Genomic DNA, 113,514 nt, shown 5'->3' with positions numbered 1-113,514 from the left:
ATCGCCCTGTTCACACAGGACAACACGACGCCGGTGGAGACGCCGACCACGTCGGCACCGGCATCGGTGACTCCGTCCCCGAGTAAAACGCCCACCCCCTCGGCGACCCCCGCGCCATCGCCGACCCCAACGAGCAACACCGTCGAAGTCAGTCTGGCCGACTACCAGGGACTGACCAGCACGGAGGCGCGCGACAAGCTGTCCGGGCTGGGATTCGTAGCGGATGTCCAAGCCGGCAACGCGGCCACCACCCCGGAGCAGATCGCCGACACCGTCTACGACGTGAACCCCACCGGCCCGGTGACGAAGGGTTCCACGATCACGGTCACGGTCTACGCCCCCGCCGTCACCCCCGACGACCCGACCGCGGCGCCCACCGTCGCCCCCGCCTCGGTCGCCGCCGGAGCAGAGGCCACGGTCACCTGGGCTGCACAGTCCTGCCCAAGCGGCCAGACCCTCTCCGGCTATGAGGTCGTGGCCGACGGCGACGCCGTCTCCCCCGGCCCGATCAGCCCGGACGCCACCTCTACGAAGATCACCGCGGGTCCCGACGCCGGCACCTTCACGGTCAAGTTCCGCTACATCTGCGGCCAGGTCGCATCGGCCTACTCGAAGTCCAGCACACCTGTCACCGTCACCCCGGCGGCGTAGCGGAGGCTCAGGAAGGTACGGCTAAAATACGGTGAACTGTGTGCGCGAGCTGGGAGTAATGCTTTGACTGATGAAGGCCGTCTGCTCGCCGGTCGTTACCGGGTGGGTGCGCTCCTCGGGCGAGGTGGAATGTCCGATGTGCACATCGGCACCGATTCCCGGCTCGGCCGCACGGTCGCGATCAAGCTGCTCAAGTCATCGCTTGCCGCCGACCCGGCATTCCGCACCCGCTTCCGCCAGGAGGCGCAGGCGGCCGCCCGTATGGCTCACCCCACCATCGTGCGCGTCTTCGACGCGGGCGAGGAGTCTGTCTCCGAGATCGGCGGCCACGAATCGCAGATCCCGTTCATCGTGATGGAATACGTCGACGGTCGACTGCTCAAGGACATCATCCGCGAGGGCGCGGTTCAGCCCGACGAGGCCGTTCGCATCATCGTCGGCGTTCTGACAGCCCTCGAATACTCTCATCGCGCGGGCGTCGTGCACCGCGATATCAAGCCCGGCAACATCATGATCACCAAGACAGGTCAGGTCAAGGTGATGGACTTCGGCATTGCCCGGGCCATCTCCGACTCCTCGACGACCGTGGCGCAGACCACGGCGATCCTGGGCACCGCCTCCTATTTCTCCCCCGAGCAGGCCAAGGGTGAATCGGTGGATGCCCGCACCGACCTCTACTCCACGGGCGTGGTCCTGTTCGAGATGCTCGCCGGTCGCCCTCCATTCCGCGGTGACTCCGCCGTGGCCGTCGCCTACCAGCACGTCAGCGAAGCCCCGGTCGAACCGAGCTCGATCAACTCCCGGGTGTCCCCCGCACTCGACGCCGTCGTGCTGCATTCCCTGGCGAAGGACCGTTTCACGCGCTACCAGAGTGCCGTGGAGTTCCGCACCGACGTCGAGCTGGCCGGGTCAGGGCAGATTCCGGAGTACCACACGTCCGATGACTCCAGCGGCGGGCTGTTCGCTGCTGCCCCGCTGGCGGCTTCCGGCTCCGAGCTCGCGCTCAAGCAGCTCACCGAAGACGAAACCATGGTGCGCACGCAGCGCCGCCCACCCGTGATCTGGATCTGGGCCGGTATCCTCAGCGTCATCGTCATCGTGCTCTCCGTCATGATCTGGGCCTTCAGCCTCACGCCAAGCGTTGATCTGCCCGACAACTCGCGCCGGGTGCCGTCGCTCACCGGATTCAGCTATGAGAACGCCCAGAATTCACTTCTGGACCGTGACCTGGCCGCGATCCGGGCCGAGGAGGCCAGCGCCACGGTGCCCAAGGACCAGGTGATCCGCACAGACCCTCCGGCAGGCACGATCGCCCAGCCGACCGACCTGATCGAGGTTTATGTCTCCACCGGCGCCCAGCCGGTCGACGTCCCGGATGTCACCAACCTGCCCCTCGCCAATGCCCAGACCGCGGTGACGGACCTCGGTCTCACCGCGGGGTCGGTCACTCGGGAGAACTCTCCGACCATCGCCGCCGGTCTGGTGCTCCGAACCGACCCAGTCGCCGCGACGACGGAAAAAACCGGTGTCACGGTCGATTTCATCGTCTCCAGCGGCCTCGTAGCCCTCCCCGACCTCGAGGGTCAGCTCCTGAGCGCGGCGATCGATATGCTCGCCGCAGCCGACGTGCAGTTGTTCCCCATCCCCACACCCGATGAGACATGTCCCCAGCAGGATGGCTCGCCGGTGACCCAGCAGTCCCTGGCTCCGGGCGACGTGCCCCAGAAGTCCGAGGTTACGCTGGTCTACTGCACCGGCCCGGCTGCCGACTGAGTCCCGGCCCGGCGGCTGACTGCCTCAGCTGAGCTTCAGCAGGGGAGTGAGCCCCTGGGCCGTCTTCCGGGCGCCGGGCAGTCCGGCCAGAACCAGCCAGTTGGCCACCATCAGGTAGCCGCCCTCGGTCAGCACCGACTCGGGGTGGAACTGCACACCCAAAATGGGGGCGCTCACGTGCCGGAGCCCCATGATCACGCCGCCCTGCGTGCGTGAGGTGACGATCAGGTCGCTCGGCACGGTGCCGTCGACGACGGCGAGCGAGTGATACCGCGTCGCCGAGAACGGCTGCGGCACGCCGGCGTAGAAGTCGCTGCCGTCGTGCGTGATCAGGCTGGTCTTGCCGTGCATGAGTTCTTCGGCGTTGGTGACCGTGGCCCCGAAGGCCTCGGCAATCGCCTGGTGCCCCAGGCAGACGCCGAACAGGGGCTGACCGGAACCGAGGGCGGCGCGCACGATCGGTACGGAGACGCCGGCGTCGGACGGCTTGCCGGGACCGGGTGAGATGAGCACGCCGTCAAATTCCGCGATGCGGGCCGCGGCCTCCTCCGGCTCGAAGGCATCGTTGCGCAGCACGACCGTTTCGGCTCCGAGCTCCATCAGGTAGCCGTTGAGCGTGTAGACGAAACTGTCGTAGTTATCGATGACGAGGATGCGGGTCATGGGCTTCCTACCGTGACTTCCTGATTGTTGACAATGGAATCCACCCATGGGAACGCCCAGGTGGCAAGCACGAACAACATGGCTGTGAGCAACACGAACACCAGCACGATCCGGAGCCAGACCGGTCCGGGTAGAACCCGCCAGAGAGCAGCGTACATCCGAGCCTCCTAGCCCTGGGCCTGGGCCTGGGCATTGATAACGGTCGCGACTTCGGCCGGCGGGCCGGCAGATGTCGGTTGCCACGCCTCGAGAACACCGTACGCGATGATGCGCTCGTCCGTGGAGAGCAGGGGATTGCAGCTCGTGAGCGTGATGAACCGGTCGACGGGCGCCACATCCGGATTGTGCGGCACCGGCGCGATCACATCGACCGCGGTCGGGGCGACGTACTCGAGGTCGCGGAACCGGTAGGTGTAATAGCCATCGGCGGTCTGAACGTAGATCGCGTCGCCCAGCTGGAGTTCGTTGATCAGGTGCATGCCACCGCCGTTAGCGCTGCGGTGCGCCGCCAGGGCGAAGTTGCCGACCTCACCGGGCATCTGGGTGTCGGGGTAGTGGCCGATCCCCGACCGGGAGCTGTTGAGCACATTGTTACCAATCCCCTCGGCGATGGACCGGTGATAGTCCGCCCCGAATCGCGGCACGTAGAGCACGGCGAAGGATTGGGCGCTGGGGGGAGCCTCACGGACGACCGGGTCACCGAAGTCGGCCGGGGCCGACTCCCCCGGGTCGGTTGTCTGCGGGGTATCCGCGGCCTTATCGCGACTGGACCGCTCGTCGTCAATCCAGGTCTGGCTGATCTCGGCCGCCGCCTTCGACTGCTGACCGGCCATAATCATGTCATTCCACCAGAGTTGCCAGCCCAGGAATGCGAGCACGAGAACGCCGGCCGTGATAAGCACCTCGCCGATGATCCCCACGGCACTGAGTCGCGGGCGACTCTTGTGGCGGGGGGCGTGGCAAGTCGCCTCTGCGGGAGGCTGATCTGCTCGCTCGGACATGGTCTCAATTCTAATCGGGGAGGTGGGTCCTCTCTGCCGGGCGCCTGCCGGTCGATCCAGCCAAAGACGCTAGAATCGCAGGCATGTCACGCTCGAATCCCCGCAGCAAGCCCGCCCGCACCGAGGTCGCCCGCTCCGGAGAGGCCGGTCCGAACGCCGTGTGGTTCAAGCCGGTGATGTTCGGTTTCATGCTCATCGGGCTGGCCTGGATCATCGTCTTCTACGTGAGCCAGGGAACGCTGCCCGTCGCTGGTTTCGGGTCGTGGAACATTCTGGTCGGTTTCGGGATCGCCTTCGTCGGCTTCCTGATGACCACCCGCTGGCGCTGATCCCGCCCTTATCCGGCCCGGTTATCACACCTGTCGAGACCCCGTCCCGCACCCCCGCGACGGGATAATGACAACGGTGTAATTATCCCCATGTGGACAAACCTGTGGATAACTTTTCCGGGAGGCGACCGCGGCCGAACCGCTCGCTGCACCCCGGCACTGTGTCTCACATTGTGCACCTGCTAAGGTGCTGTGTGAAACCAAGCGGGGGCACCGGCCGAGACGCGGTCGAGACGTGTTTCCGCTGTGTGAGAAGAGGCGTAACTCATGAAAGCATCAGCAGAACTCGGCTCCAACCTGCAGTCCGTTCTCGTCGACCTGATCGAGCTGCACGTGCAAGGCAAGCAGGCGCACTGGAGCGTCGTGGGCAAGAACTTCCGGGACCTGCACCTCCAGCTCGACGAGATCATCGACGATGCCCGACTATTCACCGACCAGCTGGCCGAGCGGATGCGCGCGCTCGACGCCCTGCCGGACGGCCGAAGCGAGACGGTCACGGCGACCACCCACCTGCCCAAGTTCCCCGCCGGAGAGGTGGACACCTCGGAGACCGTCGGCCTGGTCACCGAACGCCTCGACGCGGCGGTCGACAACATCCGTGCCGTTCACGACGCGGTCGACGAGGAAGACCCAACGAGCGCCGACATCCTGCACGGCTTTATCGAGAAGCTGGAACAGTACGCCTGGATGGTCAGCGCCGAGAACCGCACCCCGCGCAAGGCGCCGGCCAAGGCCCCGACCAGGCCAGCCGGCAGGGCCTGAGTCGGAAGCTGCGCCTCCTGTTTCACGCACCTGCACACGGAGCCTGGTGTGGTCGGTACCAAACCAGGAGGTCGGTTTGACGAGGATAGAAAGTCCGCGACCGACCTGGCTGACCGTGCCCGGGAAACGCACGGCGGAGTCCAGCCTGCGTGACGCCGCAACGGCTGCCTTCGCAGTGAACGGAGACGCGGGGCGGGCTCTGGGGCTCTCCCGCGCGCTCGGCGGCTCCGTTCCCCGACCAGGGTCAGGGCGGACGCTGCGCCTGCTTGAAACCCTGGCTTCCCTGGCCGCCGCGGACCTCACGGCCGCGCGGGTAGCCGAGGCGCACCTGGACGCCCTCGCCATCCTCGACCAGGCCGCCCTGCATCCGGCCGGGCTCGTCGCGGGGGGCAGCCCGGAACCGAGCTGGGGCGTCTTCGCCGCCGAGGCCGCAGGGTCTCGTCTCGAGGCGAGACTGGTCGGCGGCGAACGGTGGCGTCTCGACGGCACGAAACCCTGGTGCTCGCTCGCCGGCTCGCTCAGCCACGCCCTGGTCACGGCGAACACCGCGGCCACCACCCAGCGGCTGTTCGTGGTCGACCTGGCCGACCCCGGCATTACCGTCCGCACGGACGCCTGGGTGAGCCGAGGGCTCCCCGCCGTGCCGAGCGGACCGGTCGAGTTCCGAGGCACTATGGCCCGGCCGGTCGGCGACGACGGCTGGTACCTCCGCAGACCGGGCTTCGCCTGGGGTGGGATCGGCGTCGCGGCCTGCTGGTGGGGTGGCGCCGTGGGTCTGGCCAGGCGGGTCTGGGAGTCCGTACTCGAGCGAGAGCCCGATCAGATCGCGCTCGCGCACCTGGGCGCCCTCGACCTCGCACTGACCGCCGCCGGGACCTCCCTGGCTGCTGCCGCGGCGGCGATCGACGCCGGGGACGCCGTCGGCGACCAGGGCGCACTCCTGGCAGCGCGGGTGCGCGGCCAGGTCGCGCGCACGGTCGACGAGGTGATCACCCGCACGGGCCACGCGCTCGGCCCAGCGCCGCTCGCCTTCGACGCTCGGCACGCTGGGCGCATCGCCGATCTGCAGCTCTACGTTCGCCAGCACCACGCCGAACGGGACGACGCGGCGCTCGGCCGCCGACTACGGGACGCCGGGGTATCCCCGTGGTGAACTTCAGTCACACGGATGCTGGCACGGCCGAAACCGTGTGGACGGCGGTGCACGGTGATGCGGCCGGCGTGCAGGCACTGCGCATCGACGGATTGCGCCGACTCGTCGTGGTCGCGTCGCATCCCGACGACGAAACGCTCGGTGCCGGCGGGCTGATCGCCCGGGCCGGGGGAGCCGGAGTTCCGGTGACGGTTGTGGTGCTCACCAATGGTGAGGCCTCCCATCCCCGGTCCCGTACGCACGACCCCGGGCGGCTTGCGGAATTGCGCCGGGTTGAGGTGACGGCTGCCGTCACCGCCCTGGCGCCCACGGCCCTGGTGCGCCTGGTCGAGCTCCCCGACGGATCCCTCGCCGAGCGCCCGGAGGAGGCGTCCCGGGCGATTTCCGTCGAACTCGGGGCCGGCGGGCCGGGAACCTGGTTGGTCGCCCCCTGGAGCCTGGACGGCCATCCTGACCATGCGGCGGCGGCCGAGGCCGCCCGCCACGCGGCCCGCGGCCGAGGTGTCAGCCTCTTCGAATACCCGATTTGGGCCTGGCACTGGTCCACCCCGGGGGACCCGATCTGGTCGGACGGCGTGCTGCGAACCCTTGACCTGGCGCCCGAAGACCGTCGGCGTAAATCTAGGGCAATGGCTCTGCACATCAGTCAGGTGCAGCCGCTGTCCGAGCTGCCCGGCGACGAAGCGATCATCCAGGCGGCCTTCGGTGCGCACTTCGAACGCGAGTATGAGATTTTCATCGAGATCGAAACTGAGAAAGAGTCGGGGAATAGAGCGAGTCTGGCCGGGGATTTCTTCGAGGAGTTCTACGCCGGGAACCGTGACCCGTGGAGTTTCGAAACTCGCTGGTACGAGGAGCGCAAGCGGTCACTGACCCTGTCGGCGCTGCCTCGGAAACGCTACCGAGCGGCGCTGGAACTGGGCTGCTCGATCGGCATGCTGACGGCTGGTCTTGCCGACCGGTGCGACACTGTCGCCGCGGTCGACATCGCCGAGCAGCCGCTCCAGGTCGCCCGCGCCCGGCTGGTATCACGCCCCAGCGTCACTTTCGCACGGCTCACCCTGCCCACCGAGTGGCCGGAGGGCTCCTTCGATCTCATCGTGTTCTCCGAGGTCGGGTACTACTTCTCGGCGGAGGAATTGCGAGCGGTTCTCGGGCGATGCCGCGATAGCCTTGCTGCCGGTGGTGTGCTCGTGGCCTGCCACTGGCGGCATCCGGTGCCGGAATATCCACTGACCGGCGACCAGGTGCACGCAGAGCTCGGCAGGCTGGCTGGGTTCGAGCGCACGGTTGAGCATCGGGAACGCGACTTCCTGCTCGAGGTGTTCGAAGCCGCGCCTGCTCGCTCGGTCGCACAACATGAAGGCCTGGTTCCGTGAGCGGCCGCGGCGCGATCGACAGAATCATCGTCGTGGTACCGGCCCGCAATGAGGAGGAGCTCCTGCCGAGATGCCTGTCGGCATTGGCCGTGGCCGTCGGAGAGGTCGGCGGGGTGGCCGGTCAGGCGCCGCCGGTCATCGACGTCGTGGTCGTGCTCGACCGGTGCAGCGATGGTACAGCCGACGTCGCCTCGGAGTGGCCGATATTCGCGAGCATCCAGACGAACGGTGGCGCCGTCGGCGTTGCCCGCCGCGCCGGGGTGCGGCACCTTGTGCCGACCTCTGACCGGTTCACCTCGGCGACGTGGATCGCGACGACGGATGCCGACTCCGCTGTGCCGCCGAACTGGCTGACCGTTCAGCTCGCATTCGCCCGCAACTCCATCGATCTCGTCCTGGGAACCGTGGTTCCCGACGACGGGTTGTCCGACGGAGGCAGGGAACGGTGGGACGCCCAGCACCGCCTGGTCGAGGGCCACACCTATGTGCACGGTGCGAACCTCGGAGTGCGCGCCGACCGGTATTTGCACGCCGGAGAATTCGCGCGCGTCGACGGGCATGAGGACGTGCGGCTGGTCTCCGCCCTGCGTAGTCTCAGGGTGAGCGAGATTCGCACCGAACTGATCCCCGTTGTTACCTCCGGTCGCCTCGCCGGGCGCACTCCAGAAGGATTCGCCGGCTATCTGCGTGATCAGGCGGCCGAAGCCACTTCCTAGGGGAGTGAGTCCTCATCGTTTGGTTGTGTCGCTCCCGGAAGGTCGCGGGCTGACCGCACTGCGGGCACGCGTCCATCCCCGGCGGAGCGCCGTGCCCGGCGTCGAACCAATTCGACGGAGATTCTGGGTCAAACACCTGTTCCTCAGCTCAAACGGGCTGTTTAGCGAAGAATCTCCGTCGAATTCGTTCGGGCAGAGTAGCTGCAGGCCTCGGGCTCGACAGACACGGCGGTTGGGCCGCACGTACCGCCCGCCCCGCGGTCCCCTGCGCGCCTGCGTCGGTATCGGGAACAACCTTCTCCGCCACCCTCCGCGAACCCACATTGCCCCGGGCAATCGGGGCTCACTCGGCGAGCTAGGTCAGGAACATCGCACCGCTGACGACCACCAGAAACGCCCCGAAAGTTGTTATCAGCACGGTCTGCAGCCGCTGCTGCTTGATGCGGCGGGTCTGCACGAAGATCAGCCCGACCACCGCACCAGCGATCAGACCGCCCACGTGCGCCTGCCAGGCCACATTCAGCCCCGGTAGGAATCCGATCACCAGGTTGATGCCGACCAGGATCAAAAGCTGGGTCGCGTTGCCGCCCAGGCGTCGCTGGATGATCAGGAACGCGCCCATCAGGCCGAAGATGGCGCCGGAGGCGCCGACAACGGGAATCCGGGGGTCGGACAGGAACAGGACGCCCAGGGATCCGGCGAGGCCGCTCAGCACGTACAGGGCGAGGAAACGGCCACGACCGAGCATTCCCTCAAGGATCTGACCGAAGATCCAGAGCGTGTACATGTTCAGCAGTACGTGGAAGATGGAGCCGTGCACGAGCACGCTCGTCAGCATGCGCCAGGGCTCAAAGCTCCCGGGAGAGGAGTAAACGCCCGCGTACCAGAGGAGGCTGGTGAAACCAGCACCCAGGATGAACTGCAGCAGGTATATCGCCAGCGTGACGCCGATGATCACTGTGGTCACCGGGTGCGAGGTGCTCTTCAGCCGGGTCAGGATGGCCGGCTTGGTGCGCGGGGCATTCCTGCGCTGTTCATTCATGCACTCGGGGCAGATCACGCCGACGGCGCCCTGAGTCTGGCAGTCAGGGCAGATTGTGCGGCCGCAGCGCTGGCAGAGGATGTAACTCTGCCTGCCCGGATGCCGGTAGCAGAAGTTAGCGGCGGTTCCGGGCAGGCCTGTCATCGTAGGCGGAGCCTAGACCTGCTCGACGGTGACGCTCTCGATGACGACTTCGGTCTGCGGACGGTCGCGGCCGTCGGTGGGCACGGTCGCGAGCTTGGCGACGATCGCACGGGACTCCTCGTCTTCGACGGCACCGAAGATGGTGTGCTTGCCCTGCAGCCAAGTCGTCGGCACGACGGTGATGAAGAACTGCGAACCGTTGGTTCCGCGTCCGCCCTGGATACCGGCGTTCGCCATTGCGAGCACGTACGGCTGTGTGAAGTCGAGGTCCGAGTTGATTTCATCGTCGAACTGGTAGCCCGGTCCGCCGGTGCCCTGGCCGAGCGGGTCGCCGGCCTGAATCATGAAGTCCTTGATGATGCGGTGGAAGACCGTACCGTCGTAGAGAGGTGCGTTGGAGGTTTGACCGGTGGCGGGGTGCTTCCACTCGATCTCGCCGGTTGCGAGACCGACGAAGTTCTTGACGGTCTTCGGCGCGTGATTGCCGAAGAGGTTGACCTTGATCGGTCCGAGGGTGGTATTGAGCGTTGCGACGGCAGTGTGCTTAGACATGAAATCAATTCTTGCACAGCCGGATTGCTGGATTCCGATCAACACCGGCTCTACCCAGAGCCCTCCCAGACGATTGCGTGGCAAGATGGATAGTGTTCGCCACATGACATCGATGGAGGGTCCAGATGAGCCTGTCACGCAAGCGCCGCAAGGAACTTACTCGGCTGCGTAAAAGCGCAGACGAATTATGGAACAACCAGCAGGAAGTGCTCGAGCGTGCCAACGCCATTGCAAGGGAGGCCAGCCGCCAGGCCGGCATCCTCACCCGTGAAGAAGTAGCTCCGCGCGTGCGTGAAAGCTATGAGCACCTTTTGCGCCCTGGAGTGCAGGCCACTCAGGATCTCGCCGAAGGTGTTCGCCACCAGGTCATCGACCGGGTGTTGCCCGGAATCGGCAGCGGAATCGGCACGGCCATCGGCTCGGTATTGAGCGTCGGGGACGTTGCCCGCGACGCCCGCGTTCGTGCGGCACTGAACCGCGTGCGGTTCCAGAAGCCTGTCGTGCTAGAGAACAAGGGTCCTGGCGCCGGCACCTACATCGCACTCGGTGTTGCCCTGGCCGCCGCCGCGGGCGTCGCCTACGCCGTCTGGCAGACCTTCCGCGCCGACGACGAGCTGTGGGTCGCTGAAGATGATCCCGCCGCCGCCACGTCAGTCGAAGACTAGACCGCAGCACCGCAACACCAGGGGAGGGCCCGCATCCAGGGGATGTGGGCCCTCCCCTTTTCTTTCGGGTTGCCGGCTCAGCCGAGAAGAGTCGTCGAGGCACCCTCGAGTTCTTCGAGCTGCGTCAGAATCGACATGACGACAATCACGTCGATAACCACATTGAACAGCGCAGCGACGAGCGAGAGGATCAGCCCGATCTGCGCCAGCTCCCGGCGATTCGAGCGCCGCAGCGCGATAATGCCGAGCACAATCCCTACGATCGCGAGCAACAGGCCGAGAACCGGGAGCCAACCGCCGGCGAAGGCCACAATGCCCATCCAGAGGGCCGTGATCGCGAGCCTGTCGGCCGTGGGCCGGGAGGGCGGCATTGCGGCGGCTGGTGCGGGGCGGTTGCTGGCTGACATGCGCCTCACCGTACCAAATCGCAGGGTGAAGCTGTGCGAAAGTGACTGAGGGCCGATAAATGGAGAACGCCCGGCCCCAAAAAAAGGGGCCGAGCGTTCTTCCTTGTGGAGCCACGGGGAATCGAACCCCGGACCTCCTGCTTGCAAAGCAGGCGCTCTACCAATTGAGCTATGGCCCCGCATGATCACGGGGATTACATGCCGCTGTGTCAAAACTTTTCTTGCGTGGGGATACCGGGATTTGAACCTGGGACCTCTTCGTTATCAGCGAAGCGCTCTAACCAACTGAGCTATATCCCCCTAATGGGCAGGTTTGAGACTACCCGATTCGGCGGGATTGTCCCAATCGAGCCGCAAAGCGACCCGACCGGCGACATCCGACGACTAGTTGTTGGTGAATCCGACGAGCAAGCCGCCGGTGATCTTCACACTCAGGTTGTACAGAACCGCGTATACGGCTCCCAGCGCAGTGATGACGACCGTGTTCAAGATGGCCACGACGAAGGCGAAGCCCATCACGTTCCCGATGGACAGGATGCTGGCCAGATCGGACGAGGCGCCGGCGATATCGGTGTAGAGGTCATCGACCTTGCCGAAGATGCCCGTTCCGTTCAGGATCGTAAAGATCAGGAACGTGGCCACGATCGTGACGATGCCCAGGCACAGAGCGATCAGGAAAGACAGTTTGACAGCCGACCAGAAATCCACGTAGACGAGCTTGAGCCGCACCTGCTTGGTCGCGGCCGGCTTGCGGCTGGATTTCTTGGCGAGCTTTTCGGCGACACTACTCATTTACAGGTTCTTCCTCTCCCAAGGCGTTTTCCGGTTCGGCCGCGAGAATCTCGGCCACCAGATTGCGCTCGGTGTTTTTCGCAATGGCGATGATTCTGTCTTCATCCGCAAACTTAGCGAAAACAACGCCCATTGTGTCCCGTCCCTTGGCCGGGACTTCGGAGACGTCAGAGCGTACCACCTTGCCGCTGGCAAGTACCACGAGCACCTCGTCTTCCTCGTCGACGATCAACGAACCCACCAGGTCGCCACGGTCGTCGTTGAGCTTGGCCACCTTGATGCCCAGGCCGCCTCGGTTCTGGAGGCGGTACTGGTCGGCTGCGGTGCGCTTGGCGTAACCGCCCTCGGTCACGACGAACACATAGCCGTCGCCCGAGACCACGGATGCGTCCAGCAGGCTGTCCTCGCCGCGGAAGTGCATTCCGATGACGCCGGAGGTGCTGCGTCCCATCGGGCGCAACGCCTCATCCGACGCCGTGAACCGGATCGACATTCCTTTTTTGGAGACGAGCAGCAGGTCGGAGTCGTTTTCGACCAGCAGGGCCGAGACAAGTTCGTCGCCCTCGCGCAGCTTGATCGCGATGATGCCGCCCGTGCGGTTCGTGTCGTATTCGCGCAGCTCGGTCTTCTTAATCAGGCCGTCGCGGGTCGCAAGCGTCAGGTACTGGGCCACGCCGTAGTCGCGAATGTCCAGGATCTGCGCGATCTCCTCACCCGGCTGCAGCGCGAGCAGGTTGGCGACGTGCTGGCCCTTCGCGTCCCGGCCGGATTCCTGCGCTTCGTAGGCCTTGGCCCGGTAGACGCGTCCGGTGTTCGTGAAGAACAGCAGCCAGTGGTGCGTGGTCGTGACGAAGAAGTGCTCGACCACGTCGTCCGCCCGCAGCTGGGCTCCCTTGACACCCCTGCCGCCGCGGTGCTGATTGCGGTAATTGTCACTGCGCGTGCGCTTGATGTAGCCGCCGCGGGTAACCGTGACCACCATCTCCTCTTCGGGGATGAGGTCCTCGATCGACATGTCACCGTCGAAGCCGAACATGATCTCGGTGCGCCGGTCGTCGCCGAACTTGTCGGTGATCTCGGTGAGCTCATCGCTGATGATGGTGCGCTGACGCTCCGGGCTGGCCAAGATTGACTGGAACTCCACGATCTGCAGTTCCAACTCGGCAGCCTGATCGATGATCTTCTGACGTTCCAGAGCAGCTAGACGTCGCAGCTGCATGGTCAGGATCGCATCGGCCTGGAGCTTGTCCACGTCCAGCAGTTCCATCAGGCCGGTACGAGCGTCGTCGACGGTGGGGGAGCGACGGATGAGGGCGATCACCTCGTCGAGGGCGTCGAGGGCCTTGAGATAGCCGCGCAGGATGTGCGCATCCGCTTCGGCTTTCTTCAGGCGGAACTGGGTGCGCCGCACGATGACCTCGACCTGATGGGCGACCCACGCGTTAATGAAGCCGTCGAGGGACAGGGTGCGCGGCACCCCGTCGACGATGGCCAACATGTTCGCGCCGAAGTTCTCCTGCAGCTGGGTGTGCTTGTAGAGGTTGTTCAGCACGACCTTCGCCACCGCGTCGCGCTTGAGAACGATCACAAGGCGCTGGCCCGTGCGGCCACTGGTTTCGTCACGGATGTCGGCGATGCCGCCGATCTTGCCGTCCTTGACCAGGTCGGCGATCTTGATCGCGAGGTTGTCCGGGTTGACCTGGTAGGGCAGCTCGGTGATCACCAGGCAGGTGCGACCCTGGAGCTCCTCGATGCTCACCACGGCACGCATGGTGATGGAACCACGGCCGGTGCGATAGGCATCCTGGATGCCCTTGATGCCGAGGATCTGAGCGCCGGTGGGGAAGTCGGGGCCCTTGATGCGCTGGATCAGCGCTTCGAGCAGTTCATCGCGGGTCGCGTCGGGGTTCTGCAGGTACCACAGGGCGCCGGCCGCCACCTCGCGCAGGTTGTGCGGCGGGATGTTTGTGGCCATACCCACGGCGATGCCGACCGAGCCGTTGACCAGCAGGTTAGGGAAGCGGGAGGGCAACACGGTGGGCTCGAGTGTGCGGCCGTCGTAGTTGTCCTGGAAGTCGACGGTGTCCTCGTCGATGTCGCGCACCATCTCGAGAGCGAGCGGGGCCATCTTCGTTTCGGTGTACCGTGGGGCTGCGGCGCCGTCGTTGCCGGGGGAGCCGAAGTTGCCTTGCCCGAGGGCCAGCGGATAACGAAGGCTCCAAGGCTGCACGAGGCGCACGAGCGCGTCGTAGATCGAGGAGTCACCGTGGGGGTGAAACTGCCCCATCACGTCGCCCACCACGCGAGCACACTTGGAGAACGCCTTGTCCGGACGGTAGCCGCCGTCGAACATGGCGTAGATGACGCGACGGTGCACGGGCTTCATGCCGTCGCGCACGTCGGGCAGCGCGCGCCCGACGATGACGCTCATCGCGTAGTCGAGGTAGGAGCGTTGCATTTCCAGCTGCAGGTCGACCTGATCGATCTTGCCGTGCTGCACGAGATGCGCAGCCTTGGCCGCGGTGTCTGCTGCCAGGGACGCGGCGTCCATGTCGGTCCCGTCGGGGCCCTCGCCCGAGGTGCCGCCGGTGTCGGAGTGGTCAGATGTCAAGGAAACGCACGTCCTTCGCGTTTTTCTGGATGAAGTTACGGCGGGACTCGACGTCTTCGCCCATCAAAGTGGAGAAGATTTCGTCGGCGGCGGCAGCATCGTCGAGGGTGACCTGCAGCAGGGTGCGGGACTCGGGTGCCATCGTGGTTTCCCACAGCTCCTTGTAGTCCATCTCGCCCAGACCCTTGTAGCGCTGGATCCCGTTGTCCTTCGGAATGCGCTTGCCGGCCGCGGCTCCGTCTTCGAGGAGCGCGTCGCGCTCTCGGTCGGAGTAGACGTACTCGTGTGCCGAGTTCGCCCATTTGAGGCGGTACAACGGCGGCTGGGCCAGGTAGACATATCCGAGATCGATAAGTGGCCGCATATACCGGAAGAGCAATGTGAGCAGCAGGGTCGTGATGTGCTGGCCGTCGACATCGGCGTCGGCCATCAAAACGATCTTGTGGTACCGCACCTTGTCGGGGTTGAACTCTTCGCCCATGCCGGCGCCGAAGGCCGTGATCATAGCCTGAACCTCGGCGTTGCCGAGGGCACGGTCGAGCCGGGCCTTCTCCACGTTCAGGATCTTGCCCCGCAGGGGCAGAATCGCCTGGAACTCGGGGTTGCGGCCCTGCACGGCGGATCCGCCGGCCGAGTCACCCTCCACGATGAAGATCTCGGAAAGCGATGGGTCCTTGCTCTGGCAGTCCTTAAGCTTGCCGGGCATGCCGCCACCCTCGAGGAGTCCCTTGCGCCGGGCGGTCTCTCGCGCTTTGCGGGCGGCCATCCGTGCGTTCGAAGCTTGAAGCGCCTTGCGGATGATTTCCCGCGCCGGGTTGGGGTTGCGGTTGAACCAGTCGGATAGCTGGTCGTTGGCGACCTTCTGCACGAAGGACTTCGCCTCGGTGTTGCCCAGCTTGGTCTTCGTCTGTCCCTCGAACTGCGGTTCGGCGAGCTTGATCGAGACCACGGCGGTCAGGCCCTCGCGCACGTCGTCACCGGTGAGGTTGTCGTCTTTTTCCTTCAGGATGCCCTTTTCCCGGGCGTATTTGTTGACGAGGGTGGTAAGCGCGGCGCGGAAGCCCTCCTCGTGGGTGCCTCCCTCGTGGGTGTTGATCGTGTTCGCGTAGGTGTGCACGCTCTCGGTGTAGGCGGTGGTCCACTGCATGGCCACTTCAAGCGCCATCTTGCGTTCGTGATCTTCCCACTCGAACGAGATTATCTCGTCGTTGACCAGGTCGGCTTTCTTGGCCCGGTTGAGATATTCGACGTAGTCGACAAGGCCGTTCTCGTAGTGGAAGGTCCTGGTGACCGGCGTGCCCTCGTCGTCGAGGTTCTGCGGGCGCTCGTCGGTGAGCGTGAGGCTGAGTCCCTTATTCAGGAAGCCCATCTGCTGGAAGCGGGCTCGCAGAGTCTCGAAGTCGAAGTCCGTGGTCTCAAAGGTCTCCGAACTTGGCCAGAACGTGATGGTGGTGCCGGTTGCATCCGACGGCTCGTCCATGGTGAGGGGAGCGTTGGGCACGCCGTCGTGGAAGCTCTGGCGCCAGACGTGACCCTGACGGCGTACCTCCACCTCGAGGCGGCTGGACAGCGCGTTGACAACCGAGCTGCCCACGCCGTGCAGACCGCCGGACACCGCGTACCCTCCGCCGCCGAACTTGCCTCCGGCGTGCAGCACGGTGAGCACGACCTCGACGGTCGAGCGGCCCTCCGCCTTGTGAATGTCGACCGGGATTCCGCGGCCGTTGTCGGCGACGCGAACCGCGCCATCCGACAGGATCTTAATGTCGATGGTGTCGCAATAACCGGCAAGGGCCTCGTCGACTGAGTTGTCCACGATCTCGTAGACGAGGTGATGCAGACCGCGAGGTCCGGTGGACCCGATATACATTCCGGGTCGTTTACGAACGGCTTCAAGTCCCTCGAGAACTTGGATATCGTCTGCGCCGTATCCGTGCTCCGGCTCGATCTGTGGGTCAACTGACATCTGTAATGGGGCTCCTGACCGTCGCGCGGGCGACCCTTTAGCCTACCAAAGACGCCAAGCACTGCGGGCCAAATCGGGCATCTGCGGCGTTTAATGCACCGGGTTGACCTGTTTTGGCCAGTTACCCATAGGTATCGCGTGGACCGCGCCCTGGAATTGATCTGGGACCCTTTTTCCAGGAGGGGGCGTTAGGTCCTTGAAAACGGATCGACTCGATGCCTGCGTCCGGATACTTCACGGCGATATGCGTCATTATCTCCACCCGCATCATGCGCAGCTGCGTCGCCCAGGCCGTCGACTCGCACTGCACCGTCAGAACGCCCTCGTCGATTCCGACCGGGGTCGAGTGTTTCGACGTCTCCTCGCCGGCCAGCAGGGTCCAGGAAGCAAGCAGCTCCGATTGGGCCAGTGGTGAATTCCAACCCAGCTGCAGCGTGAGCGAGTTGATCGTATCGCTCAGTCCCCGAGGATCCCGGCCCGCACCGAACGGAACGCTCGAGCCGATTTCGGCTCCAGGACGCCGTCGGGCGCGGCTGCGCTTGGCGTTTGGGTCACCGAATACGTCCTTGAAGCGCAGGTAGACCCGGGAGGCCTCACTCGGCTCAGCCATCGACGACCGCCCCGGCATGGATGTGGATGGTGTGCTCGGTGAGTTCTTCCGGCACGTCTTCGAGTACCGCCGCGGTGATCAGGACCTGTTCGAAACCGGTGACGGCGGCGGCCAGACGTCTCCGGCGGCTCAGATCCAGTTCGGCGAAGACGTCGTCGAGGATCAGGACCGGGTCGCCCGTCGTCGAGTCCCGGCGCAGCAGCTCCGCCGAGGCGAGTTTCAGGGCGAGGGCGAACGACCACGACTCACCATGGCTGGCATAGCCCTTGGCGGGCAGTGCATTGAGCGCGAAGACCAGGTCGTCCCGATGCGGTCCGACCAGGGTCATACCCCGGTCGAGCTCCTTGCGACGAAGGGCGGCCAGTGCCGTGCGAAACGAATCCCCGGTGGTCGATCCTGTCGAAACCGAGGCTGACGAAACCGAACCGGTGGGAACCGAGCCCGTCGAGGCCATCGCCTCCATCGCTGCATCCTCGTCTGCACCCAGGATGCTGAGCGATGGAACCAGCATCGGCCCATGGTCTTCCCCCGCGACCGCCCGGTACGCAGCACCCAGGGGTGGCCCGAGCAGGCGAACGAGTTCGGCCCGCTCGTCGATGATCTCGGAGCCGAGAGCAACGAGGCGATCGTCCCAGATCTCGAGTGTTCCAAGCTGGGTGGTGCGCACCCCCGAGGCCCGCGCCGACTTCAGCAGCGTATTCCGCTGGCGCAGCACCCGGTCGTAGTCGGCCAGAACCCCGCTAAGCCGGGGGGTGCGCAGCACGAGCAATTGGTCGAGGAATCGCCGGCGCCCGGACGGGTCACCCCGAACCAGTGCCAGGTCTTCAGGGGCGAAGAGCACGCTGGAGAAAAAACGTGGGAGTTCTCGAGTCTTGATCACCGACCGGTTGACTTGGGCCCGGTTCAAGCCCGAGCGGTTGATCTGCACCTCGGTCAGGATCTCGCGGCCGTTGAACTCGAGCTTGGCCCGGATGATGCCGGCGTCGCGACCGGCCCTGATCATGGCGGACGTGTTGGAGACCCGGTGCGAACTGAGGGTACTGAGGAATCCCAAGGCCTCGACGAGATTCGTCTTTCCCTGCCCATTCCGGCCCACGATCAGATTGGGTCCCGGCGCGAACGGCACCTCGACCTGCGCATAGTTGCGAAAGTCGGTCAGCGAAAGGTGTTGGACCCGCACTCGGGTCAGTCGGTTGTTCTGACGGCGTGGCCGCCGAACTGATTGCGCAGGGCCGCGACCGCCTTCATCGCGGGGGAGTCGTCCTGCCGGGACACGAACCGCGCGAAGATGGCCGCGCTGATCGTCGGTACGGGTACCGCGTTATTGATGGCCTCTTCGATGGCCCAGCGGCCCTCACCGGAATCCTCGACGAAACCCTCGATGTTTTGAAGTTCCGGGTCGTCGTCCAGGGCTCGCACGAGAAGTTCAAGCAGCCAGGACCGCACCACGGTGCCGCGCTGCCAGGCCTTGAACACGCCGGGAACGTCGGTGATCAGGTCACTGCGCTTCTCCAGCAGTTCATAGCCCTCGGCGTATGACTGCATGAGGGCATATTCGATTCCGTTGTGCACCATCTTCGCGTAATGCCCGGCGCCGACCGCTCCGGCATGCACGAAACTCTCGTCGCGTGGGCCCTCGGGACGCAGAGCGTCGAAGACGGGCATGGCGCGCTCGACCTGCTCGGCGGCGCCACCGACCATCAGCCCGAATCCATTGGTCAGCCCCCACACGCCCCCGGAAACCCCGGCGTCGACGTAATGCACGCCCGATGCCGCCAGAAGGGCGGCATGGGCGAAGTCATCGGTGAAGCGCGAGTTTCCACCGTCGATGACAAGGTCGCCGGCGCTAAGCTCATTGGCCAATTCGGCGATCACAGCATCCGTCGCGGCACCGGCCGGGACCATTACCCAAACAAGCCGCGGAGCCGGCAGCGCGGCAATCAGCTCAGCGGTGCCGGCAACGTCCGAAATCTCGGGGTTCCGGTCGAAACCAGTGACCTCGACGCCATTGGCCCGCAGACGGTCGCGCATGTTCGCGCCCATTTTCCCCAGGCCGATGATGCCGATGTGCATGGCTGTTCCTTCCGAGATTGGTCTAGCGCAACAGCAGGTTGGGCTGGAGCAGGTACTTGTAGCTGTCGGCGCCCGGCTGATCCCGAGAGGTCTGGCTGGTGATCAGAACCGGGCCCGGCTTGTTGGGATTCTCGGTCTTCGTGAAAGAGATTCGCACAAATTCCGAGTGCACCGCGCCCAGGCCGTCCAGCAAAAACTGAGGTTTCAACGAAACGATCGTGTCTGTACCGGACAGGATCGCGTCGATCGTCTCCGATGCCTGGGCCTGCTCCGATCCGACCGCCTCGAGGGTGAGACCGTCGGCGGTGAAGGTGAACCTCAGGGCTGCTTCGCGCTCGAGGACGAGCTGCACTCGACGGGTCGCCTCGATCAGGTCCGCCGTGTTCATGACCGCGTAGTTGTCCACGTTATCGGGGAACAGGCGCCGCACGGGTGGATAGTTTCCCTTGATCAGAAGGGAGGTGACGGTTTTCTTATCGGCGGTGAAGGCGATGAGCTCGCGGTCGTCGGTGTGAGTGATCGCGATAGAAATCGTGCCGCTGTGACCGAACGTCTTGCCGACCTCCTGCAGAGTGCGGGCCGGAACCAGGGCCGTGATGGTGTCGGTGGTCGTGGTGCTGCCTTTATCCCAATCGATCTCGCGCACGGCAACACGGTACCGGTCCGTGGCCACGAGGCTGAGGCTGTTTTCCGTGACTTGCAGCTGTACGCCGGTGATCACGGGGGTGACATCGTCACGGGAGGCAGCCACGGCCACCTGGGCGACAGCGGCCGAGAACTCTTCAGCGGGCACGAGACCGGACTGCGCGCTGACCTGCGGGATGCTCGGGTATTCCTCAACCGGCATGGAGAGCAACGTGAAACTCGCACTGCCACAACTGACCGTGATCCGGGATTCGTTGGTCGAGAACCGCACCGGTGCGTTGGGCATCCGACTGGCGATGTCGGCGAGGAGTCGTCCCGAGACGAGAACTTTGCCGACTTCTTCGACGTCGGCGGCGATCTCGGTTTGCGCGGAGACCTCGTAGTCGAACGAGGAGAGGATCAGCCCGGTTGCCGTCGCCTCAATCAGCACACCGCTCAAAATCGGCAGCGTCGTCCGCTGGGGAAGGAGCTTGACAGCGAAAGAGACGGCTTCACTGAAGACGTCCCGGTTGGCCTGAAATCTCACGAAGTCACTCCTGTTCGGTTAGAGACCTGGATACGGCCTCAATGGTAGCCGTGTTTCACGGAGCAAATTTTTGCAACCGTCGAGCACTCAAGGTTGTCGGATGGAGAGAAAGAGAAGTTAATTGTTAATCTTCTTAACCGGTGTGGAAACTGTGGATAACTTGTGGGATGCCGCCACGCGACTGGGAACTACAAACTTGTAACTTGTTGGCAGCCTGTGAGTGCCCAGCACACTTCGGTGTCGTGCCGGTTTGGCAAGGAGGGGAGTTTGCACAACCACGTGCCGAGTTTCTACAGGTTGTGCCCAGTTGTGTAAACAATTTCCACAGGGTTATCCACAGGTGTGAAAACTGAAGAAATACCGCTATTTGTAACGGTGGTTCTGCTTGATGCGGTTCGTGAGCTCGGTCACCTGGTTGTAGATCGACCGGCGTTCCTTCATCAGCTCGCTGATCTTTTTATTCGCGTACATCACCGTGGTGTGGTCGCGGTTACCGAACAATTGGCCGATCTTGGGCAAGGAGAGGTTGGTCAGCTCACGGCACAGGTACATCGCGATCTGGCGCGCCGTGGCGATCGCCTGCGACCGGGATGACCCGTAGAGGTCATCCACGGAGAGCTTGAAGTAGTCGGCGGTGTTGGTGATGATATCGACCGGCGCGATCACGTTGTCCTCATCGAGGGTGATCAGGTCCTTCAACACCGTCTGGACCAGGTCCATGTCGACCGGGGTGCGGTTGAGGCTCGCGAAGGCCGTCACCCGGATTAGGGTTCCCTCGAGTTCACGGATGTTCGAGGAGACCTTCGAGGCCATAAACTCGAGAATATCGTGCGGGACCTGTAGTTTCTCGCTCTGCGCCTTCTTGCGTAGGATCGCAATTCGCGTTTCCAGGTCGGGTGCCTGGACATCCGTGATCAGGCCCCACTCGAAGCGTGACCGCATTCGGTCCTCAAAACCGGTGAGGTGCTTGGGCGGGAGGTCGCTCGTGATGACCACCTGCTTGTTGTGATCGTGCAGGGTGTTGAAAGTGTGGAAGAAGGCTTCTTGCGTTTCCGCCTTGCCCTGCAGAAATTGGATGTCGTCGATCATCAGGATGTCGATGTTGCGGTAACGCGACTGGAATGCGGAACCACGGTTGTTGGCGATCGAGTTGATGAAGTCGTTGGTGAATTCCTCTGAGCTGACATAACGCACCCGGATGCCGGGGTACAGGCTCATCGCGTAGTGGCCGATGGCGTGCAGGAGGTGGGTTTTGCCGAGGCCGGACGACCCATAGACGAAGAGAGGGTTGTAGGCCTTCGCCGGCGCCTCCGCTACCGCGACCGCCGCGGCGTGTGCGAAGCGGTTGGACTGGCCGATCACGAAGTTGTCGAAGCTGTACTTCGAGTTCAACCGGGTGTCATGGGGCCGCTCGGGCGAGCTGCTCTCGAACACCGATTGCGGTGCGGCTGGGGTTTCCACATCGGGGGGAGAACTCGATTCGTGCACCGGCCGGATGGATTCCTTTTCCAGCTCGGGATTGACGACCACATAGAAGGTGGACACCGCGGACGCCTCATCCAGGTGGCCCATCGCCGTCAGGAGCGGCACTCGCATGCGCTGATTGAGCATGCTGGCCGTGAACTCGTTGGGGACCTCGAGGTAGAACGTGCCGGCGGCGATACCCTTGGGTTCGACCAGGTTGAGAAAGCCGTACAGCATGGGCGTGATGCTGTCGTCGGATTCCAGGCTGGTCAGGACAGACCGCCAGGTCTCCGTGATGGGCTGTTCTTCGGTGGCCATGGTTTCTCCGCTTTTCTCTCATTGTTGCCTTCTACAACGACGGAGATCGAGGATTGGGCTCGTCTCTGAACGCATAATCCAGCCAAAGCATCCACAAGGTTATCCACCGCCTGTGGGCAAATAAGCCCCAATTCACAGGGTTTGTTGAAAACCTGTGGATAACTTGTCCTCACGGTAGTCAATCACCGCCAGTCCGGCCAAATTCGTTCGCATTTCGTGCGCGTGTCGATGCTCGAAATGGGTGCGATTGTGTGTACAACCGATGATTTCGGGAGGTCGAGTTTGACCATCACCGGCCAAAGCCGTAGTTTTAATCAGTTGACCCCAGCCCTAGGGCTACCTCACTCTTTCCCGGCCGCTCAGTTTGGCCTACGGAGATTTAACACGTGGAGACAAAACAATGAGCAAGAGAACGTTCCAGCCGAACAATCGCCGTCGCGCCAAGGTGCACGGCTTCCGCCTTCGCATGAAGACCCGTGCCGGCCGCGCGATTCTGGGTGCTCGCCGTCGCAAGGGTCGCATCGAACTCTCCGCTTAAGTACTCTCGTGCTCGCGGGGGCCAATCGCATCACCGCCGGTGACGACTACAAGTCGGTCGTGCGCCGGGGTGCGCGCATCGTCGGCCCGCACCTGGTGACGTATCTGCGCCGGAATCCGGAGGAGGCTCCGGCACGGTTCGGTTTCATTGTGGCGAAAAACGTGGGTGACGCCGTGCGGCGCAATCGAGTCCGACGTCGTTTGAAGGCGGCGAGCTACGCTGTGCTGATCTCTGCGCGGCCCGGCACGGATGTCGTCATCCGCGCTCTGCCGTCAGCAGCGGATGCGCCGTGGTCGACCCTGCATGCGGAACTGTCCGTGGCGCTGGAGAAGTTTCAGCGCATTTCGGTTAGATCCGTTGCCGGTAAGGCCCCGGCAGCGATCCGATCGGATCGCTGACTGATGAACAGGTTCTTGACTACGCTCATACTCCTCCCACGCAATGCGGGGGTTCTCGTACTGCGTGCGTACCGAGCCGTGATTTCCCCGCTCTACGGCGATGTTTGCCGGTACTACCCCTCCTGTTCGGCGTATGCACTCGGCACCGTTCAGGAATACGGACTCGTCGTGGGATCAGCCCGAGCCGCGCTGCGGCTGGGCCGATGCCATCCGTGGGCCGAAGGCGGGATCGATGACGTTCCCCTCAGGCGGAAGCGTCGCGTCATCGTGACGTCGTTTGGTTTTGTTATCGCAGCGAGCCACGGAAAGGGCTGACGCAAAGATGGACCTCCTAGGTACGATTCTCTGGCCGCTGAAATGGGTCGTCGAGGCTCTACTCGTCGCATTCCACTCCCTCTTCTCCGTCATGGGGATGAACTACGACGACGGCCTCACATGGGTGCTCTCGATCGTCGGACTCGTGATTGTCGTCAGGGCCGCCCTGATTCCCATCTTCGTGCGGCAGATCAAGAGCCAGCGCAAGATGCTGGAGGTCGCGCCGCAACTCAAGAAGATTCAGGACAAGTACAAGGGCAAGAAAGACCAGTTTTCGCGCGAGGCCATGTCCCGCGAGACCATGGAGCTCTACAAGCGCACAGGCACCAACCCGCTGAGCTCCTGCCTGCCTCTGTTGCTGCAGATGCCGATCTTCTTCGCCCTGTTCTCCGTATTGAATGACGCGCAACGCAGTCAGGCTGGAGTCGGCCCACTCAACGACGATCTCGCGAAGAGCTTCGGAAACGCCACCCTATTCGGCGACGCGCCGCTGCATGACTCGTTCGCGTCTCAGTGGACAAAAATGGTCGCTGGTCAGGACTTCAATGCCGTTGTTATGTGGATCGCGGCCATCATGGTGGTTCTGATGACTGCCTCACAGTTCATCACCCAGCTACAGATCGTCTCCAAGAACATGTCGCCGGAAACCAAGGCGAGCCCCATGTTCAAGCAGCAGCGCATCATGCTCTACCTGCTTCCCCTCGTCTTTGCCTTCTCCGGTGTTGCCTTCCCCCTCGGCGTCATGTTCTACTGGCTCACCTCGAACATCTGGACCATGATCCAGCAGTTCCTGGTCATCCGGAATATGCCCACGCCCGGCAGCGAGGCCGCCAAGGCGCGCGAAGAGCGACTGGCCCGAAAGGGTAAACTCATCGCCACGGATGGTGACGTGATTGTGGTCGAAGAACCCAAGAAGCCTCAGCGTCAGCAGCCGGTCGCAAAGAATCGTGCCAAAAAGCAATCCGGCCCTAAAAAATAAGAAGAGACCCAACGTGACTGAGAACACTGACGTGATCGCCGCACCTGGACCGGCGGACGATTCCCCCACGCTCGGCCAGCTCGAGCAGGAGGGGGACATCGCCGCGGACTACATCGAGGAATTCCTCGATATCTGCGACCTCGACGGGGACATCGACATTGACGCGCGTAATGGGCGGGCATACCTGTCCGTCAATTCCTCGGATGTCGCGAACCTGCGTTTGCTGTCAAAGCCGGAAACCGTCAATGCCTTGCAGGAATTGACGCGACTGGCCGTGCAGAACAAGACCGGAGCTTTCTCGCGGTTGATCCTGGATATCGGCGGCTCGCGCGACGCCCGGCAGGCCGAGTTAGCCTCGCTGGTGTCCCGCGCCGTGGAACGCATCCAGGCGGGTGCCGCCGAGGCATCACTGCCGCCGATGTCCTCCTACGAGCGCAAGCTCGTGCATGACCTGGTGTCGGAGGCGGGTTTCGTCTCTGAGTCCAAAGGCGAGGGCCGGGACCGTCACACGGTCATCTCCGCCGCGTAGTACATCGAAATATTGTGACTCACACTCTCGAGGCGGAGCCAGCCGTTGCCGCGGATCTCTTCGGTGGCCAGATCGACGGTGCCCGCGCCTTCGTGGCCAGTTTGGCTGCGCAGGGCGAGGAACTGGGCCTGATCGGCCCGGTGGAAGTACCACGGCTATGGAGTCGACATATCCTCAACTGTGCGATCGTGGCGCCGCTGCTCCGACCCGGACTCGTCGGCGATGTCGGTTCCGGGGCCGGGTTACCCGGCTTGGTGCTGGCGATCGCCCGGCCGGACGTGACGTTCGTACTCATCGAGCCCATGGAGCGCCGGGTCGCGTGGTTGACCGGCCAAGTGGCCGCGCTCGGCCTGACCAATGCGACCGTACTCCGGGCTCGGGCGGAAGACGTTCGGCTGCCCGGGCGGCTTGACCAGGTGACCGCCCGTGCGGTCAGTGCCTTCCGCACCCTGATCCCTCTCACGGCCCCCCTTCTGAATCCCGGCGGTGAGTTGGTGCTGATGAAGGGCACGGGCGCCGCGGCGGAGGTCGAAGCCGCGGCGAAGGCCATCCGTAAGTTCCGGCTCAGCAATGTCGAGGTGATCACCCTCGGCGAGGGCGTGCTGCAGGATGTGACTCGAGTCATAAGGGCTACAGTGGATTAGTCCCTGGTGTCTGCTCTTATCAGTGCTGAGGTACAACCGGAGTCCCTGTGGGGGTGGCTCATCAATCGTCGAACGCGAAGGTTTCACGTGAAACAACCTGGTGAAGACCAGCAATCAAGCAAGGCGGCCGCGGTGTTTGACGATACAACCCCGCTTGCGCGTGAGATTTCTGATCTGACGCGGCGCCGACAGCGGATTGCCTCCGAGACGCTGCCGAGGCCGGAGAAGACGCGCGTCATCACCATCTCGAACCAGAAGGGTGGCGTCGGCAAGACCACGACCGCGGTCAACTTGTCGGCCGCTCTGGCCCGTCAGGGCGCGCGCGTTCTGGTGATCGACTTGGACCCCCAGGGCAACGCGTCTACAGCCTTGGGCGTCGAACATCGCGCGGAAACACCCAGCGTCTACGACGTCATCGTCAACGACGAGGAAATGGCTGCGGTCGTTCAGAACAGCCCGGAGTTCGGCTCGCTGTTCTGTGTGCCGGCCACCATCCACCTCGCGGGTGCAGAAATAGAGCTCGTCTCCCTGGTCGCCCGTGAGCAGCGTCTCAACCGCGCCCTCGAATCGCACCTGAAAACGATGGATGACCCCTACGATTACGTTTTCATCGACTGCCCCCCATCTCTGGGACTCTTGACGATCAACGCGTTTGTCGCGGCCCGCGAGGTGCTGATCCCGATTCAGTGTGAGTACTACGCGCTCGAAGGTCTCAGTCAACTGCTTAAGAATATCGAATTGATCGAGAAGCACTTGAACCCGGACCTCGAGGTGTCCACGATTCTGCTCACGATGTACGACAGCCGCACCAACCTGGCGAACCACGTGGCCCAGGATGTGCGTGAACACTTCCCCAAGCAGGTTCTGAACACCCTTATACCGCGTTCCGTGCGTGTCTCTGAGGCGCCGAGCTACGGTCAGAGCGTTATCAGTTACGACCTCAACTCTGCCGGATCACTCTCATACCTCGAAGCAGCAGCAGAGATCGCCCATCGGGGCGCCCCCAAGACAGGAGTCGCACTCTAATGGCTAAAAGGACTGGGCTTGGCCGGGGGATCGGTGCACTCATCCCCATTCAGGACGACCCGACTCAGGCGCGTCCAGTCGATGTGTTCTTCCCCTACGCCAATGCGGTGCGCCCGGACGAGACCGAGGGACTTCTCCCGGTTCCGGGTGCGCGGCTCGCGCACCTCAATCCCAGTGACATCGTGCCGAACCACGTCCAGCCGCGGAGCACCTTCGATGAGTCCGACCTGGCCGAGCTGGTACACAGCATCCAGGAAGTCGGCGTGCTGCAGCCCATCGTGGTTCGTTCCATCGTGGAGCAGCCCGGCAAATACGAACTAGTGATGGGGGAGCGTCGGCTTCGTGCCACGAAGGTGGCCGGACTGACCACCATTCCGGCGATCATCCGTGAAACTGCGGATGCCGACATGTTGCGTGACGCGCTGCTGGAGAACCTGCATCGCGCACAGCTGAACCCGCTCGAGGAGGCGTCCGCCTACCAGCAGTTGCTGGCCGATTTCGGCATCACCCAGGAGGAGCTCGCACAGAAGATCGGTCGGTCGCGGCCGCAGATCACCAACACCATCCGTTTGCTGAAGCTCCCCGAGGCCGTGCAGATGCGCGTTGCCGCCGGTGTTCTGTCCGCCGGGCACGCGCGCGCGATCCTCTCCGTCGGGGATCCGGCGGGCATGGTCAAGCTGGCCGATAAAATCGTCAACGAGGATCTCTCCGTGCGGGCAGCGGAGGCCGCGGCCGCGATGCAGCCACGTGTCGATTCCGCTAAGCCAACGGGCGGACGTCGTCAGGGACACCTCGACGAGATCGCGGAACGCCTCGGTGACCGACTCGACACACGCGTAAAGATCCATTTAGGCGCAAGAAAAGGCCAGATCATGGTCGATTTTGCCACGATCGGTGATCTCAATCGCATTCTCGACGTCCTCGGTGAACCCGGTTTCGGAGCCAGCTAGCCTCACCCCAGTGTCGAGTGCCCCGCTGATCGACCGCTCGCTGGTCGACTGGCCGGTGATCGATCACCCCGTGGTCGCGTGTGTCGACACCCGCCCCACCCCGTTAGTGTTTCACGTGAAACATGAGCTTCGGCCTTCACCGTGCGTCGAACCGGGCCGCGGTGTTCGAGCCTGTCCAGACTTCTGTCCCCTCACCTCTTCCGGTGGTGGAGCCTGTCGAGACCCGGGACCCGAGACCCGCGACCCGACATCTTGGTCGCACGTCCATCCAGATACGCTGGTCCTCCCGTGCATGTGGGCCTGCGATTCGTCAAACCGACCTCCGGTCATCGCCAGCTGAGTCTCCGGGCGATCAAATCAGCCATGAACTGCACATTAGACGTCATCAGGAAGCAACCTAAGCACTCAGGTGGCAGAACAGAAATCCGCGTTACGGCCCTTATGAGGCCTAAATTCTGCGTTTCAGAGATCGTGCACTCAAGAAGCGCACTGACCAGCCCACCCTGGATTCACGGCTTGAGTCACGGCGCTCATTTCGAGTGAGCAGCCGGCATCCGCGGTCAGATTCTTGCCTGCAGAGAATGGAGCGATCCAGTGTGCACAGGTTGCGACAGGCTCGACGACCGTCGCCCCCCGTCCCGTTCCGGTGGTCAAGCGTGGCGGGACTGGTTCCCGTCGATCCGCTTCGGTGGTCGGGTTCGTCACGTGCCGGGCTCCTGGGGTCCTTCCGCGTGACCGAGCCTGACGCGGGGCAACCTGGTAAATCATGAGTGTTGCGCGGGTGAGGTCAATCACTGGAGCCACTCTCGGCCCCTGTCAACTGATGACTTGTTCCCCACGGCTCGTGGGTTTGGTCCTGCCGTTTGTGCAACACGGCGGGAAGTCGCCTGCCCCGTGCGCTGCGCAAACCCAGCAGGACCTGGGTGAGGCAGTATCGGCATCCCCTCGTCCCTGATCGACATTGGCGAAATCCAACCGCGTCGAGTGCAAGAACCCCGACAGGCAGACCCGAAGACACGACGTCCAGATCGGGCGGGTCGCCATGCGAACGGGTTCCAGGGCACTGCGTGGGCGAAGAATATCGTTTCCCCGTCCCGAAATGGTCATGTTTCACGTGAAACACATGCCGGGTTCGGATCTGGTCTCTAAAAGTTCGACACTGGAGCAGTTCCGCAGCGTCGACACCTCCGCGCACCTGCGCCGGTTCCCATTCCGGTCTTGACAGGATCGACCGCCGAAATGAGTGTGTTCGTGAGATCGGGGATCGTCAGCGGATGCATCCGCCCACGGCATGGCATCTGTCACAGTCGCGAGTTCGATCCGCTACCTAGGCCGATATGGTCGCGATGTTGCCTGTCTGGATTGCGCCTAATCCCGGGCACACGGTGCGGCGGAACGGTGAAAATGTCCTGCCTTGCGCGCGGAGTGCCGACTCCGTGGAGGCACGGCGGTTCGTCTGCGGTCTGGTCTCATTACGTTAGCTTGCGTCACATCCGCCGAATCCGCGAAGGCGCCACGCTGCCAAAGGGGAGGGGTAGGGGAGAGGGTCAGTCAGTCCGAGCTTGCTCACCCGTGGTTGTTCTCGGGCCGGTTCGTACGTGGAGACTCGGTGGTTTAGCGTCTACTGCGGTCAGCGAGTGGATGTGTCGTGAGCGTTTCACGTGAAACGTTGGATCCCGCGAATGACGGTCGGTGAGCGGACGGTGGCAAGTGTGGCCGGGGCTGTCCCTCGCGAGAGCATCGTCGATCAAGTAGTGTTCATCGACGCAGAAGAGCGACACCGAGCGTCGGGTGCGTGTGCACTCGTCACCATCTCCGACGGTGTAATGAAAGAGTATGCGACCTAACTTCCAGGTGCAGCCAACGACGTCGGTGCCGTCCGGGCATTCGGGCAGGTACGGGGGGCAAGGCGTCCATGCCGGCAGGGCGGGCGGTGTGGGAGCGGGGTGGGTGCTCGATAGCCTTCACCAGCGTGAGGGGGGNGGGGGGGGGGGGCTGGTCGGCGTGGTCTCGATGAGCTCGTCCACCGACGGGCTCGAGTGGCGACAGAACCATGTTTCACGTGAAACACGGCCCACGGCGCGGACTACGAGCCAGCGATGGCGGCTCGGGCGAGGGCGTCGTAGACGGCGCCGAGAGACTGACCGGAAGCCTCGATGCACTGGGGCACCAGGGACGTCTCGGTCAGACCCGGAAGCACGTTCGCTTCCAGGAACCAGGGAACGCCATCCGAGTCCACGATCAGGTCGATGCGGGAGATGTGGCGCAGGCCGAGCAGTTCATGGATGGCGACCGCGGTTTGTGCCACCAGTTCCGCAATCTCCGCGTGGATCCGGGCCGGTGTGTAGAACAGCGTCTCTCCCGCGTTGTAGCGGGCCTCGAAGCTGTAGACGCCGTCAATGGGCACGATCTCCACGGCGGGCAGTGCAATGGGGCCGTCTCCAATGTCGATGACCGTGACCGCGAGTTCGGTACCCTCGACCTTCTCCTCCACCAGGGCGACCGTGGCGTAGGTGTAGGCGTCGACCATGGCACGCGGCAGTCCGGCGGGGGAGTCGATGATGTTGACCCCCTGGGCCGAGCCACCCTCGGCCGGTTTCACCACGAGCGGCGTGGGCATGGCCGTCAGGAGGTGCTCGAGGACGCTGGCGGCACCGAGATCGCGGAACGTTTCGGTGGACAGAGCGATTGCGTCGGGGGTGGCGTAGCCGGCCCGGCGCACGAGCTCCTTGGCGATCGGCTTCGACCAGGCCAGACGGGCCGGTCCAGCTAGCGAGCCCACGTGGGGTATCCCGGTGGTCTCCAGCAGGGCCAGGAGTGCACCGTCCTCACCGGTGGCGCCGTGCACGACCGGCCAGATCACATCGGGTTTCCGGATGGTCAGATCGGCGAGCAGGCCGGCCTGCGGGTCCAGAACGGTGACGGTATGGCCCAAGCTTGTCAGTGCATCCGCGACCCGGCGACCCGAGCGCAGTGAGATGTCCCGCTCGTGCGAGATCCCGCCCGCGAGAACAACGATGTCAAGTGCCAAAAAATCGCTCATGGTCAGGGTTTTTCCTTGCTTTGGCTGGTGTGGATACCGACGGAGACGAACTACGAAATGTCGGGGGGTGGGGAGTTGAAGCGGCCTTCTGCGCGCAACGGGTTCAGGGAACCGGTGCCGGCGAAGGTCTCGAGCAGGTCGAGCTCATCACGGAGGACGGATGCGAGGCGACGGATTCCGACCCGGATGTGATCCGGCGTCGGGTAGCAGAACGAGAGGCGCATGTTGCGCCGCCCGTCGCCGTCGGCGAAGAAGGCGGTGCCGGGCGTGTACGCCACGAGTTCCTTGACCGCCCGCGGCAGCATGGCCTTGGAGTCCAGTCCCTCTGGAAGAGTGACCCAGACGTAGAACCCTCCGTTCGGATTGGTCCAGGTGAGGCCGGGCAGGTACTCTTCCAGGGCGTCCAGCAGTGCGTTCTTTCGCTCGTGGTAGACCCCGCGGAAGGTGTTGATCTGGCCCTTCCAATCGGACGTCGCCAGGTACTCGGAAATCACCAGTTGGCTGAACGAGCTGGGGGAGAGCACCGCGGCCTCGTTGGCAAGCACCAGTTTCTCCCGGATGGCGTGCGGGGCCAGCGCCCAACCGACCCGGAAGCCCGGGGCGAGGGTCTTGGAAAACGTGCCTAGGTAGACGACTCCGTCCTCTTCGAGCGAGCGCATCGCATCCGGTGCCGGCTGGTCGAAGTAGAGCAGTCCGTAGGGGTTATCTTCCAACACCAGGATGTCGTTCGCCCGGGCGATCTCGAGGATCTCGAGGCGACGGGCCCAGCTCAGGGTCACTCCGGCCGGGTTGTGGAAGTTCGGGATCGTATACAGGAACTTGATGGTCTTGCCGGCGGCCTTGAGGCGCTGGATGTGCTGGCGGAGCGCTTCAGGGATCAGGCCGTGCTCGTCCATGGGCACGTGTTCTACCTCGGCCTGATACGACTTGAAGATGACCATGGCCGTGACGTAGCTGGGGCCCTCCGAGAGCACCACGTCGCCCGGGTCGAGAAAAAGTTTACTGACCAATTCGAGGGCATGTTGCGACCCCGTTGTCACGACGACATCGTCGGCGTGCGCACGGATGCCTTCAAGCCCCATCACCTCGAGTATCTGCTCCCTCAGAACGGGAACGCCCTGACCAGAGCCGTATTGGAGAGCGACGGGGCCCTGCTGGCGCATGACCCGGTCCATGGCGTTGATAACCAGGTCGGGCGGTAGGGCAGCCACGAAGGGCATGCCGCCGGCCAGTGAGACGACTTCGGGGCGGGAGGCCACCGCGAAGAGAGCCCTGACCTCGGAGGCGCGCAACCCCGCGGCTCGCTCGGCGTAGTGGTGGTACCACGGGTCGAGGTTGTTGCCGGTCTGGGGGGAGCGCTTCGCTGTCACGTCACTTCCGATCTGGTGAGGTTTCAATCGTATGCGGTCGGTACCATCCGGCCCGAATCCCGAAAAACCCGCCCGGCGTGAGCCGGACGGGTCAGGGCCTCGGTAGAGGCAGGGACGGTTAGGCCAGGTAGGCGGCCAAATCTTTCTCAAGGGCGACCTTCGGCTTGGCGCCGATGACGGTCTTGACGACCTCGCCCTTCTGGAACACCTTCATCGCCGGGATGGAGGTGATCTGGTACTTGGCGGCCAGCGCCGGGAAGTCGTCGACGTTCAGCTTGACGATGTCGAGCTTGTCAGCGTTCTCGCTGGCAATCTGGTCGAGGATCGGGCTGACGGCGCGACACGGGCCACACCATTCCGCCCAGAAGTCCACCAGAACGGTTTTTTCGTTGTTGATGACTTCCTGGTCGAAGGTGACGTCGGTGACGGCGCGTGCAGACATGTGGTTACTCCTTGATTGAGGGTTATGTGACTTCGGTGAGGGGTTACGCGAGTGCGGGTTCGCCGGCGCTGGCCAGCAGGTTCTCGGGAAGCGAGGCCAGGTAGTGCTCCGCGTCGAGTGCGGCGACGGTTCCGGATGCCGCTGCGGTCACCGCCTGGCGATAGGTCGGGTCGATCACGTCCCCGGCGGCGAAAACACCGGTCTGGCTGGTTTTCGAGCTGCGACCAGCGACGGCGATGGTGCCCTCCGGGGTCAAATCGAGCTTGGTGTGCACGAGGTGCGTGCGCGGGTCGTTGCCGATGGCCACGAAGATTCCGCCGAGGGGGAGCAAGGTTTCATCACCCGAGACGGTGTTGCGCAGGACCAAGCCGTCGACGGCATCCGTGCCGGTGATGCCGACGACCTGGGAATTCCAGAGGAATTCAATCTTGGGGTTGGCGAACGCACGCTCCTGCATGATTTTGGAGGCCCGCAGGGTGTCCTTGCGGTGCACGACGTAGACCTTGCTGGCGAAGCGGGTGAGGAAGGTGGCCTCTTCCATCGCGGAGTCGCCGCCTCCGATCACGGCGATCGTCTTCTCCTTGAAGAAGAAGCCGTCGCAGGTGGCGCACCAGGACACGCCGCGGCCGGACAGGCGCTCTTCGTCGTCCAGGCCCAGTTTGCGGTAGGCGGAACCCGTGGCAAAAATCACGGAGAGTGCTTCGTGCTTCTCGCCGCTGCCCAGCGTGATGGTTTTGGTGTCGCCGGAAAGCTCGAGCTCGGTGACGTCGTCATAGACGACCTCGGTGCCGAACCGCTCGGCCTGCTCCTGCATCTTGGACATCAGTTCCGGTCCCTGGATGCCGTCGGGGAAGCCCGGGTAGTTCTCCACCTCGGTTGTGTTCATCAGTTCGCCGCCGGCCTCGACCGAACTGGCGATCAGAAGCGGCTTCAGGTTCGCCCGGGCGGCATAGATCGCGGCCGTGAAACCGGCCGGTCCGGAGCCTATGATGATGATCTGACGCACGCGTAGACTCCTTCAGATTGTGGGGGCAGCGATCTCGATTGCCTCGCTTCCGGATACAACACATCCTAATCGGATGCTATTCCACGCCGGCTGGGGACCGGTCAACGACGACGGATGCGGTCGATCACCGGGTCGATGAAGCCGCGCAGCTCAGCGGTGCGCATGAGCAGCAGCAGGCCGAAGTAGACGCCTGACATGGCGAGGCCGATGACGATCATGGTGAGAACGGCCTGGAGCTTCCCGGACAGGGCGAATCCAGCCTCCTGGGTGCCACCAAGCACGAGCAGGAGGAGAACGCCGGCCGTGATCGCGGGCACGGCGGCGACTAAGTACTTCACGAGGCTGCGCAGGATGCGCCGCCCGTCGATGCCGCCGAGGCGCCCACGGAGCAGCCCTGCCGCCAGCAGGGCCTGCGCAATGCCGGACACGGTGACCGTGAGCGCGACGCCCGCGGCGATCCAGGCGCTGGGCAGGAGCGAGCAGGCAAGGACGCCGATGATGACCAGCGTCACCTGGAACAGGGTGAAGTAGAACGGCGTACGGGTGTCACCGAGCGCGTAGAAGGTGCGTTGTACGACGAACAGGACGCAGAACGCAACGAGGCCGAGCACGTAGGCGACGATGACGTTGCCGATGCTCTGCACCTGTTCGTAGGGGGCGACGAAGACCCGGGCGAACGGGTAGGCGCAGACCGCGATGACGGCGGAGGCGAGCACGATGATCAGGGTGGTGCCGCGGATGGCGGAGGAGGCATCCGTTCTGACCAGGGCCAGCTTGCCCACCGAGGCGTGCTCGCTCATCCGGGTGAAGTAGGCGGTGGTGACTGAGACGGTGATCACCGAATGCGGGAGCATGAAGATGAGCCAGGCCGTGTTGAGTGCGGCGACCGAGGCGTCGGAGTCGCCGGCGAGGGTGACCACCCGGGTTTCGACGACGCCGGCCAGGGTGGTCAGCAGGAGCATCCCGAAGGTCCAGCTCGCCATCCGGCCGGCCACGCCGAGCCCGACGCCGCGGAAGCGGAAGTCGGGGCGGAAGCGCAGACCGATGCGGTGCCAGAAATAGAACAGCACGACGGCCTGCAGCACGACGCCGAGCGTGGCGCTCCCGGCGAGGACGGCGATCATCGCGGGCGTGAACTCGGTGGCCAGCCGGGTCCCGTTCGGGTCGGCTCCGTAGAACGCCGAGAAGGTGAGTAGGCCCGCGATGGCCACGACGTTGTTGATCACGGGAACCCAGGTGAACGGGCCGAAGGACTTGCGGGCGTTCAGAACCTCTCCGAGGACCGTATACAAGCCGTAGAAAAAGATTTGTGGCAGGCACCAGAAGGCGAACGCCGTGGCGAGGGCCAGCGATTCCGGCTTCATGTTGGACCCGTAGAGCAGGGTCAACAGCGGAGCAAGCGCGGTGGCTGCGATGGTGGTCGCGGCGAGGATGACCAGGGCCAGCGTGAGGAGTTTGTTGATGTACGCCGTGCCACCGTCGGCGTGCAGGCTGGCGCGCACGATCTGCGGCACCAGGACGGCCGTCAGCACCCCACCGGCCACGATGACGTAGACCGTGTTCGGAAGCTGATTCGCCACGGCGAACGCGTTGGTGCTCTGACCGACCTGGCCGATCACCCCCGCCAGCACAATCAGCTTCACGAAGCCGAGGATGCGAGAAACAATGGTTCCGGAGGCGAGGAATGCGCTCGCCCGGCCGATGCTGTCGGTCTTAGGCACGGGGCTCCGTCGGGGCATCGGCCGCGCTGGCGGGGGTCAGCGGGCCGGGCGCAGCGCCGGCGGCCCCGGATTCGGGATCTTCTTCTCGGGGTGCTTCGGCTTCAGGGACTGTGGCCGGTTCTGCCTCTGGCTCGGGGGCGTCCGCAGTCTCAGTTTCGGCACGTTCCCGTCGGCGTCGCAGAATGTTGCGCCACACCCCGAACCCGAAGAACAGCACCACGAACGCGGCGAACAGGAGGGATCCGAGGCCTTCCCAGTCTGCGCGCACGTTGATCGGGATGAGGGCGGGCTGCGAGATGACCGTTCCCGCCGGAGTGAGCAGGGTCACGCGCAGGGTGACGGCGCCGTTTCCCACTGCGGCCGTTACCGGGATGGTCACGGTGCGGGCGGATTGGGCTTCGATGGTGGACTCCACCGCCTCGCCGACCAGGAGGCGCCCGTTGGAGGGAACGACCTGCACCATCACCGTCACGGCCTGGCTCAGGGCGTTGTCCAGGGTCACCGGAATGTCGACCTGGCTGCCGACCACGTTGATGGGGCCCTTGGTCGCGACCGTGATGGAGCCCACAAGCGCCGAGGAGTTCGCGAGGCTGGTGCCGACGGCATCCGCCCAACTGGCCTCCTGGGATGCCCAGGAATTGGATAGCAGAGCCATCAGGTCCAGGCGCTGCGTGCCTGTGACGATCGCCGGGTCGGACAGTACGGAGGAAAAGTCGGTGATTGTCTTCTCGGCCTCGAAGAGCTCGGCGGCCAGGGCCACGCGATCCTCCGGCTCGGCCTGGCTGTCAAACTCGACCTCTTCGGCTGGAACGGATGCCCGCACCTCCGGCAGGGTGGACGGCGCGTACCACCGCAACCCGGCCAGCGCGTCGATGGTCTCGGTGAGTCGGTCTGCGTTGGGCGGCCACCCGCGGTCGAAAGTGGCCAGGAGGGTGCGCGCGGTTCCGGGGCGCTCGGCCGAGACGACCGCCAGCTGCGAGCTGACCTGGGACATGGCTTCGCGCCACGCGTCATCCGTTGTCGCGGCCGCGGCGGTGCGCAGGGCGGCGGCCAACGAATCATCGACGACCAGACCCAAACCGTGGCCGGTGCCGAGATCAAGGGATGCATTCGGGGTGAAGTCGCCGGCGGCCCCAGATGCGTTCGATCCGCCCAAAATGGTTGTGTTGAGGCCACTGGCCGCGAATACGTCCAGGTCTGCACTCGCAACGTCACCCTCGGCCGGCCAGCCGATGTCAGTGGCGCTATATTCCCAAGCAAGCAACTTTTCCGTGGTGGGTGGTGTGCCATCGCTGGGGGGTGCGGGCTGGTCCGTTGACGGCGCCGGTGTCTCGGTGCCAGGCGGGAGGGCAAGGTCGGAGTTCGGCGTCGCGGACTGGTCCGTCGCGGCGAACAAGGCAGGGTCGATCGCCTGGCCGAACGTGGTGGGCGTCAGCAGCGGCCCGGCGCCGGCTTGAGCCTGCAGGGCAAGGTCGGCATCGGCATAGCTGAGCGGGAATATATCGTTCGGAGCCTCGTCCAGCCGGTTCAGCCACGCGATTGCGCTGGGCGGTGCCGCCGAACCGAGGATTCGGATGGAAACAATGATCAGCGGGTCGATGGCAATGGTGACCGGGCGGCCGACGACGCCGTCGAGCTGGCGGCTCAGAACACCGGTCGGCGCCGTAAACGTTTCCAGTGCCTTTGACGTAATCAGGCCCGTCGACTGCGCGGGGGCGGTGATCGGCATGATCACCGACATGTTGACGGGGGTGACCTCTTCGTCGGAATACCAGACGAAGGTGCCTCTGCCCTCTGCCCGCACCCTGTCGTCTGTACTCAGGGTGGCGGCAATGCCGCGGGCACCCCACGCGTTGCCGCTGGTGAGGCCCACGGAGCCGGCCGGCACGGTCAAGGTGAAGATCTCGGTGCTGTCCGGCTGAATGGACGCCATCGTGGGCTCGCTCAGCATGAGATCGCCGGGTTTGCTGTTCTTCTCCGGATCCAGCCAGCTGTTGAGGGCGTTGCGGTTGATCAGTGCCCGTTCCGCGAGGAAGAGGTTGATGGTGCCCGGTGAGATGGTGTCAAGGGTCGCGTTCTCGACGGTGACAGTGACCGTGAGGTCCTGGCCAGCCTGGAGGGGCGCCAGTGTCGCGGGCGACACGCGCAGGTTCACCGCATTGGCCGTTACGGCGGCGATGGTCTTCGCTGTCGGGGCCGCTGGGGCAGATGCAGATGTGATTTCAGACGCGGTTGCGGATGCGGGCAGACCGGCGGAGGCGACCGGCAGAACCCCGGCCAGTAGGCCGATCAGAACGGCGCCGATCGGCCTCTTCGTGCGTGACCAGAGGCCGCGCATCGCTCCGGGGAGCGCGGGCCGACGCTTGAGAACAGACTCGGCCACCATGTAGGGGATTCTACGGCTTCGACGCGGGGGTAACGCCGCACCGGGGCAGCCGGCGTAGCTCCAGCAACTAACATGGGGTCATGCAAAGCGTTGCGACAGCCCTCAAGCGGCTGGGCGACCTGGCTGCCACCCCGACCGTTTCCCGATTGGCGACCGCGTTCCAGACGGCTGGACACGAACTGGCCCTCGTCGGCGGACCGGTCCGCGACGCCTTCCTCGACCGGCCGTTCAACGACCTCGATTTCACGACGGATGCCACGCCGGACCAAATCCTGCACCTCGTGAAGCCAATCTCGGATGCCCACTGGGATATCGGCCGCGCCTTCGGAACAATCGGCGCCCAAATCGCCGGCGAAAAGGTGGAGATCACGACTTACCGGTCGGAGAGCTACGACGGCCAGACGCGCAAGCCCGAGGTGGTTTTCGGCCACCGCCTGGAGGATGACCTGCTACGCCGCGATTTCACGGTGAACGCACTGGCTCTGCGCCTTCCGGGGCTGACTCTGGTCGACCCCGCGAACGGCATCGACGACCTCCTGGCCGGCGTTCTGCGCACGCCGATTTCCCCGGAGATCTCGTTCGGCGACGACCCGCTGCGCATGATGCGGGCGGCCCGGTTCGCCGCCCAGCTCGGATTCGCCCTCCACGCCGACACCGCGGAAGCGATGGAAGCGATGGCGGACCGCATTCGTAATATCTCGGCCGAACGCATCGGCGACGAGCTCTCGAAGCTGCTGTGTGCGGACAACCCGCATGCCGGGCTTGAGCTGCTGGTGGACTCCGGGCTCTGCAGCCGGGTGCTGCCGGAGATCCCCGCCCTGCGCCTCGAAGTCGACGAGCACCACCACCACAAGGATGTCTACCAGCACACCCTGACGGTGCTGGACCAGGCCATCGGCTACGAGAAGTCCCGCGGCAGCTTCGACGGCCCCGACCTGATCGTGCGCCTGGCGGCGCTGCTGCACGACATCGGCAAGCCCGCGACTCGCAAGCTCGAGCCGGGCGGCGTGGTCAGTTTCCACCACCACGACCTGGTCGGCGCGAAGCTGGCGAAGAAGCGGCTACGAGCCCTCCGTTTCGACAACGACACGACCGCCGCCGTGGCACGCCTGATCGAACTGCACCTGCGTTTTTTCGGCTACACCGAGGGTGCCTGGACGGACTCCGCGGTGCGGCGCTACGTGCGGGACGCGGGGGACCAGCTCGAACGACTGCACATCTTGACTCGTGCGGACGTCACCACCCGTAACCGCCGCAAGGCGGACCGGCTCGGCTTCGCCTACGACGACCTGGAACAGCGCATCGAGGAGCTGAACGAACAGGAAGAGATGGCGGCGGTGCGCCCCGATCTCGACGGTGAGCAGATCATGGCCGTCCTCGGGGTGGGTCCGGGCCGTGACGTCGGCGAGGCCTACCGGTACCTGCTCGAGCAGCGGCTGGATGATGGGCCGCTCGGCGAAGACGAGGCCACCCGCCGCCTTATCGCCTGGTGGGCCGAGCGCGCACAGTAGGCCCTCCCGGCGCCTTCCGGGCCCGTCTATTCGCCGAGGCTCGCCGTTTGTGCCGAGAGTCGCCGCACGGGTGACGACTCTCGGCACAAACGGCGAGCGTCGAGACCCGGTGGCACTTCGCGAGCGGATGTGTCACCATCCCTCCACAGGACCTCCGCCGCCGATCTTGGCCACAGGAGCCGCCCTTGCGATCGGAGCCAGTAGGCCGCACCACCAGCATGGCGCTATGAATCTCTACTCCCCGCATGACTGGCGGCCTTTGTATCTCGGTCGTGACGCTCGGTTTCTCGGCGGCGATGGGCGTCCTGTTCAACGGCTGGTCGGATCCGGTCAAGCCGTTCGCCTACGACGTGGCGTTGCCGTTGACGCGACCGGCTGGGACACCATCAGCGATCGTGATCGGTACTTCTTGCGTATGCGCGCCGTGGAGGCCACCAGAAAGTCCCAGCCCGTCTACTCTTATGAATCGGCTGCTGTTTTGTGGGGACTGCCCATCGTCGGCAGATGGCCCGACGAGGTCCACCTCATGGCTGCCGGTAAAACCGGCGTGCATTCGAAGAACGGGGTCACCTGGCATCACGACCGATTGCCCGACGAAGACGTCGTGGAGATCGAAGGGATGCTGGTCACGGGTCTGCTGCGTACGCTGATCGATGTTGCACGAACGGCAGGATTCCTGTCGGCAGTCGCCACGCTCGATTACGGAACGAAACCTAAATTCATCCTGCCGAACGGCATGGCTGCGCTCGGGATCGACCGCGACATTCTGCTTGATCGACTCGACTCCGACGGACCAACCCGTGGGGCACGAGCCGCTCGGATCGCCATTGTCTTCTGCGACAGTCGATCCGGTTCGGTGGGCGAGTCCCTCAGCCGAGGACAGATTCACCTGTGCGGATTCCCGCCCCCCGAATTGCAGGTGTCCTTCGTGCACGAGGACGGGCAGGAAGACATCACGGACTTCCGGTGGGTTCAGAAACAGGGGAACCGCACACTTCGCCTCCTCGGCGAATTCGACGGCAAAGTCAAGTACACGCGGGACGCCTTCATGAATGGGCGTACCAGTGAAGAAGCCGTGTGGTCAGAAAAGCTTCGCGAGGACCGGCTTCGCGGGACGGGGCACGGAATAGCGCGCTGGATCTGGGCCGTAGCGCTGCGCCGGGAGAGCCTGAAACGGCTCCTGCTCGCCGCCGGGCTGCGTCCCGAACCAGGGAAATGCCCCAACAGGTGAAGCGACCGTCGCCGTTCGTGCCCAGAATCTCCGATAGAACGGCGATGGTCGGCACAGTTGGCGATACTCGCGACAGCGTTGACGGACTCGGCGGCGACGAGGGCGCCAAACGGGTGAACGCGCGGAGGCGGTGGCGGAGGGCCGCCGTTTCCGGTAGCCTTGGCAGGTTGTCTGTGCGCCGGATTCCCGGCCTCCGCTTACAACACATGCACAACCCTCCTGCTGCAGAGATTCTGCAGCCGTTTAGTCCGAAGGAGGTGGGTTAGTCATGCATCAGTACGAGTTGATGGTTATCCTCGATCCCGAGATCGATGAGCGCACCGTAGCTCCCAGCCTTGACAAGTTCCTCAACGTTGTTCGCAACGATGGTGGAACCATTGACAAGGTTGACGTTTGGGGTCGCCGCCGTCTCGCTTACGAGATCAACAAGAAGTCCGAAGGCATCTACGCCGTTGTCGACTTCACCGCCAACGCTTCTGCCACGGCCGAGCTCGACCGCCAGCTGAAGCTGTCGGAAGCCGTCATGCGCACCAAAGTGCTTCGCGCAGAAGAAGGCATTGCCCAGGTCGCCGTCGCGAGCAAGCTCGCCGCCGAGAAGGCCGCCCGCAAGGCAGCCAACCCGAAGGTAATCGCTGCGAAGGCTGAAGCCGCTGCTGCCGCCCCGACCGCCAAGGTCGCCGCGTCCGTGAAGCCCGCATCGGCAGCTGCTGCCGCCGCGGTCAAGGCTGCTCCGGCCAAGGTCGAAGCCCCGGTTGTCGACGCTCCTGCCACGGCAGAAGCTGTTGCTCCCGCGCCGGCCGCGTCCGCCGACAAGGCAAGCGACAAGTAGCCCGTGGCCGGCGAGACCGTAATTACCGTGGTGGGCAACCTGACCAGCGACCCGGAGCTGCGGTACACGCAGAACGGGCTGGCGGTTGCCAACTTCACCATCGCATCCACTCCGCGCAATTTCGATCGCGCGACCAGTGAGTGGAAAGATGGCGAGTCGCTCTTCCTGCGCGCGAGCGTTTGGCGTGAATTCGCCGAGCACGTAGCTGGTTCACTGACCAAGGGTACCCGTGTCATCGCTTCCGGGCGTCTCAAGCAGCGTTCGTATGAGACGAAGGAAGGCGAGAAGCGAACGAGCATGGAGCTCGAGATCGATGAAATCGGTCCTTCGCTGAAATACGCCACCGCTCAGCTCACTCGCGCGCAGTCATCGTCTTCTCCTCGAGGCGGTGGCTCACCTGCCGTTGCCTCGAACGACGAGCCCTGGGCTGCCAGCGCCCCCGCCGCGAACACCGGTGGAGATGTCTGGAACACTCCGGGAAACTTCAGCGACGAGACACCCTTCTAAGCCGAGCCTTACAGGCTGTTGGCTGAAAAACACTTCTTTGAGAAAGTAAGGAAATCATGGCTGGAAAGTCGAGCGGCGACCGCCGCAAGCCGCTCCGCGGTGCTAAGGGTGGCAAGAATGCCGCTCCCGCGAAGTCGATCCGGGTTGGTGTCATCGATTACAAAGATGTCCCCACCCTCCGCAAGTTCATCTCCGAGCGTGGAAAGATCCGCGCCCGTCGTATCACCGGTGTTTCCGTTCAGGAGCAGCGTCTTATCGCCCGCGCCGTCAAGAACGCTCGCGAAATGGCGCTGCTGCCCTACGCCGGTTCAGGCAGGTAGGACACCTCATGTCAAAAATCATTCTGACGCACGAGGTCTCCGGCCTCGGTGCACCCGGTGACATCGTCGAGGTCAAGAACGGGTACGCCCGCAACTACCTCTATCCGCAGGGATTTGCTGTTTCCTGGACTCGCGGTGGCGAGAAGCAGATTCAGCAGATCAAGGCCGCTCGCGTAGCCCGCGAGCACGCCACCCTCGAAGAGGCGCAGGCTCTCAAGGCTGCACTCGAGAACGCCAAGGTCAAGCTGGTCGTCAAGGCCGGCGAAGGCGGACGCCTTTTCGGCTCCGTCAAGACCACGGATGTTGCGGATGCAGTTGCCGCAGCGGGTCTCGGTGCCCTCGACAGGCGCAAAATCGAGCTCAGCCCGATCAAGATGACGGGTGAACACCAGGCAACGGTTCGTCTTCGTGACGAACTGAGTGCGACCATCACACTGCTGGTGGTAGCTGCCAAGTAAGCTCTACAGCTTTACACCCGTGTGGCGGTGGGTTCCGAAAGGAACCCACCGCCACACCTGTTTAAGCGATGTCACACACCCAATCGGGGGTGATTTTAGTCCCAGAACATGAGGCGCTGTACACAGGTTTTCCCACACCTCGACAAGATTCAATACGTACTTTAGATAGGTTTTCTACACCACATTGTGAATAGAATTAATACCTGATCAAACTGCATTTATGCGATAAAAAACTTAAGTTGTCCACAGTTGATTCCACAGCTTGTGCACAAGACACGCGGCGTTTCGCCCAGATTCTCCACAGGCTTATCCACAGGGCGGTTTGTTCTCTGCCGAGCCGGGTCCGTATGGTGGGCACGCGGCCGCAATCGAGGTGTGCACAGTGCCCGGCAGCGATGTCGGTGGGCCCTGATAGAACTGCACCACGAGTAAAGGAGGCACGAGTGTCGATCTCTCACTTGGGTCTGGCGGACAAGCGCGGGGCAGACTCACGCGGCGGACTGGAAGCCCGGCACACCGAGCGCACGCTCCCGCACGACCTCCTGGCCGAGCAGAGCGCGCTCGGCGGCATGATGCTGAGCAAGGATGCCGTCGCCGACGTCGTCGAGACCGTGCGCGCCGCAGACTTTTACATCCCCAAGCACGAGATCATCTTCGACGCGATTCTGTCGCTCTACGCGCAGGGCGAGCCGACCGACGTTATCGCCGTCACCGACGAGCTCACCAAGCTAGGCGAGCTGTCCCGGGCCGGTGGCGCGGACTACCTGCACACGCTCACGAGCCTCGTGCCGACCGCGGCCAACGCCGGTTTCTACTCTTCGATCGTCGCCGAACGCGCTCTCCTCCGGCGCCTCGTCGAGGTCGGCACCCGCATCGCCCAGATGGGTTACTCCGGTGAGGGCGAGGTGCTGGATCTGGTCAATACCGCCCAGGCCGAGGTCTATGCCGTCACGGGTGGCAGCGAAACCGAAGACTATGTGCCGCTGACCGACGCGGTCACAGCCGCGATCGAGGAGATCGAGGCTGCCAAGCTCAAAGACGGTCAGATGACCGGTGTTCCCACCGGCTTCGCCGATATGGACGAGCTCACCAACGGCTTCCATCCCGGCCAGCTGATCATCGTGGCGGCGCGTCCGGCGCTGGGTAAGTCCACGCTCGCCCTCGACTTCGCCCGGGCAGCCTCCATCAAGCACGACATGCCCAGCATTTTCTTCTCCCTGGAAATGGGCCGCAGCGAAATCGCGATGCGTCTGCTCGCGGCCGAAGCATCCGTGCCCTTGCAGAGCATGCGCAAGGGCGCCGTCGACGCGCGCGACTGGACCACCATTGCCGCCACCCGCGGTCGCATCAACGACGCCCCGCTCTACATCGACGACAGCCCCAACATGACCCTGGTCGAGATCCGGGCCAAGTGCCGCCGGCTGAAGCAACGGGTCGGCCTCAAGATGGTCATCATCGACTACCTGCAGCTGATGACGTCGGGCAAGAAAGTCGAGTCGCGCCAGCAGGAGGTCAGTGAGTTCTCCCGCGCGCTCAAGTTGATGGCCAAGGAGCTACAGGTTCCCGTTATTGCCCTCTCCCAGCTCAACCGTGGTCCCGAACAGCGCGCGGACAAGATGCCGGCCATCTCAGACCTGCGCGAGTCCGGTTCGCTCGAGCAGGACGCCGACATGGTCATCCTGCTGCACCGCGAGAGCGCGTACGAGAAGGACAATCCGCGCGCCGGCGAGGCGGACCTGATCGTCGCCAAGCACCGTAACGGCCCCACGCGCACCGTCACGGTCGCGTTCCACGGCCACTACTCCCGCTTCGCCGATATGGTGCCGGGCGCCTGACACCCTTTAGGTTCCTGATCTACATGTCATAATCCTGATCTTGTTGTCCATCGCTTGTCAGTGATGACAACTAGCAAACCTCGAAAGTCGAAACAGCTTGGCGTGACTCGCCCACCGCGTCAGTCAGTAGCGGCCCTGTGGATGGACTGGAGCGCCGCACGGCTTCAACCTTCACTCGCGGGAATCGCCAGGGCCCGCCGGCGTCGGGGCAGCCTTTCGCGAGGCCAGCCTTCTCCCGCTGGCCTGCGCCGGTGGACCATCGGCGTGCGCGGGGCACAACAATCAGCTAACATCACCGCATGAAGCGCATAACATATATCGGCGGCTCCATTGTCACGAGCAACAGCATCACATCAGCGCTTCTCGACTACGTCACCTCAGTGGCCGATAGCGACAATAGTGTGGCTGTGGATGTCACCGTGCTCGACGAGAACGACGAGACATCCGTGCACACGCTAACTCTCAGCCCAACCAGTCAATTCGACGTCGTCGATGTCGACGTCGAAGGGATGACGGAGGAAGATGAGGCGACGCGTTTCCCGTTACCTGAAATGCCGATGATCGGTATTACCGGCACCGTCGAAACCACAGGCGACGCTGGTCAGACGGCCAAGGACTTTAACCTTGTCGCTAACGAAATCGACAACGGACTTGGGAGCATTCATGGGTAAATTTATCTACGGGACTCCGTCGATCACCGTCGATTTCGACGACCGGGTGCTCGCTCACCTCAAGATCGTCATTTTGTCCAAGGTACGCCGAGGGGAAAGTTTCACGTTTTCGTGGGAATACTCGGCGGCATCAGGACACGGTCACAGCACCATTTGGATCCACCCAACGATTCCGCTTCAATTCGACTTTTTCGGCAATAGGGAACCACTCCTAAACCGTGCTTGGGTCGAGGAATTGGTGCGTCTGTCAAACACACCAGGCGGCCTGCGGGTAACGCCGGAACCGGCCGAGTTGGAGACGCCCGCACGCGATCGATAATTGCCTGACTACTCCACCCTGGCTCCCGGCGTGAAGCCTGCCAGCGGGGTCAGGGCCAATGGATGCGTGACGTCGTGTCGATGGCCCGGATTGCGACGGACGCACTCGCCCTCAGGGGCTCCATCAGGTCAAAGGGCTAGGGCACGCACCCACTTTCGGGGCAGTGATAAACTTAGCTAAATTTATGAACTTGGGCTGTGGTGTCCGCGGAAGTTCCGGTCGGCCTCGCCCCGGAAGGACGGCTTAGCCATGTCCCAACCTCTCTTCGAAGCGAGCACGGTGCCACCGAGACTCTTGATTCTCGGGATCACCGCCTGCCCCACGGGCATAGCGCACACCTACATGGCGGCCGAGAAGCTCGAGAGCGCAGCGGCTGAGTTGGGCTACGAGATGAAGGTCGAGACGCACGGCTCGGTCGGCGTCGAAGGCACCTTCAGCCAGGACGACATCGACCGTTCGGACGCAATCGTGATCGCGGCCGACACCAAGATCGACGCCTCGCGCTTCGTGGGCAAGCGGATCGTCTCCGTCGGGGTCGCCGACGGCATTCACCGCCCCGCCGCCCTGATTCGGGACGCCCTCGCCGCCGAGCCGTCCACCGTCGGCGACAGTTCCAGCCGGGACGCCACGCCCTCGGGCAGCGGCAAGGCCGACTTCGGAAGCACCCTGTACCGCGCACTGATGAACGGCGTGTCGTACATGATCCCGTTCGTTGTGGTCGGCGGGCTCCTGATCGCCATCTCGCTCTCCTTCGGCGGCGAGGCGACCCCGAATGGGCTCGTCATCCCGGAGGGCAGTTTCTGGCTGACGCTCAACCAGATCGGCGGACTCGGTTTCACCCTGATGGTGCCGATCCTCTCTGGCTTCATCGCCTACGCCATCGCCGACCGGCCCGGGCTCGCACCGGGCATGATCTGTGGCTGGATCGCCACGACCGGGGCCTTCTACAATTCCGAATCAGGCGCCGGCTTTATTGGCGGCATCATCACCGGTTTCCTGGTCGGCTTCGTCGCCCTCGGCATCAAGAAAATTCCCGTACACCGCTTTATCAAGCCGATCATGCCGATCCTCGTGATCCCCGTGCTCACCACCGTGATCGTCGGCGGCGCCTTCGTGCTCGCCCTCGGCCAGCCGATCAGCTGGGTCTTCTCCAGCATGACCACGTTCCTCACCGGCCTGCAGGGTGGCAGCGCGATCGTGCTTGGCCTGATTCTCGGCGCCATGGTCGCCTTCGACATGGGCGGCCCGATCAACAAGACCGCATTCCTCTTTGGTGGAGCATTGATCGCGGAGGGGAACTCAGCCCCGATGGGCATGGTCGCCGCCGCGATCGCCGTCCCGCCGCTCGGGATGGGCTTGGCCACCCTGATCCGCGGCCGCTACTTTTCCAAACCAGAGCGTGAAGCCGGCATCGCCGCACTGTTCCTGGGATTCTTCGGCATCACCGAGGGCGCGATTCCGCTCGCCGCGGCCAAGCCGCTGCAGGTCATCCCGGCGAACATGATCGGTGGCGCCATGGCCGGAGGCATTGCCGCCCTGTTCGGGGTCACCAACTCCGTACCGCACGGTGGCCCAATCGTCGCCGTCTTCGGTGCGGTCTCCGGGGTGCCGATGTACTTCGCGGCCTTGCTCACCGGCGCCGTCGTCACCGCCCTCGTTTCGGTGCTGCTGCTCGGCATTTCCGCGCGCAAGTCGACCCGCCACGCTGCAGCGACGGGTGCGGCCACGGGCACCGCCGCCGGGGCTTCCGGTCCTGTCCCCGCGTTCACGGGCCCATCGGACGCGGATGCCGGCACGGTCGGCTCGGTCGCGTCCGAGTCCGAATCGTCGCCTATGCCCCCGGCGAAGAAGACGGTGCTCGACTATATCGACGAACGCACGATCGTGCTCGACGTCGAAGAGACCGACCGGGATGCGATGATCAGCACCCTCGCCGGCCTGATGAGCAAGACCGGCCGCGTCACCGACGAGACCCTGGTGACCCAGGCCGCCCTCGCCCGCGAGAAGCACGGCACGACGGGCATCGGCGACGGCATCGCGATCCCCCACGCAAAGTCGGACGGTGTAACCGCCCCGGTACTCGCCTTCGCCCGCAGCACGCAAGGCATCGACTGGAACTCAGCCGACGGCTCCAAGGCCACGCTGATCTTCATGATCGCCGTCCCGGAGGCGGAGGCCGGAACCGAGCACCTGAAGGTACTCGCCCAGCTATCCCGCGCCCTGATAAAGCCCACCTTCCGCGACGCCCTCCAGGCCGCCACGACCCCCGCGCACGTACTCGAGGCGCTGGCCCTGCAAGTCGGCGCGAAGACGGTCGCACCCGACGCGTTCTAGGAGCCTGCCGATGGTACGCATCGGCAAACCCGAGCGCTTAGCCTCCAGCAGACCAGAAACGCCGCGGCTTCGGGTCGAAAACTCAACGATTTCGGCCTGCCAGGTTGGGTGTCACGAAGGAACGTCTAGCGGGGCACTGGCTGATGTTTTCGTTTACCGAATTTGTTGTCGGGAACCGCGACTGATTCAGGTCGCTGCGGTCGGTCAGGCGATGCTCGTATAGCGGGAGCAGGCATCGAGCACCTTGTTGGCATCATGAGTTCCTGCGCGATTGATGCCTTGCGGACCGAAAATCGGAAACGGTAGATCTAGCCGGCGCCCATCGACAGTCTGAAAAATGCGGAGGGCCAGAACCGCGACGCTGATATTTCCTATTTCGACCATGTGTCGGCCGGGATGGGCGTAATCAATGTCGTTCCAGGGCAGGGCCATTTGAGGGACATCGGTTCGTCCGCGACCCCAAAGCTCGATTCCTTTCGGTCCGAGCGTGACCACGAAGTGCTGGCGCAGTCGCGGTCGGTCGGTCCCAATCGTCTTCAGGGCGTCGATGAGTGCCGGGGTGCGCTGCGTCATGAAGACAAAGGCGTCGGGTCGAACCGCCTTTGCCGCTCGCAACTTGGCGCGCTGGAATACGGCGGTGCCCAAGAAAATCAGGGCGACAAGCACTCCAAGCCCCACCAGCCCGATCCGGCCTGTTTGTTGGAACGACATTCGATCGGCGAACTGGCCATCTGCGCCAACCAACAGGTCGCTGAGGACCACGGCGATGAACCCGATCGCGATGATTGCAAGGCCCCAGATCCCGATCTTCATTGGCAGCGAGGTGGGCACGTCGACGAACCGCACGGCATTGCCGAGCGACGACGTGTTGACTACCGCTCCAGAGGTCATGAGCCGAGCCTACCCATGGGGTGACCCGGAGCGGTAGCAACAACAGGGGTCGGAAATCACACGCCGTTAGGGCTGGTGATGCGGTCATGACGCGGCAGCATTGCTGCTCACCAAGGTGATGAGGGCAGCGGTGAGATTGCGTCCGGCAACCCTTGAGACACTAGGCACCGCCCAATTCGCCAAATGCAGTCAGATTCATGTGTGGGGTGTCTCGTAGCCTCGGTGTGTCGAAACACATGAGATGTAAGACGACTCGAAGCCCGATAATGCGACATCGAGCTTCACAGGGCGCCGCCATTTATCTCCAAACTCCACAGAAACCCTGCCAGATAGGGTTCAAGCTCGATCTTCTTGGCACTGACACGCAAGGGTCTCAGACCCTGCTCATTAAAGGATTCGTCACCCCTCCGCCCGGCGTGAGCGCTCCTTGGGTAGTTCGAGGCCGTGTTTGGCAATTACGGCCTCCGCTTGCTCTTTGTAATCAACCCGTATGAAGCGCCTCGAGAAGGCCCATTTGATCCACGGCTCCTGGCCTGTCGTGAAAACTCGCGTGTGCCGCGAACTCGCGTCGAACTCGCTGATGTCACTGCCAGCTGCGCGGAGATGATCGCCGTTCGGCCGTTCAGACTCCAGCTCTGACCAAACTAAGCCAGCAAAGTAGGCCACGAAGAAGCTCGCCGCTCCCACCTGCCAGGAATGTCTGGCTATGAACTGCGAGGGCAACCGCGCTGTCGCGTCGAAAAGCGCGTCGACCGCTGGCGCGAGCCTTTCAATTTGGCGTCGTTTCACCGCGCTCGTGTTTGGGTGATGAGTTATGTATTCGTCGGGAAGCAATGCCGGAGCGAGCATCGCTGCCTTCTGAAATGCGAAGATGACCTCATCGATCTGCTGGCGATCACGGATGAGCCGTGATTTTTTGGCCTCCAATCGGGCGTAGCAAAGTACTCTACGACGAGAGTCGTGATGAGAGCGACGAGCACGGGAACGTCGATTTTGCTGAAGGCGTCAGCTATTTCATTCGGGATCATGGGCAAATCTTTTGCATCAGGTTCGTCGATCTTGCGTTCTACTCGTCTGCACCTGGAGCAGGGTCAGCCCGTCGTGGAGGCAGAATGCGGTACAGGCTCGATTTCGTGATGCCGGTCTTAGAAACAATGTCGGGGATTGTGTGCCCCGCGTTGCGCAGGTGATCAGCGTAGGCGAGTTTTGTGGGATCCACGACGCTGGGGCGCCCGATGCGCCGGCCCTTGCTCATCGCAACTGCACGGGCATGGGCGGCACGTTCGAGCGAATAGATGCGCTCCATCTGTTCGAATAAGGCGAGCATGACTACGGCTAGCTGCGACATCGAATCATCCGGATTGGCGGAGTCGACCCGAATCGGATCGGCTAGGTTTCGTTCCCCGACGCCACGTTTGCGCAGGTCGTGGATCATGTTTAGCGTGTCTCGAACAGTTTGGCCGAGACGGTCCAGGGTGTGCACCACGATTACATCGCCGTATCGAGCGACTTTGAGAGCCGCCGTTAGCCCCGGTCGGTTTGTCGTCGAGCCTGATTTCTTGTCGACGTAGACCTGATCGGCGGGGATCCCGACGGCGCCGAGCGCGTCGAGCTGCCGGTCGAGGTCTTGCTTGGCAGTCGAGACGCGAGTTTAGTTAATATCCACAGCGGCCGTACCGGAAGTCGTTTTTGTACGAGAGAAACGAAAGACCTTTTCGAACCTAACTTTTGGAACGAATTTCCACAGCGTGTCGAAATTCTAAACTCCGCCGTAGGAGGCGTTCCACTTTCAAGGATATGGAACGGTTCGGCTTCGAGGCTTTACGTTCAGTTCGGCACTCGGATTGAAAGTCGTTGCGGCGTCCGCGGCGCAGCGTTCCGAGCTCGCATGTTTACGCCATTCTCCTCTGGTCAGTGTGCTGGCTTGAGGCCGGTGATAGCGCGGCTGTGGGGGAGGCGCAGCAACAGCAGTCCCACCGGCCAAGCGATTCCGATCGTGAGCAGGTAGACCACGGGTTTCGATAGACCCAATGAGTGGAGGCCTGTGACCACCGCAGGGTGGATAAAGAGCACCGTTAATGACGCCCGGGCAAGTTGAGTGACCGCTCGCGAGAGCTGGCCAATGCCGCCGACTCGGCTCTTTCGTCTGACACTGGGTTTGGCATCCTCCCCAACAGAATCGCCGCCCAGCAGACCCTCTGTAATGAGAATGAAGCCGAAGGAAAGTGCGACGGCCACCACTATGCTCACGACCGGGGTACCCACATCGAGCCGCTTCAAATCAAGCGGCTGCGACCATCCCAGAACGATGAGGGTAAAGGAAACCGCAAGCAACACGACACCAGTGACAATCGGGTGCCGCACCATACCCCGGGCCCGCCGCATCGAACGCCCGGCAACGATGAAGATGATGCACGCAAGGGCGAGCCCCAGGCTCAACGGCAGGAATCGTGCAGGATGTCCCGGGATGTACGCCGCCGCGATGAAAAGTATCGCGGCGATGGCCCACTGCCCGGGTAGCGGCAACCGTGACACAGGCCAATAGATGACAGCGGCGAAGAACAACGCTGTCACAAACCACATCGCCCAAAAGGGCCCATCGGTCGCGAACTGGCCGCCCCAGAGAAGGTGCGCGAGCCTGATCGGATCGAAGCCGCCCTCCACACTTTCGGTCCCTAAGGTGACCGTTCCAAGCAGCACGAGCCAGACCGCGTAGGGGATGAGGAGGGACCTGACCCGGTTCCTAACCTCCCGGTTGAACGACCGACCGACCTTCCAGAGATAACCGGAGAGCAAAAAAAAGATCGGTACATGCCAACTGTAAAGAAATGGTCGTGCTGGACCGTCTACCCAGATGTGGCCGGCCACGATTGCGAGCATTGCGAACACGCGCACAGCGTCGAGGGACACGGAGCGGCCTCCGTGGAAGCCAGCACGGACGCGCGCTCCCGTCGATAGGAATTTTTTCTCGTTGGTCCCACCGTCGTCTTGCCCGCTACTGCTGATAGATCTTCCTCCCAATATTCACTGGCAAGTCGTCATCGTTCGACCATGGACGAGGACATAGGTGATGTCCAACAAACTGTCCAGCGCAACTATCGGTGCGGATGCATCGTACCTTCGGCGCCTCAAACCCCATGATGATCAGATGCCTCCCCTTGGTGCAGACCAGCTAGTCGCAGTACCGCGGCTAGTCCTTCCGGCGCACCAGGCCAGTGGCGTTTGATCGCGACGCTACCTGCTTGTTGGGTCGCGAACTGCAGCGCGATCGCGACAATAAGGGCGCCGTCAGCATATCCCAGAACCGGGATGAAGTCAGGGATCACATCAATGGGAAATAGAAGGTGAAAGAGAAGAATGTGGAGCCATATTCGCACGCCCATGGACACTGAATGATCGCTCGCGAGCCGCCGAAGGAGATGCGAAGTATCGGGCACGAGCCGCAACAAATCCTTGAGCGATGCACCTCTTAGGTGACGCGTGGATTCAATCCAGAGGAAAAGCACGAGCGCGAGCCAGAAGAGTGCGAGGCTTCCCAGGGCGCTAGCGCGAACTGCCACCATTCAGTCATCATTCACGCCCCCCGTGACGAAAACCACGAGCGTCTTAGCGTTCGTCGCAGCAAAGTATTCCAACTCCAATCGCATTCCAACCGACTATCACCCACTTCCTCGTCGGCCTTGGCGGTTATTGCTGTGAACCGAGATGGGGTCCACCAGTTGTACCGACTCAAGTGTGTCCCACTCGGCGCTGCTTGGCGTTTGTCGAGCCGACCGCTGGTGAGCCCGCCCTTGACACGGGCGTCGATGGCTCTCTCGGTGAGCGTTGGCTCTCTCACTTTCTTCTCACGGTGGTGTCAATAGCGTCAGTTTTATGACAAAGATGGCAATAACTATCAGGGGCCTGTTGCGGTCCTTCGGTTCCCGGCGGCGTTAGCCGACCTCGCTCTCGAGGTGCCGATGGGAGAAGTATTCGGGTTGCTCGGGCACAACGGGGCGGGCAAGACCACGTCGGACTGGCGTAGCTCGCGATAATCATCACCGCCCACCGGCTCTACCTCGCCTCCCGCTAGCGGCGAACAAGAACGCTCGCCTCGCCCCGGACAGGAAAGGAATGACCCGCTGATGGCCGTTTCGATCGTGATACCCACCTACAATGTGGCACCGAGCATCGCTGAGCTCGCCGCACGGATTAGTGACGCCACAACCAATTACGACGCGGAAATCATCTTCGTCTCTTCGGACGACACACCGCAGGTAATAGTTCACGTCGGCAACACCGCCCGCCTCCCCGTCCGCATCATCCACCGAAGTACACCCACCGGCGGCTTAGCGGGCGCGGTCCTCGAGGGCATTGCCGCCAGCGACGGGAAGGGGTGCATCGTGATGGACGGCGATCTGCGGCACCCTCCCGAGATGATTCCGATTCTGCTAGCCGCAGCTGCTAGCGAACACGAAGATGTGGTTGTCGCCTCCCGGAACCTTGACGACGGTTCATCCGGCGGGCTCGCAGGCGCATCCCGCCATATCGTCTCCACCGCAGCAAACCTCCTGGCACGCGCAATGCTCCCGTCAGGCTGCAGAACTGCACCGACCCGATGACAGGCTTTTTCGCCGCACACCGCGCCACCATAGATATATCAGCGTTGCAGCCACGAGGATTCAAAATACTGCTCGAGATTCTGGCCCGCAATACGGTCACCGTGGTGGAGGAACCGTTCGTTTTCGACGAACGACAAGCCGGTGTATCCAGAGCCGACTTCCAGCAAGGGGTCCGCTTCGTCACGCAACTTGCCGCACTCCGCTTCGGTCACCTTTCCGGCTTCGTCAACATCGGCGCAGCTGGCGCGGTAACGAACCTGCTCATCATGGCAGGACTGCAGGCTCTCGGCGTGTGGTACATCGCTGCTGCAATCATCTCTGCAGCCGTCACAATCGTCGGCAATTTCCTCCTCCAAGAGCGATTCGACTTCCGAGACCTCCGAGGACCTGCCGCATCCGGATGTATCCGATTTGCCCGATCCTTCGCCCTCAACGGCGTCGAGGCGACGGTTCGCACCGCTGTGCTCTGGGCCGTCGTCGAGACAACGACACTGCCAGGAATTGCAATGCAGGCCGTCCTCATCGGCATCGGATTCATGCTCAGATTCTTTCACCACTCCCAACGTTGAACGTCAACGGCGGTATGGTCACCTCGTGGCCCACACAAACCCATCCATGATTAATTCTGGGAAGAGAGCGAACACATGAGTCAAGAAGTGAATATTGCTGCACAGCAGAAGTTTGGTGACGCCGTGAACAGCGGAGAACTCGACCTTCTCAACGACCTCGTGGCCGAAGACGCAGTCGACAACGACCCGGCCCCGGGCCAGGGCCCGGGCCACGCAGGCTACAAAGCGTTCTTTGGCGAGATGATTGCCGCTTTCCCCGACCTGCACATCGAAGTCGAGCGCCTCGTCGCGAACGACACCGACGTCGCATTCGCGTACACTCTCACCGGCACCCACCAGGGCCCTCTCATGGGCCACCCGGCTAGCGGGAAAACGATGTCTGTTCGTGGCATGCAAATCAGCCGGTTCGAGAACGGGAAACTTGTCGAGCGTTGGGGTAGCAGCGACGAACAGGGCATGCTCCAACAACTCGGCCTGGCACCGTAACCTGCGATAACTGGCGTGCCTAATCAGAAGGAGTAGGGCGGAGGACGCTTATTTGACTATGGTTTATGACGCGAGACGGCCTTGATCGCGCACTGGGCACGCAGGCAGAACTGTACTGGTGTGCCTGGTAGCGCCTCCGATCCGTCAACGCTGGCGCGTAGGTAGGGGTGGCTCGTAAATTCGTTGCCGCTACCAACATTGCGCGTATCGTTTCGCCGCGCGTTTTGTTGGTCTTATGAGGACGAGCTGACCTAGCGGATCTCACGGGTAATCAGCTGACGGAGGCTTCTGCGGCGCTGCGAGGTGACGGCCCAGGCAGTGGACACAGCACGATGAATTTTGTTGTACCCGCCTGTTCGTTGAGTGCGGCGGCGTGGCTCCATAGGAAGATCCATATTTTGACCATGGCTGTGTCGGCCGACGACGGCATTGCAAACTTGTACATGCAGATTGCATAGGTTTCGGTGACGGAGGCGTCATACAAGGGGCCGAAGGCGAGTGCGTCACCGGCGGCTACTTGTTCGAGAAGCAAATGGTCGCCGGCACCGTCACGGGGGGACGCGGCTCCGTCTCGGCGGTGGCCATGGTGCGGTCCCGGACGCTCGAATGACGAGTGTAGACAAGGCACTCCCTGGATGTGGTGAGTGAATCCGCTGACAGGGCCTAGAGCAACGCAGAAAATCTATGTGACCCAAATGGGGTGTGTCAAGCCGGTTGATGACTCAGAAATCGGTCACAAATAACTTCCGAAACAACGCCCTTGACCATTGAGACTCACAGGCCTCGGTTTCAGCATCTGCAGGATATTAGTAATTCTCGTCAATTTGGCTTGCGCGCTGATCCTTTGCAACACGTGAAATGCCTGGCGGATTATGTGACAAATTTCGGGTTTCTGGGCGATACGGACGTGATGTCACGTAATCGAACGTTTAGATGACAGGGGTCGAGCATGCACGTCGGATGCATGCGCGTGTCAAAAGCTGATGGTTCGCAGAGCACTGATCTACAACGAGACGCACTCCTGGCTGCCGGCGTCCCTGCAGGGGATCTCTACGAGGACCGGGTATCCGGCAAGAAGGACGGACGGCCACACCTGGCGGCCTGCCTGAAGGCGCTGCGTCATGGTGACACGCTCCTGGTTCGGAAGCTGGACCGGCTCGGCCGAGACCACGATCATCCCGACCTCGGGCCCGGGGCGGCAATCGACACCACCACTGACCGTGCGGGTCGTGGGCTACACGATCGACGACGGACGCGACAACCCTGACGCCGACCGGCTGCTGACCACGATCCTTGATCCGGCCGAGGCCTCCGCGGAAGAACTCGCGACCGTGTATTCCGAACGGTGGGAGATCGAGTCCGTGTTCGACGAGCTGAAGTCTCACCAACGCGGTCCGCGCATGGTGATGCGGTCCAAATTCCCCGACCTGGTCAAGCAGGAAATCTGGGGGCACCTCTGTTGCCACTACGCGATCCGCACCCTCATGGTCGAGGCCGCCCAGCATGCTCAACGCGACCCTGACCGGGTCTCCCTCATCGCCGCACTCCGCATCGCCCGCCGTTCCGTGACTCAGGGCGTTTTTTTCCCCTCCGCGCCCTGACTACGCCAAAGCGGTCTGGCGCCATGCGCTACGCGCCCTGATCCGACGGCTGAACCCCGCGCGACGACGACGTTCAAACCCTCGCGTCATCAAACGCAAGGTCTCAAAACGGCCCGCCAAACGCTTCCACCACGCGCACTGGCCACAACCCCTCCACGAGCCAGAAATCACCACTCAACCGCTTAAATGAACGGTATTGGGCTTGATACTCGAACCACCGGCCGTCGGCTTCAGAGATCCGAAATAACGCCCTTCGGATTGGCACCGTAACCTCGCAGCGAGGGAAGTTTTCACGGTGAGTGCTTTCGTCGCAGAGACCGCCGCCGGGAACACTCTTACCCGGATTGCACAGGACGCCGGATTCGGAAGAACCACGCTTTCTCGGCAATTTAAGGAACATGGAATCCAGCCACCTCCTTGTGGTCGTCGCCCGAAAGACATTTCACGGGAGTTTCCCGTGCGGCACTACGTCGACCAGGGTGAGTCCGCCCGGGAAATTGCAGCGATCCTCGGGATGAGCCCGAGTGCTGTCCTCCGTAGACTCCTCGGTGTTAACGCCAACTGAAAACAGGGCCAGAAACGCCAGGCGAGTTCTAGGTCTCGTCGCAACACTCCACCAAGATTTGGAGTGTGAAGATGGCCAGACGTGGGCGCAAGAGAAACCTCAACCGCGAAGACGAGTATTGGAAACTCATACTTGCCGGGATCGGACCGATCGCCGCCGCGAAGCGCGTGGGGATCGGACGCACGACCGGTCACCGTTGGCGATCTCAACGTGGTGGGATCGCGCCGCTACGACTTGCTGAGGCAGACAGACACGAACGGTACCTGAGCCTGATCGAACGTGAGCGGATCGCTTTGTTCAGGCGAGAAGGATTGTCCATCCGGGAGATCTCCAGGCGACTCGGCCGGTCACCGTCGACGATCAGCCGCGAGCTTCGCCGCAATATGCGCAAACACGACCGCGGCCAGTACGACGCTGTCCTGGCCCACGCACGAGCTCGAGAGAAGGCCCGACGGGTGCGAGCTGGGCGCATCGGACAAGACCCTCAGCTCCGCGACTTGGTCCAGGACAAGCTGAAACTGGATTGGAGCCCCGAACAGATCAGCCACTGGCTACGAGACACTCACCCGCAGAAACGATTGTGGCACGTGTGCCACGAAACGATCTACCAAGCCCTGTACTGGCCAGGAAACAGCGGATTGACCAGGAAATTGACACCACATCTCCGAACGGGCCGACCACTGCGCAAGCGTCGACGACGCCCCGACGTACGTGCCCCACGCTTCATCGCACCGGCGACCTTGATCGACCACCGCCCCCAGGTCGTGGACGACCGGTCCCGGTTCGGAGACTGGGAAGGAGACCTCATCATCGGCACGCGCACCCGGTCGGCGATCGGCACCCTGGTCGACCGCAAGAGCGGCTACGCCGTCCTCCTCCACCTCCCCGGCGGGCACACAGCAGCTGAAGTCAACGCATCGCTCGTCACCGCGATGTCTGCCCTACCTCAGGAACTCCGGCGGACTTTGACCTGGGACCAGGGCGCCGAAATGGCCAGCCACGACAAGATCGCCTCCCTCTTCACCGACGGTGTGTTCTTCGCTCACGCCGGCAAGCCCTGGCAGCGCGGCTCCAACGAGAACATGAACGGACTGCTGCGACAGTACTTCCCCAAGCACACCGACCTCGCCATCCACAGCGCCGACGACCTCGCTGCAGTCGCCGCCAAGATCAACAACAGACCCCGGAAACGCCTCGGTTGGACAACACCAGCCGAGCTCCTCGTCGACGAACTAGAATCCAGCTAACCAACCAGTGTTGCGACGACCGCTGGAATTCGCCCTAGAACTCGCCTGGCAGAAGTGGTCCTGTTTTCAGTCGGCGTTAACACTCGGGAAGGCATCCAAACGCGTCCAAGAGGCGGCGCGAGGCTCATACCAGTTCAACTTCGTGCTTCGGACTCACGGGTGGACTCGCCTTCCGCCGAAAAGTTGGTCGTGACACGCCCCACTCTCGATTCTGGCATCGAGAGACGACGCATTTCGTAGCAGGCATGGAGCGTCCAAGCGCTAACGATGCAGCGGGTCTAGCTTCTTACAAGTTTCTGCTGCAGTGGATGTTGCATTAGTCGGTGTGCCGACTGGCGGCTGTGGAACGGTCACGATGGATCGAGTTGTGTGTCCTTCCGGATCCTTCTTGGCGCGAGCTCTCCGACACAACAAGATGATTGAGTTGACAACCACCGTGCCCAGGCCAATGACATAGCCAGGGATCCACCAGGCGCTCGACCGGTCCTCCGATCCCGGTGAAGTTGACGCAGCCGCGATGAAGCTCGCGCCCAGCGAAACGAACATCAGAGTTCCACCGGCCGTTAGCACGCCAACTTGAATCCGGTCAGCAGTTAATGTCCATGAAGAAGATGCTTTGACATAGTTTCTGATCAGCTGCGATCTCACTTCGCTGAGGGCGCTTGGTCTGGACCAGAGAGCTTCTCAATCGCAGACGTGAGTCGTTCAATTCGACCTAGACCGACGTTCGGCATGAAGGCGCCACCGACTGAGACGCCTATCGCGACGGCGGCTGTGATTGAAGCCACGATGCTCGGAATTTCCTCAACTGCTCACATGCCATAAGGGTATTGCCGGGTGATCTCACCCCTTGACCACCTGCAGGACAAGGTTGAGACACGGTCGAGGATAGTGACAGGAAGACGGGGATTGGCGCGGTGACAGGTGCACAGAATTCGCCGTGATTTCGGCAGTAGCCAATGACAACTGAGTCAGGAACCTACACACCCGCCGCAACGCGGTCATATTCTCCGGGCGGCACGCGAATCCCACTACGCTACGAACGGGGACGAAAGTGCCGTGCAAGCGTTCGGATCGGTCCGTTCTCGCTCGTGGCCGTTCGCCACGAAGGAGACGCGCGTGAGAGTCGGCATCGGACGAGAACGCCTGCAGGGTGAGCGCCGCGTCGCGGCGACCCCCGAGACAGTGACCCAGCTCACAACCCTTGGACTCGAGGTCCTGGTTGAGTCTGGTGCGGGCGCCCCTTCCGGTCACGGCGACGCCGCCTACACGGATGCCGGTGCCGCCGTTGTGCCGCACCTCACCCCGGGCGACCTCGATGTCTACTGCCACGTGCGCCCCCTCGCCCCGGAGTTCGCGGCTGCTCTCCGCCCCGGCACGATTACGGTCGGCCTGGCGTCGCCGGCCTCCGAGCTGGCCACGGTCGCCGCCCTGGCCGCGGCCGGCGCGACGGCCTTTGCCCTCGAACTGGTTCCGCGCATCTCGCGCGCCCAGTCGATGGACGCGCTCACTAGCCAATCGCTGGTCTCCGGCTATCGCGTGGTGCTCGAGGCGGCCATCCGATTCCCCCGCTTCTTCCCGCTCTACATGACCGCGGCCGGTACGATTCCGCCGGCTCGAGTGCTCGTGCTCGGGGCCGGCGTGGCCGGACTGCAGGCAATCGCCACGGCCAAGCGCCTTGGTGCCCGGGTCTCGGCCTACGACGTGCGCCCGGCCTCGGCCGATGAGGTCACCTCCATGGGTGGCACCTTCGTCGACCTCGACCTGGACGCCGTCGAGGGTACGGGTGGCTACGCCCGGGAGCTGAGCGTAGACCGTGCCGTGCGCCAGCGCGAACTGCTTGCACCCTACGTGGCCGCAGCCGACGTCATGATCACCACGGCGGCCATCCCCGGTCGCGCGGCCCCGCTTCTCGTCACGCACGAGATGGTGGCCGCGATGCGTCCAGGCTCGGTCGTGATCGACCTGGCCGCCGAGACCGGCGGGAACGTCGAGGGTGTTCTCGCCGGTGTGGACACCCTGGTGCCCACCCAGGTCGGTGACGGCTCCGTCACGCTCGTGGGCATGAAGGACGCCCCCTCCACGATGCCGGCGGACGCCTCGCGGCTTTTCGCCAAGAACGTGGCCAACCTGCTCGCTTTGATGACCGTCGACGGCACGGTGACGCCCGACTTCACGGACGAGGTCGTCGCCGGGGCCTGCCTGACGCATGACGGCACCATCCGGCACGAACCCACGGCCGCCGCCGTGGCCGCCGCCGCGACAGGAGAACACTGATGGATCCAATCACCCTGCTGACCGTCGTCGTGCTGGCGGTCTTCGTCGGCTTCGAGGTCGTCTCGAAGGTCTCGAGCACCCTGCACACCCCACTGATGAGCGGGGCGAACGCCATCCACGGCATCATCCTGATCGGAGCCATCATCGTCGCCGGGCAGACCCTGGAGCCGTGGCTGCTCGCGGTCGCCCTGCTCGCCGTGGTGATGGCCACCGCGAACCTCGTCGGTGGCTTCGTCGTGACCGACCGGATGCTCAAAATGTTCGCCCCCCGCAAACCGGCCGGCGCCGGCCCGAAGACCGATCCGAAGGACGCGACGAAATGAGCCTGCTCAGCCCCGAGTGGACCAGCCTGCTCTACCTGATCGCCGCGGTCTGTTTCATCTTGGCCCTGCGCGGGCTCTCCTCGCCGAAGACCGCCCGCCGCGGCAACCTGATCGGGGCCGCCGGCGCGCTGCTGGCCGTGATCACCGTCTTCCTCTCCGCCCGGATCGAGAACATCCCGGCCATCCTCATCGCCATCGCGGTGGGGTCGGCGATCGCCGCCCCCATCTCGCGGCGCGTGGAGATGACGCAGATGCCCCAGCTCGTCGCGCTGTTCAACGGCGTCGGCGGCGGTGCCGCGGCACTGGTCGCCATGCTGGAGCTCGGCAGCACCGACAGCCCGTGGAGCAAGGTGGCCGTGGTCTTCACGATGCTCATCGGCGCCGTCTCGTTCTCCGGCTCCGCGGTCACCGTCGGCAAGCTGCAGGGTCTGATCAGCTCCAGGCCTCTCATCTTCCCGGGCCTCGCGATCGTGATGGGCGGCATCGTGCTGGCCGCCCTTGTGGCCGGAGGCTTTGTCGTCGCCACCGGTGCGGCCGGTTGGGCTATCGGTCTGCTCGTGCTGGGACTGCTCGTCGGGGCGCTGCTCGTGCTCCCCGTCGGTGGGGCCGACGTGCCGATCGTGATTTCCCTGCTCAACGCCTTCACCGGGCTGGCCGTCGCGGCCTCCGGCATCGTTCTCGGCAACCTGCTCCTTGTGGTGGCCGGCACCCTCGTGGGCGCCAGCGGCACGATCCTGACCCGGGCGATGGCATCCGCCATGGGTCGCGGCGTGAACGGAATCCTGTTCGGGGCGTTCAAGGGCGGTTCCACCGCCGGGTCGACCGCCCAGAGCGACCGGCCCGTGCGCAGCTCCAATGCGGAAGACGTCGCGGTGCTGCTCAACTACGCCCAGCGCGTGGTCATCGTGCCCGGCTACGGCCTCGCCGTGGCGCAGGGCCAGCACACCATCGCCGAACTCGCCACCACCCTCGAGGCGCGCGGTATCGAGGTCGTCTTCGCCATCCACCCGGTGGCCGGGCGCATGCCCGGGCACATGAACGTGCTTCTCGCCGAGGCGAATGTGCCCTATGAGGCGCTCAAGGAGATGGCCGAGGTCAACCCCGAGTTCAAGAACACGGATGTCGCCCTCGTCGTCGGCGCCAACGACGTGGTCAACCCGGCCGCGAAGACGTCGCCCGGCTCGCCGATCTACGGCATGCCGATCCTCGACGTCGGTGATGCCCGGCAGGTGGTGTTCCTCAAACGGTCGATGCGTCCCGGTTTCGCCGGCATCGAGAACGAGCTGCTCTACGACCCGAAGACGACGCTGCTGTTCGGCGACGCCAAGGACTCTCTGACGAAGGTGCTCGGCGCGGTCAACGCGCTCTGAGTTCGGTGCCCGCCCGGCCCCGGCGCACAGGTCAGGGCGGTAGGGTTCAGTCAGGGATCCGACCCTGATCCCGATCGGGGCGGTTCCGGTGCGAGGGAGGGCCATGACGAGCAGGTGGGCGCGATTCGGTCGCGGATGGCTGACCGCATCCGTCGCCGTCTTCGTCGCCGCCCTCTCGCACATCGCCGGCGGCGGCAACGCTCCCGGCTGGCTCAGCGTGGGTCTGGCCCTCGCCTTCGCGGGGATAGCGTCCGTACTGTTGGCCGGCACAAGCTTGTCGCTATTGCGTCTCTCCCTCTCCGTCGGGGTCAGCCAGCTTCTGCTGCACGTTCTGTTCGGCCTCGGCGGGGCCTCGAGCACGACGATGACGAGCACCTCCCATCACGGAGCCGTCACCCTGGCGGACGCGACCCCCCACCTGATGCACGCGGTCGGCGCCCTGCCTGGTGGCTGGATGTGGGTGGCACACGCCTTGGCCGCCCTCGTCACCATCGCCGCCCTGTACCGCGGCGAGAAGACGTTCTGGGCGCTGCTCGAGGAGACGACGATCCGTCTCATCGCGGTCCTGATCGAACGCCTCGCTCCGGCGCAGATCGGAACGAATGCGGCGACGCTGCGCCCTGCTTTCCGCCGGGTCTTCGTTCCTGCCGATCTCGGCGTACTGCTCTCCAGTGCGCTCCGCCGCGGTCCGCCCCCGCGCGCCCTGGCACCGTGAGGCTCTGACCTTCTCACTCGTGCGCTCTGATCCCGATGCGCTGCACCCTGCGCGCGACCCGCTGACCCGCTGACACCTGGCCCGAGTGATTCCGTTCGACCTCGGTGAGGTCGCCGGCGTCTGCGCACCCGGCCACCGGCACGTCTGTGCCCGGTGAATCTGCCGTCGCACCGCCCCATCTCTTCCCTCCACGAATCGGAGATTTCAATGATTTCTGCCCAACCGCGACGCCCGGCAGCCGCCGTTTTCCTGACCCTGGCCGTGATCGCTCTGTCCATATTCAGCCCGGTGGCTCCGGCGGCCGACGCCCACGACCAGGTGGCGTTGACCGTGCCGGCCGACGGTGTGAACGTCGACCTCGCTCCCGCCGAGATCGCCATCACGTTCACGCAGGACATCCTCGAGGTCGGCGCCATCGTCATGGTTGTCGATACCGAGGAGAAGAACTGGGCAGAGGGCGACATGCGGCTCGACGGGCCGCAGGCCACCCAGCCGGTGGCGGCCGACCTGCCCGACGGTGCCTACGACGTGCGCTGGCGGGTCGTGTCCGCCGACGGTCACCCGGTCTCTGGCGCCTTCGCCTTCACCGTGGGCGCCGCGGCCCAGCCTCGATCACAGTCGACTGCGGGTGCAACCGCGGCGCCGGACCCGTCCGGCGACGCGACATCCGCCGCCTCGGAAGAGACCGCCGACGGAACGGGACTCGCGGTGGTCGCGGTGGGTCTCCTCGGTGCCCTCGGTGGACTGGCCGCCGTCGCCCTGTTCATTGCCTGGCGAGCCAGGCGCCCTGGCAACCCGTGAAAAACCTGAAGCACCTGAAGCACCTGAAGCACCTGAAGCACCTGAAGCACCTGAAGCACCTGACACGCCGCATCGTTTCCCGAGCACCCAACGCACCACACCAGGAGAACCCCTCATGAAGCTCAACACCGTTCCCACCCGATTCGTCGTTGCCGCCGCCGCTCTGATGCTGGCCCTCTCGGGCTGCGCCGGCGCGACCGAGGCACCCGCGGCGACGACCGACAGCGCCACCTCGGCCGACACCCTGGCCATGACGGATGCCTGGGTCAAGGCGAGCGAGTCCGGCATGACCGGCGCCTTCGGCCTGCTCGAGAACTCCGGACCCGACGACATCACGGTCGTCTCAGCCGAGACATCCGCAGCCTCGATGATCGAACTTCACGAAACCGTGGCCAACGACGCCGGCGACATGGTCATGCAGGAGAATCCGGATGGCTTCGTGGTGCCGGCCGGCGGCTCCATCGAACTCATCCCTGGCGGCCGCCACATCATGCTGATGGGGCTCACCGGCCCGCTCGCCGCCGGCGATGCGGCCGCCTTCACCCTCGACCTCGCCGACGGGTCGAGCCTGGACTTCTCGGCCCCGGTGAAGGACTACACCGGGGCCAACGAAACATACGAGGGCGACACCGAAATGGACATGGATACCGACAGCCAGTGAGTTCCCTCACAGAGAATGAACGGAGTGGACCGCCCGAATCGTCCGTGCAGTCGGGCCGCCGGCTCAGCCGGCGCCGCCTTCTTCTGGGTGGTGCCGCCGCCGGGATCGGTGCGGCCGGAGCCATGGGCATCGACCTCGTGGCCAAGGCCGGGATCGGCGGCTCTGCGGCTCCATCGGTACCGCTCTTTCGCGGCACCGACGCCGTTCCCTTCTTCGGGGTGCACCAGGCCGGGGTGGACACCGACCCGCAGGCCCGGGTCACGTTCGTGGCGCTCAACCTGCCCGCGCAGATCGACCGGGCCGCGCTGCGGCGGATGATGCGCATCCTGACCGACGATGCCGCCCGGCTCACCCAGGGCGAGGGCGCCCTGGCCGACTCGGAACCCGAGCTGGCCGTCGTGCCGGCCCGGCTGACGGTCACCTTCGGCTTCGGGCCCTGCCTCGTCGCCGTCGCCGGGGGAGAGGCTCCCGGCTGGCTGAGGCCCCTGCCCGCGTTCACGATCGACCGGCTCCAGCCGGAGTGGAACGACGGTGACCTGCTGCTGCAGATCGCCGCCGACGACCCGATGACGGTCGCCCATGCCACCCGGATGCTTCTGAAGGACCTGCGCTCCTTCGCGTCGGTGCGGTGGGTTCAGTCCGGCTTCCGCCGAGCAGCCGGTTCGGAGAAGCCCGGCACCACCATGCGCAACCTGTTCGGCCAGGTGGACGGCACCGCGAACCCGGCCGCCGGAACGGCCGACTTCAATGCCCTGGTCTGGGGCACGGCCTCCGGTCCCGGCTGGCTGGTGGGTGGAACCAGCCTCGTCCTGCGCCGGATCAGCATGAACCTCGACACGTGGGACGGGCTCGACCGCTCGGGCCGCGAGTCCGCGGTCGGACGCACTCTCGCCGTCGGGGCGCCGCTCACGGGCACGAAGGAGCGCGACGAGCCCGACTTCACGGCGACGAACGCGCTCGGGTTCCCGGTCATCCCCGAGTACTCCCACCTGCGTCGCGCCCGGTCGGAGGACCGGTCCCAGCGCATCCACCGCCGCGGCTACAACTATGACGACGCGCCTCAGGGTTCCGGCGTCTCCAACTCCGGACTGCTGTTCGCGTCTTTCCAGGCGGATGTCGACGCGCAGTTCGTGCCCATCCAGCAGCGCCTCGACACCCTCGACCTGCTCAACCAGTGGACCACCCCGATCGGTTCCGCAGTGTTCGCGATTCCGCCGGGATGCGCAACGGACGGCTACATCGGCGACACCCTGTTCTGACCGATCTGCGCACCGGGGCCCAGCGGGCGGCCAGGACCGCCCGCGTAGACTGTATTCGTCTCAACCCGCAATGAAAGAGGTCGTCGCGTGGCGAACGCCCAGGCTCCACACTCCACCACCGGCCGGTACTGGCCGGTGCCGGTGCTGCGGGCCGCCCTCACCCTTGTGCCGGCGGCCGCGATTACCTTCAACGCCGATCATTCGGCGGAATTCGGCCTTCTCGTGTTCGGCGTCTTCGCGCTTCTCAGCGGACTCACGGTGGGTCTGCTCAGCCGGCGCACGCTGGCCGATCCGCGGGAGCGGTCCCTCTTTGTGGTGCAGGGCGCCGTTGGTGTCGCCGCCGGCCTCCTCGCGCTGCTCTTCCACGCGGGCGGGCTCGGTTTCTTCCTCCTCCTGGTCTCGGTCTGGGCGGCGGTGACCGGTTTTCTCGAGCTGTACAGCGGCATCCGTGCGCGTCGGCGCGACCCGGCCGACCGTGACTGGCTGCTGGTCGGCGCCGTCACCGCCCTGCTGGCCGTGATCTTCCTGCTGCTGCCGCCCAACGCAGTGGTGTCGGTCGGCCTGTTCGGCGCCTACCTCGTGATGCTCGGCGTCTACCTCGCCATCGCCGGGTTCTCCCTCAAGTGGTCCGGCACGGATGCCGCCCGCGCCCTCACGGCCTCACCCAACGATTCGGACACCCTGTGACCCAGAACACCCCGCGCACGCCCAGCCGTTCCGAGAAGCTCAAGCCGATCGAACTCGTCGGCTTCTCGGCCGTGATGGCCGTGTTCCTCGGCCTGGTCGTGCTGATGAGCACCCGGGACGTGGTGCTGGCGTTGATCGGCTTCGGCGGCACGTTCATCCTCGTGCTCGTCGTGATCGCGATGCTCGTGCTCGGCATGAAGCCGAACCCGGCCGAGAGGTCCGACCTCGACGAGCAGGACCGCGGCCTCTGAACGGAGGCGCCGTGCGTACTCCGACGCCACGAGCATTCTGACGCCGCGCGTGGGGTGCGCTGCTGCGCACGTGGCACGCCACCAGCGGAACGGCGCAGCACCCGCGCAGCCGCTAGGTCAGGTAGTCGAGAAGCGGGTCCGCGAGACCCACGTAGCTGCCCGGGGTCAGAGCGAGCAGCCGCGCCTTGGCGGCGTCGCCGATCTCCAGTTCGGTGACGAAGGCCACCAGATCGTGCCGGTTGATCCGCTTGCCCCGGGTGAGTTCCTTGAGCAGGGCGTAGGGGTCCTCGATCGTAGAGCGCCCCGCCGACACCTCGGCGCGGATCACGGTCTGGATCGCCTCGCCGAGGATCTCCCAGTTGGCGTCGAGGTCGCGGGCGAGCATGGCGCGGTCGATGTCGATTTCGCCGAGGCCGCGCAGGATGTTGTCGAGGGCGAGCAGGGAGTGTCCGAAGCCCACGCCGATGTTGCGCTGCGTGGTGGAGTCGGTCAGGTCGCGCTGCAGCCGCGAGGTCACCAGTGTCGCCGCGAGCGAGTCGAGGATCGCGCTGGACAGCTCGAGGTTGGCCTCCGCGTTCTCGAAGCGGATGGGGTTGATCTTGTGCGGCATGGTCGATGAGCCGGTGGCCCCGACCTGCGGGATCTGGCGGAAGTAGCCGAGCGAGATGTAGGTCCAGACATCCGTCGCCAGGTTGTGCAGCACCCGGTTCGCGTGGGAGACGCGCGAGTAGAGCTCGGCCTGCCAGTCGTGGGGCTCGATCTGGGTGGTCAGCGGGTTCCAGGTGAGCCCGAGGCCCTCGACGAAGCCGCGCGACACGGCCGGCCAGTCGACGGCGGGATCGGCCGTGACGTGGGCGGCGAAGGTGCCGGTGGCACCGCTGAATTTGCCCAGGTACTCGCTGTCCTCGACCTGCTGGGCCAGGCGCTCGAGCCGGTAGACGAAGACCGCGAGCTCCTTGCCCACCGTGGTGGGTGTCGCCGGCTGGCCGTGTGTGCGGGCCAGCATGGAGTCGGCGCGGTATTCGAGGGCGCGTAGGCGCAGGGCGCCGATGACGGCGCGGAATTTGGGCAGCCAGACCTCGCGCACAGCGTCGCTCACGGTCAGCGCGTAGGACAGGTTGTTTATGTCCTCGCTGGTGGCGGCGAAGTGGGTGAGCTCGTTGATGTGGTCGAGGCCCAGCGTGCTCAGGCGGCGGCGCACGAGGTACTCGACGGCTTTCACGTCGTGCCGGGTGGTGGCTTCCAGCACGGCCAACTCGTCGATCTCGGTCTGGCCGAAGTCGGTGACCAGAGCGCGCAGGCCGAGCTTCTGCTCCGCGTTCAGCGGTACGGAGCCGAACAGGCTGCGGTCGGTGAGGGTGATCAGCCATTCCACCTCGACCTGCACCCGGGCCCGATTGAGGCCTGCCTCGGATAGGTACTCGCCCAGTTCGGTGACGGCGGCGCGGTAGCGGCCATCGAGTGGGCTGAGGACCTGGGGCGGTAACGGACTCATCGGACTCCCTGTCGGATTGCGGGTGCAAGTTGCGCGAAGAGCGCTTCATTTGCGCTTTCAATCATGCCAAGAACCGTGTCAAAGAAAGCATCGTCGGAATAGTAGGGGTCGGGAACGTCCAGCAGGGCAGCCTGGGCCGCATCGAAACTGAGCAGCAGGCGCACCTTGCTGCGGTCACGCTCGGTCGTGGCCCAGTTGCGCAGGATGCGTTCCTGCGCGCGGTCGAGCACCACGACGAGGTCGAGGTCGGCAAACCACTCGGGGTCGAACTGGCGGGCCCGATGATGCCTGCCGTCGTAGCCGCGGGTGGCGAGGGCGGCGATCGTGCGCTGATCCGCCTGCTCGCCGACATGCCAGTCGCCGGTGCCGGCGGAGCTGGTGGTGATCAAACGACCCAGGCCGGAGCGCGTGATCAGATCGCGAAGCATGACTTCGGCCATCGGCGAACGGCAGATGTTCCCGGTGCAGACGAAAATAATGCGGAACGGTGTCGACTCATCGGGTGTGATCGACACAATGTCCATCTCCCCATTGTGTTGCACCCGGCCCCCTCCCCAGCCGCCGTCGTGCGGCATGTTCCGTGAACTCTCGGATTCATAGCGACCACGTCTGCCGGGGGTGGCACGCTCACTGGCAGCGAATCCGCAGCGCGCAGAAGGGCGGAGATGGAGATTCCGGGCGGCACCAGCTCGACTTGCACGATCGTGACTCATTACGCGCTGGAGGCGCGCCTCGACGAACTTCGGCAGCGACGGATGCTGCTGCGCCTGCTGCGCGACGACGTCGACATGGCGGCGGGCCGGCTCACGGCCGGCGACCTGACCGGCTCGTGGCGCTCAGAGGCCCAGCGGAACTACGACCGTCAGCGCAGCGACCTCGCCGGCGAACTCCGCCGAGCCGCCGGGCTCCTCGACGCCGCCCTCACCGAGGTGGTGGCCGCGATCGATCAGGGCGGGGCTGCTCTGGCCGAGGCCCGGGCGCCGGTCCCGACCCTGGCACCCGGCCCGGCTCCAGCCCGGGCGGTGCGATGACGGGGGAGCAGCCTGGCGGCCCCGGCGACACCCTGATCGTGTCCGGCGGCGGGAGCACGCTCGTCGCCACCGACACGCTGCTGGCCGAGGCGGCGCGGCTGCGGCTGCTTCAGGGTGACGCCGAGGACTGGCTGGTGCGGGTGGCGCGCATCCAGGCACTGGATTCCGACCAGCCCCTCGGTCCGGTGATGAGCCTGCCCAACGCCGGGATGAACGTGTTCGCGGCCCGCTCCGCCCTGGAGCGAGTCGCGGAGCGCAGCCAGACCCTCGCCGACGCTCTCATCGCGGCGGCGGAGGGCTACGGCAGGGCCGAGCGCCTGCGGGACTGGGGAGCAAGCCTCTCCGGGGCCTGGCTGGGCTCCACCCTCGGGCTGCTGGCACCTCTTCTGGCCCTGGCGGCCGTGCCCGGCCTCACGGTCGGCGTGGTGGGGTTGGTGCTCGGCGGTCTGCTCACCGGCCGGCGTCCGGGAGACGCGCCCGCCGAGATCGGCGCCTGGGTCCACGCGCATCCGCGGGCCCTGACCAACCCGGTCCTGGTCGAGGCGGTGCGGGTGATCGTCTCCTCGGCCGACGACGCGGCCACCGGTCGTGCCGGGGTGCCGTTCCCGGTGTCACTGGCCCTCGGCGACGAGGGCCTCGGCCTGCTCGGTGTCACGACGACCGCGGCGGGCCTGGTCGGGCTCGCCCGCCCCCTCGGCCTGCTGCGCGAGACTCCCGTGTCGGTGGAGCGGCTCGACGGTGGGACCCGCCCCCTCGGCCCGCCGCCTGCGGGTGCCGCGCGGCCCGGCGCCGCTCTCCCCGGCCGACCCGTCGCTCCGCCGGCCGGCTTCGAGGACCTGGCTGCCCGCATCCCCTCGGTGTCGGAGGACGCCCCGCAGGTGCGCATCGAGCGTTATGGCGGTCCGGACGACGCATCCTGGGTGGTCTACATCGGCGGCACCGCGGCGTGGAGTCCGGTCGCCGGTGAACAACCGTGGGACCTCACCTCCAACCTCGTCGCCCTCGCCGACCAGGGCTCCGGCTCCTATCGGGCGGTCGTCGATGCCCTGCGGGAGGCCGGGGTGGCGCCGGGCGACCCGGTGGTTCCGGTGGGTCACTCGCAGGGCGGGTTGGTCGCGGCGCAGCTCGCGGCGTCCGGGGACTTCAACACCGTCGCGGTGGCGACCTTTGGGGGACTCACCGCCCAAGTGGCCCTGCCCGCAGACGTGGAGGCCGTCATGGTCGAGCACACCGACGACCTTGTCCCTGCCCTGGGGGGAACGGCCACCGGCGACGATGAGCGCCTGGTGGTGCGCCGCGAGGTGTTCGCTGAGACGGAGGTGCCGGTCGACCGGCCGCTGCCGGCTCACGCCCTCACCGCCTACCGGGAGACCGGGCGGCTCATGGACGGCTCCGAGGAACCACGATTACAGGAGTTCCGGGAGACCCTCGGGAAGATCCTCGGCACGGAAGCCGGCGAGTCCTCCCGGTGGCGGGGCTTCCGCCTGGCCGACGGCTGACCCGACGGCTGACCCGACGGCTGGAGATCGCTACGAGCGGGGGGTGACCGGTCGGATCAGCACGCCGAGAATCCAGCTGATGATGCCCAGCACGAGTGCGCCGAGCACACCCCACCAGAAATCGTCCACCACGAGCCCGAAGCCGACCAGGCCCGAGAACCAGGCCACGATCATCAGCAGGAAACCATTCACGATCAAGGAAATCAGGCCGAGCGTGAGGATGTAGACCGGGAACGCGACAACCCGCACGAAGCCGCCGATCACACTGTTGACGAGGCCGAAGACCAGCGCGACCAACAGATAGGTGGCGATCAGGGCGGTCGTGCCCTCGGCGAACGGATCGACCCGCACCCCGCTGACGAGCAGGGTCGTGAGCCACAGGGCGACGGAGTTGAGGATCAGCTTGATCAGGAATCTGGCCATGACTCCACTATGGCATCGCCGGTGACTGGTCGCACGGATGGGCCAGCCCGGGGCCTAACCATGCGGCCACGTGAATATGCCGCGGCGTAGAATCGCCGAGTGAGCCCATCAGACCCGCCCTCGGTCCGCCTGCGCCCCGAGATTGTCGCCCTCCCGGCCTATCGGCAGGGTCAAGCTGCCGCAGCCAGCGCGTTCAAACTCTCGAGCAACGAGAACCCCTTCGATCCGCTGCCCGGCGTCATCGCCGCCGTGAACGCCGAGACCGCGTACAACCGGTACCCGGATGCCTCGGCGCTGGCCCTGCGCGAACGGCTGGCCACGCAGTTCGGCCTGAGCGTCGACGAGGTGCACATCGGTGCCGGCTCCGTGGCCCTCCTGGCCCAGCTCATCCTCGCCGCCGCGGGACCGGGTGACGAGGTGCTCTACTCGTGGCGCTCCTTCGAGGCCTACCCCGGTCTGGTCACCGTCGCCGGTGCCACGAGCGTGCAGGTTCCGAACCGGGCCGACCATCGCCACGACCTGCCCGAGATGGCCACCCGCATCACGGACCATACCCGCGTCGTCATCATCTGCAGCCCGAACAATCCGACCGGGACTGCCGTCACGGGCGACGAGTTCGAATCGTTCATGGCCGTCGTCCCGCCGGACCTCCTCGTCATCCTCGATGAGGCCTACTGCGAGTTCGTCACCGACCCCGAGGCGGTCACCGGCCTGCCACTGCTGTCCCGGTTCCCGAACCTGGTCGTGCTGCGCACTTTCTCCAAGGCCTACGGCCTGGCCGGCCTGCGCGTCGGCTACGCCCTCGGTCCCGTCGCCGTGCTCGATGCGGCGAGGTCCACCGCGATCCCGCTCTCGGTCACAGGTGTTGCCGGCGCGGCCGCGATCGCCTCTCTCGACGCCGCCGACCAGCTGCTGCGGCGGGTGCGTGCCCTGACCGAGCGGCGCGACCGGGTCTGGCGCCTGCTGAGCGAGCAGGGCTGGAACATTCCGGTGCCTCAGGGAAACTTCATCTGGCTGCCCACCGCCGAGGACACCGCCGACATCGCCGATGTCCTGTCGGCCGTCGGCCTGATCGTGCGCCCGTTCCCCGAGGGCATCCGAATTTCGATCGGTGAGGAAGAATCCGTGGAGAAGCTCCTGGGTATTTGCGCCGACATTGTTGACGATCTACCAACGGGGCACCCTGCCCGAGGGCTAGGTTAGTACGGTGTCAGCGACCCCGAGTGCCTCTCCCACGGTGCGAATGCTCTCCCCGGAGGGTGTCTTCGCCCCGAGCGATTCCGCGGCCGAGTTCCTGCCCTACCTCGATCGACTGACCGAGGCCGACCATCGGCGGTTCTACCGCGACATGGTGGTGGTGCGCCGGTTCGACACCGAGGCCGCGAACCTGCAGCGGCAGGGCCAGCTGGCCCTCTGGGTGCCCAGCCACGGCCAGGAGGCCGCCCAGGTCGGCTCCGCCTACGCAACCCGGCCGCAGGACCACGTGTTCCCGTCCTATCGCGAGCACGTCGTCGGCATGATCCGCGGACTCGACCCCGTCGATATCCTGCGGATGCTGCGCGGTGTCACCCTCGGCGGCTGGACCCCCGAGGACCACGGCAACTTCCACCTGTACACCCTTGTGCTGGCCTCGCAGACCCTGCACGCCACGGGCTACGCGATGGGCATGCAGCTCGACGGCGCGACCGCGACCGGCAATCCCGAGACCGACCAGGCCGTCATCGTGTACTACGGCGATGGAGCTTCGTCGCAGGGCGACGCCAACGAGGCGCTCGTCTTCGCCGCCAGCTACCAGACCCCGCAGGTCTTCTTCCTGCAGAACAACCACTGGGCCATCTCAGTGCCCGTGACCCGGCAGTCCCGCACTCCGCTCTACCTGCGTGCCGCCGGCTTCGGCATGCCCGGCACCCAGATCGACGGCAACGACGTGCTCGCCAGTTTCGCGGTGACGGCCAAGCACCTCGACGACGCCCGCGCCGGCCACGGCCCCGCCCTGATCGAGGCCCTGACCTACCGAGTCGGTGCCCACACCACGGCCGACGACCCCACCAAGTACCGCGACCCGGAACAGCTGGCCTACTGGGTGGCCCGCGACCCGATCGTGCGCTTCCGCAGCTACCTGCAGGGCCTGGGGGTCGAGCCGGAGTTCCTCGACGCCGTCGACGAGGAGGCCGACGACTACGCCGCGGATGTGCGCCGCCGGGCCCTCGACATCCACTCCCCGGAGAAGGCTGTCATCTTCGACAACGTCTACGCCGAACCCCACCCGCTGATCCAGGAACAGAAGGCCTGGCTCGACCACTACGAGGCATCCTTCGAAGGAGGCGACGCGTGAGCGACACGATCGTGACGAGCACCACCGGCCTCGCCACACCGACCACCGCGATGCCGACCCCGGGACACCCGGCCGCCGCCAAGCGGGCCATTCCCGGCACCGGAACGGCGAACCTGCCCATGACGAAGGCCCTCAACGCGGGCCTGCGCCAGGCCATGCGCGACAACCCCCGGGTGCTGATGATGGGCGAGGACATCGGCCCGCTGGGCGGGGTCTTCCGCGTCACCGAGGGTCTGATCGCCGAATTCGGCGACAAGCGCGTGCTCGACACCCCGCTGGCCGAGTCCGGCATCATCGGTACGGCCATCGGCCTGGCCCTGCGCGGCTACCGCCCGGTCTGCGAGATCCAGTTCGACGGGTTCGTCTTCCCCGGCTTTGACCAGATCACCAGCCAGCTGGCGCGGATGCGCAACCGGCACGAGGGTGAGGTCTCCATGCCCGTCGTGATCCGCATCCCCTACGGCGGCCACATCGGGTCGATCGAGCACCACCAGGAGAGCCCGGAGACGTACTTCGCGCACACGCCGGGCCTGCGCGTGGTCAGCCCGTCGAACCCGCACGACGCCTACTGGATGTTGCAGGAGGCCATCGCCTCCGACGACCCGGTCATCTTCTTCGAGCCCAAGAGCCGCTACTGGCCCAAGGGTGAGGTGAACCTTGCCGAGAGCGGCACGCCCCTGCACGCCAGCCGCGTGGTACGCAGCGGTACGGATGCGACGGTCGTCGGCCACGGCGCCATGGTCAGCGTCCTGCTGCAGGCGGCGGATCTCGCGGCGGCGGAGGGAACCAGCGTCGAGGTCATCGACCTGCGTTCAATCTCGCCGATCGACTACGGTCCCATCCTCGCGTCGGTCGAGAAGACCGGGCATCTGGTCGTCGCCCAGGAGGCCCACGGCTTCGTCAGCGTCGGATCGGAGATCGCCGCGACCGTCATGGAGAAGGCCTTCTACCTGCTCGAGGCTCCCGTGCTGCGCGTCTCCGGTTTCGACACCCCGTTCCCGCCGGCCGCCGTCGAGACGCACTTCCTGCCCAGCCCGGACCGCGTGCTCGAGGCCGTCGACCGCGCCCTCTCCTACTGATATGAGTCGCACCAGGGCTTCTCGCCTCACCAATCGCAAGGAGCGTACTCGATGAGCGTGTCGAAATTCACACTGCCCGACGTTGGCGAGGGTCTCACCGAGGCCGAAATCGTGGAGTGGAAGGTGGCGCCCGGCGACACCGTGTCGATCAACCAGGTGCTGGTCGAGATCGAGACCGCGAAGTCGCTCGTCGAGCTGCCGTCGCCGTACGTCGGCGTGGTCGGGGAGATCCTGGTGAAACCCGGCACGACCGTCGACGTCGGAACGGTCATCATCACCATCGTGGCCGAGACCGTCGCCGTCGCGTCTGCGTCGAGCAGTGCGATCGCGAACGGCGCGGGCGAGCTGGCCAGCGCGGCAGCGGATGCCGGCTCCACCATCACGGACGAGCCGGCCGAGACGCCGGGCGCGGTCCTGGTCGGGCGCGGCGCCGCGGCGACCATGCCCACCCGGCGCAAGCGCCACGGGGTCACCCCCGTCGCCCACGAGTCGATCGCGCCGCCGCCCGTGCACCCCACGCGCCCGGCCACTTCGCAGCTCCCGCAGCTGCCGCGCGCGGCATCCGCGGGCCCCGTCGTCGCCAAGCCGCCGATCCGCAAGCTGGCCAAGGACCTCGGTGTGGACTTGTCCCTGGTCGAGGCGACCGGCCCGGTCGGCGACGTCACCCGCGAGGACGTGCTGCGGGAGGCCACCCAGGCCAGCGTGTTCCGCAACATCCAGACGCCGGAATGGCCCAGCGACCGTGAGGAGCGCGTCCCGGTCAAAGGCGTGCGCAAGGCCATCGCCCAGGCCATGGCCTCCAGCGCCTTCACCGCACCGCACGTGAGCCTCTTCGTCGACGTGGACGCCACCCGCACCATGGAATTCGTCAAGCGGCTCAAGGCGTCCACCGACTTCGCGGGCGTGCGCGTGTCCCCGATGCTGATCATGGCCAAAGCCATGATCTGGGCCGTGCGGCGCAACCCCACGGTCAACTCGGTTTTCACCGACGAGGAAATCGTGATCAAGCACTACGTGAACCTGGGCATCGCCGCGGCCACCCCCCGTGGGCTCATCGTGCCCAATGTGAAGGAAGCGCAGGACATGAGCCTGCTTGAACTGGCCCGCGCCCTTGAGAAGCTCACGCTCACCGCGCGGGACGGCAAGACCTCGCCGGCGGAGATGTCGAACGGCACGATCACGATCACCAATATCGGTGTCTTCGGCATGGATACCGGCACGCCCATCCTCAACTCCGGCGAGGCCGGCATCGTGGCCCTCGGAACGATCAAGCCCAAACCGTGGGTCGTCGACGGCGAGGTGCGGGTGCGTCAGGTGACGACCATCGGCGCGAGCTTCGACCATCGCGTGGTCGATGGGGATGTCGCGAGCCGCTTCCTGGCGGATGTCGCGAGCATCATTGAGGAGCCCGCGCTGCTGCTCGAGTAAGGTCCCGGAGGAGATCCCGGCGGCGGCTCTTATTGGTTTTGACAATCATTATCATTAGGCGTAACGTCGGCCCTGTGATCAACAATCGATTCGTCCTCACCGCCCTGGCCGCCGTTGCCTCGCTGACCATGGTCGGCTGCACTCCGACCGGCGGTTCGGCGGATGGCGCCGCCGCCGGCGACCTCAAGGTGGTCGCGACGACCACCCAGGTGGCGGACCTCACCCGCAACGTCGTCGGCGACACCGCGGGCGTAGTAGTGACCCAGCTCATCCAGCCCAACCAGAGCGCGCACAGCTATGATCCGTCCGTGGCCGACTTGACAGCCCTCGGTGAGGCCGATGTGCTCGTGATCAATGGGGTCGGCCTCGAGGAGTGGCTCGACGACGCAATCAGCGCCAGCGGTTTCGACGGCGTGACGATCGACTCCGACGAGGGCATCGAGATCCAGGACATCGCAGCCGGCGAAGAGGACCACGCCGACGACAAGGCCGCGACGGATGACGCCGAGCACTCCCACCAGGGCGGCAACCCGCACATCTGGACCGACGTGTCCAATGCCGAGACCATGGCCGTCACCATTGCCACGGGCCTCAGTGATGCCCAGCCGGACCTGGCCCCGGACGTCGAGGCCAACGCGACCGCCTACACCGGCCGGCTGGCCGAGCTCGACGACTGGATCCGTACCAACATCGACGCCGTGCCCGCCGAGCAGCGCCTGCTCGTGAGCAACCACGACGCATTCGGCTACTTCACCGAGGCCTACGGCATCACCTACGTCGGCTCCATCATCCCGAGCTTCGATGACAACGCCGAGCCCAGCGCCGCCGCGATCGACGAACTCGTCGACGCCATCACGGCCACCGGGGTCAAGGCGGTCTTCTCCGAGGCCTCGATCAGCCCGAAGGCCGCCGACACCATCGCCGGCGAGGCCGGCGTCAGCGTGTACTCGGGGGAGGACGCGCTCTACAGCGACTCCCTCGGTGCGCGGCACAGTGACGGCGCCACCTACATCAGTTCGCAGCTGCACAACGTCGGCCTGATCCTCGAATCCTGGGGAGCCGAGCCCACCGCGGTGCCCGCAGACCTGCGATAGTTAGTCAGTGATCGAGAACCCTTCTCAAGTACGGCCGAGCGCGCCTGTCGCGCTCAAGGTGGCGGGCGCCTCCTTTTCCTACGGCCAGAGCCCTGCCCTGGCCGACATCGACTTCGAGGTGCACGCCGGCGAGGCCGTGGCGCTGATCGGGCCCAACGGGTCCGGCAAGTCCACGCTGCTCAAGGGCATCCTCGGCCTGATCCAGCGCGTGAGCGGTACCGTCGAGGTGCTGGGAGCGGCAGCGGCCCCGGTCGGATCCATCGGTTACGTGCCGCAGGCCGACGAGATCGACCAGCAGTTCCCGGTCACGCTCGAGCAGGTCGTCATGATGGGGCGCTACCGCTCGCTAGGCTGGCTGCGCCTGCCCGGTAAGCGCGACCGTCAGGCCGTGGCCCGTGCACTCGACGCGGTGGGCCTCGCGCATCGCGCGAAAACCCGCTTCGGGGAACTCTCCGGCGGCCAGCAGCAGCGCGGACTGCTCGCACGGGCCGTGGCCGCGGGGCCCCGCCTGCTGCTGCTCGACGAGCCGTTCAACGGCCTCGACCAGCAGAATCGGGACGCGCTCGTGGGCACCGTCAAGCGTTTGAAGGAGGAGGGGGTGGCCGTGGTCGTCTCCACCCACGACCTCCAGCTCGCCCGCGAGGTCTGCGAACAGGTGTTGCTGCTCAATGGCGCCCAGGTGGCGTTCGGGCCGCGCGAGTCGGTGCTGATCCTGGAGAACGTGCAGCGCACGTTCCGAGAGGTCGGCGTGGAGATCGACGAGCACACCGTGGTTGTGCCCGGGCACACCGGTCACTGAGATGGACTTCCTCAGCCCGCTGATCGACGCCTTTGCCCTGCCGTTCATGACCCGGGCCCTCTTCGTGCTGGGTGCGCTCAGCCTGGTAGCCGGCGTCGTCGGGGTGCTGGTCAATCTGCGGGGCCTCGAGTTCATCAGCGACGGTCTCACCCACGCGGTCTTCCCCGGCATCGCGATCGGCTTCGTCTGGGGTGGGCGCGAGGGGCTGTTCGCCGGCGCGATGGTCGCCGCCCTGTTCGCGGCGGTCACCCTCACCCTGATCGTGCGCCAGTCCGTGTCCTCGGATGCCGCGATCGCCATCGTCTTCACCGCCATGTTCAGCGTGGGCATCATCCTGGTCTCCCGCGAGACGAACTACGTCGGCCAGCTGGAGCAGCTTCTCTTCGGCCGCCTCCTCACGGTCAGCCCGAATGAGGTCGTGCAGACCGTCGCCATCTGCCTCGTGGCGCTGGTCCTGATCGGGCTCACGCTCAAGGAGGAGGTGTTCCGCGCCTTCGACCGGGTCGGCTTCGCCGCGGCCGGCTACCGCACGCTCGCGCTCGACCTCGTGCTCAACGTGGCCATCGCCCTCGTGGTCGTCGCGGCCTCCAGCGCCGTCGGCAACCTCCTCGTCCTGGCCGTGTTGATCGTGCCCGGCGCCGCGGCCCGGCTCATCACTGACCGGCTCTGGCTGCTGTTCCCGATCGCGGCCTGTTTCGCGGCCCTCGGTGCCTGGCTCGGGCTCGTGCTCGGTTTCCAGGCATCCGTGCAGGCCGGTCTCGACCTGCCCAGCGGCGCGACCGTGGTGCTGGTGCTGGTCGCCGGCTACGCCGTGGTGCTGCTGTTGCGCCTGTCCCTCGACGGCCTTCGGCGGCTGGGTTCGCCCCGTCTGCGGTCGCAGCACACCCCGCCGCCGCACGAACAGCTGGTGACGTGATGGGCTACTTCGAGAAGGCACTCCTCGCGGCCGCCGTGATCGGCGCCCTCAGCGGGCTGATCGGATCCCTCGTCGTATTGCGCCGCCGCACTTTCTTCGCCCAGGCCCTCACCCACGCCACCTTCCCGGGCGCCGTGACCGCCACGATCGTCGGCGTGAGCATCCCACTCGGGGCGGCCCTGGCGAGCATCCTCATCGTCGGCATCATGACCCTGATCGGCCGGGTGAAGCGGCAGGGCACCCAGGTGGCGTCCGGCATCCTGCTCACCGCGGGCTTCGCGCTCGGCGTGCTTCTGCAGGCCCTCAACCCGTCGCTGCCGGTGCAGGTCGACTCCTATTTGGTCGGGTCAATCCTCACCGTCACGACCGGTGACGTCTGGCTGGCCGTCGGCGTGCTCGGGGTGGCCGTGGCCGTGATGGTGCTGCTGGGCAAGGAGATCCTGTTCTCTACCTTCGACCCGAGCGGATTCCGCGCCGCCGGATTCCGGGAATGGCCGATCGAGCTGCTCACCCTCGCCCTGATCACCGCCACCGTGGTCACCGCAATGCCGGCCGTCGGGGCGATCCTCGCGATCGCGCTGATCGCGGCCCCGGCCGCCACCGCGCGCCTGGTCACGCGCACCGCCACCCAGATCCTGGTTCTCGCTCCAGTGCTGGGCGCGGCCGCCGGTTTGGTCGGAGTGCTCCTGTCCCGGGCGATCGACGTGGCCGCCGGGCCGGCGATCGCTCTCACCGCGGCCGTCTTCTTCCTGGTGGCCCTGGGCGGTCGCCGGCTGGTCCGGGCGCGGTTACGGTTGAAAGCATGAAGCGAAACACCTGGCAGCGCGAGGCCGTGCGCACCGCACTCAGCGACGCCGAGGGATTCGTCAGCGCCCAGGGTCTGCACGCAAGCCTGCACGCCACCGGTTCGCCCATCGGCCTGGCCACGGTGTACCGGGCCCTGGCCGACCTGGCCGGCGAGGGCGAGGCCGACTCGCTGCAGTCGCCCGATGGTGAGGCGCTCTACCGCGCCTGCAGCACGACCGACCACCACCACCACCTGATCTGCCGCAACTGCGGACTCACCGTCGAGATCGAAGCGGACGCCGTGGAAAACTGGGCCAAGAACGTGGCCGCGGAACATGGCTTCAGCCAGGCCGCCCACGTGGTCGACGTGTTCGGTCTCTGCGCGGCCTGCTCCGCCACATCCGTGGACTAGGCCAACCGCCGCGCGCCGGACTCGTCCTCGCCCCGAACGAATTCGACGGAGATTCTGCCCCCACAACCCGGTTTTGCCGGTTTTAGGGCCTGAATCGGCAAAATCTCCGTCGAATTGGTTCAGTTTGCGCTGGGGGAGAGCATCGCGTAGTGTTGCACGCTGCTGCGCATATCTGTGCGTGCACTGCTGGTCCGCTCGCTTCCGCTTCGCGGAAGTGTGATCGCCAGCCGACAAGAGATCTTGGGAAGGGCATTCGCCCTTCGGTATTGGAGGAGAACCATGGCAGCTACTTGCCAGGTGACCGGAGCCGTTCCCGGCTTCGGACACAACATTTCGCACTCGCACCGACGCACCAAGCGTCGCTTCGACCCGAACGTTCAGACCAAGAAGTACTACGTACCGTCGCTTCGCCGCAACGTCACGCTGACCCTGTCCGTCAAGGGCATCAAGGTGATCGACGCTCGTGGCATTGAATCGGTCGTCAAGGACCTTCTCGCTCGTGGGGAGAAAATCTAATGGCCAAGCAGCATGACGTCCGCCCGATCATCAAGCTCCGTTCGACGGCTGGCACCGGTTACACCTACGTGACCAAGAAGAACCGTCGCAACGACCCCGACCGTCTCGTACTCAAGAAGTACGACCCCGTAGTGCGCAAGCACGTTGACTTCCGTGAGGAGCGCTAAAAATGGCGAAGAAGAGCATGATTGCCAAGAACAACCAGCGCAAGGTTATCGTCGAGCGCTACGCCGCGAAGCGACTTGAGCTCAAGAAGGCCCTCGTCAACCCGGCCGGCACCGATGAGTCCCGTGAAGCTGCTCGCCTCGGCCTGCAGAAGCTTCCCCGCAACGCGTCGCCGGTTCGCCTGCGCAACCGCGACGCGGTCGACGGTCGTCCCCGTGGACACCTCAGCAAGTTCGGAATCTCGCGCGTGCGTTTCCGCGACATGGCTCACCGCGGCGAACTGCCCGGCATCACCAAGTCCAGCTGGTAACAACGCACCAAGCCGCTTAGCCGGTCATTCGGAACCTTGGTTCTGAAGCGAGAGGATGTCGACTCCGGTCGGCATCCTCTTTTTTCGCCCACAGCGAAAATGTAGCCGTTACGGCAGCCAAACCGGCTGGAAACGCCGCAAATCCGCGGAATTCCGCGGTTGTCTGCTAGATTCAACCCGGTCCAACCGGCCAAACGGAGTCGCTCCTCGGAGCGTCGCCCGCAATACGTGAATCCCTGTTTTTACAGACAAAGGTCCGAGGAGGACACTCAATGGCTGACAAGTCGCTGAACAAGACCGAGCTCGTTGCCAAGGTTGCCGCAGACTCTGGCCAGAGCCAGGCTGCAGTTGACAGCGTTCTGAACGCTTTCTTTGCAACTCTCGCCGACACCGTCGCGAACGACGGCAAGGTCACGATCCCGGGCTGGCTCGGAGTCGAGCGCACCGCTACCGCAGCGCGCACCGGCCGCAACCCGCAGACCGGCGAAGAGATCGCCATCGCCGCGGGCCACCGCGTCAAGCTGACCGCTGGTAGCAAGCTCAAGGCTGCCGCCAAGTAGGTCGCGAACCAAGAAAGCAGGGCGTCGCCTTCGGTCGGCGCCCTGCTTTCGTCTGTGACGTCACACGTCAGCGTGCCTCGTGGAGCGTGCGTCCACCGGGCACGGTTAGGCTGAGTCAGTGCCTCGTCTCGTGCGTATCTCCGGTCCGGCAGTGCTTCTGCTGGTCGCGACGCTGGCGACGCTCGTCGCGCTAGCCTACGGTGGCGGCGCTTCGGCGCAACTGCTGGCCGATCCGGGACCAGTCGTGCGGTGGGGTCTCCCGCTGGCCAAGCTCCTCGTCAACCTCAGCGCCGCCGGCACCATCGGCGCCCTCGTGCTCACCCTTTTCGCCCTGAGCCCTCGGGAACCCGAATACAACGCGGCCCTCGATTTCGCCGCCGGGTCCGCCGCCGTCTTCACCGTGGCATCCGCCCTCACCGGTTTCTTCACCTTCCTGCAGGTGACGACCATTCCGCTCAGCTTCGATGACCGGTTCAGCGCCACAGCCGGGCAGTTCTTCAGCGACATCGAGATCGGCCAGGCCTGGCTGATCACCACCCTGATCGCGGCCTTCGTCACCGTCTTGTGTTTCGCGGTGCGTTCACTGACCGGGCTCGTCTTCGTCACGGTCCTCGCCGTGGGTGCCCTGGTGCCGATTGCACTACAGGGGCACGCGGCCGGCGCCGAGGGGCACGACGTGGCCATCACCGCCCTGGGTCTGCACCTGGTCTTCGCCGCGGTCTGGCTGGGCGGGCTGCTGACCATCATCGTGCTGCGCAAGCAGTTGGCCGGCGGCCGCCTCGATCCGGTCATCGCGCGCTACTCCTCGCTCGCCCTCGTTTCCTTCATCGTCGTCGCTGCGTCCGGCTACGTCGGCGCCGAACTGCGGTTGGGTGCCTGGGAGCGGCTGCTCTCGCCCTATGGCCTCCTCGTTCTGGTCAAGGTCTTCGCCCTCACCGTGCTCGGCGTGTTCGGCGTGCTGCAACGCCGGTACGTGATCGGGCGGATGTTGCGGAGCACCCCCGCAGACGCCCAGACCCCCGCACCCCGCCGGAACGTCTGGTTTTGGTGGCTCATCGTCACGGAACTGGCGTTCATGGGGCTCGCCTCCGGGGCTGCCGCCGCCCTCGCCAAGACCGCGACGCCGGTCGAGCAGATCACGGCGACCGAGATTCCCACCTCGACGCCCGCCCAGATCCTGACCGGCGAGCTCCTGCCACCGCCGCTCACTTTCAGCCGCTACTTCACCGAGTGGAACTTCGACCTGGCCTGGGTGCTGTTCTGCGCGTTCGGCATCTTCTTCTACGTGGCCGGGGTGCGCCGCCTGGCCCGCCGCGGCGATAAGTGGCCCGTCTTCCGCACCGTGCTCTGGGTGACCGGCATGCTGATCCTGTTCTACATCACCAACGGCGGCGCGAACCTCTACGCGAAGTACCTCTTCTCCTCCCACATGCTCATGCACATGGCCCTGACCATGCTCGTGCCCGTCTTTCTGGTGCCCGGGGCGCCGGTCACTCTCGCCGCCCGGGCCATCCACAAGCGGCAGGATGGCAGCCGCGGCGCCCGCGAGTGGATCCTGTTGGCCGTGCACTCGGCGTACGCGGGGTTCCTGGCCAATCCGCTGGTCGCAGCCGTGCTCTTCGCCGGTTCACTCTGGGTGTTCTATTACTCCTCGCTATTCAGCTGGGCGACGACCGACCACATCGGCCACGAGTGGATGATCGTGCACTTCCTGATCACCGGCTACCTGTTCGTGCAGTCGCTGATCGGCGTCGACCCGGTGCCCTACCGCCTGCCCTACGCCGGCCGCCTGCTGCTTCTTCTGGGCACGATGGCCTTCCACGCCTTCTTCGGTGTCACCATGATGACGGGCACCGGGCTGCTCCTCGCCGACTGGTACGGGGCCATGGGGCGCGATTGGGGGCTCAGCGGCATCGAGGACCAGCAGATGGGCGGTGGCATCGCTTGGAGCGTCGGCGAGATCCCAACGATCGCCCTGGCCATTGCGGTGGCCATCCAATGGAGCCGCAGCGACGAGAAGGAAACCCGCCGCAAGGACCGAAACGCCGCCCGCACGGGCGACGCCGAACTGCTCCAGTACAACGCAGGCCTGGCCCGCCTCGCCGCGCACGACCGCTCGGAGTAGCAAGAAAGCGTTCAGCAGGGCAGCCGCCGCCGGTCAGCGCAGCTGAAGAGCGAGCGACCCGTCCGGGTTCACGGTCACGCTGATCGCGACCGCAAAGGCCACGTCCTCATCCCGCACCTCGACATCGCCGTCGAAAAGCGACTGCACCTCCACCACAATGTGCGCCTGCCCCTCGGTGTCGGGCATCTCGAAGGTGGAGTCGCCGGCCACGAGGGTGACTGGGGGATACTGGGCGATCGACCAGATCGGGTCGTCTCGCACCCGGTCGTTGATCTCGATGCCGAATGGGCAGTTCGTGGGCTGCAAGACCTGTTGCGTGGTGCAATCGTCGAGGAAACGGTCCAGCTCGGCCTGGACCTGACCGATGAATTGGGCGTTGGGCTGGGCGTCGACCGTGACATCCGTCACCCCGGACGCGACGACCGGCACCGTCTGCGAGGCCGCGTCGAGCAGGGTGGAGGTGTGCTCGAACGAGTAGAGGGCTGGTGCGAAGGCCAGGTAGGCCGCCTGGTTCGAGAACATTTCCGGCGCGCCATCGGCGGCGTGCGCACGCGTGTCGAGGGTCAGCCTGTTCACCGAGAACGTAGCCTGCTGCAGCACGTTCACTCGCAGCACGGCCAGTGGGCTGGTGGTGAAGCGCCAGCTGTCGAAAACGCCGAAGAATGTGCCGGCGCTCTCCACCTGGAAGGTCATCGCCGCGGGTGTGCCGTTCAGCCGGAACTCGTAGTCGACCGTGTGCCGTCCGTCGGCCGACTCGTCGTCAGCGGTCAGACGGATGTCGGTGAGCTCCCCCAGCACGGAGTTCCGCAGCAGGGTGTCCGGCAGGTCCTTCGGCAGCGCGGCCGCTTCGAGCTCCGCAGCCGCGGGTTTGACCCCGGGAAGCAGCAGCGCACTGGCGGTGTCTTTGCGGGCCAGGGCGTCGAGATACTGCCCCACGAAGCTGCCGGCGCTGTAGAGGTCGCGGTTGAGCGACCCGATCGTCGCGACCAGGCCTGCGCCAAGGAGGGCGGCAACGATGACCACGGCCACGATGGCGCGCCGCTCGTTACGCCGGCGCCTGCCGTCCCGGTTGCTCACCCCCACATCCTACGGGGCCGGTTCTCCGCCAACCCGTAGACCGGGGCCGACTCGTGCAGCCGGGCCGGATACAGTGGTGTGTCCCGTCCGCACCCCATCGAAAGCGCCCCCGTGTCTGAGATTCCGCTGTCGCGCGAGCAGGCCGAAGTGTTCGAGGCCATCGAGGGAACCCGGCAGAACGTGTTCGTGACCGGGCGCGCCGGCACCGGCAAGTCGACGCTGCTCAATCACCTCGCCTGGAACACGAGCAAGCAGATCGTGATTGCCGCTCCCACCGGGGTGGCGGCCTTGAACGTGGGCGGCCAGACCATCCACTCCCTGTTCCGCCTGCCGATCGGCGTGATCGCCGACAACGCGATCGACCAGTCCGACCAGGTACGCAAACTGCTCAACACGATCGACACGGTCGTCATCGACGAGGTGTCGATGGTCAACGCCGACCTGATGGATGCGATCGACCGCAGCCTGCGTCAGGCGCGGCAACGGCCGAACGACACGTTCGGCGGCGCGCAGATCGTGCTCTTCGGCGACCCGTACCAGCTGGCCCCGGTGCCGGGGGATTCCGACGAGCGTGCCTACTTCGCGGACACCTACCGGTCGATGTGGTTCTTCGACGCGAAGGTCTGGCAGGTCGCCGACCTGCGCATCTTCGAGCTCACCGAGGTGCACCGGCAGCGCGACGCCGACTTCAAACACATGCTCAACGCGGTGCGGCACGGGCAGGTCACGGCCGAGATCGGCGGCGCGCTCAACGCCGCGGGCGCCCGCACCCCGCCGAGGGAGGGCGTGATCACGCTGGCCACCCGCAACGATTCCGTGAACCGGATCAACGCATCCGCTCTCAAACGCCTCCCCGGCAAGGCGCTGACCGCCAAGGCCGACGTCACCGGCGACTTCGGCGGGCGCACATTCCCCGCCGACGAGGTGCTCGAGCTGAAGGTCGGGGCGCAGGTCATGTTTCTGCGCAACGACTCCAACCAGGACGGCGGCCCGCGCTGGGTGAACGGCAGCATCGGCACCGTCACTCGGGTCGATTCGACGGTGTACGTGGACATCGACGGCGAAACGCACGAGGTCGAACCGGCGGTGTGGGAGAAGTTCAAGTACACCTACAACCCGACCACGAAGAAGCTGCGCAAAGACGTCGTCGCCGAGTTCACGCAGTTCCCGTTGCGGCTGGCGTGGGCGGTCACCATCCACAAATCGCAGGGCGCCACCTATGAACGCGCGGTCGTCGACCTCGGCGCGCGCGTGTTCAGCCCCGGCCAGACCTATGTGGCCCTCAGCCGGCTGACCAGCCTGGACGGCCTTTATCTGACCCGTCCGCTGCGCCCGAGCGACATGATCGTGGACGAGAACGTGCAGCGGTTCATGCGCGGCCCGCGCGCTACCGAGACCCCCTGCCCGGTCACCCCCGCCGACTAGCCCCGTGTTTACCGCCGCGGCTGCCCTTCTCGCGGCTGCCTCTCCCGCCGCTGCCTACGCACCAATTCGACGGAGATTTTGCCGAAAACGGTGCAGAACAGCCCAAAACTAGAGTCTCTAGCCCAAAATCTCCGTCGAATTCGTTAGGGACGAGGGCGGCAGTAGGGGCAAGAGCGAGAGCCGGGGGGCCGCCGGCAGCAATACGGTGCGGCCGGACGGCGGCGTGGGTACACTCCGTCGTGCAGGGGCGCTCCTGTGTGGGCCGCGACGCGACGGGGGTCAGGCGATGAAGCTCGGACAGGCACCGATCAGCCAAGCCGCAGCCGGCCTTGTACCAGCCGGCTCCGCACCTCGTCACGCGAGCCCCCACACACGCCACCACCGCGTGCCGGCTCTCGTCGTGAGTGCCGCCCTCGTGCTGACGGCGTGCACCGCGGCGACGGATGCGTCCCCGGAGGCCCGCGCGCAGGCGGCGGCCCCGTTCTCGTCCGAGGTCACGTCCCGGCTGGATGACGTGCTCGCCGAGGCGAAGACCCTGTCCGGTTCCTCGGGGGCCATTGCCGGTGTCTGGGCGCCGTGGGCCGGCACCTGGGTCGCGTCGCCCGGGTCCGTCTCGAGGACGACACCGGGTGCCCTCACCCCGGAGATGCGATTCCGGATCGGCACCAACACGACGGCGCTGACCTGCACGGTGCTGCTCCGGCTCGTCGAGGAGGGGCGGGTGCGCTTGGAGGATCCGGTGTCCGACTACGTGCCCCGGGTGGTGGGGCTGGACAAAATCACCCTCGGGCAGCTTTGCCGCAACACGTCCGGCCTGGCCGATCACGCCTCCCTGATGGCTCCGCAGATTATGGCCAACCCCAGTCGCAAATGGTCGACACGTGAAGTCATCGCGAGCGGCACGGGCGCACCTCGGGTGGCGCTGCCCGGCGGAACCTGGTCCGCGTCGGATACCGGGGTCGTGCTGCTCGGTCTCGCCCTGCAGCAGGCAACCCGACGCGACTGGCCGTGGCTCTACCGGCACTACGTGTTCGAACCGCTGGGCATGACGAACACCAGCCTGCCATCGCCGGGCGAGCTTGCGATCCCGGGGCCGAGTCCCCGCGGCCCTTGATCCGGTCGGCAGGGCCCGCTGTGGGAGCGTGCTCGATGTAACGCAGCTGTCGCCCTCGGTGGGCGGAGTGGCGGCGGGGGCGGTCTCGAACCTCGACGACCTGAAGATCTGGGCGCAGGCGCTGGCCGCGGGGACCCTCCTGTCGAAAACATCGACGGATGCGCAGTGGGCGCCGGTTCTGCCGGGTGCCGGAGCCCTCTCCTGGCATCAACACGGCCTCGGCGTCGAGCGGTTCGGCCCGCTGCTCGGTCAGTCCGGGGAGATCCCCGGTTTCATTTCGGCGGCGATGGCCGACCCGGTCAGCGGACTCACGGTAGTGGTCTCCTTCAATAATTCGACCTCCGGCCGCGGGTTCGCCGAGGCGGTCGCCCGCCGACTTGCCGCGGTCGCCGGCGCTGCGCCCGCGTCCGGAGAGGTGCCGGCACCCCAGCTGAACCTGCCCTGGACCGAAAACCAAGTCGCCGGCGAAATCCGGGCTGTCGCCGTCTGCGGATCGCAGCAGCCGGACTAGAAGGGCTGCCGGGTCCAGCGAGACCCGGGAATTATCTTTGGCCCGCAGCCGGTCAGTGGTGGGAGTGCGGTGCGTCGGGCAGAACGGCGGGGCCCGAGTGACCGTGGGACCCGTGCGGGACCGCCTGAGTGCCGGCATCCGTCGCGGCCAGGGCCGGAGTGGTCAGGCCGGAAACCAGCAGGCCGCCGAGCGTCAGCGCGGCCAGGAAACGCCAGCCCTGCGGTGCGGGTTCGGTCGCCCCGGTCACCCCGGCAGGGGTGTCGGATGCCGCCGTCCGGCATCTGGCACGCCGCCGGGTGAGGGCAAGGGAGACGGCCACGAACACGCCGAACGAGGTGGCGATGGTCATCGGGAAGACCGGCAGCACTGTGGCGTCGGCCGGCACCGCCGAGGTGCTGCGGAGCGCCACCATTGCAGCCCAAATGACGCCAGGGAGAAGGGCGGCGACGAGGGCCTGGTTCGGCCAAAGATGCCTTCCTCGCACGAGCGTCGCCACACCCCAGCAGAGCTCGGCGACGCCGAGCCCGACGAAGGTGACGGCGAGCAGGGCTGGAGCGCCGGCGCCCACGGCCAGGTGAATAATCCCTGCCCCGAGGGCGGCGAAAGCGATCCAGAGGCGCGTGATCTGCGTCATGGGATTCCTGTCCGCGGTGTGGGTGGCGCGCGTGGGCTAGACGGTGACCGTGCGCGGTACCGTCTTGTCGGCTGCGAGACCGGCTCCAAGCAGCACGATGGCGCTGGTCAGATGCAGGAAGTGGTCGGCCGTGTTGAGGGCGAGGATGTTGAGCGCGGTGTCGGCGATGAAGAAACCGACAATTCCGAGGAGCAGGTACACCGCACCGACCGTGGTGTTGACGGCCTTTGCGGCGGGGGCCGTGGCCAGGCCGGCGATCAACAGTGCTGCGCCGATCAGGAGGTGGGCCGTGTTGTGGAGAGGGTTGACCGCGAAGATGCCGAGAAGCAGGCCGCCATCGGTGGCGAAGAAGTCGACGCCGCCGGTCACGAAGAAACCGAGCACGCCGACCAGAACGTAGACGGCACCGAAAACAGTGGCAATGATGCGGTTGGGGGATGTACGCATGAGAAGACCTCCAGTAGATGTCACGGTGCATCCGTGCTCGCCCATTGTTCGGAATCAACGACGGTTCGGTTTGGCCGGACACCGGTGCGTAGCCGTGACCACCGGATAGGATCACCGGATGGGAATCAGCGCGGATACAAAAGATTGGACCTGGGTGCTGGAGCGCCCCTGCCCGGAGTGCGGTTTCTCCGCCGCCGACGTCGATTTCGCGCACATTCCGCGGCTGGTGCGCGAGAACGCGGCCCGCTGGCAGCCGGTGCTGCAGCGAACGGATGTCGCGTCGCGCCCCGACGAGCAGACCTGGTCTGCCCTGGAATACGCGGCCCATGTTCGCGACGTGTTCCGCATCTTCGACGAGCGTCTCACCCTCATGCTCGCCGAGGACGACCCGGCTTTCCCGAACTGGGACCAGGACGCCACCGCGGTGATGGAGCGCTATAACGAGCAGGAGCCGGCGGTCGTGGCCCGCGAACTCGCCGAAGCCGCGGCATCCGTCGCCGGCTCTTTCGCCGCCGTTTCGCCCGCAGACCACGGCCGAACCGGTCGCCGCAGCGACGGTGCCCGGTTCACCGTCACCACGATGGGGCAATATTTTGTGCACGATCCGGTGCACCACCTGCACGACGTCGCCGGCGGCTGACGCCACCGGCACGCAGAATGCCGGCAATCGGACGCTTGCAGGCACGAATCAACAAAAAATAAGCGCGAACGAACCGGAGCACCCCCTAATAGTGCGCCCGTTCGTTCGCGCTTGTCGCGCTGCCGTGACTTAGGCCCGGCGGCGACGCCCCGTGAGTGCGCCGTAGATCACGAGAACGATGACGGAGCCGGCGATGGCGAGAAGCCAGGTCGAGATGTCGAAGAAGTTCTCCAGACCCGTGCCGAAGATGACCGAGCCGAGGAAACCACCGAGGAACGCGCCGAGCACGCCGAGGATGAGGGTGATGACCCAGCCGCCGCCCTGGTTGCCCGGCAGGATTGCCTTGGCGATTGCGCCGGCGATGAGTCCGAGAATAAGGAATCCGATGAAGCCCATAATTTGTCCTTGCGTCTCTCTGTTGTTTGCGAACTGATGAAGGTCAGTTCTGGTGAAGTGGGGAAAAGAGCCGGACTAGTCCGGGGTGTCTGCCTCGTCGACGTCCGTGACCGTGTCATCTGACGCCTGGTGCACGTCCTTGACGGTCACATCGACCGAGGTGACCTGCATGCCGACGATTGTCTCGATCGCCGTCTCGACCGCGTTGCGCACTGCGCCCGCGACCTTTTGCAGTTCGTGCGGGTACTCGACGACGATGGAGATCGCGATGGATGCCGCGGCGCCCTCGGTGGTGACGCTCACCCCGGGGGAGAGGTCGGCGACGCTGAGGGCTTCCCGGATGGCGCCGAGAGCCCGGGCCGCGCTTCCGCCGAGCGCGTGAACGCCCGGCACCTCGCGTGCGGCGATGCCGGCTACCTTCGCGACGACGCCATCGGCGATGACAGTCGTCCCTGGTCCGGTTGGGGGGACGGCTGGTCGTGCGGAGGTCGTCTGTTCAACGATGGCAAGCTCCAATCTGTCGCGGCGCGTGGCACGAGCCGGGCGACACTAGTATGACGTGGGTCGACGGGAATTCGTCACGCTAGCGCCGAAAGAAAGTTTTTGCGGGGCAGTCCCGAAGGTCGGTTCTCAGGCCGAAACCGCGAACTCGACGGTCGTCGTGTGGCTCTGGCCTGCGTCCAGACGTACCTGGTCCCGGCGTACGTTCGCGGTTTCCACGCAGACCATGCCGGGCCACTCGTCGTCGCCGAAGTCGCTCATCCGGGCGGCCTTGTCGGCCCAGGGATTCCAGACCACGGTGCTGTCGGATCCGTCGGATTCGATCGTGACGGTGCGGCCGTCCGGGTCGGCGACGGTGGCGCTGCCGCGGCTGCCCAGATAGAGGCGGTCCGTCTCGGTGCCGAAGCCCAGGGGGTTGTTCTCCGCGGGCTCGGTCAGAGCGGTCAGCTGGTTCAGGAACGCGGTGCCCTGCAGCCCCGAGACCGTCGTGCCGCGCACATTGCTCACTCGCAGATAGGTGTGCAGCGCTTCTTCGTAGCTGAGCGCATCCGTCTCCCGGTTGGTCACCCGGAGGGCGAGGGTCAGGCGGGCGCCGACGGTGACCGTGTAGCGGGCCTCGAAACGGTGGGGCCAAGCCGAGGTGCGTGTGGCGGGAGTGTCGGTGAGGCTGAAGGTGAGCACAACGTCGTCGTCGGATTCGTGGGCGTCCACGAGCTCCCACTCGATCAGGCGGGCGAAACCGTGCGACGGCGCGGCCGGATCGAGCGCGTTCGCACCGAACCAAGGGAAGCAGATCGGCACGCCGCCGCGGATCGCGGCGGTGGCCTCGAACCGGCTCAGGTCGCTCAGGAAAAGCACCGGCCGGCCGCCGGCCGGGGTGAAGTCGGTGACGTGCGCGCCGTGCAGGTAGATCTCGGCGGAGCCGGCGCGACCGACCACTCTCACCACGGTGAGGCCACCGCGGCCCTCTCCGATTCGAACGGATGCGGGCAGAGACCTGGGTGCAGCGCTTACGGAGGACATGAGCCCATTTTCGCGCTTCCCGCGACCGAGCGCCTAATGCCGATCGACGCCTCGCTGTGCAGCGTCAGTGACATCGCCTTCGACCGGAACCACTGGGCGCCATGGATGAGCAGGGGGAGTGACCACAGCGGCTGACGTGACTTCTCGAGTCGCGTCGGCCGCTGCGTCAGCCGGTCAGGTCCCCGCCCAGAGGCGGTCAATCGCGCAGGTACTGTTCCAGGCACGGCACCTTCAGCAGGGCCAGTGCGCGCTTCTCGATCTGGCGCACCCGTTCCCGGGTCACGCCCTGAACGACGGCGATCTGGTCCAGCGTTTGGGGCGCGCCCCCGTCGAGACCGAACCGGGACATCAGGATCGACCGCTCCCGCGGCGGCAGGGCACTCATGTAGAAAACGATGTCCGAAGCCCGCATGGTGAGCACGGCATGCTCCTCGGGCTGGGGGAGGTCGTCGTCGATGATCAGCTCGGAGATGTCGCCGAGACCATCGCCCACCGGCGACTGCAGGGACATCGGCTCGTTGTCATAGCGCAGCAGGCGCATCACATCGGCCGGCAGGATCTGCGAGGCCTCGGAGAGCTCCGCCACGGTGGGTTCGCGGTCGAGGGTGCTGGTGAGGTCTCGGCGGATGCGCTTGATCTTGTTGAGCTTCTCCGCGGTGTGCACGGGGATGCGGATCATGCGGGATTTGTCGGCCATGCCGCGGTGGATGGCTTGGCGGATCCACCAGGTGGCGTAGGTGGAGAATTTGTAGCCGGTCATGAAGTCGTATTTTTCGACGGCGCGGACGAGGCCGATGTTGCCGTCCTGCACGAGGTCCATGATGGGCATTCCGCGTCCGGAGTAGTGCTTGGCGATGCTGACCACCAGGCGCAGATTCGCTTCGATGAAGTGGTTCTTCGCGCGGCGGCCGTCATGGGCAAGCCAGGCCAGCTCGCGGAGGAGAGAGGGTTCAATTTCGCCCTGCTCGCTGCGTTGCTCGGCGAACAGGCCGACTTCGATGCGTCTGGCCAGGTCGACCTCGTCCTCGGCGGTGAGGAGCGAAACGCTGCCAATTTTTCTCAGGTAGTCGCCGAACGCGTCCGTCGCTGCACGGTTATACGTGGCAACGGATGATGCATGTGCGGTAATGGTCATGGGTTCCTCCAGTTCGGGCTGGAACATCAGTACATATCCTGGGCGGGACTGCGTCGAGGGCCTTGACTCTGCCGGGAAGAAACCGAATAATGCTCGAGAACTGAATCAACCGTGCAGGGCGACATAGGTGATCAGGACTCGCACCGTTGTGACAACCGCGTAGTCGCGCTCGGGGATGTCAACGCCTGTCGCCTCGTGGATCGTCTTTATCAGCCGCAAGAAGTCCAGCGAGTCGAGTTCCAGATCCTGGCGCAATCGCGCGCCCTCGTCGAGATCGTCGGTGTCGACATTCGGCGCCACCTGGCGGATGGCCGCATACACTGCCGCTCGGGCCTCCTGTTCGGTCTGTTCGGTCATAGCTCCTCCGGGTTCTGCAACAGTTCGTCGATCCGGGCGAGGAATCGCCCGCCGCGCGCCCGGCTCACCAGGTCCCGCAGCTGTTTCATCAGCACCTCCAGCGGCAGGGTGTCCGCGTCGTGCGGCGCGGGGGCAACCAGGCCACCCCGGCGCACTGCCACGGCTACGCTCAGGTGCACTGCGGCGCTCGGTTGGAAGGAACCCTCGGTGAAGAAGCCGTTGACCTCGGGGACGTCCCTGGCGGCCAGCGCGGAGGCCTTCGGGAGCAGGGCGGCCGGCACGAGCCGCTCAGCGATCGGGCGGGCGGAGTTGTACTGCTCCATCCAGGCCAGTGCCGCCCGCAAATCCCGGGTGGTGCTCAGGTAGTAGTGCGGGATGGTCTTCTTCGAGCGCGCCATCAGCGACCCGATGGCGCGGAGCAGGCCCGCGGCCCGCTCGGCGGCATCCGTTGGAGCGGCGGTTGGCCCGGCGGTTGGTGCGATCACTGGTGCGGCGGCCGGTTCTGCGACGGGTGGCGCGGTGGTGACGTTGCGCACGTCGGCCTCGGTGACGGCGCCCCCGGCGCCGGTGCCCGGCACGACTGCCAGGTCCACGCCGAGACTCTTGGCGACGCGCCGCACGAGCGGGGAGGACCGCACCCGGCGGACCGTCAGCGGGGTTACTGCCGGGGCAGACGGTTGTTCGGCAGGCGGCCGGTGCCGGGCAGGCGGTTGTTCGGCGGTCGACAGCGCGGCTGCGGCCTGCTCCACGTCGGCCCGGGTGAGGGCGCCGTGCTTCCCGGTTCCGTGCAACGCGTCGGTGTCGATGCCGAGCCGGTGTGCAAGCTGGCGCATAGGGGGAGACACGAAGCCCGGCACCGGGACCGCCCGGGCGAGCGCCGGGGCCGGCGCGGACGTGGTCGGCACCGTGGGCTCGACCTCGGCCGCCGGGGTCTGGGTGATCCGGGCGAGTGGTGCGCCGACCAGAACGGTCGTGCCGACCTCGACGAGCAGCTCGGCGACCACGCCCTCCTCGAACGACTCCACGTCGATGTCCGCCTTCTCGGTGTCGACGACGGCGACCATGTCGCCGCGATGCACGCAGTCGCCCGGCTTGACCAGCCACTCCACCACGCTGCCCTGCTCCGTGTCCGCGCCGAGCGCCGGCATCCGGAACTCACCCACGGGTGCCCACCGCCTCCCGGGCGGCGGCGATGACGCGTGCGGCCGACGGCGGGGCGGCCTGCTCCAGGTGCCGGGCGTAGGGCAGCGGCACCTCGGCGCTGCAGACCCGGCCGACCGGAGAATCCAGGTCGAAGAAGGCTGTTTCGGTGATGCGGGCGCTGATCTCGGCCGAGATGCTGCCGCTGCGCCAACCTTCGTCGATCACGACTGCGGTGTCGATGTCGACCGCGCCGGCGTCATCGTCGAGCTCGCCGGCAGTGTTGTAGAGCGAACCAGGCTCGAAGATCAGCACCGGGTCAGGGTCTTGCAGGGCGCTCCACAGCATCCCGCGGGCGTCGGCCAGGGACGACGGGGTGAGGATACGCAGGCCCGGGATGTGTGCGTACCAGCTCTCGAGGCCGTGCGAGTGTTGGGCGGCCAGCTGGCGCCCGGCGCCGGTGGTCATGCGGATCACCACGGGCACACTGAACTGCCCGCCCGACATGTAGGACAGGGTCGCCGCGTTGTTCATGATCTGGCCGAGGGCGAGCAGACTGGGGTTGACGGTCATGATCTCGACGATCGGGCGCATCCCGCCCAGGGCCGCGCCGATCCCGGCCGCCTCGAACCCGGTTTCCGAAAGCGGGGTGTCCCGGATGCGTTCGGGCCTGAATTCCTCTAGCAGACCCAGGCTCACCGCGAAGCAGCCGCCGTAGGCCCCGACGTCTTCTCCCATCATGAACACCCGGTCATCGCGCGCCATCGCCTCCCGGATGGCCGCCCGCATGGCCTCGCGATAGGTGGTTTTCATCTCGGCATCCGTTTCATGATCGTTCCTGCTCGGTGACGTCTCTCTCGGTATACACGTGGCGGGTGAGGTTTTCGACCGGTTCCGCGGTGCCTGCCTCGGCGAAGTCGACGGCGGCCTGCACCTCGGTGTCCACGGATGCCTGCAGGTCGGCCCACATGCGCTCGGGGAGCTCGCCGGCGGCCTCCAGCGCGGCGCGCAGCAGGTCGATCGGGTCGCGCTCCAGCCCCTGGGCCACCTCGGCCTTCTCGCGGTAGCGCACGGGGTCGATCATCGAGTGTGCCCGGAAGCTGTACGTGCGGAGCTCGAGGAAGTGCGGTCCGGCGCCGGCTCTCACGGCGGCGACGGCGCGCCGAGTGGCTTCCTCGACGGCGCCCTCGCCGAAGAAGCAGGCGGTGACGCGGGAACGGCCCGCCATCTTGTCGGCCAGAGCCAGACCGATGGCGAGAGGAAGACCGCCGGCGACGATGGCGTTGCCCCCGAAGAACCGGGTGGCCGCGTCGAAAAGGTGCATGGACCCGCTGCGGCCCCGGCAGCATCCCTGTTCGAATCCGTACATCTCGGCCAGGATTGCGCCGGCGGCGACCCCTCGCAGCAGCGCGTGGCCGTGTTCGCGGTTGGTCGCCACGACGGCGTCCTCCGGTTCGAGCGTCACCAGAACGCCGGCTGCCACCGCCTCTTCGCCGATGCAGACGTGCATGAACCCGCGGATCTATGCGGCGCTGTACAGCTCGGCGCACTTCTCCTCGAACCGCCGCACCCGCAGCATCTGGTGCAGCAGGCCGCGGGCGAAGCCGATAATGTCCAGCTGCAGGGCCTCGCTGGGCTCTCACCCTGTCTTTAGTTCCACGAAGGCCTTGACCACCTCGCCGTCAACCGGATCCGGGATGCCGATCACGCCGGCCTCCGCCACCGCCTCGTGCTCCATCAGCGAGCTCTCCATCTCGAAGGGCCCGATCAGGTGCCCGGACGACTTGATGAGGTCGTCTCCGCGGCCGACAAACCAAAAGTACTCGTCGGAATCCCGTCGGGCGAGGTCGCCGGTGAGGTACTAGCCGCCGGCGAAAGTTCGTCGGTAACGTTCCTCCTCACCCAGATACCCGCGGAACATCGACGGCCAGCCGGGCCGCAGTGCCAGCTCGCTCAGGGCATCCAGTTCGGTCACCAGCACGACCTCGCCGCCCCGCATCAGCGGCGCACTCTGCTGGTCGCGGGCGCCCAGCGCTGCCTCGACGCCGGGCAAAGGCCGCCCCATCGAGCCGGGGCGGATGGGCGTGGCCGCGTAGTTCGCGATCATGATCCCGCCGGTCTCGGTCTGCCACCAGTTGTTGTGCACAAGTTGCCCGAACGTCTCCTGGCCCCACACCACGACCTCCGGGTTGAGCGGCTCACCCACGCTGGCCACGAACCTCAGCGTGGACAGGTCGTGGCCGGCGGCCCGGTCTGAGCCGGCTTTCATAAGCATTCGCAGGGCGGTCGGCGCCGTGTACCAGACGGTCACGCGCTGCTCGGCGAGCACCCGGTACCACCGGTCCGCGTCCAGCTCCTCCTCGTCGACGATGGCGGTCACGCCGTGCACCAGCGGAGCGATGATGCCGTAGGAGGTGCCCGTGACCCAGTCGGGGTCGGCGGTACACCAGTAGACATCACCGGGGTGCAGGTCGAGGGCGAACCGGCCGGTCGCGTCGTGCGCGGTCACGGCGTCGTGCACGTGGATGGCACCCTTCGGGGTGCCGGTGGTGCCGCTCGTGAAGCGCAGCAGAGCCATGTCCTAGCTCTGGGTGGCGGCGATCTCGATGTAGGGCGGGGTCTCCCGCAGCTGGGCCGCCAGATCGAGCTTGCCCGGGTCCGGATGGCCGTCGGCGTCGACCAGCAACACATGCCGCGGGTCCGGCAGCTGGACCCGGATCGGCGCCACCTTCTTGCGGTACAGCGCCCGCGTTGTGACCAGGGCCCGGCCGCCGCCGAGCTGGAGCCGTCGGCGTACCGGCTCCGGCCCGAAGGCGGAGAACAGCGGGCAGAAGACGCTGGCATTCTTGAACGTGCCGAGCACCGCGACGTAGAGCGCGGGAACGCGGCCGAGGAGGGAGAAGACCCGGTCGCCCCGCCCGATGCCTAGGCCCCGCAGCACGCTGGCGAAGCGGCCGGTCTGCTCGGCGAGCTCTGCATAGCTCAGGGAGTGGGTCTTGCCGTCGCCGCGCACGAAGCACAGGGCCTCGTGAGCGGCCCTGGCACCGGCGGCATGCCGGTCAACCGCCTCGTAGGCGATGTTGAGCCCCCGATCGCCGGGCAGCCCCGAAAGAGCGTGGCGGGCCTCGTCCCAGGTGAAGGCGGCGCAGGTCTCGTCATAGTTGACGAGGTTGGGCGGCACCGTGAGGGCGCGAACATTCTTGGGGATGGTGGGCCAGCGTGTCGAGGCTTCGGTTCCTGCCGTCATGCAGCCCATGAGACCCCCGTGGGCACGTGGGGCGTAGGGTATCGCCATGGCCTCCTTTGAGCGGATTGTCGACGAGGGCGTTCTCATCGGGCTCTCCGCGGCGCGCATGGCCGTGAAGAACCACATCATCGTGGGGGCGCTGCGTGAGCACCGCGACTTCGCCGATGCCGATTACACCGCGGCCGTCCGCTCCGAATTGGTCCGGCTGGCGACGCAGAACGAGGAAGATGCCGAGCGTGTCGGCCGGCAGCGGAAAGTCCTGGGCCGGCAGCGGAGCGCATTCGAGATCACCGACGATGACAGGCTCCACGTGCGCCAGCTGGCCTTGCGACGGAGTGTGCACCTGAAGCTCGCCGGTGCCCTACGGGCCGTGGCCGCCGACGACGAGCAGGTCGCCGACCTGCTTAAGCGGGCCCGCACGGACGCCAGCGAGGAAATCGGCGCCGCGCTCGCCGCCCGGCTGGTCGAACAGGTTGTCGACCGCCGGGAGCCCGACTACGCGCAGCGGCGGGCGGAACGGGTGCGGGTTCTGGTGAACACCGATCTGGCGGCGCTGATGTCGAACCGTCGGGCAGGGCTGGATTCCGGACGCTGACGGTCCCCTTAGCGGGCGGTTCGGGGCTGGACCTTCTTCACCACGCTGGACTTCAGCCGCATTGAGCCGAATGCGTCCACCTTGCAGTCGATGTCGTGGTCGCCCACACCATCCAGCAGACGGATACCCCGCACCTTCGCGCTCACCGTGATGGCGGTCGCGCTGCCCTCATGCGTGGGTTAGGCCCGGCCGAGCCGACACATGTGGCCAACTCAGGACATCCGTCAGCCAAGTCCATCGGCCGCCACGGACCAGTGCGGAACCGGGGCGGATGTTCGGCCCGGCCGGACGGATCTCCTGAATTGGCCACAACGCGCGCCGGATAAGCGGCAGCGTGTGCGCGCTTCGCACCTCCATCAGCCGCTCCACCCCGTACCCCGGACGAATTCGACGGAGAGCCGAGATTTTGCCCAAAAATGGCCGTAAATCCTGAGAAGAAGCCGATTTGCACCAGAATCTCCGTCGAATTGGCTGGACGCCGGGCAGGGAGTCACCTGTGATGAGCAGCATTCACTCGGTGCGCTGAGCTGTGATCTTTCGAGAGCGACACAACCAACCGATTCGGATCGCTCGGCTACCGGTGCATTTCGGTCTTCTGGATCTGCCACTCGAGGTCGTCGGGGGACAGGTTGGCGTTCTTGAAGGCATCCGTCAGCGGCAGCTGCAAGCGCAGGTCGGTGCCGAGGCACAGGGCAGCGGTGCCGGAGCGCAGCTTGAAGTCGAGCACGTGGCCGCCGGCCGTGCGGTCGTCGGTCAGGAAATGCGTGTGGCAGCCGGGCACGCCGATCCCCTGCTCGTAGAGCGGGGTGCGGAAGCCAGCCACGACGCCCGAGACGTCGTGCAACTCAATGATCGCGTCCTCGTCGGTTGCCTCCACCATGGGGCGGTAGGGCTTCTCCTGCTTGACGACCGTGCGCATCCGGATCCACTCGAAGTCGCCGTCGATGCGCAGGGCGTACATGTAGTTCTGCGACGCCGTCAGCTTGTCGATGAACGTTGACGCCTCCGCGCGCACGATGTTCTTCGGCAATTGGCTCTCGATATGAGGCACGAAATTCGTGACGACGGCGTAGGGCGTGTGCGCGCCCAGGTCGGCCTTCGACACCCCGCCGTCGGCCCGCAACTGGTAGCAGATGCCGTCGATGATCAGCATTTCACCGTCCAGTCCGTTGAACGTGCCGAGTCCGAAACTGCCGCGGCCGAGCAGGTCGCGCACGGTCATCTCGTCTTCGTAGACGCCGTCGAGCAGCGCGCTCATCAGGCTCGTCTGGAAAATTTCGTGTCGGGTGACAGTGAATTTGCTCATTGCAGCACATCGCTTTCCAGATCGGCCATCAGGTCATCTCTATTGTTGCGGTAGTCGACGTGCACGTCGATGATGCTCGGGCCGGGTTCGGCAAGGGCCTGCGCCAGGATGCCGGCGAAGTCGTCGAGGTGCGTTACCCGGTGGCCGTGGGCGCCGAATGATTCGGCATAGGCGACGGCGTCGTAATCGCCCAGCTGCACGCCGGAGGTGCGCCCGTATTTGCCCATCTGCTGGAACGCCACCATGTCGTAGGTGCCGTCGTTGAAAATGATGTGGGTGAACGTCGAGCCGAGCCGCACGGCCGTCTCCAGCTCCATGGCGGAGTAGAGAAAACCGCCGTCGCCCGACACGGACACGACTGGTGTGCCCGGGCGCACCAGGGTCGCGGCGATCGCCCAGGGCAGGGCCACGCCCAGGGTCTGCTGGCCGTTCGAGAACAGCAGGGTGCGCGGGTGGTAGGTGCGGAAGTGCCGGGCCATGTAGATGTAGTGGGAGCCCACGTCGCAGAGCACCGTCGTGTCATCCGGGAGCAGTTCGCGCATCATCAGGGTGAGGTCGGCCGGGTGCACGCCCTCGGACTCGTCCCGGCGACCGGTGGGCTGGTCGGCGTGCGCGAGGCGGGCGCGCTGCTCGGCTACCTCGGCCGCGGCGGCGACCGGCATCGACAGCCCGTTGATCTGGCGGGCGAGGGCGTCGAGGGTCTCGGCGACGTCGCCGCGCAGTTCGAGCGTGGGGCGGTAGTAGTCGTCGAGGTCGGCGGAGAGTTCGTCCAGGTGGATGATCACGCGCAGGTGGTCTTTGTTCCACTTCGACGGTTCGTACTCGACGAAGTCGTAGCCGACGGTCAGGATCACGTCGGCCTTGTGCAGAAGGATGTCCCCGGGCTGGTTGCGGAACAGGCCCACGCGTCCGAGGTAATGCTCTTCGAGCTCGTGCGAGATGACTCCCGCGGCCTGGAACGTCTCAACGACGGGCAGTCCGGCGACGCCCAGCAGGCGGTGCAGCGCCGCGACGGCCTGGTCCGAGCCGGACCGCGCGCCGGCAAGGATGACCGGGAACTGCGCATCCTTCAGCAGGGCGGCAGCGCGCTGCACGCTCTTGGAGGGTGCGGCGCCCAGCTGCGGCACCCAGTGCGGATGCGTCATCGACACGGTCGTCGAGTCCGTGAGCACGTCGTAGGGGAGAACAACCGCGGCGGCGCCCTTGGGCTCCTGGGTTGCCTCGCGGAACGCGTTCGCGATTGCTTCCGGCACGTTGTCGGCGACACTCACCTCGCCGGCGGACTTGGTCACGGCGGACAGCATGCCCACGGCATCCATTGTCTGGTGGGTACGCTTCAACCGGTCTGCGCGCGGAACCGCGCCGCAGAGGGCGACCACCGGGTCGCCTTCGGTCGTCGCCGTCAGCAGGCCCGTCGCGAGGTTGGAGGTGCCTGGGCCGCTCGTCACCAGGACGACGCCCGGCTGGCCGCTCAGACGCCCGACGGCCGCGGCCATGAAGGCCGCATTCTGCTCGTGACGCACCACGATCACCTCGGGTCCATCGTCGATGAGAGCGTCATAGACCGGGTCGATCTTGGCGCCGGGAACGCCGAAGACCCACTGCACGCCGTATGCCTTCAGGCATTCCACCACGCGTTCGGCGGAGCGGGTGGACGGAGCGGGGGTGCCGGCGTCAGAGCGCACGAGCGTGGTCTCGGTTGTGTCGTCGTCGCTCTGGAGCGGTGAAGTAGTGGTCATTGTGATGCCTCCCGGATCGCCGTTCTGAATCGGCCTCCCCTCCATCGTCGCTGCACATTCAATAACAAGCAACGCCGAGTAGCGATGCAAACGATCTGAAAATGAGATGCTTAGGCCCATGGAATTGAGACAGCTCGAATTCTTCAGCGCCGTCGCCGGTGAGTTGAGCTTCACGCGCGCCGGGGACCGGCTCACCATCGCCCAGTCAGCCGTCTCGGCCGGCATTCGATCGCTCGAAAGCGAATTGGGCGTCGAACTGTTCGATCGCAGCCGCCGCCAGATCAGGCTCACTACGACTGGCGAACTGCTGCTTCCGAAGGTGCGCGACGCCCTCGACGCCGTGAACGAGGTGCGCGACGCCGCCCAGGACACCACCCGCGCCATCACCGGGTCCATCGTGATCGGGCTGATGACCTCGGTCACGCTCGTCAATGTGCCTCGGCTGCTCGGTCTCTTCCGCGCCGGCCATCCGGGCGTCGGCGTGCGGCTGCGCGCGGCCCGGCGGGGGTCGGCCGGGCTGGTCGACGAGCTCGTCTCGGGCGAACTCGACCTGGCCTTCCTCGCCCTCAGCGGCCCGGCGCCGACGGCGCTCTCAGCCGTGCCGATCGCTTCGTCGCCGATGGTGCTGGTGGTGCCGAAAGGCCACCGGCTCGCCTCCGCGTCGGCCGTGGGCCTGGGCGACCTCGTGCCGGAGGAGTTCATCGATCTGCCGCCCGGCTACGCCAGCCGTCAGATCGTGGACGATGCCTTCACCGCTGCCGGCCTCGAGCGGCGGGTGATGATCGAGGTCTCCGATATCGGAACGGCCGCCGAATACGTGACCAACGGCCTCGGAGTGGCCCTGTTGCCCGAATTCACCGCCCACGACGCGCTCGACGTGCACCGGCTTCCCGTGGCGAATCTGCCCGATTTCACGGTGTACCTGGCGGCCTCGCGCAAGCGGCGCGCGTCGGCTGCCGTGCGCGCGTTCGTGGAGCTCGCGCTCGTCGCCGACGAGGCGCGCGGCTGATGCGAGGCGGGGCCGACAGGGTGCGTCAGTTGCCCCCGCGCAGGGCGACGATCGGCTCGATATTCGACGCCTTCAGGGCGGGGTAGACCCCGGTGGCAAGGCCGACGACGGCCCCGAGCAGCGCCGACCCGGCTGCGAGCCAGGGGTCGACGACCGGCGCCCACTGCTGAATAGGCGACATGATCACCACCGCGAAGACCCCGAGTGCGGCTCCGATCAGGCCGCCGAGTAGGCCGATGACCACGGATTCGACCATGAACTGGCTCGAGATGTTGCGCTTGGTGGCGCCCAAGGCCCGGCGCAGCCCGATCTCGCCCACCCTTCCCATCACCGACAGCAGAGTGACGTTCGCGATCCCCAGTCCGCCCGCGACGAGTGCGAGCACGCCGAGAATCAGGGAGATGACGTTCACGTCGGCCTGCACGTTCTCGCGCAGGGCGGACCTAGCCGACGGGGCCTGTACCTCGAAGTTCTGCGCAGCGTTGGGGTCCAGGGCGAGCGGAGCCTGTTCCGCGACCACTTTGCCGGCGCCGAGAGCGATCCGGATCTGCAGTTCATCCGGGCCGGTCAGGCCGAAGTCGGCGCGCGCGGTGCCCATCGGCACGACCACCGCGTCGAGCAGGTCGGAGCGTCGCTCCATCCCATCGATGATGCCGATCACGGTATATGAGGAGTCGCCGATGAAGATGGAGGGCTGGCTGTCGACGCGGTTGATGCCCAGGCGCTCAGCCGCGCGCGAACCGAGCACCGCCACCCGATCGGCCCTGGCATCGTGGCTGGTGTCGAAGTACCGGCCGGTCACGATGTTGCCGCGAACCGCGTCGAGCAGTCCGGGGAAGGTGGCCATCAGCGATGGGCCCAGGGTTGCCGGTTCCGACGGGTCGTTTACCGGCACCGCGGTAATGGTCACGGCATCGAGGGGCACCTCGCTGACGAGGCCGGCCAGCTCCACCCCGGCCAGGCGGCTGACCCGGTCCGGGGCATCCCAAGGCAGTCGCCCGGTCGCGCGCTCCGAGCCGTTCATCCCGTCGGTGCTCCCCGGCTCGATCACGACCTGGGTGGCCGCGACCGCGTCGAATTGGCGGACGATCTGGCCGGCTGCCGTCTGGGCGAATCCGATTGTCACCACCAGGGAGGCGATTCTGATCGTGGTCCCGAGCGTGGTCATGATCAGGCGGGTGGGGCGCGCCCCGATGCCATAGCCCGCCTCGACGATGAGGTCCTGCACCGAGAACCGGTCGGCGCGGGTGATGGCCGGCGCGGCCCCGCGGTCACCGTCGCTTACCGGGGCCGGAGCGCTGGTCGCTCGACGGCGGTTCGGCATCCGCAATTTCATGTTGTTTCGCTCACGCGGCCGTCGGTGATGCTGATGGTGCGCCCGGCGCGATCCGCCACGGCCCGGTCGTGGGTGATGACGATGAGCGTGAGGCCGCCGGCGTTCAGCTCCTCTAACAGGTCCATGACCTCCCTGGAGGTGGAGGCGTCGAGGTTGCCGGTCGGCTCGTCGGCCAACAGCAGCTGGGGCGAGGCCACCACGGCCCGCGCGACCGCGACCCGCTGGCGCTCGCCGCCGAAGAGAGTGCCGGGCAGGAAGTCGATCCGGTGGTCCAGGTGCACCCGGTGCAGGGCGGCGCGGGCCCGTCATTCGCGGTCGGCGCGCGGAACTTTGCTGTAGATCGTGGCCAGCAGCACATTATCGCACACCGAGCGGTGCGGCATGAGGTGGAAGGCCTGGAACACGAAGCCGATCTTGCCGCCCCGCAGCGCCGCGCGTTCCGCCTCGCCGGCCAGACCCGTGAGCGCTCCGTCGAGGTAGTACTCGCCGACGCTCGGTCGGTCGAGCAGGCCGAGGATGTTGAGCATGGTCGACTTGCCCGACCCGCTCGGCCCGACGATCGAGAGGTAGTCCTGCTTCTCTACCCGCAGGTTGATTGATGTGAGCGCCTGGACCTCGGGCGGGCCGGGGAAGGAGCGGGTGACGTCGATGAGCTCCACGACGGCCGGTCGGCTCATCGCCCGGCCACGACGAGGTCCCCTTCCTCGAGGGAACCGTCGACCGCCTGCACCTCGACGTAACCGTCAGCCGCGAGCCCGGCGCTCACCTCGACCAGCACGGTCTTTTTTCCGTATCCGGTCGACACCTCGACCCGGGATTCCCCGCCCGGGCCGGCGGTAAGCGCGGCCAACGGCACAGCGAGCACCTCCCCGTCGGTGGAGCTGACCGGGATGGTGACCCGCAGGTTGCTGCCCTGGATGCTCTGGAGCTGCCCGGGTGTGAGGTCGTCGGGCGTGAGCAGGATGGTGAAGCGTCCGCTCGCCGCATCCGTTCCCTCTTTAGCCTCGGCCACGGCGACGGATGTCACGGTGGCGCCGTGCTCGGAATCGTCCTGCATCGAGAGCACGGCGGCGTTGCCGACCTTCATGAGTTTGGCATCGCTCGCCGAGGCGGAGGCGTTGATCTGGATCGTGGCACCGGAGACGCGCATCACGGAGCCCGTGATCGAGGTGCCGCGGGATACGGTGACCTCGTCGACCCGGCGGGGGAGACCCGGCAGGTACAGGATTTCGCATGCCGGCAGATAGGTCATGGTGGCCTCGTTCGCCGTGGCGAGCGCGTCACGCGCGCTCGTCGCCTGCTGTTCGGCGGACCGCAGGGCGGATGTCTCGGCCGTGGTGTCGCGAGCCGCGAGCACCGAATCGAGCCGGGTTTTTGCGAGGGTGAGGGCGTCCGCGGCGTCCGCGGCATCCGCGATCGCAGCGGGTTCGTCGCCCGTTTTCGCCGCGGCGAGGGCGCGCTCGCTGCCGGCAACGCCGGCCCGAACGAATTCGACGGAGTTTTTGCCCGAAACGGCCCGGAAACCCGAAAAAATGGTCCCATATACGGGAATCTCCGTCGAATTGGTGCGGCGACGGACCCGGCGCTCCGCCGCTGAGGAACAAAGTCCACGGGGGCTGTCGGATCGGAGCTATCGGGAGTCATGCAACCCAACGGGTTGGGACTCACTCAGCTAGCGGTCGAGCCCTGCCATGCGTTCCAGTGCGGCTCGCATGATCATCTGGGCCGGATCGCCGATCACGTGATTGTTCAGGTACAGGCTCTCCGCCCATGACAGGACTTCCGCTTTGGTGAGCCCCACGGCCGACCAGTCCACCCCTGCTTCCGCGCGCGCTGTCGGTTCCCCGGTCTTCGGGTTCAGCCACACCCGTGCGATCGGGATATCCGGATCTTCGTGCTCCGGATTCCAGAGGAGCGCGATCGGGTGGTCAGATCCGTCGAGGTGATCGTCGGCGATGTGGCCGGACCCGAGCCAGGGGAGCATCAGCTGCTCGCCCTCCAACTCCACGTCGATGATTTCGAGCGGGACCGGCCCGTAATCGCGGGAGTACACCGGCAGCCCCACATGGTGCCATTCGGCGGCCTCATCCGAGTCTTCCAGCAGATCCGGGAGGCGCGGTGCAACGTGCAGCACGAAGCCGGTCGCCCAGTCGACGAGGGCCTGGGTGTCGGCGGCCGGCCACGGACTGTCATCGCTCGAAGACCCGTCCGCGTTGTGGAAGTGGTACTCGACTCCTTCTTCCAGGATGTCCAGGTGGAACTCTCCGTCGTCGAAGCCGAGGAAGATGCCGGCGACCTGCTCCTCGTCGTCCCAGTCCGCGTCGAATTCCGGGTGCCGGAAACGCGGGGGCAGCGGGGGGATGTCCAGGGGCAGCACGCCGAGGTCGAGCACCACCCGCAGCACGGTGTTCGGCATACGCAGTGTCGGGTCGGTCATAGTCTCGACGATACCGGAGGCCGCCGACGTGGGGCAGCACAGAGCCGCATCACCGAGCCGCATCACAGGACCGGGAAATATGACAAGTGAGCGGATGACGGGAATCGAACCCGCGCTATCAGCTTGGGAAGCTGAAGTTCTACCATTGAACTACATCCGCATGTCCGTCGCGCAGGCAAGCCCGGAACGGAACCGTGCCAGCATATCAAGTCCGCGCCGTTAGGCTGGAACCGTGCTGCTCTCGGATCGCGAAATCAAGGCTGAAATCAACGCGGAACGAATCCGTCTGGAGCCGTACCAGGCCGACATGATTCAGCCGTCGAGTATCGACGTGCGACTCGACGGCTTCTTCCGCCTTTTCGACAACCACAAGTACCCCTATATCGATCCGGCCGAAGACCAGCCCGATCTGACCCGGTTGATCGAGACCGCCGCGGGCGAACCGTTCATCCTGCACCCCGGTGAGTTCGTACTCGGGTCCACCTACGAGAAGGTCACCCTGCCCGACGACGTCGCCGCGCGGCTGGAGGGCAAGAGCTCGCTCGGCCGGCTCGGCCTGCTCACCCACTCGACCGCCGGCTTCATCGATCCCGGTTTCACCGGCCACGTGACGCTCGAGTTGAGCAACGTCGCCACCCTGCCGATCAAGCTGTGGCCCGGCATGAAGATCGGTCAGCTCTGCTTCTTCCGGCTGAGTTCGCCCGCCGAACGTCCCTACGGCTCAAGCGAATACAGCTCCCGCTACCAGGGCCAGCGCGGGCCGACCGCGTCGCGGTCGTTCCAGAACTTCCACTGCACGGATGTGCGGGAGGCCTCGATGGGATCGACCACCGGAGCCGAGTAGCCCGGTTCACACGCATGCAACACGCGCCCGGTAAAATCGGCCCATGACCACATCCGTGCCCAGCTTTGCCGAGGCGCTCGTCGCGCCGGGACCGACACCCGACTACCCGGGGCGGATGCGCCGCTTCGGCCAGCTGGTCGGCGCCTGGGCCGCCACCGGGTCCCTCCTCGACGAGACGACCGGCGAATGGACCGGGCGCGAATTCACCTGGATCGTCGACTTCGTGCTCGACGGGCGTGCGGTGCAAGACGTCGAGGTCGTCGTGAGCGACTCGCACCCGACCGGCTTCGAGACCGTCGCCACGGCCGTGCGAGTCTATGATTCCTACGCCGGCGTGTGGCGGGTCAGCTATTTCGCCCCGGCATCCGGCGAGTACTGCCACCTCGTGGCGACCCCCCACCGCAACGGCCTGCGCCAGGACGGCACGGGCACCGACGGCCGCCCGATCCGCTGGAACTTCGTCTCGATCACACCTGACGCCTACGCCTGGGAGGGCTGGGTCTCCAACGACGAGGGTTCCACCTGGGTGCTGGTCGAGCACAACGAGGCCACCCGCATCCGTTAGCCAATCTGGTCCTGGCGGGCCTTCACCGGAAGCAGGAGAAGCAGCCCCACGAGCAAAACCAACATAAGTCCGAGGATGCCCCAATAGGTTTCGCCGAAGATCGTCACCGTCAGGGCGAACATGGTCGGCGCCAGAAAGCTCACCGCGCGGCCCGTCGTGGCGTAGAGCCCGAAGACCTCACCCTCCCGGCCGGCCGGGATCAGGCGTGCCAGGAAGGTGCGGCTGGCCGACTGGGCCGGCCCGACGAAGAGCGTCAAGGCGAGGCCGGCGGTCCAGAACACGATCTGACCGCCGTCGTGCAGCAGGAATACGATGCTGCCGAACACGATCAGGCCGATCAGAGCGGTCACGATGATCGGCTTTGCGCCGACCCGGTCGTCAAGCGCGCCGGCGATGATGGTGGCCACGCCCGCCACGACATTGGCGGCGATAGCGAAGATGATCACCTCGCCGGGTGAGAATCCGAAGACGGATGCCGCGAGCACCCCGCCGAAGGTGAAAACCCCGGCCAGGCCGTCGCGGAAGATCGCGCTCGCGATCAGGAAGTACACCGTCTGGCGGCTGGTCTTCCAGAGCCGAATGATGTCCTGCCCGAGCACGACGTAGGAACGGAGGAAGCTCACCCGGGGCCGGCGCACCGCAACGGGAGAACGGTATTCGGGAACCGAGAACAGCACCGGCAGGGCGAACAGGCCGAACCAGGCGGCCGCGATGAGCATCGTGACCCGCACCGAGAGGCCGTTCTCGCTGGTCACCCCGAACAGACCCACGTCGGGGCTGATGAAACCGAAGTACACGATGAGCAGCAGCACGATGCCGCCGATGTAGCCCATGCCCCAACCGAAACCGCTGACCCTGCCGATGGTGCGCGCGGTCGAGACCTGGGACAACATGGCGTTGTAGTTGACGCTGGCGAACTCGAAGAAGACGTTGCCGGCGGCCACCAGAACGAGGCCGAGCAGCAGGAAGCTCGGTGACGCCTCCACGAAGAACATCGCCGCGGTGAGGCCCACCACGATGAACGTGTTGACGCCGAGCCACAGCTTGCGCCGCCCGGAGGTGTCCGAGCGCTGTCCGGTGATCGGGGCCAGCACCGCTACCAGCAAGCCGGCGATGGCGAGGGCCCAACCGAGCTGGGCGGAAATGACGTCTTTGTCGCCGAACGAGCTGCCCGTGATGTAGACGGTGAAGACGAAGGTGGTGACCACCGCATTAAACGCGGCAGAGCCCCAGTCCCAGAAGCTCCAGGCCACTACGCGGCGTCTGCTCGTTTTGTCTGGCAGCTCCCGGGCATCCGTGCTGCCCTGCTCCGCGATCCCGGTCATGCGCTGAGGCTAGTGGATGTGGGTGGCCGGAGACCATCGATTGCACGAAATCTCAAAGTTGAGTCGTTCACGCTCAACTCTCAGGTGCGTGGCTTGACTTTCGATTTGGGACACTGGCACACTTGAGCCAGCACCACTCAACTCTGTGAAATCGAGCTGAGAACATACTTTAAAGGAGAACGCACACATGGCCCGTGCAGTAGGCATCGACCTCGGAACCACCAACTCTGTGGTGGCCGTCCTCGAAGGTGGAGAACCCACCGTCATCGCAAACGCCGAAGGCTTCCGGACCACGCCGTCCGTCGTCGCCTTCACCAAAGACGGCGAGGTGCTGGTCGGCGAGACCGCCAAGCGCCAGGCCGTCACCAACGTCGACCGCACCATCGCGTCGGTCAAGCGCCACATGGGCACCGACTGGAATGTCGCCATCGACGACAAGAAGTTCACCCCGCAGGAAGTTTCGGCCCGCATCCTGGCCAAGCTCAAGCGCGATGCCGAGGCGTACCTGGGCGACAAGGTGACGGATGCCGTCATCACCGTTCCCGCGTACTTCAATGATGCCGAGCGGCAGGCCACCAAGGAGGCCGGCGAGATCTCCGGCCTTAACGTGCTGCGTATTATCAACGAGCCGACCGCGGCCGCACTCGCCTACGGCCTCGACCGTGGCAAAGAAGACGAGCTCATCCTGGTCTTCGACCTCGGCGGCGGAACCTTCGACGTCTCCCTCCTCGAGGTAGGCAAGGACGACGACTTCTCCACCATTCAGGTGCGGTCGACTGCCGGTGACAACCGCCTCGGCGGCGACGACTGGGATCAGCGCATCGTCGATCACCTGATCAAGAAGTTCAAGGAAACCACCGGCGTCGACGTCTCCAAGGACAAGATCGCCAAGCAGCGCCTCAAGGAAGCCGCCGAGCAGGCCAAGAAGGAACTCTCGAGCAGCATGTCGACGAGCATCCAGCTGCCGTACCTCTCCCTGACCGAGAATGGCCCGGCCAACCTCGACGAGACGCTCACCCGCGCCCAGTTCGAGAAGATGACCGAAGACCTGCTCGACCGCACGAAGAAGCCGTTTCAGGACGTCATCCGTGAAGCCGGGGTCAAGGTGGAAGATATCGCCCACGTCGTTCTCGTCGGTGGCTCCACCCGCATGCCCGCCGTGTACGAGCTCGTCAAGGCCGAGACCGGTGGCAAGGACCCGAACAAGGGCGTCAACCCGGACGAGGTCGTCGCCGTTGGCGCCGCACTGCAGGCCGGCGTGCTGAAGGGTGAGCGCAAAGATGTCCTGCTCATCGACGTCACCCCGCTGAGCCTCGGCATCGAGACCAAGGGCGGCATCATGACGCGCCTGATCGAGCGCAACACGGCCATCCCGACCAAGCGCAGCGAGACCTTCACCACAGCCGACGACAACCAGCCGTCCGTCGCGATCCAGGTCTTCCAAGGCGAGCGCGAGTTCACCCGCGACAACAAGAACCTCGGCACGTTCGAGCTGACCGGCATCGCGCCGGCCCCGCGCGGCATCCCGCAGGTTGAGGTTACCTTCGATCTCGACGCCAACGGCATCGTGCACGTGTCTGCCAAAGACAAGGGCACCGGCAAGGAACAGTCGATGACCATCACGGGCGGATCTTCGCTCGCGAAGGAAGACATCGAGCGCATGGTGCGCGAGGGCGAAGAGCACGCCGCCGAGGACAAGCGCCGTCGCGAGGCAGCCGAGACCCGCAACACGGCGGAGCAGCTCGCTTACTCGATCGAGAAGCTGATCAAGGAGAACGACGAGAAGCTGCCCGAGGACGTGAAGTCCGAGGTTCAGGCCGACGTCGACGCCCTCAAGGCCGCTCTCGTCGGCGACGACGATGCGGCCGTGAAGACGGCCTTCGACAAGCTCAACGAGAGCCAGGGCAAGCTCGGCGAGGCCATCTACAAGACCAGCCAGGCGGATGCCGCGGCCGGTGCCCCAACCGACTCCGAGCCGACCGCCGACGCGGCCGGCTCCGACGAAGACGTGGTTGACGCCGAGGTCGTCGACGACGAAGACGAGGCCAAGAAGTAATGGCAGACGACAACAAGCGTCCTGGCGACGAGCCGTTTGACGAGGGGGCATCCACTGAGGGTGCCCCCGGGACCGACGCCGAGGCGGAAGCCGAAGGTGTGAGTGTCGAGGACATCGACGAGGCGTCCGCCGAGGGTATCGAAGAGGACGAGCTGACGGTCCAAGACATCCTGGACGCCGCCACGCGGGAAGTCGACGAGCCCACGAGCGAGCACCTCGCCGACCTCAAGCGGGTCACCGCGGAGTACGCCAACTACCGTCGCCGCACCGAGGCCAACCGCGAGGTCGAGCGTGAGCGCGTCACCGTGGATGTCGTAAAGGGCCTGATTCCCGTGCTCGACGATCTCGACCGCGCTGAGAAGCACGGCGACCTGGTCGAAGACTCGGCGTTCAGCACGATCGCCGCGAAACTGCGGGGGAGCGTCGAGCGCCTGGGCGTGAAGTCCTTCGGCACGGTCGGCGAACCGTTCGATCCGACCATCCACGAGGCGATCTTCCAGCTGCCCACCGCGGGCATCGAGTCGGAGACCGTCGGTGACGTGATCGAGACCGGCTACTTCCTCGGCTCGTCGCTCCTGCGCGTGGCCAAGGTCGTCGTGCAGGTACCGAGCGATGGCTAGCCAGGACTGGTTCGATAAGGACTTTTACAAGGTCCTGGGTGTGTCAAAGGACGTCACCCCGGCCGAGCTGAAGAAGGCCTATCGCAAGCTCGCCCGCACGTATCACCCGGACTCCAATCCGGGCAACCCTGCGGCCGAGGCGACGTTCAAGGAGATCAGCGAGGCACACTCGGTGATCGGTGACCCTGCCCAACGCAAGGAATACGATGCTGTGCGCGCGATGGGCGGTGGGGCCCGCTTCACCGCCCCGCGCCCCGGTGGCGGGCAGGCCGGAGGCTTCGATGATGTCTTCGGAGGCATGTTCGGTGGGGGCGCGCGGCAACAACAGCCCGGCTACTCCTATGAGCAGGGCGGTTTCGACGACCTCCTCGGCGGCATGTTCGGCCGCGGTCAGGGTGGCGGCGGTTTCGGCACCTCGAGCGGCGGGTTCCGCGGCTACGGCGGGCCGACTCGCGGCCGCGACGTGATCGCGTCGACAACGGTCGACTTCATCACGGCCACGCACGGTGACCAGATCACCCTGCAAACGCAGGATGGCCGCGCCATCAAGGTGAAGATCCCGGCCGGGGTGGCCGACGGGCAGAAGATCAAGCTCCGCGGCCAGGGGCAGCACAGCCCTGACGGCGGCGAGTCCGGCGACATCGTACTCACGGTGAACGTGCGCAAGCACCCGGTCTTCGAACGCGATGGGCTGAACCTGCGGGTCTCCGTTCCGGTCACGTTCGTCGAGGCCGCGCTCGGCGCCACTATCGAGGTGCCGACGTTGGGCGGAGCGCCGGTCAAACTGCGCATCGCCCCGGGCACCCCGAGCGGGCGCGTGCTGCGCGTCAAGGGGCGTGGCGTCGTGACGCCCAAGGGCACCGGGGACCTGCTGGCGGAGGTTCAGGTTGCCGTTCCGTCTCATCTGTCGAAGGACGCCGAAGAGAAACTCGCGGCCTTCGCGGAAGCACTGCCGAAGGAGAATCCGCGCGACGAACTCCTCGCGAAGGCGAGAGACTGACGGTGGACGAGAACACCCGGGTTTTCGTAATCTCGATGGCCGCCGAGCTTGCGGGCATGCACCCGCAAACGCTGCGCCAATACGATCGCCTGGGGCTGGTGAGTCCCGACCGCACCCCCGGTCGGTCTCGCCGGTACTCGATGCGGGATGTGGCCAAGCTCCGCGAGATCGCGGAGCTCGGTGCCGAGGGTGTGAGCCTGGAAGGGATCCGTCGCATCATTGACCTCGAGGACCACGTGCGCACGCTCGAATCGCGGCTGCGCGAATTGGAGTCTGCGCTGGCCGATGAACTGCTCAACCGTCCGGGCCGCCGCGTCTTCGCGGCCGGCTCGGCCGGTGAGGTCATCTCGATGCGGGCCGGTACGCGCACGCGCCGGTCCAACCAGATCGTGATCTGGCGCCCCCTGGGTTCCCGCCCGATCGGCGACGAGAAGTAGCCGCACCTGCGGGCTAGCCTGAGGCAATGCCTGATTTTTCCTTTGACCGCCTGAGGCGTTTCCCCGACGTGGAAGCGGACAATCTCTTCGCCGTGGATGCGAGCGACCGCCTGATCCTCGACGAGGCGGCCGGCGTGCTGGCCGAGGCAGGATCCGGCGAGGTCGTGGTGATCGAGGACCGCTATGGCGCTCTCACCCTGGGCGCGGCCGCACTGGCCGGGGCCCGGGGAATCCGGGTGCACCAGGATGTCCTCTCTGGGGAGTTGGCCCTCACCCTGAATGCGGCCGACGCTGGACTCGCCGATTCCTACCGCTCCCTCATCCTGGGCGAAGAACTGCTGACGAACGCGCGGGTGGTACTGATCCAGCTGCCGCGCAGTCTGACGGCGCTCGATGAGTTCGCCGACGCCATCCGTCGTTTCGCGGCACCGGATGTGGTGGTGATCGCCGGCGGACGCATCAAGCACATGACGCCGACCATGAACGCGGTGCTCCGCCGGCACTTCGGCGAGCTGCAGGTCTCGTCGGCCCGGCAAAAGTCGCGGGTACTCAGGGCAGCGGCTCCGACTGCCTCCGCAACTCAGCCGACGGTGTCCACCTGGCCGAATTCTGTGGAGCACGCCGACCTGGGACTCACGATCTGCGCCCACGGGGCTGCGTTTGCCGGCGCGACCGTCGATATCGGAACGCGCTACCTGCTTGAGTTCCTTGATCGGATGAAAACGGATGCTCGGAGCGCCATCGACCTCGGCTGCGGCACCGGGGTGCTCGCCGCCACCCTCGCCCGACGCCGTCCCGCCCTGCGGGTGACCGCCACCGACCAGTCGGCCGCGGCCGTCGCCTCCGCGCGGGCCACCATGGTGGCCAATGCGCTCGCCGACCGGGTCACGGTCGTGCGGGATGACGCGCTCCAGAGCCAACCGGATGCCTCGGCCGAACTGATTGTGCTGAACCCGCCCTTTCACATCGGCTCGTCGGTCCATGCCGGCATAGCCCTGAAACTGTTCGAGGATGCCGGACGAGTGTTGCAGCCCGGTGGTGAACTGTGGAGTGTGTGGAACACCCACCTCGGTTATCGCCCCGCGCTGACGCGATTGGTCGGGCCGACACACCAGGTCGGTCGGAACGCCAAGTTCACCGTCACGGTCTCGACCGGACGCTGAGACGCGCCGGACCGCCGTGAGGCCCGCACCTGGGGGCTTCCGCCAGGGCGCCGGAGCCGACACGCCCGGGATGCGGGAGGGAGTTGCGCACCCCCAGAATTCACCGTAATGTCTCTCTAGTCACCCCACAGGTGCGGAAAGCCGCAGAGCTTCCCGGCCTCAAGTGGGACGAAGATTTAGTTTCTTCTCGAATATCCTCCCGACTAGGGAATGTTCGGGTTTAAACCAAAATAATATCTCTCTTCGGCTGGTCGTCAGGTCGCGTATGTAGATGATTTCGAGTCGCTTTGGCGCACTCGGAATCGGCTGCTTTCCGTGATTTGACAGAGATTAGTCGGGTGGGTAAGTTTTACAGGTTGCCTCGAAGCGACAGCCCCTGTGGGGTTTGAAGTCGAGTGCGTCCGATCCTTGAGAACTCAACAGCGTGCACAATGTCAAATGCCAAAAACCTCGGCCGTAGGGCTCCTTTCTAGGGGGTACCGCGGAAGAGATTCCTTTGGAAAACATTTAAACAACAAAGCAAGTCAGTAATGATTTGTTCTGTCAGTTTCAAA

At 65.5% G+C, this 113,514-nt stretch carries 112 protein-coding genes, 3 tRNA genes and 8 pseudogenes (1 of these 123 only partly in view); 70 read left to right on the top strand and 53 right to left on the bottom strand.

Annotated elements, in window-relative coordinates; translation table 11 throughout:
- Positions 1–651 carry the 3' end of a protein kinase gene (locus E3T34_RS08765; protein WP_104100626.1) on the top strand. It extends 1,053 nt beyond the left edge of the window, so 651 of the gene's 1,704 nt are visible here — the last part of the coding sequence; its start codon lies beyond the left edge, outside the window; the stop codon is at positions 649–651.
- Between the two features lie 63 nt (positions 652–714).
- Positions 715–2,424, top strand: a complete 1,710-nt coding sequence (pknB, locus tag E3T34_RS08760) for a Stk1 family PASTA domain-containing Ser/Thr kinase (RefSeq protein ID WP_134342745.1) — start codon at positions 715–717, stop codon at positions 2,422–2,424.
- Between the two features lie 24 nt (positions 2,425–2,448).
- Here pknB and E3T34_RS08755 read toward each other — a convergent pair whose 3' ends face one another.
- Positions 2,449–3,087 carry an aminodeoxychorismate/anthranilate synthase component II gene (locus E3T34_RS08755; protein WP_134342744.1) on the bottom strand — a complete coding sequence of 213 codons (639 nt, stop codon included), beginning with the start codon at positions 3,085–3,087 and terminating at the stop codon, positions 2,449–2,451.
- A 167-nt stretch (positions 3,088–3,254) separates the two neighbouring features.
- Positions 3,255–4,088, bottom strand: a complete 834-nt coding sequence (locus E3T34_RS08750) for a class E sortase (protein WP_134342743.1) — start codon at positions 4,086–4,088, stop codon at positions 3,255–3,257.
- A gap of 83 nt (positions 4,089–4,171) precedes the next feature.
- Here E3T34_RS08750 and E3T34_RS08745 point away from each other — a divergent pair, with 83 nt between their 5' ends.
- From E3T34_RS08745 to E3T34_RS08725, 5 genes are all read left to right on the top strand, one after another.
- Entirely contained in the window at positions 4,172–4,417 is a 246-nt protein-coding gene (locus E3T34_RS08745; RefSeq protein ID WP_104100630.1) for a cell division protein CrgA, read from the top strand.
- A gap of 267 nt (positions 4,418–4,684) precedes the next feature.
- Complete coding sequence (locus tag E3T34_RS08740) at positions 4,685–5,179, top strand: Dps family protein (protein ID WP_104100631.1); 495 nt, start codon at positions 4,685–4,687, stop codon at positions 5,177–5,179.
- Positions 5,180–5,255: 76 nt separating this feature from the next.
- Positions 5,256–6,332, top strand: coding sequence for an acyl-CoA dehydrogenase family protein (locus E3T34_RS08735; RefSeq protein ID WP_134342742.1), 1,077 nt, complete (start codon positions 5,256–5,258; stop codon positions 6,330–6,332).
- Positions 6,326–7,711, top strand: coding sequence for a bifunctional PIG-L family deacetylase/class I SAM-dependent methyltransferase (locus tag E3T34_RS08730; RefSeq protein ID WP_134342741.1), 1,386 nt, complete (start codon positions 6,326–6,328; stop codon positions 7,709–7,711). Before E3T34_RS08735 ends, E3T34_RS08730 begins: the two co-directional genes overlap by 7 nt.
- On the top strand, positions 7,708–8,427 hold the full coding sequence (locus tag E3T34_RS08725; RefSeq protein ID WP_104100634.1) for a glycosyltransferase family A protein: 720 nt from the start codon (positions 7,708–7,710) through the stop codon (positions 8,425–8,427). Before E3T34_RS08730 ends, E3T34_RS08725 begins: the two co-directional genes overlap by 4 nt.
- A 355-nt stretch (positions 8,428–8,782) precedes the next feature.
- Here the strand turns inward: E3T34_RS08725 and E3T34_RS08720 are convergent, their stop codons facing one another.
- Both E3T34_RS08720 and E3T34_RS08715 read right to left on the bottom strand, forming a co-directional pair.
- On the bottom strand, positions 8,783–9,613 hold the full coding sequence (locus tag E3T34_RS08720) for a rhomboid family intramembrane serine protease (RefSeq protein WP_104100635.1): 831 nt from the start codon (positions 9,611–9,613) through the stop codon (positions 8,783–8,785).
- A 12-nt stretch (positions 9,614–9,625) separates the two neighbouring features.
- A complete protein-coding gene (locus E3T34_RS08715) occupies positions 9,626–10,165 on the bottom strand; it encodes a peptidylprolyl isomerase (RefSeq protein ID WP_104100636.1) in 540 nt (179 codons plus the stop codon).
- 125 nt (positions 10,166–10,290) lie between these two features.
- Here E3T34_RS08715 and E3T34_RS08710 point away from each other — a divergent pair, with 125 nt between their 5' ends.
- The gene (locus E3T34_RS08710) at positions 10,291–10,830 is read left to right on the top strand and encodes a hypothetical protein (RefSeq protein ID WP_134342740.1); all 540 of its coding nucleotides are present in this window, start codon (positions 10,291–10,293) and stop codon (positions 10,828–10,830) included.
- A gap of 77 nt (positions 10,831–10,907) precedes the next feature.
- Here the strand turns inward: E3T34_RS08710 and E3T34_RS08705 are convergent, their stop codons facing one another.
- From E3T34_RS08705 to dnaA, 11 genes are all read right to left on the bottom strand, one after another.
- Positions 10,908–11,237, bottom strand: coding sequence for a hypothetical protein (locus E3T34_RS08705; RefSeq protein WP_134342739.1), 330 nt, complete (start codon positions 11,235–11,237; stop codon positions 10,908–10,910).
- Positions 11,238–11,343: 106 nt separating this feature from the next.
- Positions 11,344–11,416: transfer RNA gene (locus tag E3T34_RS08700), tRNA-Ala, on the bottom strand.
- A gap of 47 nt (positions 11,417–11,463) precedes the next feature.
- Positions 11,464–11,537, bottom strand: a tRNA-Ile gene (locus tag E3T34_RS08695).
- An 84-nt stretch (positions 11,538–11,621) separates the two neighbouring features.
- Positions 11,622–12,029: a DUF3566 domain-containing protein gene (locus E3T34_RS08690; protein WP_104100639.1), complete on the bottom strand. Its 408-nt coding sequence runs from the start codon at positions 12,027–12,029 to the stop codon at positions 11,622–11,624.
- On the bottom strand, positions 12,022–14,580 hold the full coding sequence (gene gyrA, locus E3T34_RS08685; RefSeq protein WP_134342777.1) for a DNA gyrase subunit A: 2,559 nt from the start codon (positions 14,578–14,580) through the stop codon (positions 12,022–12,024). The genes E3T34_RS08690 and gyrA overlap by 8 nt, the downstream gene beginning before the upstream one ends.
- Before the next feature lie 49 nt (positions 14,581–14,629).
- Entirely contained in the window at positions 14,630–16,606 is a 1,977-nt protein-coding gene (gyrB, locus tag E3T34_RS08680; protein WP_134342738.1) for a DNA topoisomerase (ATP-hydrolyzing) subunit B, read from the bottom strand.
- Positions 16,607–16,727: 121 nt separating this feature from the next.
- Positions 16,728–17,216: a DUF721 domain-containing protein gene (locus E3T34_RS08675; RefSeq protein WP_233194112.1), complete on the bottom strand. Its 489-nt coding sequence runs from the start codon at positions 17,214–17,216 to the stop codon at positions 16,728–16,730.
- Positions 17,209–18,396 carry a DNA replication/repair protein RecF gene (gene recF / locus E3T34_RS08670; RefSeq protein WP_134342737.1) on the bottom strand — a complete coding sequence of 396 codons (1,188 nt, stop codon included), beginning with the start codon at positions 18,394–18,396 and terminating at the stop codon, positions 17,209–17,211. Before recF ends, E3T34_RS08675 begins: the two co-directional genes overlap by 8 nt.
- Before the next feature lie 5 nt (positions 18,397–18,401).
- Complete coding sequence (gene gnd / locus E3T34_RS08665) at positions 18,402–19,307, bottom strand: phosphogluconate dehydrogenase (NAD(+)-dependent, decarboxylating) (protein WP_347232379.1); 906 nt, start codon at positions 19,305–19,307, stop codon at positions 18,402–18,404.
- 4 nt (positions 19,308–19,311) lie between these two features.
- Positions 19,312–20,460 carry a DNA polymerase III subunit beta gene (dnaN, locus tag E3T34_RS08660; RefSeq protein ID WP_104100644.1) on the bottom strand — a complete coding sequence of 383 codons (1,149 nt, stop codon included), beginning with the start codon at positions 20,458–20,460 and terminating at the stop codon, positions 19,312–19,314.
- Between the two features lie 363 nt (positions 20,461–20,823).
- Positions 20,824–22,242 (bottom strand): chromosomal replication initiator protein DnaA, encoded by a 1,419-nt coding sequence (dnaA, locus tag E3T34_RS08655; protein WP_104100645.1) that lies wholly within the window; start codon positions 22,240–22,242, stop codon positions 20,824–20,826.
- Between the two features lie 400 nt (positions 22,243–22,642).
- On the opposite strand from dnaA, the gene rpmH reads away from it, so the two are divergent.
- From rpmH to E3T34_RS08615, 8 genes are all read left to right on the top strand, one after another.
- The gene (rpmH, locus tag E3T34_RS08650; RefSeq protein ID WP_104100646.1) at positions 22,643–22,780 is read left to right on the top strand and encodes a 50S ribosomal protein L34; all 138 of its coding nucleotides are present in this window, start codon (positions 22,643–22,645) and stop codon (positions 22,778–22,780) included.
- Between the two features lie 8 nt (positions 22,781–22,788).
- A complete protein-coding gene (rnpA, locus tag E3T34_RS08645; protein ID WP_134342735.1) occupies positions 22,789–23,178 on the top strand; it encodes a ribonuclease P protein component in 390 nt (129 codons plus the stop codon).
- A 3-nt stretch (positions 23,179–23,181) separates the two neighbouring features.
- Complete coding sequence (yidD, locus tag E3T34_RS08640) at positions 23,182–23,493, top strand: membrane protein insertion efficiency factor YidD (protein ID WP_104170913.1); 312 nt, start codon at positions 23,182–23,184, stop codon at positions 23,491–23,493.
- Positions 23,494–23,500: 7 nt separating this feature from the next.
- Complete coding sequence (gene yidC, locus E3T34_RS08635) at positions 23,501–24,472, top strand: membrane protein insertase YidC (protein ID WP_104100649.1); 972 nt, start codon at positions 23,501–23,503, stop codon at positions 24,470–24,472.
- Between the two features lie 13 nt (positions 24,473–24,485).
- Positions 24,486–25,001, top strand: coding sequence for a R3H domain-containing nucleic acid-binding protein (locus tag E3T34_RS08630; RefSeq protein WP_104100650.1), 516 nt, complete (start codon positions 24,486–24,488; stop codon positions 24,999–25,001).
- Positions 25,002–25,012: 11 nt separating this feature from the next.
- Entirely contained in the window at positions 25,013–25,645 is a 633-nt protein-coding gene (gene rsmG, locus E3T34_RS08625) for a 16S rRNA (guanine(527)-N(7))-methyltransferase RsmG (RefSeq protein ID WP_134342734.1), read from the top strand.
- Positions 25,646–25,732: 87 nt separating this feature from the next.
- Positions 25,733–26,671: a ParA family protein gene (locus E3T34_RS08620; protein WP_277613330.1), complete on the top strand. Its 939-nt coding sequence runs from the start codon at positions 25,733–25,735 to the stop codon at positions 26,669–26,671.
- Positions 26,671–27,621 (top strand): ParB/RepB/Spo0J family partition protein, encoded by a 951-nt coding sequence (locus E3T34_RS08615; RefSeq protein WP_134342733.1) that lies wholly within the window; start codon positions 26,671–26,673, stop codon positions 27,619–27,621. Before E3T34_RS08620 ends, E3T34_RS08615 begins: the two co-directional genes overlap by 1 nt.
- A 2,086-nt stretch (positions 27,622–29,707) precedes the next feature.
- Here E3T34_RS08615 and E3T34_RS08610 read toward each other — a convergent pair.
- The 6 genes from E3T34_RS08610 to E3T34_RS08585 all read right to left on the bottom strand — a co-directional run bounded on the left by E3T34_RS08610 (position 29,708) and on the right by E3T34_RS08585 (position 37,589).
- Positions 29,708–30,664: an ATP-grasp domain-containing protein gene (locus E3T34_RS08610; RefSeq protein ID WP_134342732.1), complete on the bottom strand. Its 957-nt coding sequence runs from the start codon at positions 30,662–30,664 to the stop codon at positions 29,708–29,710.
- A gap of 50 nt (positions 30,665–30,714) precedes the next feature.
- Positions 30,715–32,034 (bottom strand): PLP-dependent aminotransferase family protein, encoded by a 1,320-nt coding sequence (locus E3T34_RS08605; protein ID WP_134342731.1) that lies wholly within the window; start codon positions 32,032–32,034, stop codon positions 30,715–30,717.
- A gap of 118 nt (positions 32,035–32,152) precedes the next feature.
- On the bottom strand, positions 32,153–32,476 hold the full coding sequence (trxA, locus tag E3T34_RS08600; protein WP_104100656.1) for a thioredoxin: 324 nt from the start codon (positions 32,474–32,476) through the stop codon (positions 32,153–32,155).
- 43 nt (positions 32,477–32,519) lie between these two features.
- Positions 32,520–33,482, bottom strand: a complete 963-nt coding sequence (trxB, locus tag E3T34_RS08595) for a thioredoxin-disulfide reductase (RefSeq protein WP_104100657.1) — start codon at positions 33,480–33,482, stop codon at positions 32,520–32,522.
- A gap of 101 nt (positions 33,483–33,583) precedes the next feature.
- Positions 33,584–35,203 carry a lipid II flippase MurJ gene (gene murJ, locus E3T34_RS08590; protein WP_347232697.1) on the bottom strand — a complete coding sequence of 540 codons (1,620 nt, stop codon included), beginning with the start codon at positions 35,201–35,203 and terminating at the stop codon, positions 33,584–33,586.
- Positions 35,196–37,589, bottom strand: coding sequence for a DUF6049 family protein (locus tag E3T34_RS08585; RefSeq protein ID WP_134342729.1), 2,394 nt, complete (start codon positions 37,587–37,589; stop codon positions 35,196–35,198). Before E3T34_RS08585 ends, murJ begins: the two co-directional genes overlap by 8 nt.
- Before the next feature lie 80 nt (positions 37,590–37,669).
- On the opposite strand from E3T34_RS08585, the gene E3T34_RS08580 reads away from it, so the two are divergent.
- The 10 genes and pseudogenes from E3T34_RS08580 (at position 37,670) to E3T34_RS08535 (ending at position 47,604) form a co-directional block, all read left to right on the top strand.
- Positions 37,670–39,100, top strand: coding sequence for a CCA tRNA nucleotidyltransferase (locus E3T34_RS08580; protein ID WP_104100659.1), 1,431 nt, complete (start codon positions 37,670–37,672; stop codon positions 39,098–39,100).
- A gap of 226 nt (positions 39,101–39,326) precedes the next feature.
- Entirely contained in the window at positions 39,327–40,331 is a 1,005-nt protein-coding gene (locus tag E3T34_RS08575) for a hypothetical protein (RefSeq protein WP_134342728.1), read from the top strand.
- Between the two features lie 268 nt (positions 40,332–40,599).
- Positions 40,600–40,968: pseudogene (rpsF, locus tag E3T34_RS08570) on the top strand (30S ribosomal protein S6); the annotation flags it as partial.
- Between the two features lie 195 nt (positions 40,969–41,163).
- On the top strand, positions 41,164–41,667 hold the full coding sequence (locus E3T34_RS08565) for a single-stranded DNA-binding protein (protein WP_104100662.1): 504 nt from the start codon (positions 41,164–41,166) through the stop codon (positions 41,665–41,667).
- Positions 41,668–41,723: 56 nt separating this feature from the next.
- Complete coding sequence (gene rpsR, locus E3T34_RS08560) at positions 41,724–41,987, top strand: 30S ribosomal protein S18 (RefSeq protein ID WP_035835236.1); 264 nt, start codon at positions 41,724–41,726, stop codon at positions 41,985–41,987.
- Between the two features lie 8 nt (positions 41,988–41,995).
- Positions 41,996–42,445, top strand: a complete 450-nt coding sequence (gene rplI / locus E3T34_RS08555; RefSeq protein WP_104100663.1) for a 50S ribosomal protein L9 — start codon at positions 41,996–41,998, stop codon at positions 42,443–42,445.
- 443 nt (positions 42,446–42,888) lie between these two features.
- Positions 42,889–44,280, top strand: a complete 1,392-nt coding sequence (gene dnaB / locus E3T34_RS08550) for a replicative DNA helicase (protein ID WP_104100664.1) — start codon at positions 42,889–42,891, stop codon at positions 44,278–44,280.
- Between the two features lie 299 nt (positions 44,281–44,579).
- Positions 44,580–44,951, top strand: coding sequence for a hypothetical protein (locus E3T34_RS08545; protein ID WP_134342727.1), 372 nt, complete (start codon positions 44,580–44,582; stop codon positions 44,949–44,951).
- Entirely contained in the window at positions 44,944–45,270 is a 327-nt protein-coding gene (locus E3T34_RS08540) for an ATP-dependent DNA ligase (RefSeq protein WP_104100666.1), read from the top strand. The genes E3T34_RS08545 and E3T34_RS08540 overlap by 8 nt, the downstream gene beginning before the upstream one ends.
- Positions 45,271–45,519: 249 nt before the next feature.
- A complete protein-coding gene (locus tag E3T34_RS08535) occupies positions 45,520–47,604 on the top strand; it encodes a fructose-specific PTS transporter subunit EIIC (RefSeq protein ID WP_134342726.1) in 2,085 nt (694 codons plus the stop codon).
- Positions 47,605–47,808: 204 nt separating this feature from the next.
- On the opposite strand, the gene E3T34_RS08530 is transcribed toward E3T34_RS08535, so the two are convergent.
- The 6 genes and pseudogenes from E3T34_RS08530 to E3T34_RS08510 all read right to left on the bottom strand — a co-directional run bounded on the left by E3T34_RS08530 (position 47,809) and on the right by E3T34_RS08510 (position 52,058).
- Positions 47,809–48,495 (bottom strand): hypothetical protein, encoded by a 687-nt coding sequence (locus E3T34_RS08530; RefSeq protein ID WP_134342725.1) that lies wholly within the window; start codon positions 48,493–48,495, stop codon positions 47,809–47,811.
- 399 nt (positions 48,496–48,894) lie between these two features.
- Entirely contained in the window at positions 48,895–49,422 is a 528-nt protein-coding gene (locus E3T34_RS08525) for a hypothetical protein (RefSeq protein ID WP_134342724.1), read from the bottom strand.
- Between the two features lie 139 nt (positions 49,423–49,561).
- Entirely contained in the window at positions 49,562–49,750 is a 189-nt protein-coding gene (locus E3T34_RS16735) for a helix-turn-helix domain-containing protein (protein WP_255453082.1), read from the bottom strand.
- A pseudogene (locus tag E3T34_RS16730) lies at positions 49,748–50,131 on the bottom strand (recombinase family protein); the annotation flags it as partial. The gene E3T34_RS16735 and the pseudogene E3T34_RS16730, both read right to left, overlap by 3 nt.
- Before the next feature lie 275 nt (positions 50,132–50,406).
- On the bottom strand, positions 50,407–51,405 hold the full coding sequence (locus E3T34_RS08515) for an acyltransferase family protein (protein ID WP_134342723.1): 999 nt from the start codon (positions 51,403–51,405) through the stop codon (positions 50,407–50,409).
- Between the two features lie 218 nt (positions 51,406–51,623).
- A complete protein-coding gene (locus E3T34_RS08510; RefSeq protein WP_104099776.1) occupies positions 51,624–52,058 on the bottom strand; it encodes a YkvA family protein in 435 nt (144 codons plus the stop codon).
- 396 nt (positions 52,059–52,454) lie between these two features.
- Here E3T34_RS08510 and E3T34_RS16945 point away from each other — a divergent pair, with 396 nt between their 5' ends.
- From E3T34_RS16945 to E3T34_RS08490, 4 genes are all read left to right on the top strand, one after another.
- Positions 52,455–52,529, top strand: a complete 75-nt coding sequence (locus E3T34_RS16945; RefSeq protein ID WP_338145491.1) for a hypothetical protein — start codon at positions 52,455–52,457, stop codon at positions 52,527–52,529.
- Positions 52,530–52,619: 90 nt separating this feature from the next.
- Complete coding sequence (locus E3T34_RS08500; protein ID WP_134342722.1) at positions 52,620–53,096, top strand: glycosyltransferase; 477 nt, start codon at positions 52,620–52,622, stop codon at positions 53,094–53,096.
- Positions 53,093–53,665, top strand: a complete 573-nt coding sequence (locus E3T34_RS08495) for a GtrA family protein (protein WP_134342721.1) — start codon at positions 53,093–53,095, stop codon at positions 53,663–53,665. Before E3T34_RS08500 ends, E3T34_RS08495 begins: the two co-directional genes overlap by 4 nt.
- A gap of 75 nt (positions 53,666–53,740) precedes the next feature.
- A complete protein-coding gene (locus tag E3T34_RS08490) occupies positions 53,741–54,151 on the top strand; it encodes an ester cyclase (RefSeq protein WP_104170894.1) in 411 nt (136 codons plus the stop codon).
- A 271-nt stretch (positions 54,152–54,422) separates the two neighbouring features.
- On the opposite strand, the gene E3T34_RS15815 is transcribed toward E3T34_RS08490, so the two are convergent.
- Positions 54,423–54,635 carry a hypothetical protein gene (locus E3T34_RS15815; RefSeq protein WP_134401958.1) on the bottom strand — a complete coding sequence of 71 codons (213 nt, stop codon included), beginning with the start codon at positions 54,633–54,635 and terminating at the stop codon, positions 54,423–54,425.
- 465 nt (positions 54,636–55,100) lie between these two features.
- On the opposite strand from E3T34_RS15815, the pseudogene E3T34_RS08485 reads away from it, so the two are divergent.
- The 12 genes and pseudogenes from E3T34_RS08485 to E3T34_RS08430 form a co-directional block, all read left to right on the top strand.
- Positions 55,101–55,367, top strand: a pseudogene (locus E3T34_RS08485) (recombinase family protein); the annotation flags it as partial.
- A pseudogene (locus tag E3T34_RS08480) lies at positions 55,363–55,752 on the top strand (transposase); the annotation flags it as partial. The pseudogenes E3T34_RS08485 and E3T34_RS08480, both read left to right, overlap by 5 nt.
- A gap of 630 nt (positions 55,753–56,382) precedes the next feature.
- Positions 56,383–57,564, top strand: a complete 1,182-nt coding sequence (locus E3T34_RS08475) for an IS30 family transposase (RefSeq protein WP_206750598.1) — start codon at positions 56,383–56,385, stop codon at positions 57,562–57,564.
- Positions 57,565–58,683: 1,119 nt separating this feature from the next.
- Positions 58,684–59,841, top strand: a complete 1,158-nt coding sequence (locus E3T34_RS08470; protein WP_104099785.1) for an NAD(P) transhydrogenase subunit alpha — start codon at positions 58,684–58,686, stop codon at positions 59,839–59,841.
- On the top strand, positions 59,841–60,164 hold the full coding sequence (locus tag E3T34_RS08465; protein ID WP_104099771.1) for an NAD(P) transhydrogenase subunit alpha: 324 nt from the start codon (positions 59,841–59,843) through the stop codon (positions 60,162–60,164). Before E3T34_RS08470 ends, E3T34_RS08465 begins: the two co-directional genes overlap by 1 nt.
- On the top strand, positions 60,161–61,534 hold the full coding sequence (locus E3T34_RS08460) for an NAD(P)(+) transhydrogenase (Re/Si-specific) subunit beta (RefSeq protein WP_104099770.1): 1,374 nt from the start codon (positions 60,161–60,163) through the stop codon (positions 61,532–61,534). The genes E3T34_RS08465 and E3T34_RS08460 overlap by 4 nt, the downstream gene beginning before the upstream one ends.
- 103 nt (positions 61,535–61,637) lie before the next feature.
- Positions 61,638–62,249, top strand: coding sequence for a hypothetical protein (locus E3T34_RS08455; RefSeq protein WP_134342720.1), 612 nt, complete (start codon positions 61,638–61,640; stop codon positions 62,247–62,249).
- A 207-nt stretch (positions 62,250–62,456) separates the two neighbouring features.
- Positions 62,457–63,050, top strand: a complete 594-nt coding sequence (locus tag E3T34_RS08450) for a copper resistance protein CopC (RefSeq protein ID WP_134342719.1) — start codon at positions 62,457–62,459, stop codon at positions 63,048–63,050.
- A 115-nt stretch (positions 63,051–63,165) separates the two neighbouring features.
- On the top strand, positions 63,166–63,711 hold the full coding sequence (locus E3T34_RS08445; RefSeq protein ID WP_104099767.1) for a copper chaperone PCu(A)C: 546 nt from the start codon (positions 63,166–63,168) through the stop codon (positions 63,709–63,711).
- Between the two features lie 44 nt (positions 63,712–63,755).
- Complete coding sequence (locus E3T34_RS08440; RefSeq protein ID WP_370247543.1) at positions 63,756–64,970, top strand: Dyp-type peroxidase; 1,215 nt, start codon at positions 63,756–63,758, stop codon at positions 64,968–64,970.
- Between the two features lie 87 nt (positions 64,971–65,057).
- Complete coding sequence (locus E3T34_RS08435) at positions 65,058–65,657, top strand: HdeD family acid-resistance protein (RefSeq protein ID WP_104099766.1); 600 nt, start codon at positions 65,058–65,060, stop codon at positions 65,655–65,657.
- Positions 65,654–65,908 carry a hypothetical protein gene (locus tag E3T34_RS08430; RefSeq protein ID WP_104099765.1) on the top strand — a complete coding sequence of 85 codons (255 nt, stop codon included), beginning with the start codon at positions 65,654–65,656 and terminating at the stop codon, positions 65,906–65,908. The genes E3T34_RS08435 and E3T34_RS08430 overlap by 4 nt, the downstream gene beginning before the upstream one ends.
- A 112-nt stretch (positions 65,909–66,020) precedes the next feature.
- On the opposite strand, the gene purB is transcribed toward E3T34_RS08430, so the two are convergent.
- Both purB and E3T34_RS08420 read right to left on the bottom strand, forming a co-directional pair.
- Complete coding sequence (gene purB, locus E3T34_RS08425) at positions 66,021–67,403, bottom strand: adenylosuccinate lyase (RefSeq protein WP_134342718.1); 1,383 nt, start codon at positions 67,401–67,403, stop codon at positions 66,021–66,023.
- Complete coding sequence (locus tag E3T34_RS08420) at positions 67,400–67,927, bottom strand: low molecular weight protein-tyrosine-phosphatase (RefSeq protein ID WP_104099783.1); 528 nt, start codon at positions 67,925–67,927, stop codon at positions 67,400–67,402. Before E3T34_RS08420 ends, purB begins: the two co-directional genes overlap by 4 nt.
- Positions 67,928–68,107: 180 nt before the next feature.
- Between E3T34_RS08420 and E3T34_RS08415 the strand changes: the two genes are divergently transcribed.
- The gene (locus E3T34_RS08415) at positions 68,108–68,434 is read left to right on the top strand and encodes a hypothetical protein (protein ID WP_134342717.1); all 327 of its coding nucleotides are present in this window, start codon (positions 68,108–68,110) and stop codon (positions 68,432–68,434) included.
- The gene (locus E3T34_RS08410) at positions 68,431–69,933 is read left to right on the top strand and encodes a hypothetical protein (RefSeq protein ID WP_104099762.1); all 1,503 of its coding nucleotides are present in this window, start codon (positions 68,431–68,433) and stop codon (positions 69,931–69,933) included. Before E3T34_RS08415 ends, E3T34_RS08410 begins: the two co-directional genes overlap by 4 nt.
- A gap of 30 nt (positions 69,934–69,963) precedes the next feature.
- On the opposite strand, the gene E3T34_RS08405 is transcribed toward E3T34_RS08410, so the two are convergent.
- On the bottom strand, positions 69,964–70,356 hold the full coding sequence (locus E3T34_RS08405; RefSeq protein ID WP_104099761.1) for a phage holin family protein: 393 nt from the start codon (positions 70,354–70,356) through the stop codon (positions 69,964–69,966).
- Positions 70,357–70,455: 99 nt separating this feature from the next.
- On the opposite strand from E3T34_RS08405, the gene E3T34_RS08400 reads away from it, so the two are divergent.
- The 14 genes from E3T34_RS08400 (at position 70,456) to E3T34_RS08335 (ending at position 82,881) form a co-directional block, all read left to right on the top strand.
- Entirely contained in the window at positions 70,456–71,559 is a 1,104-nt protein-coding gene (locus E3T34_RS08400; RefSeq protein ID WP_134342716.1) for a histidinol-phosphate transaminase, read from the top strand.
- Positions 71,560–71,599: 40 nt separating this feature from the next.
- Entirely contained in the window at positions 71,600–72,691 is a 1,092-nt protein-coding gene (locus E3T34_RS08395; protein WP_104099759.1) for a thiamine pyrophosphate-dependent dehydrogenase E1 component subunit alpha, read from the top strand.
- Positions 72,692–72,810: 119 nt separating this feature from the next.
- Positions 72,811–73,770 carry an alpha-ketoacid dehydrogenase subunit beta gene (locus tag E3T34_RS08390; protein WP_233191201.1) on the top strand — a complete coding sequence of 320 codons (960 nt, stop codon included), beginning with the start codon at positions 72,811–72,813 and terminating at the stop codon, positions 73,768–73,770.
- Between the two features lie 51 nt (positions 73,771–73,821).
- Positions 73,822–75,198, top strand: a complete 1,377-nt coding sequence (locus E3T34_RS08385) for a dihydrolipoamide acetyltransferase family protein (protein ID WP_104099758.1) — start codon at positions 73,822–73,824, stop codon at positions 75,196–75,198.
- A gap of 74 nt (positions 75,199–75,272) precedes the next feature.
- Positions 75,273–76,292 carry a metal ABC transporter substrate-binding protein gene (locus tag E3T34_RS08380; protein ID WP_198412275.1) on the top strand — a complete coding sequence of 340 codons (1,020 nt, stop codon included), beginning with the start codon at positions 75,273–75,275 and terminating at the stop codon, positions 76,290–76,292.
- Positions 76,293–76,299: 7 nt separating this feature from the next.
- Entirely contained in the window at positions 76,300–77,091 is a 792-nt protein-coding gene (locus E3T34_RS08375) for a metal ABC transporter ATP-binding protein (RefSeq protein WP_134342715.1), read from the top strand.
- A 1-nt stretch (position 77,092) separates the two neighbouring features.
- The gene (locus E3T34_RS08370; RefSeq protein WP_134342714.1) at positions 77,093–78,007 is read left to right on the top strand and encodes a metal ABC transporter permease; all 915 of its coding nucleotides are present in this window, start codon (positions 77,093–77,095) and stop codon (positions 78,005–78,007) included.
- On the top strand, positions 78,007–78,813 hold the full coding sequence (locus E3T34_RS08365) for a metal ABC transporter permease (protein ID WP_134342713.1): 807 nt from the start codon (positions 78,007–78,009) through the stop codon (positions 78,811–78,813). The genes E3T34_RS08370 and E3T34_RS08365 overlap by 1 nt, the downstream gene beginning before the upstream one ends.
- On the top strand, positions 78,810–79,205 hold the full coding sequence (locus E3T34_RS08360) for a Fur family transcriptional regulator (protein ID WP_104099754.1): 396 nt from the start codon (positions 78,810–78,812) through the stop codon (positions 79,203–79,205). The genes E3T34_RS08365 and E3T34_RS08360 overlap by 4 nt, the downstream gene beginning before the upstream one ends.
- Before the next feature lie 279 nt (positions 79,206–79,484).
- Complete coding sequence (gene rpmB, locus E3T34_RS08355; protein WP_104099753.1) at positions 79,485–79,721, top strand: 50S ribosomal protein L28; 237 nt, start codon at positions 79,485–79,487, stop codon at positions 79,719–79,721.
- Positions 79,721–79,888, top strand: a complete 168-nt coding sequence (rpmG, locus tag E3T34_RS08350; RefSeq protein WP_104099752.1) for a 50S ribosomal protein L33 — start codon at positions 79,721–79,723, stop codon at positions 79,886–79,888. Before rpmB ends, rpmG begins: the two co-directional genes overlap by 1 nt.
- A 2-nt stretch (positions 79,889–79,890) precedes the next feature.
- Positions 79,891–80,196, top strand: coding sequence for a 30S ribosomal protein S14 (gene rpsN, locus E3T34_RS08345; protein WP_104099751.1), 306 nt, complete (start codon positions 79,891–79,893; stop codon positions 80,194–80,196).
- 272 nt (positions 80,197–80,468) lie between these two features.
- A complete protein-coding gene (locus E3T34_RS08340; protein ID WP_104099750.1) occupies positions 80,469–80,756 on the top strand; it encodes an HU family DNA-binding protein in 288 nt (95 codons plus the stop codon).
- 118 nt (positions 80,757–80,874) lie between these two features.
- Positions 80,875–82,881 (top strand): cytochrome c oxidase assembly protein, encoded by a 2,007-nt coding sequence (locus E3T34_RS08335; protein ID WP_174843131.1) that lies wholly within the window; start codon positions 80,875–80,877, stop codon positions 82,879–82,881.
- A gap of 33 nt (positions 82,882–82,914) precedes the next feature.
- On the opposite strand, the gene E3T34_RS08330 is transcribed toward E3T34_RS08335, so the two are convergent.
- A complete protein-coding gene (locus E3T34_RS08330) occupies positions 82,915–83,958 on the bottom strand; it encodes a hypothetical protein (protein WP_134342712.1) in 1,044 nt (347 codons plus the stop codon).
- Positions 83,959–84,069: 111 nt separating this feature from the next.
- On the opposite strand from E3T34_RS08330, the gene E3T34_RS08325 reads away from it, so the two are divergent.
- Both E3T34_RS08325 and E3T34_RS16940 read left to right on the top strand, forming a co-directional pair.
- A complete protein-coding gene (locus E3T34_RS08325) occupies positions 84,070–85,383 on the top strand; it encodes an ATP-dependent RecD-like DNA helicase (protein WP_134342711.1) in 1,314 nt (437 codons plus the stop codon).
- Positions 85,384–85,669: 286 nt separating this feature from the next.
- Positions 85,670–87,008: pseudogene (locus tag E3T34_RS16940) on the top strand (serine hydrolase domain-containing protein).
- 52 nt (positions 87,009–87,060) lie between these two features.
- Here the strand turns inward: E3T34_RS16940 and E3T34_RS08305 are convergent.
- Both E3T34_RS08305 and E3T34_RS08300 read right to left on the bottom strand, forming a co-directional pair.
- Positions 87,061–87,642: a hypothetical protein gene (locus E3T34_RS08305; protein WP_134342708.1), complete on the bottom strand. Its 582-nt coding sequence runs from the start codon at positions 87,640–87,642 to the stop codon at positions 87,061–87,063.
- 36 nt (positions 87,643–87,678) lie between these two features.
- Positions 87,679–88,089, bottom strand: coding sequence for a DUF4383 domain-containing protein (locus tag E3T34_RS08300; RefSeq protein WP_104099744.1), 411 nt, complete (start codon positions 88,087–88,089; stop codon positions 87,679–87,681).
- Positions 88,090–88,207: 118 nt separating this feature from the next.
- Here E3T34_RS08300 and E3T34_RS08295 point away from each other — a divergent pair, with 118 nt between their 5' ends.
- Positions 88,208–88,729: a DinB family protein gene (locus E3T34_RS08295; protein ID WP_104099743.1), complete on the top strand. Its 522-nt coding sequence runs from the start codon at positions 88,208–88,210 to the stop codon at positions 88,727–88,729.
- A 129-nt stretch (positions 88,730–88,858) separates the two neighbouring features.
- Here E3T34_RS08295 and E3T34_RS08290 read toward each other — a convergent pair whose 3' ends face one another.
- The 10 genes and pseudogenes from E3T34_RS08290 to E3T34_RS08250 all read right to left on the bottom strand — a co-directional run bounded on the left by E3T34_RS08290 (position 88,859) and on the right by E3T34_RS08250 (position 96,528).
- Positions 88,859–89,125: a GlsB/YeaQ/YmgE family stress response membrane protein gene (locus E3T34_RS08290; protein WP_104099742.1), complete on the bottom strand. Its 267-nt coding sequence runs from the start codon at positions 89,123–89,125 to the stop codon at positions 88,859–88,861.
- A gap of 75 nt (positions 89,126–89,200) precedes the next feature.
- Entirely contained in the window at positions 89,201–89,641 is a 441-nt protein-coding gene (locus E3T34_RS08285) for an Asp23/Gls24 family envelope stress response protein (RefSeq protein ID WP_134342707.1), read from the bottom strand.
- Positions 89,642–89,755: 114 nt separating this feature from the next.
- Positions 89,756–90,649: a D-hexose-6-phosphate mutarotase gene (locus E3T34_RS08280; RefSeq protein WP_104099740.1), complete on the bottom strand. Its 894-nt coding sequence runs from the start codon at positions 90,647–90,649 to the stop codon at positions 89,756–89,758.
- 196 nt (positions 90,650–90,845) lie between these two features.
- Positions 90,846–91,784: an RNA polymerase sigma factor RpoD/SigA gene (locus tag E3T34_RS16060; protein WP_104194766.1), complete on the bottom strand. Its 939-nt coding sequence runs from the start codon at positions 91,782–91,784 to the stop codon at positions 90,846–90,848.
- A 105-nt stretch (positions 91,785–91,889) separates the two neighbouring features.
- Positions 91,890–92,141 (bottom strand): acyl carrier protein, encoded by a 252-nt coding sequence (locus tag E3T34_RS08270; RefSeq protein WP_134342706.1) that lies wholly within the window; start codon positions 92,139–92,141, stop codon positions 91,890–91,892.
- The gene (locus E3T34_RS08265) at positions 92,138–93,304 is read right to left on the bottom strand and encodes an E3 binding domain-containing protein (protein WP_134342705.1); all 1,167 of its coding nucleotides are present in this window, start codon (positions 93,302–93,304) and stop codon (positions 92,138–92,140) included. The genes E3T34_RS08270 and E3T34_RS08265 overlap by 4 nt, the downstream gene beginning before the upstream one ends.
- Positions 93,297–94,094 carry an alpha-ketoacid dehydrogenase subunit beta gene (locus E3T34_RS08260; RefSeq protein ID WP_134342704.1) on the bottom strand — a complete coding sequence of 266 codons (798 nt, stop codon included), beginning with the start codon at positions 94,092–94,094 and terminating at the stop codon, positions 93,297–93,299. The genes E3T34_RS08265 and E3T34_RS08260 overlap by 8 nt, the downstream gene beginning before the upstream one ends.
- A 13-nt stretch (positions 94,095–94,107) precedes the next feature.
- Entirely contained in the window at positions 94,108–94,791 is a 684-nt protein-coding gene (locus E3T34_RS08255; protein ID WP_241977371.1) for a thiamine pyrophosphate-dependent enzyme, read from the bottom strand.
- A 129-nt stretch (positions 94,792–94,920) separates the two neighbouring features.
- Positions 94,921–95,034: a hypothetical protein gene (locus E3T34_RS16935; protein ID WP_338145489.1), complete on the bottom strand. Its 114-nt coding sequence runs from the start codon at positions 95,032–95,034 to the stop codon at positions 94,921–94,923.
- Positions 95,035–95,142: 108 nt separating this feature from the next.
- Positions 95,143–96,528: pseudogene (locus E3T34_RS08250) on the bottom strand (AMP-binding protein).
- Positions 96,529–96,574: 46 nt separating this feature from the next.
- Here E3T34_RS08250 and E3T34_RS08245 point away from each other — a divergent pair.
- Positions 96,575–97,123, top strand: a complete 549-nt coding sequence (locus E3T34_RS08245) for a hypothetical protein (RefSeq protein WP_104099736.1) — start codon at positions 96,575–96,577, stop codon at positions 97,121–97,123.
- An 8-nt stretch (positions 97,124–97,131) separates the two neighbouring features.
- On the opposite strand, the pseudogene E3T34_RS08240 reads toward E3T34_RS08245, so the two are convergent.
- The 3 genes and pseudogenes from E3T34_RS08240 to alsS all read right to left on the bottom strand — a co-directional run.
- A pseudogene (locus E3T34_RS08240) lies at positions 97,132–97,293 on the bottom strand (PhnA domain-containing protein); the annotation flags it as partial.
- Positions 97,294–97,697: 404 nt separating this feature from the next.
- Positions 97,698–98,429, bottom strand: coding sequence for an acetolactate decarboxylase (budA, locus tag E3T34_RS08235; RefSeq protein ID WP_104099735.1), 732 nt, complete (start codon positions 98,427–98,429; stop codon positions 97,698–97,700).
- The gene (alsS, locus tag E3T34_RS08230) at positions 98,426–100,168 is read right to left on the bottom strand and encodes an acetolactate synthase AlsS (protein ID WP_104099778.1); all 1,743 of its coding nucleotides are present in this window, start codon (positions 100,166–100,168) and stop codon (positions 98,426–98,428) included. Before alsS ends, budA begins: the two co-directional genes overlap by 4 nt.
- Before the next feature lie 118 nt (positions 100,169–100,286).
- Between alsS and E3T34_RS08225 the strand changes: the two genes are divergently transcribed.
- The gene (locus E3T34_RS08225; RefSeq protein WP_104099734.1) at positions 100,287–101,177 is read left to right on the top strand and encodes a LysR family transcriptional regulator; all 891 of its coding nucleotides are present in this window, start codon (positions 100,287–100,289) and stop codon (positions 101,175–101,177) included.
- 25 nt (positions 101,178–101,202) lie between these two features.
- On the opposite strand, the gene E3T34_RS08220 is transcribed toward E3T34_RS08225, so the two are convergent.
- The 5 genes and pseudogenes from E3T34_RS08220 to E3T34_RS08200 form a co-directional block, all read right to left on the bottom strand.
- Positions 101,203–102,501, bottom strand: coding sequence for an ABC transporter permease (locus tag E3T34_RS08220; RefSeq protein WP_166785864.1), 1,299 nt, complete (start codon positions 102,499–102,501; stop codon positions 101,203–101,205).
- Positions 102,502–102,509: 8 nt separating this feature from the next.
- Positions 102,510–103,190, bottom strand: a pseudogene (locus tag E3T34_RS08215) (ABC transporter ATP-binding protein).
- On the bottom strand, positions 103,187–103,870 hold the full coding sequence (locus E3T34_RS08210) for a hypothetical protein (RefSeq protein WP_134342702.1): 684 nt from the start codon (positions 103,868–103,870) through the stop codon (positions 103,187–103,189). The pseudogene E3T34_RS08215 and the gene E3T34_RS08210 overlap by 4 nt, the downstream one beginning before the upstream one ends.
- A gap of 315 nt (positions 103,871–104,185) precedes the next feature.
- Positions 104,186–104,950, bottom strand: a complete 765-nt coding sequence (locus E3T34_RS08205; protein WP_134342701.1) for a hypothetical protein — start codon at positions 104,948–104,950, stop codon at positions 104,186–104,188.
- Positions 104,951–105,039: 89 nt separating this feature from the next.
- Positions 105,040–105,110, bottom strand: a tRNA-Gly gene (locus E3T34_RS08200).
- A 72-nt stretch (positions 105,111–105,182) separates the two neighbouring features.
- Between E3T34_RS08200 and dcd the strand changes: the two genes are divergently transcribed.
- Together dcd and E3T34_RS08190 are read left to right on the top strand one after the other, a co-directional pair.
- Entirely contained in the window at positions 105,183–105,794 is a 612-nt protein-coding gene (gene dcd, locus E3T34_RS08195; protein WP_104099730.1) for a dCTP deaminase, read from the top strand.
- A 43-nt stretch (positions 105,795–105,837) separates the two neighbouring features.
- Positions 105,838–106,359, top strand: a complete 522-nt coding sequence (locus E3T34_RS08190; protein ID WP_134342700.1) for a hypothetical protein — start codon at positions 105,838–105,840, stop codon at positions 106,357–106,359.
- On the opposite strand, the gene E3T34_RS08185 is transcribed toward E3T34_RS08190, so the two are convergent.
- A complete protein-coding gene (locus tag E3T34_RS08185; protein WP_134342699.1) occupies positions 106,356–107,684 on the bottom strand; it encodes an MFS transporter in 1,329 nt (442 codons plus the stop codon). The two genes, E3T34_RS08190 and E3T34_RS08185, sit on opposite strands and share 4 nt — an antisense overlap.
- A gap of 187 nt (positions 107,685–107,871) precedes the next feature.
- Here E3T34_RS08185 and dnaK point away from each other — a divergent pair, with 187 nt between their 5' ends.
- From dnaK to E3T34_RS08160, 5 genes are read left to right on the top strand one after another with little or no spacing between them, the layout of a single operon-like run.
- Complete coding sequence (dnaK, locus tag E3T34_RS08180) at positions 107,872–109,740, top strand: molecular chaperone DnaK (RefSeq protein WP_104099727.1); 1,869 nt, start codon at positions 107,872–107,874, stop codon at positions 109,738–109,740.
- The gene (locus E3T34_RS08175; protein WP_104099726.1) at positions 109,740–110,360 is read left to right on the top strand and encodes a nucleotide exchange factor GrpE; all 621 of its coding nucleotides are present in this window, start codon (positions 109,740–109,742) and stop codon (positions 110,358–110,360) included. Before dnaK ends, E3T34_RS08175 begins: the two co-directional genes overlap by 1 nt.
- Positions 110,353–111,360 (top strand): DnaJ C-terminal domain-containing protein, encoded by a 1,008-nt coding sequence (locus tag E3T34_RS08170; RefSeq protein ID WP_104099725.1) that lies wholly within the window; start codon positions 110,353–110,355, stop codon positions 111,358–111,360. Before E3T34_RS08175 ends, E3T34_RS08170 begins: the two co-directional genes overlap by 8 nt.
- 2 nt (positions 111,361–111,362) lie before the next feature.
- Entirely contained in the window at positions 111,363–111,797 is a 435-nt protein-coding gene (locus tag E3T34_RS08165; protein ID WP_104099724.1) for a heat shock protein transcriptional repressor HspR, read from the top strand.
- Between the two features lie 26 nt (positions 111,798–111,823).
- Positions 111,824–112,960, top strand: a complete 1,137-nt coding sequence (locus tag E3T34_RS08160) for a class I SAM-dependent methyltransferase (protein WP_104099723.1) — start codon at positions 111,824–111,826, stop codon at positions 112,958–112,960.
- Positions 112,961–113,514 lie beyond the last annotated feature (554 nt).

Origin of the sequence: Cryobacterium sp. TMT1-62, from assembly GCF_004403145.1 — a bacterium.
GTDB lineage: Bacteria > Actinomycetota > Actinomycetes > Actinomycetales > Microbacteriaceae > Cryobacterium > Cryobacterium sandaracinum.
This window is presented reverse-complemented; position numbering and strand designations above follow the sequence as displayed.

Bases quoted from the DNA above. Each gene is read 5' to 3' on its own strand.
- E3T34_RS08755 (WP_134342744.1), bottom strand. From the start codon at position 3,087: ATGACCCGCATCCTCGTCATCGATAACTACGACAGTTTCGTCTACACG.
- E3T34_RS08465 (WP_104099771.1), top strand. From the start codon at position 59,841: ATGGATCCAATCACCCTGCTGACCGTCGTCGTGCTGGCGGTCTTCGTC.
- E3T34_RS08280 (WP_104099740.1), bottom strand. From the start codon at position 90,649: ATGTCCTCCGTAAGCGCTGCACCCAGGTCTCTGCCCGCATCCGTTCGA.
- E3T34_RS16060 (WP_104194766.1), bottom strand. From the start codon at position 91,784: ATGACCATTACCGCACATGCATCATCCGTTGCCACGTATAACCGTGCA.
- E3T34_RS08260 (WP_134342704.1), bottom strand. From the start codon at position 94,094: ATGAAAACCACCTATCGCGAGGCCATGCGGGCGGCCATCCGGGAGGCG.
- E3T34_RS08185 (WP_134342699.1), bottom strand. From the start codon at position 107,684: ATGACCGGGATCGCGGAGCAGGGCAGCACGGATGCCCGGGAGCTGCCA.
- E3T34_RS08205 (WP_134342701.1), bottom strand. From the start codon at position 104,950: ATGACCGACCCGACACTGCGTATGCCGAACACCGTGCTGCGGGTGGTG.
- E3T34_RS08510 (WP_104099776.1), bottom strand. From the start codon at position 52,058: ATGGTGGCAGTTCGCGCTAGCGCCCTGGGAAGCCTCGCACTCTTCTGG.
- E3T34_RS08395 (WP_104099759.1), top strand. From the start codon at position 71,600: ATGCTCTCCCCGGAGGGTGTCTTCGCCCCGAGCGATTCCGCGGCCGAG.
- rplI (WP_104100663.1), top strand. From the start codon at position 41,996: ATGTCAAAAATCATTCTGACGCACGAGGTCTCCGGCCTCGGTGCACCC.
- E3T34_RS08675 (WP_233194112.1), bottom strand. From the start codon at position 17,216: ATGGCTGAGCCGAGTGAGGCCTCCCGGGTCTACCTGCGCTTCAAGGAC.
- alsS (WP_104099778.1), bottom strand. From the start codon at position 100,168: ATGACCACTACTTCACCGCTCCAGAGCGACGACGACACAACCGAGACC.
- E3T34_RS16735 (WP_255453082.1), bottom strand. From the start codon at position 49,750: ATGAGCAAGGGCCGGCGCATCGGGCGCCCCAGCGTCGTGGATCCCACA.
- E3T34_RS08370 (WP_134342714.1), top strand. From the start codon at position 77,093: ATGGACTTCCTCAGCCCGCTGATCGACGCCTTTGCCCTGCCGTTCATG.
- E3T34_RS08365 (WP_134342713.1), top strand. From the start codon at position 78,007: ATGGGCTACTTCGAGAAGGCACTCCTCGCGGCCGCCGTGATCGGCGCC.
- gyrB (WP_134342738.1), bottom strand. From the start codon at position 16,606: ATGTCAGTTGACCCACAGATCGAGCCGGAGCACGGATACGGCGCAGAC.
- E3T34_RS08580 (WP_104100659.1), top strand. From the start codon at position 37,670: ATGCAAAGCGTTGCGACAGCCCTCAAGCGGCTGGGCGACCTGGCTGCC.
- E3T34_RS08420 (WP_104099783.1), bottom strand. From the start codon at position 67,927: ATGGACATTGTGTCGATCACACCCGATGAGTCGACACCGTTCCGCATT.
- E3T34_RS08385 (WP_104099758.1), top strand. From the start codon at position 73,822: ATGAGCGTGTCGAAATTCACACTGCCCGACGTTGGCGAGGGTCTCACC.
- E3T34_RS08545 (WP_134342727.1), top strand. From the start codon at position 44,580: ATGAAGCGCATAACATATATCGGCGGCTCCATTGTCACGAGCAACAGC.
- E3T34_RS08690 (WP_104100639.1), bottom strand. From the start codon at position 12,029: ATGAGTAGTGTCGCCGAAAAGCTCGCCAAGAAATCCAGCCGCAAGCCG.
- E3T34_RS08745 (WP_104100630.1), top strand. From the start codon at position 4,172: ATGTCACGCTCGAATCCCCGCAGCAAGCCCGCCCGCACCGAGGTCGCC.
- E3T34_RS08750 (WP_134342743.1), bottom strand. From the start codon at position 4,088: ATGTCCGAGCGAGCAGATCAGCCTCCCGCAGAGGCGACTTGCCACGCC.
- E3T34_RS08170 (WP_104099725.1), top strand. From the start codon at position 110,353: ATGGCTAGCCAGGACTGGTTCGATAAGGACTTTTACAAGGTCCTGGGT.
- E3T34_RS16935 (WP_338145489.1), bottom strand. From the start codon at position 95,034: ATGGAGAGCTCGCTGATGGAGCACGAGGCGGTGGCGGAGGCCGGCGTG.
- E3T34_RS08360 (WP_104099754.1), top strand. From the start codon at position 78,810: ATGAAGCGAAACACCTGGCAGCGCGAGGCCGTGCGCACCGCACTCAGC.
- E3T34_RS08270 (WP_134342706.1), bottom strand. From the start codon at position 92,141: ATGACCGAACAGACCGAACAGGAGGCCCGAGCGGCAGTGTATGCGGCC.
- E3T34_RS08740 (WP_104100631.1), top strand. From the start codon at position 4,685: ATGAAAGCATCAGCAGAACTCGGCTCCAACCTGCAGTCCGTTCTCGTC.
- E3T34_RS08405 (WP_104099761.1), bottom strand. From the start codon at position 70,356: ATGGCCAGATTCCTGATCAAGCTGATCCTCAACTCCGTCGCCCTGTGG.
- rpmH (WP_104100646.1), top strand. From the start codon at position 22,643: ATGAGCAAGAGAACGTTCCAGCCGAACAATCGCCGTCGCGCCAAGGTG.
- purB (WP_134342718.1), bottom strand. From the start codon at position 67,403: ATGAGTCCGTTACCGCCCCAGGTCCTCAGCCCACTCGATGGCCGCTAC.
- E3T34_RS08245 (WP_104099736.1), top strand. From the start codon at position 96,575: ATGGCCTCCTTTGAGCGGATTGTCGACGAGGGCGTTCTCATCGGGCTC.
- E3T34_RS08450 (WP_134342719.1), top strand. From the start codon at position 62,457: ATGATTTCTGCCCAACCGCGACGCCCGGCAGCCGCCGTTTTCCTGACC.
- E3T34_RS08340 (WP_104099750.1), top strand. From the start codon at position 80,469: ATGGCTGACAAGTCGCTGAACAAGACCGAGCTCGTTGCCAAGGTTGCC.
- rpsN (WP_104099751.1), top strand. From the start codon at position 79,891: ATGGCGAAGAAGAGCATGATTGCCAAGAACAACCAGCGCAAGGTTATC.
- E3T34_RS08705 (WP_134342739.1), bottom strand. From the start codon at position 11,237: ATGTCAGCCAGCAACCGCCCCGCACCAGCCGCCGCAATGCCGCCCTCC.
- E3T34_RS08585 (WP_134342729.1), bottom strand. From the start codon at position 37,589: ATGGTGGCCGAGTCTGTTCTCAAGCGTCGGCCCGCGCTCCCCGGAGCG.
- rpmB (WP_104099753.1), top strand. From the start codon at position 79,485: ATGGCAGCTACTTGCCAGGTGACCGGAGCCGTTCCCGGCTTCGGACAC.
- dnaK (WP_104099727.1), top strand. From the start codon at position 107,872: ATGGCCCGTGCAGTAGGCATCGACCTCGGAACCACCAACTCTGTGGTG.
- E3T34_RS08455 (WP_134342720.1), top strand. From the start codon at position 61,638: ATGACGAGCAGGTGGGCGCGATTCGGTCGCGGATGGCTGACCGCATCC.
- E3T34_RS08490 (WP_104170894.1), top strand. From the start codon at position 53,741: ATGAGTCAAGAAGTGAATATTGCTGCACAGCAGAAGTTTGGTGACGCC.
- E3T34_RS08175 (WP_104099726.1), top strand. From the start codon at position 109,740: ATGGCAGACGACAACAAGCGTCCTGGCGACGAGCCGTTTGACGAGGGG.
- E3T34_RS08540 (WP_104100666.1), top strand. From the start codon at position 44,944: ATGGGTAAATTTATCTACGGGACTCCGTCGATCACCGTCGATTTCGAC.
- trxA (WP_104100656.1), bottom strand. From the start codon at position 32,476: ATGTCTGCACGCGCCGTCACCGACGTCACCTTCGACCAGGAAGTCATC.
- E3T34_RS08295 (WP_104099743.1), top strand. From the start codon at position 88,208: ATGGGAATCAGCGCGGATACAAAAGATTGGACCTGGGTGCTGGAGCGC.
- dnaA (WP_104100645.1), bottom strand. From the start codon at position 22,242: ATGGCCACCGAAGAACAGCCCATCACGGAGACCTGGCGGTCTGTCCTG.
- E3T34_RS08390 (WP_233191201.1), top strand. From the start codon at position 72,811: ATGACGAAGGCCCTCAACGCGGGCCTGCGCCAGGCCATGCGCGACAAC.
- yidC (WP_104100649.1), top strand. From the start codon at position 23,501: ATGGACCTCCTAGGTACGATTCTCTGGCCGCTGAAATGGGTCGTCGAG.
- E3T34_RS08160 (WP_104099723.1), top strand. From the start codon at position 111,824: ATGCCTGATTTTTCCTTTGACCGCCTGAGGCGTTTCCCCGACGTGGAA.
- E3T34_RS08190 (WP_134342700.1), top strand. From the start codon at position 105,838: ATGACCACATCCGTGCCCAGCTTTGCCGAGGCGCTCGTCGCGCCGGGA.
- E3T34_RS08575 (WP_134342728.1), top strand. From the start codon at position 39,327: ATGAATCTCTACTCCCCGCATGACTGGCGGCCTTTGTATCTCGGTCGT.
- E3T34_RS08445 (WP_104099767.1), top strand. From the start codon at position 63,166: ATGAAGCTCAACACCGTTCCCACCCGATTCGTCGTTGCCGCCGCCGCT.
- budA (WP_104099735.1), bottom strand. From the start codon at position 98,429: ATGAGCAAATTCACTGTCACCCGACACGAAATTTTCCAGACGAGCCTG.
- E3T34_RS08225 (WP_104099734.1), top strand. From the start codon at position 100,287: ATGGAATTGAGACAGCTCGAATTCTTCAGCGCCGTCGCCGGTGAGTTG.
- E3T34_RS08530 (WP_134342725.1), bottom strand. From the start codon at position 48,495: ATGACCTCTGGAGCGGTAGTCAACACGTCGTCGCTCGGCAATGCCGTG.
- E3T34_RS08220 (WP_166785864.1), bottom strand. From the start codon at position 102,501: ATGCCGAACCGCCGTCGAGCGACCAGCGCTCCGGCCCCGGTAAGCGAC.
- E3T34_RS08715 (WP_104100636.1), bottom strand. From the start codon at position 10,165: ATGTCTAAGCACACTGCCGTCGCAACGCTCAATACCACCCTCGGACCG.
- rpsR (WP_035835236.1), top strand. From the start codon at position 41,724: ATGGCTGGAAAGTCGAGCGGCGACCGCCGCAAGCCGCTCCGCGGTGCT.
- yidD (WP_104170913.1), top strand. From the start codon at position 23,182: ATGAACAGGTTCTTGACTACGCTCATACTCCTCCCACGCAATGCGGGG.
- E3T34_RS08300 (WP_104099744.1), bottom strand. From the start codon at position 88,089: ATGCGTACATCCCCCAACCGCATCATTGCCACTGTTTTCGGTGCCGTC.
- gyrA (WP_134342777.1), bottom strand. From the start codon at position 14,580: ATGGACGCCGCGTCCCTGGCAGCAGACACCGCGGCCAAGGCTGCGCAT.
- E3T34_RS08710 (WP_134342740.1), top strand. From the start codon at position 10,291: ATGAGCCTGTCACGCAAGCGCCGCAAGGAACTTACTCGGCTGCGTAAA.
- E3T34_RS08495 (WP_134342721.1), top strand. From the start codon at position 53,093: ATGACAGGCTTTTTCGCCGCACACCGCGCCACCATAGATATATCAGCG.
- E3T34_RS08615 (WP_134342733.1), top strand. From the start codon at position 26,671: ATGGCTAAAAGGACTGGGCTTGGCCGGGGGATCGGTGCACTCATCCCC.
- E3T34_RS08460 (WP_104099770.1), top strand. From the start codon at position 60,161: ATGAGCCTGCTCAGCCCCGAGTGGACCAGCCTGCTCTACCTGATCGCC.
- E3T34_RS08410 (WP_104099762.1), top strand. From the start codon at position 68,431: ATGACGGGGGAGCAGCCTGGCGGCCCCGGCGACACCCTGATCGTGTCC.
- E3T34_RS08305 (WP_134342708.1), bottom strand. From the start codon at position 87,642: ATGACGCAGATCACGCGCCTCTGGATCGCTTTCGCCGCCCTCGGGGCA.
- E3T34_RS08255 (WP_241977371.1), bottom strand. From the start codon at position 94,791: ATGCACGTCTGCATCGGCGAAGAGGCGGTGGCAGCCGGCGTTCTGGTG.
- E3T34_RS08720 (WP_104100635.1), bottom strand. From the start codon at position 9,613: ATGACAGGCCTGCCCGGAACCGCCGCTAACTTCTGCTACCGGCATCCG.
- E3T34_RS08500 (WP_134342722.1), top strand. From the start codon at position 52,620: ATGGCCGTTTCGATCGTGATACCCACCTACAATGTGGCACCGAGCATC.
- rpmG (WP_104099752.1), top strand. From the start codon at position 79,721: ATGGCCAAGCAGCATGACGTCCGCCCGATCATCAAGCTCCGTTCGACG.
- E3T34_RS08610 (WP_134342732.1), bottom strand. From the start codon at position 30,664: ATGAGCGATTTTTTGGCACTTGACATCGTTGTTCTCGCGGGCGGGATC.
- E3T34_RS08535 (WP_134342726.1), top strand. From the start codon at position 45,520: ATGTCCCAACCTCTCTTCGAAGCGAGCACGGTGCCACCGAGACTCTTG.
- E3T34_RS08290 (WP_104099742.1), bottom strand. From the start codon at position 89,125: ATGGGCTTCATCGGATTCCTTATTCTCGGACTCATCGCCGGCGCAATC.